The sequence below is a fragment of the Pseudoxanthomonas fibrivorans genome (genome assembly GCF_041464125.1).
In the GTDB taxonomy this organism is placed as follows: Bacteria; Pseudomonadota; Gammaproteobacteria; order Xanthomonadales; family Xanthomonadaceae; genus Pseudoxanthomonas.
The window spans coordinates 1,744,520-1,858,635 of sequence record NZ_JBGNUG010000001.1; the positions used below are offsets into that span (position 1 = coordinate 1,744,520).

Annotated in this window: 96 protein-coding genes, 3 pseudogenes and 1 riboswitch (2 of these 100 running past the window's edge); of the genes and pseudogenes, 45 read left to right on the forward strand and 54 right to left on the reverse strand. The window is 71.9% G+C overall.

Annotated elements, in window-relative coordinates; all coding sequences use genetic code 11:
- The 6 genes from ACA089_RS08145 to hemE all read left to right on the forward strand — a co-directional run.
- Window positions 1–475: the 3' portion of a response regulator gene (locus ACA089_RS08145; protein WP_372015517.1), read on the forward strand. It extends 161 nt beyond the left edge of the window; 475 of the gene's 636 nt are visible here — the last part of the coding sequence; the start codon falls outside the window, past its left edge; its stop codon occupies window positions 473–475.
- Window positions 476–617: 142 nt separating this feature from the next.
- Entirely contained in the window at window positions 618–854 is a 237-nt protein-coding gene (locus ACA089_RS08150) for a hypothetical protein (protein WP_372015519.1), read from the forward strand.
- An 81-nt stretch (window positions 855–935) separates the two neighbouring features.
- Window positions 936–1,475, forward strand: coding sequence for a shikimate kinase (locus ACA089_RS08155; RefSeq protein WP_372015522.1), 540 nt, complete (start codon window positions 936–938; stop codon window positions 1,473–1,475).
- A complete protein-coding gene (gene aroB / locus ACA089_RS08160; protein WP_372015525.1) occupies window positions 1,472–2,578 on the forward strand; it encodes a 3-dehydroquinate synthase in 1,107 nt (368 codons plus the stop codon). Before ACA089_RS08155 ends, aroB begins: the two co-directional genes overlap by 4 nt.
- Window positions 2,579–2,631: 53 nt before the next feature.
- The gene (locus ACA089_RS08165; RefSeq protein ID WP_372015528.1) at window positions 2,632–2,892 is read left to right on the forward strand and encodes a WGR domain-containing protein; all 261 of its coding nucleotides are present in this window, start codon (window positions 2,632–2,634) and stop codon (window positions 2,890–2,892) included.
- A 34-nt stretch (window positions 2,893–2,926) separates the two neighbouring features.
- Window positions 2,927–4,000, forward strand: coding sequence for a uroporphyrinogen decarboxylase (gene hemE, locus ACA089_RS08170; RefSeq protein ID WP_372015531.1), 1,074 nt, complete (start codon window positions 2,927–2,929; stop codon window positions 3,998–4,000).
- Window positions 4,001–4,021: 21 nt separating this feature from the next.
- Here hemE and ACA089_RS08175 read toward each other — a convergent pair whose 3' ends face one another.
- A complete protein-coding gene (locus tag ACA089_RS08175; protein WP_372015533.1) occupies window positions 4,022–4,984 on the reverse strand; it encodes a hypothetical protein in 963 nt (320 codons plus the stop codon).
- Window positions 4,981–8,517 carry a hybrid sensor histidine kinase/response regulator gene (locus ACA089_RS08180; protein ID WP_372015535.1) on the reverse strand — a complete coding sequence of 1,179 codons (3,537 nt, stop codon included), beginning with the start codon at window positions 8,515–8,517 and terminating at the stop codon, window positions 4,981–4,983. The genes ACA089_RS08175 and ACA089_RS08180 overlap by 4 nt, the downstream gene beginning before the upstream one ends.
- Before the next feature lie 95 nt (window positions 8,518–8,612).
- Between ACA089_RS08180 and ACA089_RS08185 the strand changes: the two genes are divergently transcribed.
- Genes ACA089_RS08185 through ACA089_RS08195 form a run of 3 tightly spaced genes read left to right on the forward strand, consistent with a single transcriptional unit; the run spans window position 8,613 to window position 10,551 of the window.
- Window positions 8,613–9,359, forward strand: a complete 747-nt coding sequence (locus ACA089_RS08185; protein ID WP_372015538.1) for a YceI family protein — start codon at window positions 8,613–8,615, stop codon at window positions 9,357–9,359.
- On the forward strand, window positions 9,356–9,988 hold the full coding sequence (locus tag ACA089_RS08190; protein WP_372015540.1) for a cytochrome b: 633 nt from the start codon (window positions 9,356–9,358) through the stop codon (window positions 9,986–9,988). Before ACA089_RS08185 ends, ACA089_RS08190 begins: the two co-directional genes overlap by 4 nt.
- Window positions 9,985–10,551: a YceI family protein gene (locus tag ACA089_RS08195; protein WP_372015542.1), complete on the forward strand. Its 567-nt coding sequence runs from the start codon at window positions 9,985–9,987 to the stop codon at window positions 10,549–10,551. Before ACA089_RS08190 ends, ACA089_RS08195 begins: the two co-directional genes overlap by 4 nt.
- Before the next feature lie 22 nt (window positions 10,552–10,573).
- Here ACA089_RS08195 and ACA089_RS08200 read toward each other — a convergent pair whose 3' ends face one another.
- Together ACA089_RS08200 and ACA089_RS08205 are read right to left on the reverse strand one after the other, a co-directional pair.
- Window positions 10,574–11,008, reverse strand: coding sequence for a hypothetical protein (locus ACA089_RS08200; RefSeq protein ID WP_372015545.1), 435 nt, complete (start codon window positions 11,006–11,008; stop codon window positions 10,574–10,576).
- The gene (locus ACA089_RS08205) at window positions 11,005–11,232 is read right to left on the reverse strand and encodes a glutaredoxin family protein (protein ID WP_372015548.1); all 228 of its coding nucleotides are present in this window, start codon (window positions 11,230–11,232) and stop codon (window positions 11,005–11,007) included. The genes ACA089_RS08200 and ACA089_RS08205 overlap by 4 nt, the downstream gene beginning before the upstream one ends.
- A 123-nt stretch (window positions 11,233–11,355) precedes the next feature.
- Here ACA089_RS08205 and ACA089_RS08210 point away from each other — a divergent pair, with 123 nt between their 5' ends.
- From ACA089_RS08210 to ACA089_RS08220, 3 genes are all read left to right on the forward strand, one after another.
- Window positions 11,356–12,738, forward strand: a complete 1,383-nt coding sequence (locus tag ACA089_RS08210) for an L-serine ammonia-lyase (protein WP_372015550.1) — start codon at window positions 11,356–11,358, stop codon at window positions 12,736–12,738.
- Between the two features lie 85 nt (window positions 12,739–12,823).
- Window positions 12,824–13,657: a hypothetical protein gene (locus ACA089_RS08215; RefSeq protein ID WP_372015552.1), complete on the forward strand. Its 834-nt coding sequence runs from the start codon at window positions 12,824–12,826 to the stop codon at window positions 13,655–13,657.
- Between the two features lie 277 nt (window positions 13,658–13,934).
- Window positions 13,935–16,955 (forward strand): ligand-binding sensor domain-containing diguanylate cyclase, encoded by a 3,021-nt coding sequence (locus ACA089_RS08220; protein WP_372015555.1) that lies wholly within the window; start codon window positions 13,935–13,937, stop codon window positions 16,953–16,955.
- On the opposite strand, the gene ACA089_RS08225 is transcribed toward ACA089_RS08220, so the two are convergent.
- From ACA089_RS08225 to metX, 3 genes are all read right to left on the reverse strand, one after another.
- Complete coding sequence (locus tag ACA089_RS08225) at window positions 16,942–17,961, reverse strand: homoserine dehydrogenase family protein (protein WP_372017704.1); 1,020 nt, start codon at window positions 17,959–17,961, stop codon at window positions 16,942–16,944. The two genes, ACA089_RS08220 and ACA089_RS08225, sit on opposite strands and share 14 nt — an antisense overlap.
- Before the next feature lie 77 nt (window positions 17,962–18,038).
- Entirely contained in the window at window positions 18,039–19,262 is a 1,224-nt protein-coding gene (locus ACA089_RS08230; RefSeq protein WP_372015557.1) for an O-succinylhomoserine (thiol)-lyase, read from the reverse strand.
- Window positions 19,259–20,293: a homoserine O-succinyltransferase MetX gene (gene metX / locus ACA089_RS08235; RefSeq protein WP_372015558.1), complete on the reverse strand. Its 1,035-nt coding sequence runs from the start codon at window positions 20,291–20,293 to the stop codon at window positions 19,259–19,261. The genes ACA089_RS08230 and metX overlap by 4 nt, the downstream gene beginning before the upstream one ends.
- A 72-nt stretch (window positions 20,294–20,365) precedes the next feature.
- A riboswitch (SAM riboswitch) is annotated at window positions 20,366–20,484 on the reverse strand.
- 248 nt (window positions 20,485–20,732) lie between these two features.
- Here metX and ACA089_RS08240 point away from each other — a divergent pair.
- The 5 genes from ACA089_RS08240 (at window position 20,733) to ACA089_RS08260 (ending at window position 27,410) form a co-directional block, all read left to right on the forward strand.
- On the forward strand, window positions 20,733–21,662 hold the full coding sequence (locus ACA089_RS08240; protein WP_372015562.1) for an NHL repeat-containing protein: 930 nt from the start codon (window positions 20,733–20,735) through the stop codon (window positions 21,660–21,662).
- The gene (locus ACA089_RS08245; protein ID WP_372015565.1) at window positions 21,659–22,591 is read left to right on the forward strand and encodes a peptidoglycan DD-metalloendopeptidase family protein; all 933 of its coding nucleotides are present in this window, start codon (window positions 21,659–21,661) and stop codon (window positions 22,589–22,591) included. Before ACA089_RS08240 ends, ACA089_RS08245 begins: the two co-directional genes overlap by 4 nt.
- 82 nt (window positions 22,592–22,673) lie before the next feature.
- Window positions 22,674–24,278, forward strand: coding sequence for a peptide chain release factor 3 (locus tag ACA089_RS08250; protein ID WP_372015568.1), 1,605 nt, complete (start codon window positions 22,674–22,676; stop codon window positions 24,276–24,278).
- Between the two features lie 396 nt (window positions 24,279–24,674).
- Complete coding sequence (gene trhA, locus ACA089_RS08255; protein WP_372015571.1) at window positions 24,675–25,352, forward strand: PAQR family membrane homeostasis protein TrhA; 678 nt, start codon at window positions 24,675–24,677, stop codon at window positions 25,350–25,352.
- Between the two features lie 78 nt (window positions 25,353–25,430).
- A complete protein-coding gene (locus ACA089_RS08260) occupies window positions 25,431–27,410 on the forward strand; it encodes an AsmA family protein (protein WP_372015573.1) in 1,980 nt (659 codons plus the stop codon).
- A gap of 4 nt (window positions 27,411–27,414) precedes the next feature.
- On the opposite strand, the gene ACA089_RS08265 is transcribed toward ACA089_RS08260, so the two are convergent.
- From ACA089_RS08265 to mtgA, 3 genes are read right to left on the reverse strand one after another with little or no spacing between them, the layout of a single operon-like run.
- Window positions 27,415–27,843, reverse strand: coding sequence for a CBS domain-containing protein (locus ACA089_RS08265; protein ID WP_372015575.1), 429 nt, complete (start codon window positions 27,841–27,843; stop codon window positions 27,415–27,417).
- Window positions 27,803–28,840, reverse strand: a complete 1,038-nt coding sequence (locus ACA089_RS08270; RefSeq protein ID WP_372015578.1) for a glycosyltransferase family 2 protein — start codon at window positions 28,838–28,840, stop codon at window positions 27,803–27,805. Before ACA089_RS08270 ends, ACA089_RS08265 begins: the two co-directional genes overlap by 41 nt.
- A 45-nt stretch (window positions 28,841–28,885) precedes the next feature.
- Window positions 28,886–29,638 carry a monofunctional biosynthetic peptidoglycan transglycosylase gene (gene mtgA, locus ACA089_RS08275; RefSeq protein ID WP_372017706.1) on the reverse strand — a complete coding sequence of 251 codons (753 nt, stop codon included), beginning with the start codon at window positions 29,636–29,638 and terminating at the stop codon, window positions 28,886–28,888.
- A 115-nt stretch (window positions 29,639–29,753) separates the two neighbouring features.
- Here mtgA and hslO point away from each other — a divergent pair, with 115 nt between their 5' ends.
- The 3 genes from hslO to ACA089_RS08290 all read left to right on the forward strand — a co-directional run bounded on the left by hslO (window position 29,754) and on the right by ACA089_RS08290 (window position 33,379).
- Window positions 29,754–30,644: an Hsp33 family molecular chaperone HslO gene (gene hslO / locus ACA089_RS08280; RefSeq protein ID WP_372015581.1), complete on the forward strand. Its 891-nt coding sequence runs from the start codon at window positions 29,754–29,756 to the stop codon at window positions 30,642–30,644.
- 166 nt (window positions 30,645–30,810) lie between these two features.
- A complete protein-coding gene (locus tag ACA089_RS08285) occupies window positions 30,811–31,662 on the forward strand; it encodes an XOO1806 family protein (protein WP_372017708.1) in 852 nt (283 codons plus the stop codon).
- 151 nt (window positions 31,663–31,813) lie between these two features.
- The gene (locus tag ACA089_RS08290; protein WP_372015584.1) at window positions 31,814–33,379 is read left to right on the forward strand and encodes a tetratricopeptide repeat-containing sulfotransferase family protein; all 1,566 of its coding nucleotides are present in this window, start codon (window positions 31,814–31,816) and stop codon (window positions 33,377–33,379) included.
- Window positions 33,380–33,382: 3 nt separating this feature from the next.
- Here the strand turns inward: ACA089_RS08290 and ACA089_RS08295 are convergent, their stop codons facing one another.
- The 8 genes from ACA089_RS08295 to ACA089_RS08330 all read right to left on the reverse strand — a co-directional run bounded on the left by ACA089_RS08295 (window position 33,383) and on the right by ACA089_RS08330 (window position 44,504).
- The gene (locus tag ACA089_RS08295; RefSeq protein WP_372015587.1) at window positions 33,383–34,933 is read right to left on the reverse strand and encodes a tetratricopeptide repeat-containing sulfotransferase family protein; all 1,551 of its coding nucleotides are present in this window, start codon (window positions 34,931–34,933) and stop codon (window positions 33,383–33,385) included.
- A 101-nt stretch (window positions 34,934–35,034) separates the two neighbouring features.
- On the reverse strand, window positions 35,035–37,626 hold the full coding sequence (locus tag ACA089_RS08300) for a TonB-dependent receptor plug domain-containing protein (RefSeq protein ID WP_372015589.1): 2,592 nt from the start codon (window positions 37,624–37,626) through the stop codon (window positions 35,035–35,037).
- 344 nt (window positions 37,627–37,970) lie between these two features.
- Entirely contained in the window at window positions 37,971–39,203 is a 1,233-nt protein-coding gene (locus tag ACA089_RS08305) for an ABC transporter permease (RefSeq protein WP_372015592.1), read from the reverse strand.
- On the reverse strand, window positions 39,200–39,925 hold the full coding sequence (locus ACA089_RS08310) for an ABC transporter ATP-binding protein (protein WP_372015594.1): 726 nt from the start codon (window positions 39,923–39,925) through the stop codon (window positions 39,200–39,202). The genes ACA089_RS08305 and ACA089_RS08310 overlap by 4 nt, the downstream gene beginning before the upstream one ends.
- A complete protein-coding gene (locus ACA089_RS08315; RefSeq protein WP_372015597.1) occupies window positions 39,922–41,463 on the reverse strand; it encodes an efflux RND transporter periplasmic adaptor subunit in 1,542 nt (513 codons plus the stop codon). The genes ACA089_RS08310 and ACA089_RS08315 overlap by 4 nt, the downstream gene beginning before the upstream one ends.
- An 83-nt stretch (window positions 41,464–41,546) precedes the next feature.
- Window positions 41,547–42,839 carry a sensor histidine kinase gene (locus ACA089_RS08320; protein ID WP_372015600.1) on the reverse strand — a complete coding sequence of 431 codons (1,293 nt, stop codon included), beginning with the start codon at window positions 42,837–42,839 and terminating at the stop codon, window positions 41,547–41,549.
- 124 nt (window positions 42,840–42,963) lie between these two features.
- Entirely contained in the window at window positions 42,964–43,683 is a 720-nt protein-coding gene (locus ACA089_RS08325; protein ID WP_052632684.1) for a response regulator transcription factor, read from the reverse strand.
- Between the two features lie 98 nt (window positions 43,684–43,781).
- Window positions 43,782–44,504: an arylesterase gene (locus ACA089_RS08330; protein ID WP_372017710.1), complete on the reverse strand. Its 723-nt coding sequence runs from the start codon at window positions 44,502–44,504 to the stop codon at window positions 43,782–43,784.
- 4 nt (window positions 44,505–44,508) lie between these two features.
- On the opposite strand from ACA089_RS08330, the gene ACA089_RS08335 reads away from it, so the two are divergent.
- From ACA089_RS08335 to ACA089_RS08345, 3 genes and pseudogenes are all read left to right on the forward strand, one after another.
- Complete coding sequence (locus ACA089_RS08335; protein WP_372015603.1) at window positions 44,509–45,189, forward strand: ABC transporter ATP-binding protein; 681 nt, start codon at window positions 44,509–44,511, stop codon at window positions 45,187–45,189.
- Window positions 45,186–47,675, forward strand: coding sequence for an ABC transporter permease (locus ACA089_RS08340; RefSeq protein WP_372015606.1), 2,490 nt, complete (start codon window positions 45,186–45,188; stop codon window positions 47,673–47,675). Before ACA089_RS08335 ends, ACA089_RS08340 begins: the two co-directional genes overlap by 4 nt.
- A 64-nt stretch (window positions 47,676–47,739) precedes the next feature.
- Window positions 47,740–48,110, forward strand: a pseudogene (locus ACA089_RS08345) (DMT family protein).
- Window positions 48,111–48,126: 16 nt separating this feature from the next.
- Here ACA089_RS08345 and ACA089_RS08350 read toward each other — a convergent pair.
- From ACA089_RS08350 to nudE, 5 genes are read right to left on the reverse strand one after another with little or no spacing between them, the layout of a single operon-like run.
- A complete protein-coding gene (locus ACA089_RS08350) occupies window positions 48,127–48,429 on the reverse strand; it encodes an Mpo1-like protein (RefSeq protein WP_372015609.1) in 303 nt (100 codons plus the stop codon).
- A 28-nt stretch (window positions 48,430–48,457) separates the two neighbouring features.
- Window positions 48,458–48,781 (reverse strand): YnfA family protein, encoded by a 324-nt coding sequence (locus ACA089_RS08355; protein WP_372015611.1) that lies wholly within the window; start codon window positions 48,779–48,781, stop codon window positions 48,458–48,460.
- 12 nt (window positions 48,782–48,793) lie between these two features.
- A complete protein-coding gene (mazG, locus tag ACA089_RS08360; protein ID WP_372015613.1) occupies window positions 48,794–49,615 on the reverse strand; it encodes a nucleoside triphosphate pyrophosphohydrolase in 822 nt (273 codons plus the stop codon).
- A gap of 50 nt (window positions 49,616–49,665) precedes the next feature.
- Entirely contained in the window at window positions 49,666–50,463 is a 798-nt protein-coding gene (gene cysQ / locus ACA089_RS08365; RefSeq protein ID WP_372015616.1) for a 3'(2'),5'-bisphosphate nucleotidase CysQ, read from the reverse strand.
- On the reverse strand, window positions 50,460–51,005 hold the full coding sequence (gene nudE / locus ACA089_RS08370; protein ID WP_372015619.1) for an ADP compounds hydrolase NudE: 546 nt from the start codon (window positions 51,003–51,005) through the stop codon (window positions 50,460–50,462). The genes cysQ and nudE overlap by 4 nt, the downstream gene beginning before the upstream one ends.
- A gap of 47 nt (window positions 51,006–51,052) precedes the next feature.
- On the opposite strand from nudE, the gene bioA reads away from it, so the two are divergent.
- Together bioA and ACA089_RS08380 are read left to right on the forward strand one after the other, a co-directional pair.
- The gene (gene bioA, locus ACA089_RS08375) at window positions 51,053–52,471 is read left to right on the forward strand and encodes an adenosylmethionine--8-amino-7-oxononanoate transaminase (RefSeq protein ID WP_372015622.1); all 1,419 of its coding nucleotides are present in this window, start codon (window positions 51,053–51,055) and stop codon (window positions 52,469–52,471) included.
- Window positions 52,462–53,196: a 16S rRNA (uracil(1498)-N(3))-methyltransferase gene (locus ACA089_RS08380; RefSeq protein WP_372015623.1), complete on the forward strand. Its 735-nt coding sequence runs from the start codon at window positions 52,462–52,464 to the stop codon at window positions 53,194–53,196. The genes bioA and ACA089_RS08380 overlap by 10 nt, the downstream gene beginning before the upstream one ends.
- A gap of 222 nt (window positions 53,197–53,418) precedes the next feature.
- Here the strand turns inward: ACA089_RS08380 and ACA089_RS08385 are convergent, their stop codons facing one another.
- The 8 genes and pseudogenes from ACA089_RS08385 to pilG form a co-directional block, all read right to left on the reverse strand.
- Window positions 53,419–53,889 (reverse strand): chemotaxis protein CheW, encoded by a 471-nt coding sequence (locus tag ACA089_RS08385; RefSeq protein ID WP_372015626.1) that lies wholly within the window; start codon window positions 53,887–53,889, stop codon window positions 53,419–53,421.
- A gap of 31 nt (window positions 53,890–53,920) precedes the next feature.
- Complete coding sequence (locus ACA089_RS08390) at window positions 53,921–55,096, reverse strand: chemotaxis protein CheB (RefSeq protein ID WP_372015629.1); 1,176 nt, start codon at window positions 55,094–55,096, stop codon at window positions 53,921–53,923.
- A pseudogene (locus ACA089_RS08395) lies at window positions 55,083–60,758 on the reverse strand (hybrid sensor histidine kinase/response regulator); the annotation flags it as partial. The gene ACA089_RS08390 and the pseudogene ACA089_RS08395, both read right to left, overlap by 14 nt.
- Window positions 60,759–61,196: 438 nt before the next feature.
- Window positions 61,197–61,631 (reverse strand): annotated as a pseudogene (locus tag ACA089_RS16385) (Hpt domain-containing protein); the annotation flags it as partial.
- Window positions 61,632–61,728: 97 nt separating this feature from the next.
- Window positions 61,729–63,765: a methyl-accepting chemotaxis protein gene (locus tag ACA089_RS08400; protein WP_372015635.1), complete on the reverse strand. Its 2,037-nt coding sequence runs from the start codon at window positions 63,763–63,765 to the stop codon at window positions 61,729–61,731.
- A gap of 33 nt (window positions 63,766–63,798) precedes the next feature.
- A complete protein-coding gene (locus ACA089_RS08405) occupies window positions 63,799–64,329 on the reverse strand; it encodes a chemotaxis protein CheW (RefSeq protein ID WP_372015637.1) in 531 nt (176 codons plus the stop codon).
- A complete protein-coding gene (locus ACA089_RS08410) occupies window positions 64,329–64,694 on the reverse strand; it encodes a response regulator (RefSeq protein WP_372015640.1) in 366 nt (121 codons plus the stop codon). The genes ACA089_RS08405 and ACA089_RS08410 overlap by 1 nt, the downstream gene beginning before the upstream one ends.
- A 19-nt stretch (window positions 64,695–64,713) precedes the next feature.
- Complete coding sequence (gene pilG / locus ACA089_RS08415; RefSeq protein WP_162408292.1) at window positions 64,714–65,115, reverse strand: twitching motility response regulator PilG; 402 nt, start codon at window positions 65,113–65,115, stop codon at window positions 64,714–64,716.
- A gap of 231 nt (window positions 65,116–65,346) precedes the next feature.
- Between pilG and gshB the strand changes: the two genes are divergently transcribed.
- Complete coding sequence (gene gshB / locus ACA089_RS08420; RefSeq protein ID WP_372015643.1) at window positions 65,347–66,312, forward strand: glutathione synthase; 966 nt, start codon at window positions 65,347–65,349, stop codon at window positions 66,310–66,312.
- Window positions 66,309–67,190, forward strand: coding sequence for a cell envelope integrity protein TolA (locus ACA089_RS08425; protein ID WP_372015645.1), 882 nt, complete (start codon window positions 66,309–66,311; stop codon window positions 67,188–67,190). The genes gshB and ACA089_RS08425 overlap by 4 nt, the downstream gene beginning before the upstream one ends.
- Before the next feature lie 111 nt (window positions 67,191–67,301).
- Here ACA089_RS08425 and ACA089_RS08430 read toward each other — a convergent pair whose 3' ends face one another.
- Together ACA089_RS08430 and pyk are read right to left on the reverse strand one after the other, a co-directional pair.
- Window positions 67,302–68,309: a class I fructose-bisphosphate aldolase gene (locus ACA089_RS08430; RefSeq protein ID WP_372015648.1), complete on the reverse strand. Its 1,008-nt coding sequence runs from the start codon at window positions 68,307–68,309 to the stop codon at window positions 67,302–67,304.
- A 165-nt stretch (window positions 68,310–68,474) separates the two neighbouring features.
- Entirely contained in the window at window positions 68,475–69,941 is a 1,467-nt protein-coding gene (gene pyk / locus ACA089_RS08435; protein WP_372015651.1) for a pyruvate kinase, read from the reverse strand.
- 253 nt (window positions 69,942–70,194) lie between these two features.
- Between pyk and ACA089_RS08440 the strand changes: the two genes are divergently transcribed.
- Window positions 70,195–71,172, forward strand: coding sequence for a transaldolase (locus tag ACA089_RS08440; RefSeq protein WP_372015654.1), 978 nt, complete (start codon window positions 70,195–70,197; stop codon window positions 71,170–71,172).
- A gap of 73 nt (window positions 71,173–71,245) precedes the next feature.
- Here the strand turns inward: ACA089_RS08440 and msrA are convergent, their stop codons facing one another.
- The 3 genes from msrA to ACA089_RS08455 are packed head-to-tail and all read right to left on the reverse strand — an operon-like array spanning window position 71,246 to window position 72,857.
- Window positions 71,246–71,884: a peptide-methionine (S)-S-oxide reductase MsrA gene (gene msrA / locus ACA089_RS08445; RefSeq protein ID WP_372017712.1), complete on the reverse strand. Its 639-nt coding sequence runs from the start codon at window positions 71,882–71,884 to the stop codon at window positions 71,246–71,248.
- 26 nt (window positions 71,885–71,910) lie between these two features.
- Entirely contained in the window at window positions 71,911–72,171 is a 261-nt protein-coding gene (locus ACA089_RS08450) for a putative signal transducing protein (RefSeq protein WP_372015656.1), read from the reverse strand.
- Complete coding sequence (locus ACA089_RS08455; RefSeq protein WP_372015658.1) at window positions 72,168–72,857, reverse strand: glutathione S-transferase family protein; 690 nt, start codon at window positions 72,855–72,857, stop codon at window positions 72,168–72,170. The genes ACA089_RS08450 and ACA089_RS08455 overlap by 4 nt, the downstream gene beginning before the upstream one ends.
- Before the next feature lie 102 nt (window positions 72,858–72,959).
- Here ACA089_RS08455 and ACA089_RS08460 point away from each other — a divergent pair, with 102 nt between their 5' ends.
- The 3 genes from ACA089_RS08460 to rlmM are packed head-to-tail and all read left to right on the forward strand — an operon-like array spanning window position 72,960 to window position 76,362.
- Window positions 72,960–74,717 (forward strand): glutamine--tRNA ligase/YqeY domain fusion protein, encoded by a 1,758-nt coding sequence (locus ACA089_RS08460; protein ID WP_372015661.1) that lies wholly within the window; start codon window positions 72,960–72,962, stop codon window positions 74,715–74,717.
- 11 nt (window positions 74,718–74,728) lie between these two features.
- Complete coding sequence (locus ACA089_RS08465; protein WP_372015663.1) at window positions 74,729–75,289, forward strand: nucleoside deaminase; 561 nt, start codon at window positions 74,729–74,731, stop codon at window positions 75,287–75,289.
- A gap of 17 nt (window positions 75,290–75,306) precedes the next feature.
- A complete protein-coding gene (gene rlmM / locus ACA089_RS08470) occupies window positions 75,307–76,362 on the forward strand; it encodes a 23S rRNA (cytidine(2498)-2'-O)-methyltransferase RlmM (protein WP_372015666.1) in 1,056 nt (351 codons plus the stop codon).
- 70 nt (window positions 76,363–76,432) lie between these two features.
- Here the strand turns inward: rlmM and ACA089_RS08475 are convergent, their stop codons facing one another.
- Both ACA089_RS08475 and ACA089_RS08480 read right to left on the reverse strand, forming a co-directional pair.
- A complete protein-coding gene (locus ACA089_RS08475; protein ID WP_372015667.1) occupies window positions 76,433–77,152 on the reverse strand; it encodes a hypothetical protein in 720 nt (239 codons plus the stop codon).
- 114 nt (window positions 77,153–77,266) lie between these two features.
- Window positions 77,267–78,211: an SMP-30/gluconolactonase/LRE family protein gene (locus tag ACA089_RS08480; RefSeq protein ID WP_372015670.1), complete on the reverse strand. Its 945-nt coding sequence runs from the start codon at window positions 78,209–78,211 to the stop codon at window positions 77,267–77,269.
- A 148-nt stretch (window positions 78,212–78,359) separates the two neighbouring features.
- Here ACA089_RS08480 and ACA089_RS08485 point away from each other — a divergent pair, with 148 nt between their 5' ends.
- Both ACA089_RS08485 and ACA089_RS08490 read left to right on the forward strand, forming a co-directional pair.
- On the forward strand, window positions 78,360–79,487 hold the full coding sequence (locus ACA089_RS08485; protein ID WP_372015672.1) for a Gfo/Idh/MocA family protein: 1,128 nt from the start codon (window positions 78,360–78,362) through the stop codon (window positions 79,485–79,487).
- Between the two features lie 71 nt (window positions 79,488–79,558).
- Window positions 79,559–79,936, forward strand: coding sequence for an EF-hand domain-containing protein (locus ACA089_RS08490; RefSeq protein WP_372015675.1), 378 nt, complete (start codon window positions 79,559–79,561; stop codon window positions 79,934–79,936).
- 13 nt (window positions 79,937–79,949) lie between these two features.
- On the opposite strand, the gene ACA089_RS08495 is transcribed toward ACA089_RS08490, so the two are convergent.
- Both ACA089_RS08495 and ubiH read right to left on the reverse strand, forming a co-directional pair.
- Window positions 79,950–81,140 (reverse strand): UbiH/UbiF family hydroxylase, encoded by a 1,191-nt coding sequence (locus ACA089_RS08495; protein ID WP_372015677.1) that lies wholly within the window; start codon window positions 81,138–81,140, stop codon window positions 79,950–79,952.
- The gene (gene ubiH / locus ACA089_RS08500) at window positions 81,137–82,360 is read right to left on the reverse strand and encodes a 2-octaprenyl-6-methoxyphenyl hydroxylase (RefSeq protein ID WP_372015680.1); all 1,224 of its coding nucleotides are present in this window, start codon (window positions 82,358–82,360) and stop codon (window positions 81,137–81,139) included. Before ubiH ends, ACA089_RS08495 begins: the two co-directional genes overlap by 4 nt.
- Before the next feature lie 80 nt (window positions 82,361–82,440).
- Here ubiH and ACA089_RS08505 point away from each other — a divergent pair, with 80 nt between their 5' ends.
- The 6 genes from ACA089_RS08505 (at window position 82,441) to pdxA (ending at window position 89,371) form a co-directional block, all read left to right on the forward strand.
- Complete coding sequence (locus ACA089_RS08505; RefSeq protein ID WP_372015682.1) at window positions 82,441–83,037, forward strand: hypothetical protein; 597 nt, start codon at window positions 82,441–82,443, stop codon at window positions 83,035–83,037.
- Between the two features lie 25 nt (window positions 83,038–83,062).
- On the forward strand, window positions 83,063–83,626 hold the full coding sequence (locus ACA089_RS08510) for a cob(I)yrinic acid a,c-diamide adenosyltransferase (RefSeq protein WP_372015685.1): 564 nt from the start codon (window positions 83,063–83,065) through the stop codon (window positions 83,624–83,626).
- A gap of 59 nt (window positions 83,627–83,685) precedes the next feature.
- The gene (locus ACA089_RS08515; protein ID WP_372015688.1) at window positions 83,686–84,594 is read left to right on the forward strand and encodes a histone deacetylase family protein; all 909 of its coding nucleotides are present in this window, start codon (window positions 83,686–83,688) and stop codon (window positions 84,592–84,594) included.
- A 116-nt stretch (window positions 84,595–84,710) separates the two neighbouring features.
- Window positions 84,711–87,014 (forward strand): LPS assembly protein LptD, encoded by a 2,304-nt coding sequence (gene lptD, locus ACA089_RS08520; RefSeq protein ID WP_372015691.1) that lies wholly within the window; start codon window positions 84,711–84,713, stop codon window positions 87,012–87,014.
- Window positions 87,015–87,018: 4 nt separating this feature from the next.
- Entirely contained in the window at window positions 87,019–88,389 is a 1,371-nt protein-coding gene (locus ACA089_RS08525) for a peptidylprolyl isomerase (protein WP_372015694.1), read from the forward strand.
- A 1-nt stretch (window position 88,390) separates the two neighbouring features.
- Entirely contained in the window at window positions 88,391–89,371 is a 981-nt protein-coding gene (gene pdxA, locus ACA089_RS08530; protein WP_372015697.1) for a 4-hydroxythreonine-4-phosphate dehydrogenase PdxA, read from the forward strand.
- A gap of 33 nt (window positions 89,372–89,404) precedes the next feature.
- On the opposite strand, the gene ruvB is transcribed toward pdxA, so the two are convergent.
- From ruvB to aspS, 9 genes are all read right to left on the reverse strand, one after another.
- On the reverse strand, window positions 89,405–90,427 hold the full coding sequence (gene ruvB, locus ACA089_RS08535; RefSeq protein WP_372015700.1) for a Holliday junction branch migration DNA helicase RuvB: 1,023 nt from the start codon (window positions 90,425–90,427) through the stop codon (window positions 89,405–89,407).
- Between the two features lie 49 nt (window positions 90,428–90,476).
- Entirely contained in the window at window positions 90,477–92,396 is a 1,920-nt protein-coding gene (locus ACA089_RS08540) for a potassium transporter Kup (RefSeq protein WP_372015703.1), read from the reverse strand.
- A gap of 43 nt (window positions 92,397–92,439) precedes the next feature.
- Complete coding sequence (gene ruvA / locus ACA089_RS08545; RefSeq protein WP_372015706.1) at window positions 92,440–93,027, reverse strand: Holliday junction branch migration protein RuvA; 588 nt, start codon at window positions 93,025–93,027, stop codon at window positions 92,440–92,442.
- 16 nt (window positions 93,028–93,043) lie between these two features.
- Window positions 93,044–93,562, reverse strand: a complete 519-nt coding sequence (gene ruvC / locus ACA089_RS08550; RefSeq protein ID WP_372017714.1) for a crossover junction endodeoxyribonuclease RuvC — start codon at window positions 93,560–93,562, stop codon at window positions 93,044–93,046.
- Between the two features lie 97 nt (window positions 93,563–93,659).
- On the reverse strand, window positions 93,660–94,382 hold the full coding sequence (locus ACA089_RS08555; RefSeq protein WP_372015709.1) for a YebC/PmpR family DNA-binding transcriptional regulator: 723 nt from the start codon (window positions 94,380–94,382) through the stop codon (window positions 93,660–93,662).
- A gap of 38 nt (window positions 94,383–94,420) precedes the next feature.
- On the reverse strand, window positions 94,421–95,074 hold the full coding sequence (locus ACA089_RS08560) for an esterase/lipase family protein (RefSeq protein WP_372015711.1): 654 nt from the start codon (window positions 95,072–95,074) through the stop codon (window positions 94,421–94,423).
- Window positions 95,075–95,077: 3 nt separating this feature from the next.
- Window positions 95,078–95,605 (reverse strand): GNAT family N-acetyltransferase, encoded by a 528-nt coding sequence (locus tag ACA089_RS08565; RefSeq protein ID WP_372015713.1) that lies wholly within the window; start codon window positions 95,603–95,605, stop codon window positions 95,078–95,080.
- Between the two features lie 2 nt (window positions 95,606–95,607).
- Window positions 95,608–95,919: a DNA primase gene (locus ACA089_RS08570; RefSeq protein ID WP_372015716.1), complete on the reverse strand. Its 312-nt coding sequence runs from the start codon at window positions 95,917–95,919 to the stop codon at window positions 95,608–95,610.
- 147 nt (window positions 95,920–96,066) lie between these two features.
- The gene (gene aspS / locus ACA089_RS08575) at window positions 96,067–97,824 is read right to left on the reverse strand and encodes an aspartate--tRNA ligase (RefSeq protein ID WP_372015719.1); all 1,758 of its coding nucleotides are present in this window, start codon (window positions 97,822–97,824) and stop codon (window positions 96,067–96,069) included.
- 476 nt (window positions 97,825–98,300) lie between these two features.
- Here aspS and ACA089_RS08580 point away from each other — a divergent pair, with 476 nt between their 5' ends.
- On the forward strand, window positions 98,301–98,969 hold the full coding sequence (locus ACA089_RS08580; protein ID WP_372017716.1) for a DUF3011 domain-containing protein: 669 nt from the start codon (window positions 98,301–98,303) through the stop codon (window positions 98,967–98,969).
- Window positions 98,970–98,984: 15 nt separating this feature from the next.
- Here the strand turns inward: ACA089_RS08580 and ACA089_RS08585 are convergent, their stop codons facing one another.
- The 5 genes from ACA089_RS08585 to ACA089_RS08605 all read right to left on the reverse strand — a co-directional run bounded on the left by ACA089_RS08585 (window position 98,985) and on the right by ACA089_RS08605 (window position 105,748).
- Window positions 98,985–99,581, reverse strand: a complete 597-nt coding sequence (locus ACA089_RS08585) for a hypothetical protein (RefSeq protein ID WP_372017718.1) — start codon at window positions 99,579–99,581, stop codon at window positions 98,985–98,987.
- A 98-nt stretch (window positions 99,582–99,679) separates the two neighbouring features.
- Window positions 99,680–100,009, reverse strand: a complete 330-nt coding sequence (locus ACA089_RS08590) for an FmdB family zinc ribbon protein (RefSeq protein ID WP_372015721.1) — start codon at window positions 100,007–100,009, stop codon at window positions 99,680–99,682.
- A gap of 53 nt (window positions 100,010–100,062) precedes the next feature.
- A complete protein-coding gene (locus ACA089_RS08595; protein ID WP_372015724.1) occupies window positions 100,063–100,602 on the reverse strand; it encodes a hypothetical protein in 540 nt (179 codons plus the stop codon).
- 17 nt (window positions 100,603–100,619) lie between these two features.
- Complete coding sequence (locus ACA089_RS08600) at window positions 100,620–103,517, reverse strand: VIT domain-containing protein (RefSeq protein WP_372015727.1); 2,898 nt, start codon at window positions 103,515–103,517, stop codon at window positions 100,620–100,622.
- 362 nt (window positions 103,518–103,879) lie between these two features.
- Window positions 103,880–105,748, reverse strand: a complete 1,869-nt coding sequence (locus ACA089_RS08605) for an ABC-F family ATP-binding cassette domain-containing protein (protein ID WP_372015730.1) — start codon at window positions 105,746–105,748, stop codon at window positions 103,880–103,882.
- A 194-nt stretch (window positions 105,749–105,942) separates the two neighbouring features.
- Between ACA089_RS08605 and ACA089_RS08610 the strand changes: the two genes are divergently transcribed.
- From ACA089_RS08610 to ACA089_RS08630, 5 genes are all read left to right on the forward strand, one after another.
- Complete coding sequence (locus tag ACA089_RS08610) at window positions 105,943–108,354, forward strand: TonB-dependent receptor plug domain-containing protein (RefSeq protein ID WP_372015732.1); 2,412 nt, start codon at window positions 105,943–105,945, stop codon at window positions 108,352–108,354.
- A 139-nt stretch (window positions 108,355–108,493) separates the two neighbouring features.
- A complete protein-coding gene (ybaL, locus tag ACA089_RS08615; protein ID WP_372015735.1) occupies window positions 108,494–110,203 on the forward strand; it encodes a YbaL family putative K(+) efflux transporter in 1,710 nt (569 codons plus the stop codon).
- Between the two features lie 43 nt (window positions 110,204–110,246).
- On the forward strand, window positions 110,247–111,455 hold the full coding sequence (locus ACA089_RS08620) for an NAD(P)/FAD-dependent oxidoreductase (RefSeq protein ID WP_372015737.1): 1,209 nt from the start codon (window positions 110,247–110,249) through the stop codon (window positions 111,453–111,455).
- A gap of 87 nt (window positions 111,456–111,542) precedes the next feature.
- Window positions 111,543–113,429 (forward strand): DNA helicase RecQ, encoded by a 1,887-nt coding sequence (recQ, locus tag ACA089_RS08625; protein WP_372015739.1) that lies wholly within the window; start codon window positions 111,543–111,545, stop codon window positions 113,427–113,429.
- A gap of 62 nt (window positions 113,430–113,491) precedes the next feature.
- Window positions 113,492–114,116: the 5' portion of an alpha/beta hydrolase gene (locus tag ACA089_RS08630; RefSeq protein ID WP_372015742.1), read on the forward strand. 590 nt of this gene lie beyond the right edge of the window; only the first 625 of its 1,215 coding nucleotides appear in the window; the start codon lies at window positions 113,492–113,494; its stop codon lies off the right edge, out of view.

Sequence of the window (114,116 nt, forward strand, 5' to 3'; positions counted from 1 at the left end):
CGGCGACCTGGTCCTGACCGACTTCAGCATGCCCGGCGGCGACGCGGCCGACGGCCTGAGCATGCTCGGGCGGCTGCGCGCGCACTGGCCGGAGCTGCCGGTGGTCGTGCTGACCATGGCCGGCAACACCGCGGTGCTGCGCACCATCCTCGAGGCGGGCGTACTCGGGCTGCTCAACAAGTCCGACGCGCTCACCGAACTCGCGATGGCGATCCATGCCGCCTCGCAGGGACGGCGCTACGTGGGCACCAGCATCCGCGCGCTGCTCGAGCCGGCAAGCCCGGGGCTGTCGCAGCGCGAGACCGAGGTCCTGCGCCTGTTCGCGTCCGGACTGACCGTCTCGCAGATCGCGCGGCGCCTCAACCGCAGCGTGAAGACCATCAGCCGGCAGAAGACCGACGCGATGGCCAAGCTCGGCCTGCGCAGCGACCTGGACATCTACGCCTACGCGCGCCAGAACGGGCTGCTGTTCTGAACCGTTGTGCGCACCGGTGCGCGGTTCCGCATCTTTCAGACGATTCCGATGGTGGCCGCGGGCGCGACGATCCAGCATCGACTGCATGGACACGATGCAGGCAATGCCGGACATGGGGCATGCGTCGCAAAGCAGGGACGCGATGCCGGACTACCCCGCCCGCCCCGCGCGCCCGGCGCCCGCCGGCAGCTGGCACCAGCTGACCCACGCCGCGGTCGGACTGGCGTGGACCCGCGACCCCGAGGTGATGAACGATCTCGTCGCCACGCTGCTGGACATCCACCTGCAGCACAGCCCGCGCGCTCCCGAGCGCACGCTCGACGAGCTGCACCTGATGATCGCGCTGGAACTGCAGCAGCTTTCCGGCGATCCGGACTGAGCCCGGGCGCGCGCGCCGGCCGCGGGTCGTTGCAGCGGTGACGGTCGTCCGGCCGCAGGCGCGGTGCTAGCATCGCGCCCCATGAATCCCGCGCCCAACCTGGTGCTGGTCGGCCCGATGGGCGCCGGCAAGAGTTCGATCGGACGCCGCCTGGCGGAACGCTTCGGGCTCGAGTTCGTCGACGCCGACCAGCACATCGAGCAACGCTCCGGCGCCACCATCAACGCGATCTTCGAACACGTCGGCGAGGCCGGCTTCCGCGAGCGCGAGCGCGCCGCGCTGGCCGAACTGCTGGGCGGCGACGGCCGGCTGGTGGCCACCGGCGGCGGCGCGGTGCTGGACGCCGAGAACCGCAGGCGCATCCGCGAACGCGGCTTCGTCGTCTACCTGGCCGCCGGCCTGGATGCGCAGCTCAAGCGCCTCCAGCGCGACCGCACCCGCCCGCTGCTGCAGCGCGCCGACCGCGAAGAGGTGCTGCGGCAGATGGCCATCCACCGCGAGCCGCTGTACCGCGAGGTGGCCGACCTGGTGATGGAGACCGACGGCCTCACCGCCGCCGACGCGGCGACCCGGCTGGGCCTGCAGCTGGCCGGCCGCTGGCGGATGGGGGCGGCGGCATGAGCGACGTGCGCACCGTCGCCGTGGGCGGCGACGCTCCCTACCGGATCGAGATCGGCCCGGGCCTGCTCGCCGACGGCGCGCGGCTGGCGGCCCACGCGCGCGGCCGCCACGCGCTGCTGCTCACCGACAGCCACGTGGCCCCGCTGTACGCGGCCGCGGTGGAATCGGCGCTGCGCGATGCGCGCCCTGCCCTGCGCGTCGCCATCCACGTCATGCCCGCGGGCGAGTCGCACAAGACCCTGGCCAGCTTCGGCGAGGCGATCGATGCGCTGGCCGCGCTCGGGGCCACCCGCGACGCCACCATCTTCGCGCTGGGCGGCGGCGTGGTCGGCGACCTCGCCGGGTTCGCCGCGGCGTGCTGGATGCGCGGCATCGACTGCGTGCAGCTGCCGACCACGCTGCTGTCGATGGTCGACTCGTCGGTCGGCGGCAAGACCGCCGTGGACATCCCGCAGGGCAAGAACCTGGTCGGTGCGTTCCACCCGCCGCGCGCGGTGTTCGCCGACACCGCCGCGCTGCGCACGCTGCCCGCGCGCGAACTGCGCGCCGGCCTGGCCGAGGTGGTCAAGTACGGTGCGATCCGCGATCCGCTGTTCTTCGAATGGCTGGAGGCCGAACGCGCCGCGCTGCTGGCCGGCGACCACCGCGCCCTCGCCGAGGCCATCGCCCGCAGCTGCGAGCACAAGGCCGGGATCGTCGAGCGCGACCCGCTCGAGCGCGGCGAACGCGCCCTGCTCAACCTCGGCCACACCTTCGGCCATGCGATCGAAGCCGAACAGGGGTACGCGGGCAACGACCGCGAGGCGCTGGTCCACGGCGAGGCCGTCGCGGTCGGCATGGTCCTCGCGGCCCGCCTGTCGGCCCGGCTGGGCATGGCCGGGGACGACGACACCGGGCGGCTGCGCACCCTGCTGCAGGGCTACGGCCTGCCGACCGCCGTGCCGGCCGGGCTCGATCCGGAGGCGCTGCTGGCGCGCATGCGCCTGGACAAGAAGAACCTGGCCGGTCGCCTGCGCCTGGTCCTGTGGCGCGGCCTCGGCCACGCCGAGGTCGTGCCCGACGTGGACGAGGCCCGGGTCCTGGAGCTGCTCCGCGAGGCCTGAGCGCGGCTCCCCGCGGACATCGCACCGACCCCGGCCGGCTACAATGCCGGCCCATGCGCATCCTCCTGCAGCAGCGCCCGGCCCCGGGCGAAGCCCCCCGCTACCTGCAGCTGACCCTGCAGCCGGACCTGTTCGGCGGCTGGGAGCTGCTGCGCGAGACCGGCCAGGTCGGCGGCAGGTCGCAGCTGCGCCGCGAGCAGTACCTGCTCCAGGCCGAGGCCACCGCCGCGTTCGAGAAGGCCCGCGACGGCCAGCTCAAGCGCGGCTTCCAGGTCGTGTTCGTCAGCGGCGCCGAAGCGCCGAAGCCGGCCTGAGCGCGCACCCCCTTCCCACGTCCCAAGGTTTTCCGTGTCCGATACCCTCGCCAACGACCGCCTGCTGCGCGCCCTGCGCCGGCAGCCCGTGGACCGCACCCCCGTCTGGCTGATGCGCCAGGCCGGCCGCTACCTGCCGGAATACCGCGCCACCCGCGCCGCCGCCGGCAGCTTCCTGGCGATGGCCAAGAACCCGGAGCTGGCCTGCGAGGTCACCCTGCAGCCGCTGCGCCGGTTCCCGCTGGACGCGGCGATCCTGTTCTCCGACATCCTCACCGTGCCCGACGCGATGGGCCTGGGCCTGTACTTCGCCGACGGCGAAGGCCCGAAGTTCGAGCGCCCGGTGCGTGACGAAGGCGATGTCGCCAGGCTGGCCGTGCCGGACATGGAAACCGGACTGCGCTACGTGATGGACGCGATCCGCGTGATCCGCCGCGAACTGGGTGGCCGCGTGCCGCTGATCGGTTTCTCCGGCAGCCCGTGGACGCTGGCCTGCTACATGGTCGAAGGCGGCGGCAGCGACAACTATTCGAAGATCAAGGCGATGGCCTTCAACCGCCCCGAGCTGCTGCATCGCATGCTCGGCGTGGTCACCGATGCGGTGATCGCCTACCTGTCGGCGCAGCGCGCGGCCGGCGCGCAGGCGCTGCAGGTGTTCGACACCTGGGGCGGCGTGCTGTCGCCGTCGCTGTACCGCGAGTTCTCGCTGCCCTACCTGCAGCGCATCGCCCGCGAATTGGATCGCGGCGACGGCGATGCGCGCGCGCCCCTGATCCTGTTCGGCAAGGGCAACGCGCCGTACCTGGAAGACCTGGCTGCCTCGGGCACCGACGCGGTCGGCGTGGACTGGCTGGTCGGGCTGGGCGAAGCCGCGCGCCGCACCGGCGGCCGCGTCGCCCTGCAGGGCAACCTGGATCCGGCCACGCTGTACGGCAGCCCGGGAAAGATCGCCGCCGAGGCCGCGCGCGTGCTCGACGACTACGCGGCCGGCAACGGCGGCTCGCGCGAGGGCCACGTGTTCAACCTCGGCCACGGCATGTCGCCGGACATGGATCCGGAACACGTCGCCGCCCTGGTCGAGGCGGTGCACGCGCACAGCGCGCGCTGAGGGCGGCACCGCGGGTGGCGTTCAGCCGGTGCCGGACACCGGCGACCGCGGCCGCCCGATCCGCGGCCCGCGCGACGGCGCGTCCGCGTCGACGGGCCGGCGGTACTCGATCCGGATTTCGCGCAGCGCCGGCGGCACGTCCGGCTCGATCGCCTCCGGTGCCACGCACCCCGGATACAACGAACCGGCGAGCTGTTCGGCCAGCAGCGGCGCGCGCGCGGCCTCGGCCTGCGCGACCAGCACGCGGTCGCCGACCACCACCGCCGACGGCTCGCGGCCCGGTTCGCGATAGCTGGCCAGCACCTCGCCGGCATCCACCGGCGGCAACGTGGCGGCGAGGTCCACCCGTGCCGGCAGCCAGCAGGTGCCGGTATTGACGATCCGCAACTGCCCGGCCACCGAGGCCATGAACGCCTCCAGCTCGCGCTGCAGCGATCCGACGGTGGCCGGTGGCTGGGCCGCGCTGGCGCGCGCCTTGACCAGGTAGAGCCCGTGCGGGAACAGCAGCATCGCCGAGGCCAGCGCGTCGTCCGGGTACTGCAGGCCGAGCCGCCACGCGCCGACCTCGCGCGCATCGCCCGCGGCCGGCGCCGCCGCCGCGAGGGTGAACGGCTCCAGCACGCCCATCTCGACGCCGCGGCCGGACTGGCGCGCCGCCTCGGCGATGCTGTCCCGCTCGCTGCCCGCGAACAGCGCCAGGGCCTGCGCGGTCTGCACGCCGGCGGGATAGAAGTACAGGTCGATCCATCGCTGCTTGCGGTTGTCCGCGTAGCGCACCGAAACGCCGAGGCGTTGTTCGGCATAGCGCTGCTCCGACTCGGCGAGCCAGCCCCCGACCAGCAGCGGATAGAGCACGCGGGTCTCGCTGATCACCTCGCCGAGGAATGCGGGCTCCGCGGGCTGTGCGGGCGCGGCCGTCGCCGCGGCGGCAGGCACCAGGGACACGGCCAGCGCCAGGGCCCGCCAGCCTCCGCGCCCGGTCATGCTTCCATCGCCTCCGGCAGGACGGCCTCGATCGCCGCGGCCAGCATCTCGCCGGTCACCGGCTTGCGCAGGAACCCGTCGAAGCCGGCCGCGCGTGCCTGCTGTTCGGCGTCGGCGTCCGCGCGCGCGGTGACCGCGATCAGCGGCGGGCCGAAGCCCTGCAGCCGCAACTGGCGCGCGAGCGCCAGCCCGTCCATGCCCGGCAGGTCCAGGTCCAGCAGGGCGAGGTCGAAACGCGCCACCGATACGTCGGCCAGCGCGGCCAGGCCATGCGGCGCGTGCGCGACCCGGTGCCCCTGCGCGCGCAGCAGGCTCGCGATCACCTCGGCCACGGTGGGGTCGTCTTCCACCAGCAGCAGGTCCAGGTGGCGCATCCCGCCGGCCGTGCGCCTCGGCGGCGGCACGCTGGCCGGCGAAGCGGCGGGCAACGGCAACCGCACGGTGAAGGCCGTGCCCTGGCCCGGCGTGCTGTCCACGCTGATCTGCCCGGCCATGGCCACCGCGAGCTCCTGGCAGATCGCCAGGCCCAGCCCGCTGCCGCCGTAACGCGCCGTGGTGCGCGCGCCGTCGGCCTGTTCGAAGCGGCGGAACAGGCGCTGGCGCTGCTCTTCGTTCAACCCCGGGCCGGTGTCGCGCACGACGAAGGCGACCCCGCCGTCGATGGCCGGCGAGACGTCCAGCGCCACCTCGCCGCGGTCGGTGAACTTGACCGCGTTGCCAAGCAGGTTGAGCAGGATCTGGCGCACGCGCACCGGATCGCCGCGCAGCCAGCGCGGCGCGTCGCCGGCGACGTTGACGTGGAAGGCCAGGCCACGCTGCTCGGCGCCCGGCGCCATCAGCGCGGCGACCTCGGCGACCAGGGCGCGCAGGTCGAAGTCCTGTACGTCCAGCTCCAGCTTGCCGGCCTCGATCCGGGCCAGGTCCAGGGCGTCGTTGACCAGGCGCATCAGGTGTTCGCCGGCCCGCCGGATCGATTCGATGTAGCTGCGCTGGCGCGGATCCAGCGGCGTGGCCAGCAGCAGTTCGCTCATTCCCAGCACGCCGGTCATCGGCGTGCGCACCTCGTGGCCGAGCGTGGCCAGGAAGCGGCTCTTGGCCAGCGAGGCCTGTTCGGCCAGTTCCCGCTTGTGCACGTCCAGCTGCCACTGGTTGCGGCGACGCAGGCGTCGCCGGTACAGCCAGCCGACCGACAGCAGCGCCACGATCGCCAGCCCGCCCAGCACGGCGCCGCCCCACGGACTGCGCCACCACGGCGGTGGCACGCGGAACGCCAGCGTGCGCACCTCCGACCATTCGCCCTCCGCGCCGGCCGCCGCCTGGACCTGCAGCCGGTAGCTGCCCGGCGGCAGCTGCGAGAACACGCGCTCGCCACGCCCCTGCACGCCGACCCAGTCCTGGTCGAAACCGTCGAGGCGGAAACGGTAGCGGTTGGATTCGGGGTCGTCGAAGGACAGCAGCCGGACCACGACCTGGAGGTCGTGGTCGTCGGGCTGCAGCTCGAAGCCGCCGTCCGCCGGCAACTCCACCAGCGCCTCGCCGCGCCGGGCGCGCACCGCGTCGACCACCACCGCCGGCGACGGGTGCAGCGGATCGGACTGGGCGGTATCGAGCAGCAGCAGCGAGCCGTCGTCGGTGCTGGCGACCAGCACGCCCGACGGATCCAGGGTCAGGGCGCGCTCGGTGAACTCCTGGCTGGGCAGGCCTTCGCGCACGCCGAAGCGGCGCACCGACGCCACCCCGTCGCCGCGGTCCGCATCGACCCGGAACAGGCCGCGCCGCGTCGCCAGCCACGCGCGACGCTGCCCGTCGATCACCAGGCCGGTGGCCTCCGTGGCGGGAATGCCCTCGCCGATGCCCAGGTGCAGCTGCCGGCGCCACCGTCCGTCCACGCGGTTCCAGGCTTCGAGCCCGTTCAGCCGCTGCAGCCACAGACGGTCGGCACCGTCGAATGCGAAGGCCTGCACCGGCTGCGGATCCATGCCGGGCAGCTCGGCGAAGGCGCGGGCGGCCGGATCCCAGCGGCGCAGGCCGGCGTCGGCCGATATCCACGGCAACCCGTCGGGGCCGAGCTGCACCGCCGACAGGTCCGCGGTGCCCAGCCCGGGCGTGCCCGCCGGCAGCGACTCGAGGACGCGGCCGTCGATGCCGTCGCGGCGCTGCAGCCCCCCGCCGGGCGCGGCGATCCACAGGCTGCCGTCCGGGGCGGGCAACAGCCAGTCGATCGAGCCGACGGGCGCGCGGTCCACCTCGCTGCGGGTCGTCCACGCCCGCTGCGCGCCGGTCGCCGGATCGACCAGCACCAGCCCGTCGGGATACCCGATCCACAGCCGCCCGCGGACGTCTTCCACCAGGGTGCGCGGCCGCCCGCCCTTCAATTCCTCCGCCAGCTGCCGGGTGGCGACGCCGGTCGCGGCGTCGAGCCGCTCGATGCCGCCGGCGGCGCCGGCCAGCCATACGCCGCCGGAGCGCGCGGGGGCGACGGCGCGGTACAACCCGCCCTGCAGCCCGTTGCTGGCGTCCAGCACGGCGGTGCGGCGCCAGTCCGAGCGCAGGTAGCCGAGGCCGCGCGAGGGCAGCGCCACCCACAACGCGCCGTCGTCCTGGCGCAGCAGCGCCTGCACCTGGCTGTTGATGCCCAGGGCCTTGGATTCGTGCAGCACCGGCACCGGCGCGTCGGCGCCGCGCACGCGCCACACCCCTTCGCGCGTGGCCAGCCAGTACCCGCCTTCGCCGTCGTCGCTCATCGCGGTGACGGTGCGCGCGCCCTTGAAGTCCCCCGCCCAGCGCGGCGTCCGCCAGTGGCCGTCGTCGCCGAGCAGGAACAGGCCGTGCGACGTCCCGATCCAGGTCGCGTCCGCCTCGCGCCACAGCGACACCACCGGCGGCCACGGGTTCGCGCCCGGCATCGCGAGCCGTTTCACATGCTTGTCGGAACAGCGCACCAGGCCCTGCAGGGTGCCGACGAGGGTGCCGCCGCGGTCGTCGAAGGCCAGCGCCAGGATCGCCCGGTCCATCACCGCATTGACCTCGGCGTCGGAGGAGCGCATGCGCTTGACCTGGTCCTGCGCATCGATCCGGTACAGGCCGCCGCCGTAGGTGCCGAACCAGATCTCGTCGCCGCGGCCGGCCACGGCGAACACTTCCTCGCTGTCCATCTGCGGATGCGCGGCCTTGCGGAAGTGGCGGAAGCCGTCGCGCGCGGCATCCATCACGCTCAGCCCGCCACCCTCGCTGGCCACCCAGATGCGATTGCGCGCGTCGACGTACAGCACCTGCAGCACGTTGCCCGGAAGCGAGGCCGGGTCGTCCGGGTCGTGGCGCCAGACCCGGAAGCCGACGCCGTCGTACCGTGCCAGGCCATCCCAGGTGGCCGCCCAGAGGAAGCCGTCATGGTCGCGCGCCAGCGCCGGCACGGTCGTCGCCGGCAGCCCGTCGGCCGGACCGAGGACCCGGAAGCGCGGGATCTCGGGCACGGCGGCGCCCGCGGCGCCCACCACCGCCAGCAGCACGCACAGCACGCAAACGCGCAGCATCGACATCCGCTCTCCCCGCTCCCCCGCGAATCGTCGCAACGCATCGTTGCAGGCGCAAGCCGCGCCCCGGCCGCCCGGGGCCTAGAATGCGCCGCATGACGCCCACGCGCCCGTCCCACGCCGCGCCCCCGCGATGCGCCGCCCCCGCAGGCACGCGCCTGGCGCGGCAGGCCCTGCTGCTGGCGACCGCGCTGGCGGTCGCGCCGGCCTGGGCGGACAGCGCGCGTTACGCGCTGGACCCGGTGCACACCCGCGTGCAGTTCGCCGTCTCCCATGCCGGGTTCTCGCAGGCCATCGGGACGGTCTCGGGCAGCACCGGCAGCCTCGAGTTCGACCCGGACGACTGGAACGGCGCCCGGCTGGAGGTCAGCGTGCCGCTGCTGCGGCTGGACCTCGGCGACCCGGACTGGAACCGGGCGGCGCTCGCGCGCAACCTGCTCGATGGGGGGCGCTGGCCGGACGCGCGCTTCGTGTCCACGCGGGTGGAGCCGCTGGCGCCGGACCGCTTCATCGTCCATGGCCAGCTGACCCTGCACGGCGTCACCCGCGAGGTGCCGCTGGCGGTCACGTTCAACGCGCTCAGGCGCCACCCGCTGCCACCGTTCAGGCGCACCGCCGGATTCTCGGCCACGGCCGCGATCAGCCGCCGCGAATTCGGCATCGATGCCTGGCCCACGGTGATCGGCGATCGCGTCGAGCTGAGGATCGAAGCCGAGGCGACACGCGCCCGCGGCGACGACGACGGCGATGACGGCGCCGGCGCGCCATCCACCGCGCCGGCCGAAGACGCCCCGCGCGCCCCCGCAGCCCCGACCGAGCCCCAGGAGCCGAGTCCGCCATGAGCCTGAAGAATCCCGTGGACCGCTGGGGCGGTGTCAGCCAGCTGCTGCACTGGACGATCGCCGTGCTGATCCTGGCGATCGGTGCGGTGGGGCTGGTGATGGGCGAACTGCCGCGTTCGCCGAAATGGTTCTGGGTCTACACCGCGCACAAGTCGCTGGGGCTGACCGTGCTGGCGCTGGTGCTGGTCCGTATCGCGTGGCGCCTCTACGCCGGCGCGCCGGCGCCGGTCGCCGGCACGCCGCGCTGGCAGGCGACGGTGGCCTCGTTCACCCACGGCGCGATCTACGTGCTGATCCTGGCCATGCCGCTGTCGGGCTGGCTCTACGACTCCGCCAGCGGGCTGCGGCCGTTCCGCTGGTTCGGCCTGGCCGAGGTGCCCAAGCTGTCGCCGCCGGACGAATCGCTGGCCGGTGCCATGCACGAGGCGCACGAACTGCTGTTCTGGGTGCTGATCGCGCTGGTCGTGGCCCACGCGGGCGCGGCGCTGTGGCACCACTTCGTGCAGCGCGACCCGACCCTGGCGCGGATGCTGCCGCGCGGCCGGCTCTCGCCCGCGTCCGCCGCCGCGCCGGCGGCCACGCCTTCGCCCCCCGACTTCCACGACCTCCCCCCCAAGGACTCCGCATGAGCATCAAGCTGACCTCGCCCGCCGCCGTGGCCGCCGCCCTGGCCGCGATGCTGGCCACCGCGCCGGCGACCGCCGCCGACTATGCGCAGGCCGCCGGCTCCACCCTGGCGTTCGCCAGCCGCTACGACGGCGAAGTCTTCACCGGCCGCTTCTCGACCTTCGATACCAGGCTCAGCTTCGATCCCGCCCGGCCCGAGGCCGGCAAGCTGGACGTGACCATCGCCCTGGCCAGCGCCGCGACCGGCAACGAGGATCGCGACTCCACGCTCAAGACCGCCGATTTCTTCGACGTCGGAAAGTTCGCGCAGGCGCGCTACAGCGCCAGCGGTTTCCGCAAGCTGGCCGACGGCCGCTACGCGACCGACGGCACGCTCGAGCTGCGCGGCGTGCGCAAGCCGGTGACGCTGACCTTCGCCTGGAGCGGCGGCGCCCAGCCGGTCCTCGAGGGCAAGGCGGTGGTCAAGCGGCTGGATTTCGGCGTCGGCGGCGGCGACTGGGCCGATACGGCGACCATTCCCGACGAGGTCAACATCAGCACGCGGGTGGTCCTGAAGCCGCGTTGATCCCCCGCGACCGGGCCGCTGTTCAGTCGACGGCCGGGGCCGGCGTTCCGAAACAGCCGCTGCGCCCGTCCGCGGCGCGCAGGCAGGCGCGGCGGGCGTCGGCGCTGAAGCCGAAGATCCTGCCGTCGCCGGCCACGATCACCGCGTCCCAGACGCTCTCCTCCGGCCAGGCGCCCAGCAGCGCCTTCGGCGCCGGCCCCTCGAAAGGCCGGGCGGCGGCGGCTCCCAGGATGCGGCGGATATTGGCGAGGTCGTGCGCCGCGGTGGTGCTGGTCAGGGCCTTGAGCAGCACGATCCGCTCGATCGAGGCCACGTCCAGCACTTCGCCCACCCGGCGCCCGCTCCAGCCGCCGTCGGCCGGGGGAACCGCCTTGGCCAGGTCGACGTCCGCGCCCTGCGGCCCGCCGCCGCCCGCCAGGCCGCCCATGGCCGCCAGGAGCGCCGCACGCGCGCTCACGCCAGCCATGCCCGGACCTGGTCGGCCGCGAACGGCCAGTCCAGTTCCTCGCCGCTGCCGGCGTTGCGCAGCACCGGCACGCGATGGCCGTAGCGGGCCTCGAGCCCCTCGTCGTCGTCGATGAACACGCTGTCGGGCTCGGGCAGGCGGGCCTGCGCCAGCACGGCCAGGGCCTGGTCGCAGAGGTGGCAGTCGTCGCGCTGGTACAGGACGTAACGGGCCATGCGGGCGGTCGCGGAGACGGGGGCGCCAAGGTAGCCGAACCCGGTCGGTGCCGCATCGCATCACGCCCGTTGCAGGTGCAACCAATACAATGCGCGCTCTTTCGCACGCACCGCCCGCACCTGATGGCCGTCAGCACCTTCGACCTGTTCAAGATCGGCATCGGTCCGAGTTCCTCGCACACGGTCGGGCCGATGCGCGCGGCCGCGCGCTTCGTCCAGCGCTGGCTGGTCGAGCCGGGCCACCTCGGCCAGGTCGCGCGCATCCGCGCCGAGGTGTTCGGTTCGCTCGCCCTGACCGGCCGCGGACATGGCACCGACAAGGCGCTGCTGCTCGGCCTGGAGGGCCACCGGCCGAACACCGTGGACCCGGACATCATCCCGGCCACGCTGGAACGGATCCGCGCGCAGAAGTCGCTGAACCTGCCCGGCGGCCACGCGGTCGCCTTCGACGAGAAGCGCGACCTGGTGATGAACAAGCGGCAGAAGCTGCCGTTCCATACCAACGGCATGCGCTTCACCGCCTGGGACGCGGCCGGCGCCGAGATCGCCACGCGCGACTACTACTCGGTCGGCGGCGGCTTCGTGGTCAACCAGGACGAGGCGGCCGAGGACCGCATCGTCGCCGACGACACCGAGCTGCCGCACCCGTTCGCCAGCGGCGAACAGCTGCTGGCGCGCTGCCGCGACACCGGGCTGTCGATCGCGCAGGTGATGTTCGACAACGAGCGCGCGTGGCGCGGCGACGCGGAGATCCGCGACGGGCTGCGCGAGCTCTGGCAGGCGATGCAGGCCTGCGTGGCGCGCGGCATCCGCAGCGATGGCACCCTGCCTGGCGGCCTGCACGTGGTCCGCCGCGCGCCGGCGCTGTACCGCGAGCTGTCGTCCAAGCCCGAGGCGGCGATGCGCGACCCGCTGACCACGCTGGACTGGGTCAACCTGTACGCGCTGGCGGTCAACGAGGAGAACGCCGCCGGCGGCCGCGTGGTGACCGCCCCCACCAACGGCGCGGCGGGGATCATCCCGTCGGTGCTGCACTACTACGACCGCTTCTGCCCGGGCGCCACCGAGCAGGGCGTGTTCGACTTCCTGCTCACCGCCGCGGCGATCGGCATCCTCTACAAGGAGAACGCCTCGATTTCCGGCGCCGAGGTCGGCTGCCAGGGGGAGGTCGGCGTGGCCTGCTCGATGGCCGCCGCCGGCCTGGCCGCCGCCCTGGGCGGCAATCCGGGCCAGGTCGAGAACGCCGCCGAGATCGGCATGGAGCACAACCTGGGGCTGACCTGCGACCCGATCGGCGGGCTGGTCCAGATCCCGTGCATCGAGCGCAACGCGATGGGCGCGGTCAAGGCGATCAACGCGGTGCGCATGGCCATGCGCGGCGACGGCCAGCACAAGGTCTCGCTGGACAAGGTCATCCGGACCATGCGCGACACCGGCCGCGACATGCAGGACAAGTACAAGGAAACCTCGCGCGGGGGCCTGGCGGTCAACGTCATCGAATGCTGAGCCACCGCCGGGACGGGGGGCGGAGCACTTGATCCCGGGACGGGCGCCGGCCACATTTTGCATCACGCCCACTACTCGACAACCCATGCCAGGCAAGTACCGCGCTTCGCACGTGAAGCCCAACAAGGGATATCCGGCGATCCTCAAGCTGCTCCTCCTGGTCGGCGGCCTCCTCGCCCTGGCCAGCCACCTGGGCAACCGCATGCGCGATCCTCCGGACCACGGGCAGGCACCGGCGCCCCTGTCCGATGCGCGGGCCACCGTCGATCCCGCCCCGTCCATCACCATCCCCAAGCCCCAGGCCGCGGCCGGACCGACCCGTGTCGACAACGCGAGCATCTCGGCCAGCGCCGACGGCAGCACGATCTATATCGATGGCGGTATCGGCGAGACGTTCTTCGAGGACCTGGAAAGGACCGTGGATGCCAATCCTTTCGTCCAGCGCATCGTCCTGACCAGCGGGGGCGGATATGCGGGCCCTGGCCTGGAAGCGGCCAGCCTGATCCGCAGGAAGAACCTGACCGTCAGGGTCAAGTCCCATTGCGCCAGCATGTGCGTAGGGCTCTGGGCGGCCGCGGCAGCGAGGGAAATGGAGCCGGATGCGGTCATCGGCCTGCACCAGTGGCGGGCGACGTGCGACTCCTTTCCCGAAGCACAACGCAAGGAATGCGAATACCGTTCGCAATTCATGACCGAGCATGACGCTTCCTACGACGGCTGGCTGCGTAGCGCCGGCTTCAGCGATCGCATGCTCCGCCTCCAGGAGGCGACGGCGTCCAGCGACGTCGCGCTGTTCGTGGTGCCGCAACTATGGGAAGAGGGCGTGGATTTTCGCGTGGTGGACGCGAACGGCAACTACATGGGCCGTGAAGCAACGCTGAAATTCCTGCAGACACGGTATGGACGCAAGCGTGGTTGAGCGTCCCGATGCCATCGGCCGGGCGTCGTCCGGCAAGGCGGCGGCCGCTGGAGAATCTCCGGGAAAAGCCTTACAAACGTCATCGAATGCTGACCGGGACGCCTCCAGTTGCCCGCCTCGCGGCCGCTAGGGAGTCTCCAGGAAAGCTTCTGAACTGCATTCGGGAACCGGGGGGATCTCGATCAACGTCCTTGACGCCCGTCTGTTCCGGCCGTGCCGCCCCGGCACGCCAGCCCCCGCCGCGCGCCCCCAAGCCCGCCTGGCGGGCCTTGCCGCGGTGGCGGCCTCGCTGTGGCTGTCCCTGGCCGGAACCGCATCGGCGCTGCCGCCGGACAAGGCCTTCGGCGACTACGTGGCCGACACCTGGGGCGTGGAGCACGGGCTGCCGCAGGTCAGCGTCCTCGCCATCGCCCAGGATCGGGACGGCTACCTCTGGCTGGGTTCGCAGGGCGGGCTGGCACGCTACGACGGGGCGCGCTTCAGCCACTTCGGCCAGCAGGATGCAGCGCCGCTCGGTACCCAGGTGCTCGCGTTACACGCCGGCGAGGACGGCCGGCTGTGGATCGGGACCGCGCAGGGCTTGCTGCTCTATCGCGGCGGGCACTTCCGCGAGGTTCCGGTCGCCAGCGCCCCGGACCAGGCCCCCGGCGCCTTCCCCGTGCGCGCCATCGTCGGCGACGGCGACGGCGTGCTCGTGGCGGGTCCGGACGGGGTATACGCGAGCGACGGCACGCGCCTGTCGCTGCGCTACCCGCTGGGTGGCCCGGCCCTCGGCCTGCTGCGCCGGAAGGACGGCGTCTGGGCGGGCAGCACCGGGCAGGTGTTCCGGATCGACGGCGACCGCCTGCACCCGTATCGGCTGCCCTCCGCCGCGGCCCTGGCGCAGGTTTCGCGACTGATCGAGGACCGGCAGGGGCAACTGTGGGCCGGGACCGCGATGGGCCTGTACCGGGCGCAGGGCGACGGCTGGGAGCGCATCGCGGCCACGCCGGTGGAGGCCATGCTCGCCGACCGCGACGGCAATCTCTGGGTGGCCGGCCCGCAGCGACTCGAGCGGCGGGACCTGGCGGGCCGCCTGGTCGAAAGCGTCAGCGACAGGGTCGGTGCACGCGCGATCCGCGCGATCCACGAGGACCGTGACGGCAACCTCTGGCTCGGAAGCGCGGTCGACGGCGCCACCCGCCTCTGGGACGGCTGGACCTCGCGGCTGGGCCGCGAACAGGGACTGCGCAATCCGCTGCTGTGGTCGATCGCCCGCGGGCCCGACGGCACGGTGTGGGTCGGCGGCAGCGACGGGGTGTACGTCTATCGCGACGGTCGCTTCCATGCCCGCGCGGACGGCGCGAGCCTGCCGCACCCGGAGGCCTACAGCCTGCTGGTGGAGCGGGACCGCATCTGGATCGGCACCCGCGCCGGCGCGGCGGTGCTGCGCGACGGGAGGGTGGAGACGCCGGCGGTGCTGGCGCCGCTGCGCGGGGCGCAGGTCAGCGGCATCGTCCGCGACCGCGCCGGGCGGCGGTGGTTCGCCACCAGCCAGGGACTGTTCCTGCTCTGGCCCGACGGCAGCCTCAGCCGCTACGCCGAGGCGCAGGGCCTGGCCGATCCGCGGGTGCGCGTGGTCCACGAGACCACCGATGGACGGCTGCTGGTCGGCACCCACCAGGGCCTCTACGAGTGGCGCGACGGCGCAATCGTGGCCATCGGCCGCCAGACCGGCCTCGGCGACGACACCATGATCACCGCGATCCACGAACTCGGCGACGGACGCTGGCTCGTCGGCAGCAGCGCCGGAGAGGACCTGCGCCTGTTCGACGGACGGCGCTGGACGCAACTCGGCCGCGCGATGGGCGTGCCCGCGAGCATCCCGTTCTTCATCACCCGCGCGCACGGTTACCTGTGGGTAGCGGGCATGCGTGGCGTGTACCGCATCCCGCTGGGCCGGCTCGATGCCCTCCGCGCGGGAACGCCAGCGCCGCTCGACGCCGAAGTCATCATCAACTCCGGCGCCGATCGCCCGGGCGGACAGCCCGACCGCTGCTGCAACGGCGCGGGCAACAGCCGTGGCCTGCTGCTCGGCCACGCGCTGTGGCTGCCGACGCGCGAAGGGGCGCTGCTGGTGGACACCGCGCGCACCACCACGGCCGTGCGCGACCCGCGGGTGCTGATCGAACGCGTGCAGGCCGGGGGCCAATGGCGCTACCCCGACCCGGGCCGCGCGATGCAGCTGCCGCTCGATGCGCGTGACCTGCGCTTCGAGTTCACCGCGCTGGCGTTCCAGCCGATGCGCCCGCCGCACCTGCGCTTCCGCCTGGCCGGCTACGACCGTGGCTGGCGCGAACTGGATGCGCCGCACCTGCGCAGTGCGACCTACACCAACCTGCCCCCGGGCGACTACAGCTTCCAGGTCGTCGACGCCAACGCCAGCGGGCCCGCCGCACAGGCGGCGCGCCTGCCCTTTTCCATCCCGCCGCGCTGGCACGAGACGCGGGCGTTCCGGCTGCTGCTGCCGCTGCTGGCCGGCCTGTTCGTCTACTTCCTGTACGGCTGGCTGCAACGGCGTCACACCCGCCAGCGCGAAGCGCTCGAACAGCTGGTCCAGGAGCGCACGCGCGACCTGCAGGCGGCCAACGCGCGGCTGGAGGCACTGAGCTTCACCGACCCGCTGACCGGCCTGCACAACCGTCGCTACCTGTCGCGCCAGATCCCCGCCGACCTGTCCTTCTACGAGCGCGACCAGGCCTACCGCGACGGCACCGAGGTGGTGGTGTTCGCGCTGCTGGACGTGGACCACTTCAAGGCCATCAACGACACCCATGGCCACGCGGCGGGCGATCGCGTGCTGGAGCAGCTCGGCGCCATGCTGACCGGGCTGGTGCGCAAGGGCGACTACGTCGCGCGCTGGGGCGGGGAGGAGTTCCTGCTGGTGTTCCGGCCGCTGCCGCGCGGGAGCATGGCCCAGGTCGGCGCGCGCCTGTGCGCCGAGATCCGCGACCACCGGTTCGCCCTGGACGACGGCGCGTCGCACCGGCTGACCGCCTCGGTCGGCCTGGTCGAGCACCCGCTGTTCCCGCAGGCGCCGAACCTGCTCGACTGGGAACAGATGGTGACGCTCGCCGACCGCGCGCTCTACCGGGCGAAATCGAGCGGCCGCGACACCTGGGCCGCATTCCGCCCGTGCCCCGATGCGGCTTTGCCGGCAGGCATGGAGACCTTCGACGGCGATCCGTCCTGGCTGGTGGAGGCCGGGCTGGTCGAGCGGTTCGGCCCGGACCCGGCCCGCGGTCCTACGCCGCGCTGATCCGCAGCACGTCGTCCAGCAATGCTGCCGCGGTGACGCCCGCGCCGGCACCCGGCCCCTGGATCACCAGCGGCTGCACCGGATAGCGGTCGCTGCTCACGGCGACCCGGTTGTCGGTGCCGGACCCGGCGCACAGCGGATGGTCGGCCGGCAACGCACGCATGCCGACCGACGCTCCCTGCCGGTCGAAGCCCCCGACGAACCGCAAGCGCCGGCCGGCGCGCGCGGCTTCGCCGAAGCGGGCCGCCAGGGGCGCGTCCAGCGTTTCCAGCAGCCCGTCCACCGCGGGCAACGGCGCCGCGGCAAGCATGGCGGGCAGCAGCGAGTCGACCCGCACCTGCGACGCTTCCAGCGGCAGCCCCGCCGCGCGCGCCAGGATCAGCAGCTTGCGCCGCACGTCTTCGCCCGACAGGTCGATGCGGGGGTCCGGCTCGGTATAGCCGGCGGCCACCGCCTCGCGCACGAGATGCGAGAACGGGCGCGCGCCGTCGTAGCGGTCGAACAGCCACGCCAGCGAGCCCGACAGCACGCCTTCGACGGCATGGATGCGGTCGCCACCGGCCACCAGCGCGCGCAGGCTGCCCAGCAGCGGAAGGCCGGCGCCGACGGTGGCGCTGTCGCCGTAACGCGCGCCGGTCTGGCCCTGCGCATCGACGATCGCCTGCGAACGCGCCAGCAGCGAGCCGTGGCCGAGCTTGTTGGCGGTCACCACGCTGACGCCACGCGCCAGCCATTCCGGATGCCAGTCGGCCACCAGCTCGCTCGCGGTCGCATCGACGAGGATGTCGCCGGCCTGGAGCGCCTCGGCCTCCGCCCAGCCCTGCAGCGCCCGCTCGCGCCGGGGCGCGGCATCGGCCCGCCGCAGCGCCTCGGCCAGGCCGTCGCCGGCGGATTCCACGCTGCGCGAATTGGCCAGCCAGGCCACGCGCGGCAGGGCGAGTCCCCGCGCCTGCAGCTGCTGGTAGCGCTCGATGAACGCGGCGCCGACCGTGCCCGTGCCCAGCAGCGCCAGTCGCCGCGGAGCGGCGGCACGCGGCGACGGGCCCCCGGGATGAGGTCTCTGCCGCGCCAGCCCGGTGGCGCTCACGCATCCACCCGTTTGCGGGCCACCTCGGCCGCCGCTTGCGCCGCCTGCAGCGCGGCGGCGACGTCGGCCACCAGGTCGTCGCAGGCCTCGATCCCGATCGACAGGCGCAGCAGTCCGTCGGATATGCCGGCCTTGGCCCGCGCCTCCACGCTCATCGCCGCATGGGTCATGGTCGCCGGATGCGCGACCAGGCTCTCCACCCCGCCCAGCGATTCGGCCAGGGTGAACCAGCGCAGCGCGTCGACGAAGGCGCGCACCGCCGGCTCGCCGCCGGCGAGCTCGAAGCTGAGCATCGCGCCGAAGCCAGCCTGCTGGCGCGCGGCGACCGCGTGTCCGGGATGCGACGCCAGGCCCGGGAAGTAGACCTTCTCCACCGCCGCATGACCGTCCAGCAGCGCGGCGATCGCGGTGGCGTTCTCCTGGTGCACCCGCATGCGCGCGTCCAGAGTGCGCAGCCCGCGCAGGGTCATGAAGCTGTCGAACGGCGAGCCGGTCAGGCCCAGCGCATTGGCCCACCACACCAGCTGCTGGTGCAGTTCGGGGTCGCGCGCCACCACCGCGCCACCGACCACGTCGCTGTGCCCGTTGACGTACTTGGTGGTCGAATGCAGGACCAGGTCGGCACCGAAGGCCAGCGGCCGCTGCAGCGCCGGCGACAGGAAGGTGTTGTCGACCACGACCTGCGCGCCGGCCTTGTGCGCGGCGTCGATGACGAAGCGCAGGTCGGTGATCCGCAGCAGCGGGTTGGACGGCGTCTCCACCAGCACCAGCTTCGGCGACTGGCCGAGCGCGTCGGCCAGCGAGCGCGGATCGGTCAGGTCGGCGGTGATCAGCTCGAAGTGGCCCTTGGCCGCCAGCGCATTGAACAGGCGCCAGCTGCCGCCGTACGCGTCATGCGGCACCACCAGGCGGTCGCCCGGCTGCAGCAGTGCATGCAGCACCAGGGTGATCGCGCCCATGCCCGTGGCCGTGACCACGCCGCCGGCGCCGCCTTCCAGGTCGGCCAGCGCCTCGCCGAGCAGGTCGCGGGTGGGATTGCCGCTGCGGGTGTAGTCGTACTGGCGCTTGTTGCCGAAGCCGTCGAAGCTGAAGTTGCTCGAGAGCACGATCGGCGGCGTCACCGCGCCGTAGGCGGTGTCGCGGTCGATGCCGGCGCGGACCGCGGCGGTGGCCGGGCGACAGCCGGCAGTGTCGTTGGCGGGGGTGGGGGTCTGGCTCACGGGGTGGCTCCGGTGCCGCGCAGGACGGCGGCGAGAATGAGGTCGATGCGGTCGGTTTCTTTGAGGAAGGCGTCGTGGCCGTATGGCGAGCGCAACACGCGCAGCTGGCCGCGGCCGTGCAGGCCCTCGACGAGGTTCACCGAGTCGGCGAGCGGGACCAGGCGGTCGCCCTCCACCGCGACCACGACCACCGGCACCTGCACGGTGGCCGGATCGAGCCGGTGCAGGTCGATCGACTCGGACAGCCGCAGGTAGGCGGTGACGGGGGTGCGCGCGACGTACTGCGCGCCGGCGGCGTCCAGGTAGTCCTCGGCGGCGCAGCGCACGCGGCCGTTGACGATCTCCGGTGCGCTGTCGAAACGCTCGCCGAACTCCTCCGGCGTGCGGTAGCTGAGCATCGCGAACTGCCGCGCCAGCGCCAGGCCCTGCGCATCGGCGCACTGCAGCTGGCCCAGGGCGACGGCGCGGCGCTGCAGCGCGCGCCAGGCCGATGCGTAGGGATGCGGGCGGTGCGCGCCGCTGACCGCGACCAGCTTCTGCAGCCGATGCGGATGGCGCGCGGCGAACTGCAGGCCGACCATCGCGCCGTAGGAGTAGCCGACGAACGCCTGCAGCCGCTGGACCTGCAGCGCGTCGAGCAGCAGCGCGATGGCATCGGCCTGGTCGGTGGTGTCGATGGGAGCATCGAGCCGGCCGTCGGCGCCGACGTAGTCGAACGCGATGATGCGATGGCTGGCCGGATCGAGCGTACGGCCGGCGGCCACGAGTGCGTTGGCCCAGCCGGGTTCGCTGAAGGCATCGCTGGCCGCGACATGGCGATGGGCGGAGATGCCGCCGGCGACGAACACCACCGGGGCGCCGGCCGGCCCGTGCACTTCGTAGCGCAGCGTCACCTGGCGCGCGCCGGCGTGGCGCATCGGCAGCACGGCGGCGATTTCGCCGCGCAGCGCGGACGGCACGCCGCCGGCACCGGTCGACGGGCTGCAGAAGTCGGGGGTTTCGGGCTGGAGTGCGGTGTTCACGAGGCTCATGGCGATGTCCGGGAGGAACTCGCCATCGAGCTCTTTGCGGAGCCCGCGTTCGCCGTGCATGGCGCACGGTACGAACCATCTTCCGGCAGACGCGAAGGTCCCCGCAGGATTTGGCACCACGCAGGACGCTTGCGCGCCTGCTGGCTGCCCCGGCATCAAAGGGCCTGTCCCTCCGCCGGTCTCGATGGCGGGGCCAGATTGCCACCGGCCGAAGGGACTGTCAATCGTTTCATCCGGATAGAGCGATGGCTCCCGGCTTCACCTGCCGCCCTCGCGTGCCGATAATCCTTCCATGCAGGCCCTCCCCCGACTCCTGCGAGCCGCCGCGATCCTCGTCGCCGCCGGCCTCGCCCTCCCCCTCCCCGCCGCCCCGCCGGCCCCCTCCCGTCCCCTGGTCATCCGCGAGGCCTGGGTTTCCACGCCCGTGACGGGCGAGGAAATGGACTCGCTCGCCCTCTGGCCTGCCGGCAACGACCGCGCCTGGCTGGTGGCCTCGGCCAAGGAGGGCCAGCGGTTGCTCATGTTCGACGCGGACAGCGGCGTGCGGATCGGCGCTTCCGGCGGGCCCGGCGACGGCCCCGGACAGTTCCGCCGCCCCAACGGGGTGGCCGTTGCCGGCGACCTGCTGTTCGTGGTCGAGCGCGACGGCCGGCGGGTGCAGGTGCTGCGCCTGCCCGGATTCGAGGTGCTGGGCGAATTCGGCCGGGACGAGCTGCAGCTGCCCTACGGCCTCTGGATCGACGCCACCGCCCCCGGCCGCTACACCGCCTACGTCACCGACAGCTTCATGGCCGACTTCGCCACCGCGCAGCTGCCCCCGCGCGAGCGCCTGGCCGAACGGGTCAAGCGCTACGAGCTGCAGGTCGACCGCAACGGTCACCTGCAGGCGCGCTACCTCGGCGCGTTCGGCGACACCGGCGATGCCGGTGCGCTGCGCATGGTCGAATCCATCGCCGGCGACCCGGCCCAGGGGCGCCTGTTGATCGCCGAGGAGGACAAGCGCGTCGGCTCGACGCTGCGCGAGTACTCCACGGATGGGCGCTTCCTCGGCCGCAGCCTGCCGGTCTTCGAGGACGACGCCGAGGGCGTGGCGCTGTGGGCGTGCGGCGAGCGGGCCGGCTACTGGGTTGCGGTCGACCAGATCGACCCGACCCGCTTCCGCCTGTTCGATCGCACCACGCTGGCGCCCGCGGGCAGCTTCGCCGGCACCCGCACCGCGCTGACCGACGGGGTGGCCCTGCATGCGCAGCCGACCGTCCGCTTCCCGAAGGGCGCCCTGTTCGCACTGAACCGCGACCACGCCGTCTCCGCGTTCGACCTGCGCGACGTGGCCAGGCGCCTGCGGCTGGCGCCCGCCTGCCTGGAATGAGCGGGCCCGCGCGCTGGCTGCCGTGGCTGGTCGCCGTCGCGCTGGGGGCCGCGGTGGCACCCGTCGACGCGGCGCGCTTCTGGCGATGGAAGGACGCCCAGGGCCGGCCGACCTACGCCGACCGGCCGCCGACCGGTGAAAGCGGGGAGGTGCACACCGGCTCCTACCGCCGCACCCCGGCCGACCCGGTCGGGCTGCGCGTGCAGGACCGCGGCAGCCATTACGAGATCCTCGCCGAGAACCGCGCACCGGGCCCGGTGCAGGTCGAGCTGTCGCTCGCGCGTGCCGACAACGTGCAGCCGGTGCCCGCGCTGCCCGCCGGTTCGGTCGTGCCGGCAAGCGGGTCGCGCGTGATCGCCCGCATCTACCCGCAGGATCCGCGACTGCCCAATGCGTTCGAGGCGAACCTGCTGCAGTTGCCGGGCGATCCGCAGGCCAGGCCGTTCGACTTCGAGTACCGGGTGCCGTTCGAGTACGGCCGGGTCCGCGTCGACCAGGGCTTCGGCGGCCGCTTCAGCCACAACGACGCGCAGAACCTCTACGCCCTCGACTTCGCCCTGCCCGAAGGCACGCCGATCCTCGCCGCCCGCGGCGGGGTGGTGTTCCAGGTGGAATCGGATTTCCAGCGCACCGGGCTGGACCGGGAGCGGTACGGCGGCCGCGCCAACTACATCCGCATCCTGCACGACGACGGGACCATGGCGCTGTATGCCCACCTCAAGCCCGAGGGCGTGCAGGTCAGGGTGGGCCAGCAGGTGCGCCAGGGCCAGCCCATCGCCTTGTCCGGCAACACCGGCTACAGCACCGCCCCGCACCTGCACTTCGTGGTCCAGGCCAACCGCGGCATGCGCCTGGAGGCGATCCCGTTCCGGATGTTCGGGGCCGCCGGCGAACTGAAGTTCCCCCGCGAGGCCGGCGACCGCCCCTGAACCGGTGCGCGGGCGGCGAAGCCCGGGCCGGTATAATCCGCCGCTCCCCGACGCAGTCCGCGCCGCCCCGGCGCCCGCCCCCATGTCCGAAGTCTCCACCGAAGCCGCGCGCCGGCGCACCTTCGCGATCATCTCGCACCCCGACGCCGGCAAGACCACGCTGACCGAGAAGCTGCTGCTGTTCGGGGGCGCGATCCAGATGGCCGGCTCGGTCAAGGGCCGCAAGGCCGCGCGCCACGCGACCTCGGACTGGATGGCGCTGGAGAAGGAGCGCGGCATCTCGGTCACCTCCTCGGTGATGCAGTTCCCGTACGAGGGCCGCATCGTCAACCTGCTCGACACCCCCGGCCACGCCGACTTCGGCGAGGACACCTACCGCGTGCTCACCGCGGTCGACTCGGCGCTGATGGTCATCGACGTGGCCAAGGGCGTGGAGGAGCGCACGATCAAGCTGATGGAAGTGTGCCGCCTGCGCGACACGCCGATCATGACCTTCGTCAACAAGCTCGACCGCGAAGGCAAGGACCCGATCGACCTGCTCGACGAGGTCGAGACCGTGCTCGGCATCCAGTGCGCGCCGGTGACCTGGCCGATCGGCATGGGCCAGCGGCTGAAGGGCGTGGTCCACCTGGTCAGCGGCGAGGTCCACCTGTACGAGCCGGGCCGCAACTTCACCCGCCAGGACTCGACCATCTTCCCGTCGCTCGATGCCCCCGGCCTGGAGGAGAAGATCGGCGCGGAGATGCTTGCCCAGCTGCGCGATGAACTCGAGCTGGTCCAGGGCGCCAGCCATCCGTTCGACAAGGACGCCTACCTGCGCGGCGAGCAGACCCCGGTGTTCTTCGGCTCGGGCGTGAACAACTTCGGCGTGCAGCCGCTGCTGGACTTCTTCGTCGAGCACGCCCCGCCGCCGCAGGCGCGCGAGACCACCGGCCGCGAGGTCGCACCGCAGGAAAACAAGCTCACCGGCTTCGTGTTCAAGATCCAGGCGAACATGGATCCGCAGCACCGCGACCGCGTCGCCTTCATGCGCGTGTGCTCGGGCCAGTTCGCCGCCGGCATGAAGGCCTTCCACGTGCGCACCGGCAAGGAAGTGAAGCTCGCCAACGCGCTGACCTTCATGGCCTCCGACCGCGAGATCGCCGCCGAGGCGTTCCCGGGCGACGTGATCGGCATCCACAACCACGGCACGATCTCGATCGGCGACACCTTCACCGAAGGCGAGTCGCTGTCGTTCACCGGCATCCCGAACTTCGCCCCGGAGCTGTTCCGCCGCGCGCGCCTGCGCGACCCGCTCAAGCTCAAGCAGCTGCAGAAGGGCCTGGCCCAGCTGTCGGAGGAAGGCGCCACCCAGTTCTTCCGCCCGCTGATGAGCAACGACCTGATCCTGGGCGCGGTCGGCGTGCTGCAGTTCGACGTCGTCGCCTACCGGCTCAAGGACGAGTACGGCGTGGACGCCAGTTTCGAGCCGGTCGGCGTCGCCACGGCACGCTGGATCCACTGCGCGGACGCGAAGAAGCTCGAGGAATTCCGCGAGAAGAACGCGATGAACCTGGCGATCGACGCGGCCGGCGAACTGGTCTACCTGGCGCCCACCCGGGTCAACCTGCAGCTGGCGCAGGAACGCGCGCCGGGCGTCGAATTCAGGGCGACCCGCGAGCACGCGCACGCGGCGCCTGTCGGCTGAGCCGTCCGGCACGCGGGCCCGCTCAACGGGCCCATGCATCCGCCAAGGCTGCAGGCGCCTCGTCGCGGCAGCGTGGCGCAGGGAACGCTGCATGTCCCCGGGTCGATCGCCACCGCCGTCGCTGCCGGACGGGTGGAGCATGACCATCATGGAGGACGGCCCGGGCCGTACCGTGCAACGCGCGCGCGCGGCGCCAGTCATCCCGCGCCCGTGCGGGCCGCTGGTTGACCCGATGGGCCGCCGACCCTAGCCGTTCGCGGCGTCACGAGTCGATGGTGGGTACCGGCTCGGAGCTCCGCAACCGGACGAGCTCCTGCCGCGGCTGCGGACGACCATTCCGGAACCCGCGCCGGCGTACAGATGCGCGAGCCGCGCGCTTGCAGTAAGTTGCGGCGCATGCCGGCCGCCCCGTCCCCCACCCGCGACGCCGCGCACCACCTGCGCGACGAAATCGCCAACGCGTTGACCCATGGCCTCGGCGCCGCCGCCGCGCTCGCCGGCGGCGCGGTGCTGATCACGCTGGCGGCGATCTACGGCGACGGCTGGCAGCTCGCCGGCGCCATCGTCTTCGGCGTAGCCCTGCTGCTGCTCTACACCGCCTCCACGCTGTACCACGCCATCCAGCACCCGGTGGCCAAGGGCCGCCTGAAAGTATTCGACCACTGCGCGATCTACCTGCTGATCGCCGGCACCTACACGCCGTTCACGCTCATCGGCCTGCGTGGCCCGTGGGGCTGGGGACTGTTCGCGGCGATCTGGTCGCTGGCCCTCGCCGGGGTGGTGTTCAAGCTGTTCTACACCGGCCGCTTCCCGCGCCTGTCCACCGCCATCTACATCGCGATGGGCTGGCTGGTGGTGGTGGCGATGAAACCCATGCTGGCGGCCATCGACGGCTGGACGCTGGGCTGGCTGCTGGCCGGCGGCGTGTTCTATACGCTGGGCACCTATTTCTACCACCGCGAATCGATCCGCTATTCGCATGCGATCTGGCACCTGTTCGTGATCGCCGGCAGCGTCTGCCATTTCGTGGCGGTGAGCGCACAGGTCCTGATGCCCCGGCTGCAACACGCCTGACACCCCATCGCTAACGGGGCGTGAAAGATCCCACCGGCGCTTCGCATGCCGTGCACGCGGCCTGCCGATACTGGCCGCATGAATACACCTGCCGCGCCCAGCCGCTTCCAGCGCGTCCGCGCATGGAGACCCTCGCGCCGCACCGGCACCGTGCTGGGGCTGATCGCGATCGCCCTGTTCGTGTTGTGGCTGCTGTTCGACTGGAACTGGTTCAAGGGCCCGCTCGAGCGCGCGGTCAGTGCCGCGACCGGGCGCGAATTCCGCATCGACGGCGACCTGGACGTCGACCTGGGGCGCACGATCACCGTATCGGCGGACCGGTTGCGGCTGGCGAACGCGCCTTGGTCGAAGCAGGAGCGGATGGGCACCGCCGAACGCGTGGAGATCGACCTCGCGCCGTGGCCGTTGCTGGCCCTGCGCCTGCGCATGAAGGAGATCCGCGCCCGCGAGGTCGACCTGTGGCTGGAAACCGCGCCCGGAGGCACGGGCGGCAACTGGGTGTTCGACGACGACAAGGAGGCCACGTCGGGCGAGCCACGCTGGCGGATCGACCGGCTGTGGCTGGAAGACAGTCGGCTGCGCTTTTCCGATGCCGCCGAGAAGACCGACATCGACATCACCCTGGACAGCGTCCGGCCTGGAACGGGCAAGCGTCCCGACGGCTCCGCGCCGGTCGCGGTGAAAGGCAAGGGGCACTGGCGGGGCGCGGCCTTCGCCCTGGAAGGCCAGGCCGCCTCGCCCCTGGCACTGGCCGACACCGACACGCCGTATCGCGTCGACCTCGATGCACGCGCCGGCGCCACGCGTGCCAGCGCCAGCGGCACCCTCACCAACCCGTTCCGGTTCCAGACCTTCGACCTGCAGATGCGGCTGGCCGGCCAGGACCTGGAAGACCTGTACCCCCTGCTCGGCCTCGCGCTGCCGCCCTCGCCGCCGTACCGGCTCGACGGCCGCCTGCGCCGCAATGGCGATCTCTGGCGCTATGACGGCTTCAAGGGCGTGGTCGGCGACAGCGACCTGGCAGGCGATGTGCAGGTCGACGTGTCCGGCAGCCGACCGGTATTCAACGCCAAGCTGCTGTCACGCCGCCTGGACTTCGACGATCTCGCCGGTTTCCTGGGCGCGCCGCCGTCGACCGGCGGCGGCGAAACGGCCAACGCCGAGCAGAAGAAGCAGTCCGCGGAACTGGCCGCCAGCGCGCGGCTGCTGCCCGACACGCCCTACAACCTGACCAAGCTCAATGCCATGGACGCGGACGTGCGCTGGCGCGCGCAGAAGATCCATGCGCCCAAGCTGCCGATGATCGAGGACATGGACGCGCACCTGTTGCTGGACGCCGGCGTGCTTCGCCTGGAGCCGCTGAACTTCGGCGTCGCGGGCGGCGACGTGCGCTCGACCATCCGCATGGATGCGCGGCAGGCCCCGATCGACACCCGGGCCAGGATCGCGGTCCGGGGCGTCGAACTGCCCAAGCTGTTCGCGCAGGCCGAGCTGGCGCAGGGCGCCGTCGGGCGCATCGGGGGCGACATCAGCCTGCATGGCCGCGGCAATTCCATTGCGGCGATCCTCGGCAGCGCGGATGGCGATGTGGGCCTGGGCATGGGCCGGGGCCGGATCAGCAACCTGGTCATGGAACTGGCCGGACTGGACATCGCCGAATCCCTCAAGTTCCTGCTGACCGACGACCGGCAGGTTCCGATCCGCTGCGCGTTCGCCGATTTCGGCGTCCAGGACGGCCTGATGACCTCGCGGGCGCTGGCCTTCGACAGCACCGACACGATCATCGTCGGCGAAGGCACGATCAACCTCGAGGACGAGCGCCTCGACCTGCTGCTGCGGCCGCGGCCGAAGGACCGCAGCATCCTCTCGCTGCGATCGCCGCTGCGCGTCGGCGGGACGTTCAAGGATCCCTCGTTCCGCCCGGACCTGGCCGCCCTCGGCCTGCGCGGCGCGATCGCGCTGGCCCTGGGCAGCATCACCCCGCCGGCGGCGCTGCTGGCGACCTTCGAAACCGGCCCGGGCGAGGACAGCGACTGCGGCGGCAAGTACGCGCGCTGAACGCTCAGCCGGCGATGTAGCGCTGCAGCTGCTCCAGTTCCAGCTGCTGGTCGGCGATGACCGCCTTGACCAGGTCGCCGATCGATATCACCCCGACCACCTGCCCCCCCTCCACGACCGGCAGGTGGCGGATGCGGCGCTCGGTCATGAGTTGCATGCAGGCAGGCACGGGCGTATCGGGCCCGACCGTCAACACCTGTGCGGTCATGATCGCGCTGGCAGGCGTATCGGCGGACGACCGTCCCTGCAGGACCACCTTCCGCGCGTAGTCGCGCTCGGAGAGGATGCCGGCGAGTGCCGTGTCCCGCATCACCAGCACCGCGCCGATCGACTTGTCGGCCATCAGCCGGATCGCTTCGACCACCGGGGCTTCCGGCGCCACCGCGAAGACCTCAGCCGGCTTGTCCGCCAGCAGTTGACGTACCGTGCGCATGGGCGCCTCCGTCGGCAGGTTGCTCCTGTGGGGAGGATACTCCTGCCGGCGCCGGATGCCACGTGTCGACCAGGTACAGCGGACGCTGCTTGGCCTCGTCGTAAAGCCGGCCCAGGTATTCGCCGATCAGCCCCAGTGCTATCAGCTGGACCCCGCCGAGGAACAGGATCACGACCATCATGGTCGGCCAGCCGGCGACGCGGTCACCCCACAGCAGTGTCTTGGCCACGATCGCCAGCCCGCCGACGAAGGCGGCCATGGCCGTCATGATTCCGGCATAGGTCGCCACGCGCAGGGGGGCAGTGGAAAAACTGGTGATGCCCTCCAGGGCGAAGTTCCACAGGCGCCACAGGCTGAACTTGCTGCTGCCCGCGATCCGCGGGGAGCGCCGGTACGGCAAGGGCATGCGCCTGAAACCGACCCAGCCGAACAGGCCCTTCATGAACCGGTGGCGCTCCCGCAATCCGGCCAGGGCGTGGAGGGCGCGCGGCGAGAGCAGCCGGTAATCGCCGGTATCGGCCGGCACCGGCGTGTGCGAGAGCCGTCCGATCAGGCGATAGAACAGCACCGCCGCGCCACGGCGGAACCAGCGATCGCCCTCGCGCCCTATGCGCATGCCGTAGACGTCGTCCCAGCCCTCGCGCCAGCGCGCGACGAACTCCGGGATCAGCTCCGGGGGATCCTGCCCGTCCGCATCCAGGATCATCGCCGCGCCTTCGGTGCACAGGTCCAGGCCGGCGGTCAGGGCAGCCTCCTTGCCGAAGTTGCGCGACAACCGCAGCAGCGCCACGCCGGGATCGGCGGCGGCGATGCGTTCGAGCACCTGCCAGGTGTCGTCGCGGCTGCCATCGTCCACGTACAGCACGCGCGTGCGCAGGCCCGCGAGACGGTCCAGGGCCGCGCGGATCCGCGGGTGCAGCAGCGGCAACGCATCCGCCTCGTTGCACGCGGCCACCACCACGGTCAGCAGGTCATGCACGGGAAATTGGGGACGCATGCGCCGATGGTAAGCAGCCGCCGGCGCAGCGGCCAGCCGCCCGGCTCAATCCAGCTGCTCGAGGTACTCGCGCCCGCCCAGCTGGCGCATCTGCCGCTGGATCCATTGCGCTCGCCTCTGCACGTAGGGCCCGGGACTCTTCGCGCTGTAGCGGCGGGGCGCCGGCAGGACGGCCGCCAGCCGCGCGCTCTCGGCCGGGCCCAGGGCGCTGGCGTCCTTGCCCCAGTAGCGGCGGGCGGCGGCCTGCGCGCCATAGGTGCCATCGCCGAACTCCGCCACGTTGACGTAGATCTCGAGGATCCGCTGCTTGGGCCACATCAGCTCGATCAGCAGGGTGTACCAGGCCTCCAGGCCCTTGCGCAGCCAGCTGCGGCCCTGCCACAGGAACAGGTTCTTGGCCACCTGCTGGCTGATCGTGCTGCCACCGCGGACGCGCTTGCCCTTCGCGTTGTGGTCGATCGCCTTCTCGATGGCCTTCATGTCGAAACCGGCATGGCGGGCGAAGTTCTGGTCCTCCGCGGCGATCACCGCCATCGGCAGGTAGGGGGAGATGTCGCCCAGGTCGCGCCAGTCGTAGGCCACGCGGAAGCCCCAGTCGCCCTGGCGCCATGCCTCGCCCTGGCGCGCCAGCATGAACGCGGAGAACGGCGGATCGACGAAGCGCAACACCGCCACCTGCAGGGACGTCGCCAGCACGAACACCAGCGGCAGCCAGAACAGCCACTTCCACAGCCTCCGCCGGCGCTTGCTCGGTTCGCTGGCGATGACCGCCCCCTGTCTGTCGATGCCCGCGGGAATGATAATGCGTCCGTCCCGCCGGCCGGACACCCCGCCTGCCCTGGAGGTCCGCGTCCATCACGTGGCCCGTTGCGGCCCCGCTGCGCCCTGCGCTGGACACCACAGGAGAACCACCGTGAACACCCCCGCTTCCGACCTTACCCTGCGCTTCCTCCTGCCGCATGCCGGCGTCCGCGGCGTGCACGTGCACCTGGCGGGAAGCTGGCAGGCACTGCTGTCCCACGCCAGCTACCCGGCCCGTGCGCGGCGCCTGCTCGGCGAGGCGTGTGCCGCCACGGCCCTGCTGGCGGCCCATGCCAAGGTGGACGGTCGGCTGTCGCTGCAACTCCGTGCCGACGCGACCCTGCGACTGCTGTTCGCCGAGTGCACGGCGGCCGGCAGCCTGCGCGGGATCGTCCAGCTGGACGACGGCGCCGACGCCCCGGCCGACCTGCGGGACCTGGAACGTCCGCTGCTGGCGATCACCGTGGAGAACCCGGGCCTGGATCCGCGCGAACCCCTGCGCTACCAGAGCCTGGTCGAGCTGTCGTCGCCGGGCCTGGCCGAGGTGCTCGAAGACTATTTCCGCCAGTCGGAGCAGCTTCCCAGCCGGCTACTGCTGCATGCGGAGGGCGACCACGCCAGCGGCCTCCTGCTGCAGAAGCTGCCCGGTGACGAGGGCGATGACGACGGGTGGGCGCGCGCCTGCGCCCTGTTCGACACGCTGGGGCTGGACGAACTGTCGGCGACCCCGGGCCGATTGCTGCTCCACCGGCTGTTCCACGAGGAGGAGGTCCAGGTGCTGGCGGAGAAACCGATCGCCTTCGGCTGTTCGTGCTCGCGCGAGCGGGTGGCCGAGATGCTCCACTCGCTGGGCGAGGACGAGGCCACGGCGTCGCTGCAGGATGGCCAAACCGAGATCCAGTGCGGCTTTTGCGGCCAGCGGTACATCTTCCTTTCGGACGAAATCGGCGTATTGTTCAAGCAGCCGTCGGCCAACGCGCCGACGCCGGATCGGCTGCAGTAAACGGTTACCGCAGCAACGTATCCAGCTGTTCTGGGGAGGGCGGCGCTTGTTAACTAAACGTAAATCGCCTACGATCGGCAGTCCGCGGGTCCGGGAACTGTCTTGCCGGGCTCAGGTCTGAGATTCCGTCATGTCCTTGCGCCGCCTGCCATCGCTGGCCTTGCTCCTGACCGCGCTTTCCGCGGCTTCGGTGACGCATGCGCAGAGCCGGCCGGCAAGTGCCCCCGTGGACAAGCAGACCGTGCTGCCGGTGTGGAACAAGGGCAGCGGCAAGGTCGAGGCGATCCTGCTGCTTGAGCCGACCGGCGAGGCCGGCCCGGGCGCCCGCTGGCGTTTCGGCAACACCTCCCTCGACGCCGCATTCGGCCTGGGCGCCGGCAACTCGCTCGGCCTGCTCTGCAGTGGCCCGGGTGGAGGCGACATCAACAGCCTGGCCAGCCACTGCCTGCTAGCCAGCCTTGGGGCGGACGGGCGCAACAGCGCCGCGCACCGCCTGTCCGCGACCACGGCCATCAGCCGCCAGGGCAACCGCTTCGGCCTGACCGCCGGCACGACCCAGGGCGCAGCCCTTCCGGCCTGGCTGAGCGCCGACGGCGGGACGGCGCTGGCGCGCGGCGACCATGTCGAGCAGAACGACCTGCAGGTGTTCGGCCAGAAGAGCCTGGGCGAGGAAGCCTACGTCTCGATCGCCGGCACCTATGCGCGGGCGCGCCTGGTTCCCCTCGCCGACGCCGCGCCCGGCCTGGCCGACCGGTGGGACAGCAAGAGCCTGAGCGTGGGTGGTGGATACGGCCCCTTCAGCGCGAACATCGTCGGTCGCGTGGTGGATGTGCCGGGCCAGCCCGACAGCAAGTGGGAAGGCCTGGGACTGGGCCTCACCTGGCGCACTCCGTGGAGTGGCCAGCTCACCGTCGGCGCGGAAAACGTGGTTTCCCGGGGCAAGAACCCCTTCTCGCCGTCGAACGGCGATGCGGACGAGGGCACCGTGCCCTATGTCCGGTACGAACAGGGCCTCTGACCCTCCCTGCCCGGCCTGCGCCTCGTCGCCTGGGCCGTCCGCGCTTACGCCGCGTGCATCGCGTCGTATACCCTAGCCCGCATCGAAACCGGACCGTCGCATCCGCAACACGGTGCGCCTCTTCCGGAACGCATTCCTCGTCGCAGGCCACATGAACCAGAGCATCAAAGTCTTCGACCGGTTGAACGAAGCCAAGAAACTGATCGACGCCGGCAACCTCGACCAGGCGCGCAAGGTCAACGCTTCCATCCTCGCCGCACGCCCGGGCAACACCGCCGCCTGGCTGCAGGCATCGCGCCTCGAGGGGCTCGCGGGACACTACCGGCTAGCGCGGGACCATGCTTTGCGCGCCTTTGCCGGCCTGGGCGGCCAGGAGCGTGGGGGCGTGGTGCACATGCTGCGTCGCCTGCAGTCGTTCAATCTGGGCGGCGAGATCATCCGGCTGGTCGACTCGCTGGACGACGCCAGCCTCAACCCGCAGATGGCCGACGCCATCGCCACCGCGCTGAACCACCTCAACCAGCCGACACGCGCGATCGACATCATCGACAGGGGCCTGCGCATGGCTCCGGATTCGATCGAGTTGCGACTGACCCGCGCCCACACCCTGGTGTTCCTGGGACGCCTGGATGAGGCGGAAGCGGAAATGGACCGCTGCATGCAGCGCGTCCCGGAGATCGGTTTTGGCTGGTGGACGCTGTCGCGGCTCAGGAAACAACGGCCCGATGCCAACCACGTCGACGCCATCCGCAGGCAGGTCGGCCTCTCCGCGCAGAACCCGGCCAACCTGACCTTCCTCGCGTATGCCCTGCACAAGGAATTCGACGACCTCGGCGACTACGCGGAGGCCACCAAGGCCCTCGATCTCGCCTGCCGGACCAGGCGGGCGCACATCCCCTATTCCAGCGACGAAACACGCCGGATCTTCGAAGGGCTCTCAAGGATCGGGGACTCCACGACGGCCCACGGCATCGACGCTTCGCGGACGCCGGTTTTCATCCTCGGCATGCACCGGTCCGGCACCACGCTACTGGAGCAGCTGCTCGACGGCCACTCCCGTGTGAGCGGGCTCGGCGAGCTCTACGAGTTCACCGCACAGATGCGATACGCCACCGACCATGGCTGCAAGGGCGTCATCGACAGCAAGCTCGTCGCGCGGGCGGATGCGGTTGACTACGAGGCCGTCGGCCGTGGATACCTCGACTCGATCGAATGGCGATGCGGGCCGGAGAGCCATTTCATCGACAAGCTGCCGTCGAACTTCCTCAACATCGGCTTCATCTGCCGGGCACTGCCCCATGCGCGGATCCTGCACATGGTCCGTGACCCGATGGAAACCTGTTTCTCCAACCTGCGCGAATATTTCGCCGACAACACCAACCACTATTCGTACAACCGGACCGAGCTGGGCGAATTCTTCAACCACTACCGGCAACTGATGGCGCACTGGCACCGGGCATTCCCGGGCCGGATCATGGACGTGCACTACTCGCGACTCACCAGCGACACGGCGAACACGCTCCGGGACGTCGCGCAGTTCTGCGGACTCGAGTTCGAGGAGGCCATGCTCGACCTCCAGGGCAGCGCGCGCGCGGTGACAACGGCCAGCGCGGTCCAGGTGCGCCAGGGCGTGGTCGCGCTGGAGAAACCCAGGTGGCTCCCCTACTCGGACTACCTGCTGCCGCTATCGGACGTGCTTGCCGACGGCGCAGGCTGACCCTCAGCCCCGCCCCAGCCGGTGTATCAGCGGCTGCAGGTAGCCGCGATAGGGCTCCCACTTCGGGACAGCGCGGGCGATCACCGGACTGCGGACCTGTACCGCGCTGGCGGTCGCCACGCTCTGTGCGTTCGAACGCGGGTCCACCATCGTCGGCAGGAAGTCGAGTCCGCAGTGCGCCGCGACCTTCCGCATCACCTCTTCGGTGCGCGTGGTGAGGTCGGAGTAGTGGATGTCGAGTACCCGCCCGGGATACTGGCGATGCCAGTGCGCCATGAGGTCCTCGTACATCAGGTAGAAGTCCGCCAGCTCGCCCTGGTCGTACGAGTACGGGCTGGCTCCGGAGAAAAGTTCGCGCAGGTTGGAGAAGCACGTCTCCACCGGATCACGCACCATGTGCAGGATCCTTGCCTGGGGCAGCGCCCGGAGGATGTAGCCGACGTTGTAGAAGTTGGCGGGCAGCTTGTCGGTCAGGTGGGTCTGCCCGGCCTGCAGCCGCCATTTGACCCCCTTGACGTACTGGGCGGCCACTTCGCCGAAGTCGATCGCGCCAGCCCGACTGATCAGTTCCTCGTCGATGAACCCGCTCGTCTGGTGGTCGGCCGCGTATCGCATCGAGGTGCCGAAGTCGTAGAGTTCCCCGGCATTGAGCATGCGCGCGTTGCCACCCAGCAACTGTTCCAGCAGGGTGGTGCCGGAACGGAACATGCCCACGATGAAGATCGGCGTGAACCCCAGGTCGGCGCCATGCTCGGGAACCGGCACCGCCTCGGTGCTCGATTTCAGCAACGCCATGAGCGATCTGCTCTGCCCGGTGCTGTAGCTGATCTCCGACCTCTTGGTCGCGCACCCGGCGGTGAGCGCTTCGCTCGCGCCTGGAATGTCACCGAGGTCGTCGAGCTCCTTGTGCAGCGCGAACTGCAGGAACGCGCGTTCGCTGGCGGGCCTCTGCCTGCCCAGCTCCCTGCGCAGGTCGTCCACGTGGTTGGAGTCATGGGTCTGCTTGCGCAGCCTGGCGAGGGTCCACCAGATGGCGGCCATGTCCCGCGTTTGGCCCATGCACGCCTGCAGGTCCTCTTCGGCCTCGTCGAACTGGCCCAGGAAGGTCCTGATCTGCGCCCGGGCCAGCAATAGCGGCGGGCTGGCCGGCTGCTTGCGAAGCGCGAGGTCGAGCAACTGGATCGCGCGTTGCTGGCTGCCCAGGTAGCTCGCCTGGGCCGCGAATGCGTGCAGTTCGCGCGGATCCATCCGCTCCCAGTCACTGGTGCCCTCGATGAAGGAGTGCAGGGCCCACGTCTGGTTGAAGTGGCGCAGCCGGTTGAGCACCTTGAGCCGCAGCGGGCCGGGATGCTTGCGGATGCGGAACGCGCGCACCGCGAAATCGCACGCCCGGCGGTAACTGCCCGTCTTGGACTCGAGGTAGGACAGGTGCACGAGGGCCGCCGGGTTCTCGTGCCGGGCGACCACCTTGGAGAACCACTTCCTTGCCTCGCCCCACTGGCCGGCCGCCACCGCACGCTCGCCGGCCTGCATCATCGCCGCCACATCCGCCATCTTGCGCCACCCGGGCCACTTCCGAATGCGGAATCATCCGCAAAAAAAGACAAGGGGGCCATAGGCCCCCTTGTCGATACCGCTTGCTTTGAACCGCTGGATCAGAAGTTCTGCGTGTAGCGCAGGTACACCTGGCGGCCGTAGGCGTTGTAGATCAGGTTGTTGTAGTACGGGGTGTAGTTCTGGTCGAGACGCGGATCCTTGTTCGTCACGTTCAGCGCACCCAGGGTGATACGGCCGTTCCACGGAGCGGTGTAGGTCACCTGCAGGTCGTGCGTCACGTACGCGTTGTAGTCGCACTTGAACGCATAGCCCGCGTCGACCGTCTCCTGGCAGCTGTAGCCGTAGTTGGTCTCGAACAGGTCGGTGAAGTACTCCTCGGTGCCGGCCATCGCGTTGACGGTCCAGGAGAAGGCCCAGTCACCCTTGGTCCAGGTGTTGACCAGGCTCGCACGCCACTCCGGGTAGTCCGAGGTGCCGATGTACTCGGTGGTCGTGTAGTTGCTGGCGACCTCGTAGCTGTTGATGTAGCTGACCTGCAGCATGTTCTTCAGGTCACCCCAGGCACCGAAGTCGAACTGGGTGCGGGCAGCGAAGTCGAAGCCGTCGGTGTTGATGACGCCTTCGTTGCCGTAGCCGGCACGGACCTGGATCAGCGCGTCGGTACCCGGATCACGCGTGGTGAACAGGTGCGACGGCAGGAACTGGCCGGCGTTCTCGCGATTGATGACCGTCTGCGCCGAGTAGAAGCGGATCTGGTTCTCGATCTCGATGTTGTAGTAGTCCAGGCTCAGGTTCAGCCAGTCGGTGGCGTCCCACACCACGCCGGCCGTCCACTGCGAGGACTCTTCCGGCTGCAGTTCGGGGGTGGCCACGCGCAGGCCGTTGATCTGGATCGAGGTGGTCGGCGCCACGCCCAGCTGGATAGCGGTCGGACGGTCGACGACGCTGTCGGCGGAGAACGCGTCCAGCTGGTTGATGATGGTCAGCGGCGGCGCGCGGAAGCCTTCACCGTACGACGCGCGCAGGGTCAGGTTGTCCAGCGGCTGGTAGCGGAACGAGACCTTCGGCGAGGTGCTGTCACCGAAGTCCGAGTAGTCGTCGTAGCGCGCGGCCAGGTCGATCTCGAACTGGGTGGTGATCGGGAAGATCCACTCGCCGTAGAACGAGGTCAGCTCGCGGCTGCCGAAGGACGAGTTGCCCGACGAACCGCCGATGTTGCCGGCAGCGGACTGCGCGTCGTAGATGTCCTCGTACTTGTCCTCGCGGTACTCGGTACCCAGGGCCAGCACCGAGGTGCCGCCGCCCATCTCGAACAGGTCGAACGTGCCCTGGGCGTAGACTTCCTGCTGCTTGTAGAAGCCGTCGCGCGAGGTGGTCGCCCGGATCTCGTTCAGGACGTCCGGATCGTTGCCTTCCGGATCGAAGATGTCGTAGGCGCCCGACTCGAACAGCTGGGTCGCGGTCGGGATGTGGACGTAGTTGCGGCCGTTCGAGTTGAACGACGACTCGTTGTAGCGGGCACCGAAGTCGACGGCGATCTTGTCGGTGGCCTGCCAGTTGAAGCCGGCGTTGAAGTCGAAGACGGTGGTGTCGTCGTAGTTGTCACGCGGGCCCAGCGCCGCGAAGCGGTGCTTGACCAGGGTGTCGACGCCGCGGGTGTTGTTCGGGCTGGCAGCGGTGATGAAGATGAACTCCGGCGTCGGCGCGAAGCGGCCGAAGCTCTCGACGCGGGTCACGCTCGAGTTGAAGTACACGTTCCAGTCGTCGTTGATCTGGTAGTTGCCGCGCGCGAACGCGCCGCTCTGGTCGATCGAGGCCGAATCGGCGGCAACGCGGTTGAAGTCGTACAGGCAGGTGGTGCCCGCGGCATTCAGGTAGAAGCCCGGGTTGGTGCAGCCGCCCGGGACCGCGCCGCGGTTGCGGGTCGGAGCGCGGTTGCCGTTGGCGTCGAGGGCGAAGTCGTAGTAGTTGTTCGAGTACGACGAAGCGCCCGGCGGAACCCACGGCAGCTCGTTGATGAAGGTGATGCCGCGCTTGCTGAAGGACACGCCCGCCAGCAGGCTGCCGCGCTCGCCGGAAGCGCCGAACATGGCCGAACCCTGCTCGGTGTCGCCGCCGCGCTCGCTCAGGCCCTTGCCGTAGCTGATCTCGGCGCCGTCGAAGTCCTTGCGGGTGATGATGTTGACCACGCCGCCCATGGCGTCGGCGCCGTAGATCGCCGACGCGCCGTCGGTGAGGATCTCGACGCGCTCAACGGCGGCCAGCGGGATCGAGTTCAGGTCCTGGCCGATGCCGGACTGCGGCGAGGTCGGCGCACGACGGCCGTCGATCAGGATCAGGGTACGGCCGCCGCCGAGGCCGCGCAGGCTCAGTTCGGAGAACGACTGGGCAGAGCTGCCCGAGGTCGGGACGGTCGAACCGAACGAGTTGAAGGTCGAGTTCTGCAGCAGTTCGGCAACGGAGACCTTGCCGCTGATCTCGATGTCTTCGCGGCTGATCACGGTGACCGGCAGCGCGCCTTCGATGTCAGCGCGCTTGATGCGCGAACCGGTGACTTCGATGCGATCGAGGGTGGAAGCCTCCTGTTCCTGGCCGGCGTCCTGTGCGAAGGCCGCCGGGGCGGTGACGGCGCCTACCAGGCCAGCCATCAAGCCGTAGCGCACTGCGTCGCTCAGCAGATTGCGGTTCAACTTCATCATTCTCTCTCCAACTTTAAAGAGGGTCCTGGCGCAGTGCGCGCGCCAGGAAATGGGTTGCCGGACGGGGAGGGAGCCCACTCCAGCTGCCCCGGAAGTTAGCAATTCCTTAATTTTGCCGCAAGGGCGGGTTATCAGTTCACTTGAAACCAAAAGGCATGAGCCGGAATTTCCTTTTTATTTAGGAACATAGCCACGGCTTCCGGCATCTGCCCAATTGCGTATTCATTTTCTTCGCAGACCATTTCGCGGGATACGAGTGGGCGATTGCGCCCTGCGCGGACGCCAGGGCCCGCGCCTGCGACTGGCATGGTGCTTCGCACAAGCGCGGGACCGGGTTACTGGCGCAACGCCTCGATGGGATCCAGCTGCGACGCCTTGCGCGCGGGGTAGTAACCGAAGAACAGGCCCGTGGCGACGGAGAAGGCCGCGGCGAGGGTGATGACCCGGCTGTTGAGTTCGATCGGCAGCTCGGCGTTGTACTGGCCGACCAGCAACGCGCCGGCGACGCCGAACAGGATCCCGAGCACGCCGCCGCCGAGCGAGAGCAGCATGGCTTCGGCCAGGAACTGGCGGCGCACGTCGGAAGGTCCCGCTCCGACCGCCAGCCGCAGCCCGATCTCGCGGATCCGCTCGGTCACCGACACCAGCATGATGTTCATGATGCCGATGCCGCCGACGATCAGCGAAATCGTCGCCACCGCGCCCAGCAGCCAGGACATCTGCCGGGTGGTCTGGGTGCGCGTGGCCACCAGCTGCGACACGTTGCGCACCTGGAAATCGTCCGGGTCGCCCGGCTCGATCCGGTGCCGCTGGCGCAGCAGCGATTCGACTTCGCCCTGGACGTAGGCCAGGTCGCGCGCGTCGGCCACCGCCAGCGACACGTCCATGACCGAACCCGGCGGCAGGCCCATCGATCCGAGCAGGCGCCGCCGCGCGGTGTCCAGGGGCACCATCACCACGTCGTCCTGGTCGCGCCCGAAGCCGCTCATCCCCTTCGGCGCGAGCGTGCCGGCGACGGTGAAGTTGGTGCGGCCGATGCGCACGGTCTCGCCGACGCCGGTGCCGCTGCCGAACAGTTCGCGGCGTACGGTCTCGCCGAGGATCACGACCTTCTCACCGCTGTACTGCTGCGGCTCGAACGCGGCGCCATTGGCGACCTGCCAGCCGTTGATCTGCAGGAAGTCCGGCTGGATGCCCTGCCAGCTGGTGGACCAGTTGGTCTCGGCGTACACGACCTGGCTGCTGCCACGCAGGGAGCCGGACACGTACTGCACTTCCGGAATCTCTTCGCGGATGGCCTCGATGTCGCCCTCGGTCAGGGTGAAGAAGCTGCTGGCGCTCATCCGCACGCCACCCATGCTGCGCTGGCCCTGCGGCCCGATATCCAGCTTCTGCGCACCGAGGCCGGCCAGCTGCCGGTCGATCTCCGCCTGGGTGCCCTGCCCGACCGAGACCATGACGATGACCGCGGCGATGCCGATGATCACGCCGAGCGAGGTCAGCGCGCTGCGCATCCAGTTGCCGCGCAGCGCGAAGACCGCGGTGCGCAGGACGTCAAGGAAGTTCATGCGTGCAGTTCCTCGTGCGACGCCTCGTGCAGCTCCCCGTCGCGCATCACGCAGACGCGGTCGGCGTGGGCGGCCACGTGGGCGTCGTGGGTGATGAGCACGACCGTGTGGCCGTCGTCGCGCAGGCGCTTGAACAGCGCCAGGATCTCCTCGCCGGTGCGGCTGTCCAAGGCGCCCGTGGGCTCGTCGGCCAGCAGCACCGGCGGGTTGTTGATCAGCGCGCGCGCGATCGCCACGCGCTGCTGCTGCCCACCGGACAGCTCGTTCGGGCGGTGGTCGACGCGGGCGCCGAGGCCGACGGCTTCCAGCGCCGCGCGCGCGCGGTCGCGGCGATCGCCCGGCGGAACCCGCGCATAGCCCAGCGGCATGGCCACGTTGTCGAGCGCGCTCATCCGCGGCAGCAGGTGGAAGCCCTGGAACACGAATCCGATCTTGTCGCGGCGCAGCGCGGCCAGCTCCTCGGCGTCCAGCGTCGCGACATCCACTCCATCGCACAGGTACTGCCCGGAGCTGGGCGTGTCCAGGCACCCGATCAGGTTCATGAGCGTGGACTTGCCCGAGCCCGATGGCCCCATGATCGCGATGAACTCGCCCGGCATCACGCTGAGGTCGACCCCACGCAGCGCGACCACCTCGGCTTCGCTGCCGGGCGAGTACACCTTCCCCAGCCCGGTCGTGTGGATCACCGGGACAGGCGCCGCCGCCGCGTCCGATCCGCTCATGGTGACGCCGCCCGTTCGCCCGTGACGAGCAGGTCGCCTTCCTTCACCGGGCCGGAGATCTCGGTGCTGCTGCCATCGCTGGCGCCCACGCGCACCTGCACCGGCACGGGCTTGCCGGCCTCCAGGCGGTAGACCGTGACCCGGCGGGCGCCGGCGAGGCTGGCGAGCTGCCGCTGCACGGCCTGCCGCCGGGCATCGTCGAGGGTGGCCAGGAAGCGGGCGAAGTTCTGCTGGAAGCGGTCCAGCATCCGCTGCCGCATCTGGCCGCTGGCGCCCGTCTGCCCGCCGCGCTGCACCACGGCCCCCGGCGGCAGGCCCCCGGCCGCGTTGCCGGCACGCTGGGCATTCTGCATGGCCGCTTCCATCGCCTTGCGCATCTCTTCCTGGCGCGCGCGCGCGGCGCTGGCGTCGGCCTCGAAGGCAGCCTGCTGTTCCGCGGTGAGGTCCAGGGTGGCCACGAACTGGGCGAGATCGTCCAGCATCCCGGTGCCGCCGCGCGGACCGCCCTGCATCGGGCCGGGACCGGCGGCCGCCGCCTGGTCGGTCGGCTTGAAGCGCAGCGCGGCATTGGCGGCCTTGAGCACGCCATCGCGGCGGCTGACCTCGATCTCGGCGTTGACCGTCAGCCCCGGCAGCAGGGTGCCGTCGTCGTTGTCCACCGCCACGACCACCGGATAGGTGACGACGTTGTTGCTGGTCGTCGCCGCCAGGCGTACCTGCTGGACCTCGCCGCGGAACTGGCGGTCGGGAAAGGCGTCGACGGTGAACGAGACGCCCTGCCCCTGCTTGACCTGGCCGATGTCGGCCTCGTCGACCGCCAGCTCGATCTTCATCTGCGACAGGTCTTCGGCAATGGTGAACAGTTCCGGGGCCTGCAGGCTCGCCGCCACGGTCTGGCCGGGTTCGATGCTGCGGGTCAGGACCACGCCGTCGACCGGCGAACGGATCACGGTGCGGTCGAGGTTGACCCGCGTGGTCTGGGTGGAGGCGGTCTGCTGCCTGATCTGCGCCTCGGCGGCCGCGACCTGGGCATTGGCCTGGTCGAGGGTCGCGCGGGCCAGGTCGACGTCGCTGCGCGCGACCAGCTGCCGCTGCACGAGTTCGGACTTGCGGCGGTAATCCAGTTCGGCGTTGCGCTGGGTGGCCCGTGCCTGGACAAGGCTGGCGCGTGCATTCGCCACCTGGGCGTTGCCCTGCTCGATCTGGGCCTCATAGGTCTTCGGGTCGATCCTCGCGAGCACCTGGCCCTTGCTTACGCGATCGTTGAAGTCCGCCAGCACGTCGGTGACCTGGCCGGAGATCTGGCTGCCGACGGTGACGGTGGAAGTCGCGCTGAGGGTACCGGTCGAGGAAATCGCCACCCGGATGTTGCCGCGTTCGACCGGTGCCGTCCGGAAGCCGCTTTCCGGGTCCGCGGACCGGCGCTGTTGCCAGAACCATGCCGCGGCGGCCACCAGGGCCAGCGCCGCCAGGACTGCGAGGACGCGGAAGGACAGGGAACGGGTGCGGGAAACCCGCGGACGGGACGGTCGGCTCATGCGCGCAACTTGGGGGGGAGGTCATCCACTCTAACGCGCCGGACGCCGCGAGGTTGACCCGGCGTGGGCGTCTCCGGTGGACCTCAGCGCGCCCCGGCTCCCTGCGTGCCGAAACGGATACGCGCGACCGTCCCGGTGTCCAGCGCGCTCTCGAGATCCACGGTCCAGCCGAAGCGCTCGCACAGGCGAAGGACGATCGACAGCCCGAGCCCGGTGCCCATCGGCCGCTCGGGGGCGGCGCGATAGAAGGGCTCGAACGCCCTCGCCAGCGCGTCCGGAGCCATGCCGATGCCGGTATCGCTCACCGTCACGCTGTCGGACTCCACCGTGACCGCGACGGTGCCGCGGTCGGTGTAGCTGCAGGCGTTGCGCAGCAGGTTGCCGATGACGACGTGCAGCACGCGGGGCGGCGCGTACAGCTGGGGCTGGCCATGGCAATGCACCTCCAGTGCCACCGGCTTGTCCCCGAGCAGCGTACGCGCGCTGTCGGCCTCTTCCTGCACCACCTCGCACACGTCGAACCACTCGCTCTGCGGCTCGATCTCCGATTCGCGCGCGAGGATCAGGAACGCGTCGATCACGGCTTCCATGTCGCGCCCGGAGCGCTGGATCCGCTGCAGGCTGCGCGCCACCCGGGGCGGGATGGCGGGCTCGTCCAGCGCCATGTCGCTGGCCACCCGGATCACGGTAAGCGGCGTGCGCAGCTCATGGCTGGCGTCGCGGGTGAAGTTGCGCTCGCGCTCCAGCTGGGCCTCGACCCGCCCGCCGAGCGAATGCAGCGCGCGCGCCAGCTGGCGCGCCTCGCCCTCCATGTCCGCCGGCAACCGCTCGGGCGCCAGCGCCGCCACGTCCGGGTGGCGCGGATCCCAGCGGGAGACCTGCCGGGCCAGCCAGGCCACCGGCGAGACCATGCGCTTGGAGGCCTTGTAGGTCAGCCAGGTCGCCCCGTAGATCGCGAACAGCGCCAGCATCGCCGGCAGCACGGCGAACCAGAGGGCCACGCGCGTGGCCTGTTCGCGCAGGTAGACGAGGTAGAGGGTCCCGGGGGCGCGCTGGTCGACCCACACCAGCTCCCCCTCCGCGGCCAGGTCGTGGAAGCCGGGGGCCAGCCCGCGCAGGTGCGCGGGCAAGGCCAGGTTGGAATAGCCGGCCTCGACCAGGTAGCCGCGCAAGGCCAGGTTGTTGGGCGGCGGCTGGGCCGGCGACGCCTCGTGCAAGGCCCAGTAGTGCTGCGCCTCGTCCTGCAGCGTGGCCTGGATGAAGGAGTACTTGAACAGCGCCGCCACGACGTAGAACGCGACCAGGATCGCCAGACTCGCCATCACCATCTGGACGATGAAGGCGATCCTGATCTTCCTGGGCAGGCCGTGGGGCATCGGGACGGGCGTCGGTCGGGGCTGCGCAGTGTAGGCAGGCGCGGATCGCTCCCGCGTGATCGACGGCTCCGTCCCTGTCCGGGCGTCGCCGCCGACCTCTGGCGCCGCCTCGGTCATCGTCCGCTCAGTTCGCTGCCACCGGCTGTGCGATGTCGGCGACACGATAGCCCGCGCTCTGCACGGTGTGCAGCAGCGGACGGTCGAACGGCTTGTCGATCACCTTGCGCAGGTTGTAGAGGTGGCTGCGCAGGGTGTCCGAGTCCGGAAGGCTGTTGCCCCAGATCTCGCGCTCGATTTCCTGCCGGCTCACCACGCGCGGCGACTCGCGCATCAGGATGGTCAGCAGCTTCAGCCCGATCGGCGACAGCTGCAGTTCGGCGTCGCCGCGGGTCACCCGCATGCTGACCGGGTCCAGCACCAGGTCGGCCACGGTCAGGACCTCCGAGCCGACCTGGCGGCGCTCGCGACGGATCAGCGCGCGGAGTCGCGCTTCCAGCTCCTGGATCGCGAACGGCTTGGTCAGGTAGTCGTCGGCGCCGTGGCTCAGGCCGGTGAGCTTGTCGTCCAGGGTGTCCCGGGCGGTGAGCATGAGCACGGGCGTGGACTTGCGCGCGTCGCTGCGCAGCCGGCGGCAGACCTCGATGCCGTCCAGGCGCGGCAGCATCAGGTCGAGGACGACCGCGTCATAGCTGTTTTCGGCCGCCAGCCGGTAGCCGTCGAGGCCATCGGCGGCGTAGTCGACTTCGAAGCCGCGGCTCTCGAGGTACTCGCCGATCATCTCCGAGATGTTGCGGTTGTCCTCGACGACCAGCACCAAACCCGAGGTCTCTTTGCCCTGACGCATAATCCCCGCTCCGTGTTTTCAGCTTTGTGAAGCGTGCCGAAGCCCGGGTCGAAAGCGTGTGAAGAGCCTCGCGCGGCACCCAGGCCTTCAACTGCCGTTCAGAGGAGCGGCTCGAGCACCGGCCACACATTGTCCAGCAGCCGCGCCTGGGCGGCGGCGGTCGGATGCAGGCCGTCGGCCTGCATCAGGCCCGGCTGGAGCGCGACGCCTTCGAGGAAGAAGGGGACGAGGGCCGCCCCATGGGCCTTGGCCAGCTCCGCGTACGTGCGCCGCAGCCGGTCCCGGTAGGCGGGGCCATAGTTGGGAGGGACATCGATCCCGAGCAGCAGCACCTTCGCGCCCGCGTCCCCGGACAGCACGAGCATGCGCTCCAGGTTGCCGCGCAGTTGCGCGGGCGAAAGGCCGCGCAGGGCATCGTTGCCGCCGAGTTCGATCACGACGACCGAGGGGCGGTGTTTTGCGAGCAACCCCGGCAGCCGGGCCAGGGCGCCGGCGGTCGTCTCGCCGCTGATGCTGGCGTTGACCACCTTGCGCGGCGTCGCGGCAGTGCCGGCGATGCGGCGCTCCAGCAGGCTGACCCAACCCGAACCTGCGGGTATGTTGTGTTCGGCACTGAGGCTGTCGCCGACCACGAGCACCGGCCCGGCGGCCGGACCTCTGGCACAGGCCAGCGCCGGCCACAGCAGCGATGCTGCCAGCAGCAGCCAGCACGGCAGCCGCCGCCATGCACGACCCGCGCCTTCTCCACGTCCTGCCATCCGCATACCGGAGCCTCCCATCGATACCCTGTCCACGACCCCATCCAGCATAGCCACCGCGATCGCCGTGCACGACGTCGGCAAGACGGTCGCCGGTCCCGAAGGCGAGGTCCGCATCCTCGACAGCGTGGACCTGGCCGTCGACGACGGCGGAACGGTGGCCATCGTCGGCGCCTCCGGGTCGGGCAAGACCACCTTGCTCGGCCTGCTGGCCGGCCTGGACCTGCCCAGCCACGGCACGATCAGCCTGGCCGGCCAGCGGCTGGACGCGCTGGACGAGGAAGCCCGCGCGGCCCTACGCGCGCGCGAGGTCGGCTTCGTGTTCCAGAGCTTCCACCTGCTGCCGTCTCTGACCGCCGAGGAAAACGTGGCGCTGCCGCTGGAGCTGGCCGGCCGCGAGGACGACGCGCGCGTGCGCGAAGTGCTGGAGGCGGTCGGGCTCGAGCAGCGGCGGCGGCACTATCCGCGCCAGCTCTCCGGCGGCGAGCAGCAGCGCGTCGCCCTGGCCCGCGCCTTCGTCGGCCGGCCACGGATCCTGTTCGCGGACGAGCCGACCGGCAACCTCGACCAGGCCACCGGCCAGCACGTCAGCGACCTGCTGTTCGAACTCAACCGCCGCAACGGCACCACGCTGGTGCTGGTGACCCACGACCTGGGCTTGGCCCGGCGCTGCCAGCGCGTCTACCGGCTCGATGGCGGCCGGCTGCGCGACGGCAATGATGGCCCCGGCGGAGACCGCGCGGCATGAACATCCTGCGGCATGCACTGCGTTCGCTGCGCCGGGAGTTCCTCGCCGGCGACCTGCTGACGGTGTTCGCGGCACTCGCGCTGGGCGTGGCGGCGATGACCGCGGTCGGCACGCTGGTCGACCGGGTGACCCTCGCCCTGACCTCGAGCGCGGCCGAGGTCGTCGGTGGCGACCTCGGCGTGCGCGGGCGCGAGGAGCCGCCGGCGGAGTTCGCCGCGGAGGCCGCGCGGCGTGGATTGCGCAGCGTGCGGATGGTCGCCTTCCCCAGCGTGCTGTTCCACGGCGAGGCCAGCCAGATGGCCACGGTCAAGGGCGTCAGCGCGGGCTATCCGCTGCGCGGGCAGCTGCTGGTCGCGCGCGATGCGAGCGGGCTGGCCGGCGAAGCCGGAGGAGCGCCGCCGCGCGGCGAAGCCTATGCCGACCCGCGCCTGCTCGACGCACTGGGCGTGGAGGTGGGCGACGAGATCGAGTTCGGCGGCGGGCACCTGCGGATCACGCGCACGCTGCTGGCCGAACCGGATGCATCCGGCGAACTGCTGCAGATGGCGCCGCCGCTGCTGGTCAATCGCGAGGACGTCGACTCGGCCGGCCTCCTGGGGGCGGGCAGCCGCGCGTCCTACCGGGTGATGTTCGCCGGCGACGCCCCGGACATCGCCGGGTTCCGGCAATGGCTGCAGCCGCGCCTGGACGGCCGCGCCCGCCTGGTCACGATCGAGGATGCGCAGCAGGGCGTGCGCAACTCCTTCGACCGCGCCGGCCGCTTCCTCGCCTTGTCGGCCCTCCTCGCCGTGCTGCTGGCCGGCGTGGCGACCGCGCTGGCGGCCAACCGCTTCGCCTTGCGCCGGGTCGATACCGTGGCGGTGCTGCGCTGCCTGGGGGCGAGGCAGGGCGACATCCTCTCGGCGCTGGCACTGCAGCTGCTCCTGCTCGCGGTGCCGGCCTGCGCGCTGGGCATCGGCATCGGCATGCTCGCGCAGGTGGCCCTGGTCGAGGCGCTGGGCAGCCTGATCCCGGCACGGCTGCCGCTGCCGCAGGCCGCCCCGGTCCTCAGCGGCGCGGGCATCGGCCTGCTGCTGCTGCTGGGCTTCGGCCTGCCGCCGCTGCTGCGCCTGCGCGGGGTGCCGCCGATGCGCGTGCTCAACCGGAGTTTCGCCGCACTGCCGGCGACCTCGCTGGCCACCTACGCGGCCGCGCTCGCGGCGACCGTGGCGCTGGCGGTGTCCGCCACCGGCGACCTGCAGCTGGCGATGTGGATCCTCGGCGGCCTCGGCGCGCTCGCCGTCCTCGCCGCGATCGCCGGGGCCACCCTGCTGTGGATGCTGCGCCGCGTGCAGGGCCACATGCGCGGCGCATGGAGGCTGGGCCTCGCCGCACTGACGCGGCGCCGCGCGCTGGCCGTGGTCCAGCTGGTCGGGCTGTCGCTCTCGCTGTGCGCGCTGCTGCTGCTTGCGGTCATCGGCCCGGGGCTGCTCGCGGAATGGCGCGACCGGCTGCCGCCGGACACCCCGAACCATTTCCTGATGAACGTGCAGCGCGACCAGGCGGAGGCGGTCGAGCGGACCTTGCGTGGCATCGGCGTCGCCGAGCCGGACCTGCAGCCGTTCGGCACCGGCCGGCTGGTGGCGATCAACGGCCAACCGCCGCGGCGTGGCCAGGACGATGACGAAGACGGCGACGACGACGACTCCAACCGCCCGGTGAACTTCTCCTGGCGGACGACGTTCCCGCCGGCCAACACGCTGCTCGCGGGCGAGTTCTGGAAGCCCGGCAGCAGCGCGCCCGAAGCATCGGTGGAGGACGGCTGGGCCGGGCGCTACGGCGTGGGGCTGGGCGACACGGTCACCCTGCAGCTGGGCGAGCAGTCGCGCACGTTCACCGTCACCAGCCTGCGCAAGGCCGACTGGGATTCGTTCCGGGTCAACTTCTTCCTGCTGCTCAACGCCGGCGCGGTCGGCGACGCGCCGTACAGCCTGATCTCCAGCTTCCACCTCCCGTCCGGCCGCACCGCTGCGCTGGCGCCGGTGGCACGCGAGTTCCCGAACGTGTCGGTGCTGGAGATCGACGCGATCCTGCAACGGGTGCGCGAGGTGATCGAGCGGGTGGCGCAGGCGGTACAGCTGGTGATGGGCTTCAGCCTCGCCGCCGGCGTGCTGGTGCTGCTGGCCGCGCTGCAGGCCACCGCCGGCGAGCGCCGCTACGACAGCGCGGTGCTGCGCACGCTCGGCGCGCGGCACGGCCAGCTGCGCGGGGCGGTGCTGGTCGAATTCGGCGCGCTGGGCCTGCTGGCGGCGATCCTCGCCGTCGGCGCCGCCGCGATCATCGGCACGCTGGTCTCGCGGCAACTGTTCGAGCTCGCGCTGTCGCCGCCGTGGGCCTCGCTGCTGGCCGGCGGGGCCGCCGGCGTACTGCTGAGCCTGCTGGCGGGATGGACCGGCACCCGCCGGATCCTGCGCACGCCGCCCGCGCTGGCGCTGCGCGAGGGCTGACCGCACCGGCCCGGGAGCGCTGGCTTATGCTGCGCTCCCGCCCTTCCCGCGCCACACCCCGCCCATGCCCAGCCTGCCGCTTCCGGCTACCTGCTCCCGGTCCTGCTGCTGCTCGGCAGCAACGTGTTCATGACCTTCGCCTGGTACGGGCACCTGAAGTACAAGAGCGCCCCGCTGCTGGCCGTGATCCTGGCCAGCTGGGGCATCGCCTTCTTCGAGTACCTGCTGATGGTGCCGGCCAACCGGATGGGCAGCGCGGTGTACTCGGTGGTCCAGCTCAAGACCATCCAGGAGATCATCACCCTGGTGGTGTTCGCGGGCTTCTCGGCGTGGTACCTGGGGCAGCCGCTGAAGTGGAACCACTACGCGGCGTTCGTCCTGATCGTGGGCGCGGCGTTCCTGATGTTCTACGACGGCCCGGCTGCGGCGCACTGACGCGCCGCCGCCCCGCTCAGAACGGGATCTTCCCGGTGAGGATGTCCTTGAACATCACCCAGTCGCCGGCGAACGAATAGAAAGGATGGCGGAAGGTCGCCGGTCGGTTCTTCTCGAAGAAGAAGTGGCCGACCCAGGCGAACCCGTAGCCGCACACCAGCGCCGCCAGCAGCCACCACGCGTCGCCCTGCACGAGGGCCACCGCCAGCAACGCCAGCACGCCCCAGCTGCCGATGAAGTGCAGGCGCCGCGAGGTGCGGTTGCTGTGCTCGGCAAGGTAGAACGGATAGAACTCGCGGAAGCTGGCGAAACGGGCCATCGCATCCCCTCCCAAGGACCGCCGCGGCTCAGGCGTCGCGCGGCGCGAACATGATGACCGCCATGCCCGCCAGGCACAACGCGGCCCCGAGCAGGTCCCAGCGGGTCGGGCGGACGCCGTCGACCCACCACAGCCAGGCGATCGCCAGGCTGACGTAGACGCCGCCGTAGGCCGCGTAGACCCGGCCGGTGGCGGTCGGGTGCAGGGTCAGCAGCCAGGCGAACAGGGCCAGGCTGGCTGCGGCCGGCAGCAGCAGCCAGGCGCTGCCGCCGTTGCGCAGCCACGACCACACCAGCCAGCAGCCGGTGATCTCGGCGAGCGCGGTGACGGCGAACAGCAGGAACGTGGCCATGCTCCGGCGTCCTCAGTCCGCCAGGCCGCGCTCGATCCGCTTGGCCTGGTCCCAGTACGCGTCCTGCTGCTCCAGCGTGAGCGTCGGCAGTGGCGTGCCGGCGGCTTCGGCAAGCTGTTCCATCGCGCGGAAGCGGCGCTCGAACTTGTGGTTGGCGTGGCGCAGCGCCGCGCCGACATCGACCTTGGCGTGCCGGGCCAGGTTGGCGGCCACGAACAGCAGGTCGCCGATCTCGTCCTGCAGGCGCGCCCGGTTGCCCGCCACGTCGCCGCGCGCGAACTCGGCCCGGACCTCCTCGATCTCCTCGTGCAGCTTGGCGATGACCGGCTCCGGGCCGGGCCAGTCGAAGCCGGTGCGTGCGGCGCGCGACTGCAGCTTCACCGCGCGCTGCCACTCGGGCAGGCCGCGGGAAATCCCGGCCAGCGCGGAACGGTCGGCCTCGCCGGCAGCCTCGCGCTCGGCGCGCTTGATCGCCTCCCAGTTGACGGTCTGTTCCTCGGCGTCGGCGAAGCTCGCATCGCCGAACACGTGCGGATGGCGCCGCACCATCTTGTCGCTGATCGCGGCGGCCACGTCGTCGAAGCCGAACGCGCCCTGCTCGCCCGCCATCTGCGCATGGAACACCACCTGCAGCAGCAGGTCGCCGAGTTCGTCCTTCAGCGCATCCAGGTCGTTGCGGTCGATCGCATCGGCGACCTCGTAGGCTTCCTCGATCGTGTAGGGCGCGATGGTCGAGAAATCCTGCTCGAGGTCCCAGGGGCATCCCGACTGCGGGTCACGCAGGCGCGCCATGATCCGGAGCAGGTGGTCGATCGGCCGGGCGGACTCGTCCATGGAGCGGCCTTAGCGCGGCGTGGAAAGTGGGGCGCAGGACCCCGCGGCGGTCACAGCCAGTCCCGCCACGGCAGGTCCGGGTCGCCGAGGGCGATGAAGTCGCCGTTGAGCAGCGACTCGCGCCGGTTGTAGCGGAACGGCTTGCCGGTGTCGGCGGACAGCAGCGCACCGCCGGCCGCGTGCAGCACGCACTGGGCCGCGGCCGTGTCCCATTCGGAGGTCGGGCCGAAGCGCGGGTACACGTCCAGGCCGCCCTCGGCGATCCGGCAGAACTTCAGCGACGACCCGAGCGCGACCTCTTCGATCGCCCCCATCCGGTCGAGCACCGACTGGGTGCGGGCATCCCGGTGCGAACGGCTGGCGGCGACCCGCAGCGGCGCGACCGCCGGCGCGCGCGCGCGCAGCACCGTGTCGCGGTGGCCGTCGCGACGGTAGGCCAGCTCTCCCCGGACCGCATGCCAGACCTCGCCCCCCACCGGCGCCTGGACCACGCCCAGCACCGGCGCCCCCTGGTGGATCAGGGCGATGTTGACGGTGAATTCGCCGTTGCGCTTGACGAACTCGCGGGTGCCGTCGAGCGGGTCGACCAGCCAGTAGCTCGACCAGTGCCGCCGCGTCTCCCATGGCACGCTCGCCGATTCCTCGGACAGCACCGGCAGGTCCGGGGTGAGCCGCTCGAGGCCATCGACGATGGTGCGATGCGCGGCCAGGTCGGCGGCGGTCAGCGGGCTGGCGTCGTCCTTGTGGGCGACGTCGAACCCCCCGGCGTATACCTCCATGATCGCCGCGCCGGCCTGGCGGGCGATGGCGATGACCGTTTCCCGCAGGTCGGCGGTGATCTTGATCATCGTGCGGCCAGCCAGGCGCGGGCGATGAACAGCGCGGCCAGCGAACGGCCCTCGGAAAAATCGTCTCGCAACATCAGTTGTTCCAGTTCCTGCAGCTTCCAGGGAATGACCTCGAGCTCCTCCGGCTCGTCGCCGGGCAGCTTCTCGGGATAAAGCCCGCGCGCCAGCACCAGCCACGAGACGTGGCTCATGTAGGTGGGCGCCAGGGTGAGCCCGCGCAGCACGTCGATCCGGCGCGCGCCGTAGCCGGCCTCCTCCTTCAGTTCGCGGTCGGCGGCCTGCTCGGGCGTTTCGCCCGCGTCGATCCTGCCCTTGACCAGGCCCAGCTCGTAGCGGTGCACGCCGGCGGCGTACTCGCGGACCAGCAGCACGGTCTCGTCGTCGAGCATCGGCACCACCACCACCGCGCCGTGGCCGCGGCTGACCATGCGCTCGAAGCGCCGGCGCTCGCCGTTGGCGAACTCCAGGTCCAGGCGCTCCAGCCGGTAGGGCCCCGCATCGACCGCGGTCGTGCCGTGGATCAGCGGCAGGCGCCGGCTCATCGCACTGTCCCCCGGCGCGGCCGGGGTGCGGCCGATATCATGGGGGGATGCACGGACGTACTCATGAGCCACAAATCGTAGCAGACCCCGCGGCGGAGCAGGCCGCCGCGCGATGGCGCGAACGCGACCTGGCGGTGCTGTGGCATCCGTGCACGCAGATGCGCGAGCATCCGGACGTGCTGCCGCTGGTCCCGGTCGAACGCGGCGACGGCGCATGGCTGGTCGGGTATGACGCCCGTCGCTACCTCGACGGCGTCAGCAGCTGGTGGACCAACCTGCACGGGCACGGCGAGCCGCGCATCGCCGAGGCCATCGCCCGCCAGGCCCGCACGCTGGAACAGGTCATCCTCGCCGGGTTCTCGCACGCGCCCGCGGTGGAGCTGGCCGAGCGGCTGCTCGCGCTCGCGCCGCGGCAGCCGGGCCGCGCGCCGCTGTCCAGGGTGTTCTACGCCGACAACGGGTCGGCCGGCGTCGAGGTCGCGCTGAAGATGGCGTTCCACTGGTTCCGCAACCGCGGCGAGCCGGGGCGGACCAAGTTCGTTGCACTGGAAAACGGTTATCACGGCGAAACCCTCGGCGCGCTGGCCGTCGGCGACATCCCGCTGTACCGGCGCATCTACGCGCCGCTGCTGGCCGAGGCGCTTTTCGCACCGTCGCCGGATGCCTACCTGGCCGGCCCGGGGCAGTCCGCGGCGGAGCGCGCCGCGCACGCGGCCGACGCGCTGGCCGACCTGTTCGACCGCCATCCGGGCGAGATCTGCGCGGTGATCCTCGAACCGCGCCTGCAGTGCGCCGGCGGCATGCGCATGCACGATCCGGCCTACCTGCGCCGCGTGCGCGAACTGTGCGACGCCAACGGCGTGTTCCTCGTGGCCGACGAGATCGCCACCGGCTTCGGCCGCACCGGCACGATGTTCGCCTGCGAGCAGGCCGGCATCGCCCCCGACCTGCTCTGCCTGTCCAAGGGCCTGACCGGGGGCTTCCTACCGCTGGCCGCGGTACTGGCGACCGGGTCGATCTACGACGGCTTCCTGGACGACTCGCGCGAGCGCGCATTCCTGCATTCCCACAGCTACACCGGCAATCCGCTCGCCTGCGCCGCCGCGCTGGCCTCGCTGGCTATCTTCGAAAGCGACCAGGTGCTCGCCCGCAACCGGGCCACCGCCGCGCGGATGGCGGCGCTGTCGGCTCCCCTGGCCGGCCATCGCCACGTCGCCGACGTGCGCCAGGCCGGGATGGTCGTGGCGTTCGAACTCACCCGGGATGGCGACCGGGCCACGCCGTTCGAGGCATCGGCACGGGTGGGCCTGCGCGCCTACCGCGCCGCGCTCGCGCGTGGCGTGCTGCTGCGACCGCTCGGCGACGTCCTCTACTGGATGCCGCCCTATTGCATCGACGACGACCAGCTGCAGCTGCTGGCCAGCGTCACCGCCGAGGCCATCGAGGAGGCCACCGCATGCGCCTGACCCGCTGCCACCTGGAGCTGCCGCTGCGCGCCGGCGACGAGATCGCGCTCCCGGAACATGCCGCCAACCACCTGGCGCGGGTCCTGCGCCTGCGCGAAGGCGATGCATGCGTGCTGTTCAACGGCGATGGCCACGACTATGCCGCGCGCCTGCTCGCCGTCGGCAAGCGCGGGACGCGCGCCCTGGTGCTGGAGGCGCGGCCGGTGGACAACGAATCCCCGCTGTCGATCGTGCTGCTGCAGGGGATCGCGCGCGGGGAGAAGATGGACCTGATCCTGCAGAAGGCCACCGAACTCGGGGTGTCGGCGATCGTGCCGGTATCGGGCGAGCGCACCGAGGTGCGCCTGGACGCCGAGCGCGCCGCCAGGCGGGTCGCGCACTGGCGCAGCGTCCTGGAATCGGCCTGCGAACAGTCCGGCCGCGCCCGGGTGCCGGTGCTGCACCCGCCGGCATCACTGGACGCCGCGGCGAAGGCGCTGGCCGGCGAAGGGCTGCGACTGGTGCTCGACCCGCAGGGCGAACACCGGCTCGGGGACCTGCCCGCTCCACCCGCGCGGACCGCCTGGATCGCGATCGGCCCCGAAGGCGGCTGGTCGCCCCGCGACCGGTCGATCCTGGAGGCGGCGGGCTTCGCCGGGCTGCGCCTGGGGCCGCGCGTGCTGCGCACGGAAACCGCGGGACTGGCGGCGATCGCGGCGCTGCAGGCGCGTTTCGGCGACCTGTAGGCAGGCGGCGCGCCGCCCGAAGCCACGCCTGCCAGAGGCGGCGCCAGGTGGCTGGCATGGCGAAGATGGGACGAGGCCAACGCCATGCCCGGGGCACGCACCCTTGGAACATGCCGCCGCCGACGCGTGGGTACGGCGACGCCGACACCATCAGGGCGACGAAGCCGCCCGGAAGCAGCGCGACCAGCCGCCGGCCGGGTTGCCGGCGGCCGCCTCGGGCTCTCAGGCCACCGCGGCCAGCGCTTCGCCGAGCATCCGTTCGACGCCCTCGAGGTCGGGCAGCAGTGCGCTCTGCTCGCCGAGCAGCACGCGCATCTGCACCCCGCGCGGAAGGTCTTCCTCGGACGCGTCGGCCAGCAGGCTGTCGCGCGGCACCGAGACCAGCTGCGGGAACGACGCCGTGAGCAGGGCGAAGTACGGCAGGGTCTCGTCCTTGCCGAGGCCCTTGAGCACGATCACGCGGTTGTTGCGCATCGCCGGCTCGTCGCCCAGCCCGGCCAGGCGGGAGAAGGCCACCAGCGGGACGTTCCAGCCATGCCACACGATCTGGCCCGCCAGCCATGCGGGGGCGCCTTCGACCGGCTCGACCGCCACGCGCGCCAGCACTTCGGCCACGGTCGCGTTGGGCAGCAGCAGCCGCTCTTCGCCGACCTGGATCATGACGCCGCGGATTTCGTCGCTGTTGTAAGCCATCTGTCCTTCGTCCTCGAACGGTGCGCGCGGTTCAGGACCAGCGCGCGACCAGCTGTTCGGCCAGCTGCGACGGGGTGCCGAGATCGGCGCCACCGGCGGCCATCAGTTTCACCGCCGTCGCGTCGTAGCAGCCTTCCAGCGCCTGCCCGGCGACATGGCCGCCGCGCGTCGCCAGCGCCAGCACCGCCTCGACCCTGGACGGCTCCGCGCCGCTCAGGACGATGACCGCGCTCTCCGCCGGCGGCAGGGCCGCCACCGGATCCCCGCCGCCGTCGACGAACGCCATGCCCTCGTCGGTGGCGTCGATGCCGACGCGCTCGGGCAGGACATAGACCGTCGATGCCGACAGCGCATCGCCCGGCATCGCCATCGCGACCGGCAGCGCCGACACCCGCGCCAGCTGCTTGACCAGGTTGTCGTAGCGGCCGCCGTCGAGCTTGAGCTGCACCAGCAGCGGCCGGCTGAACCCCGGGGGCAAGGCGGTGATCAGCTTGCGCACGGCATCCGGCCCGCCGACGCCCGCGACCACCAGCACCGCGCCCTTGACCACGGCCGCCGCATCGCCTTCCGGCTCCATCGCGACCAGTTCCAGGCGCGAGAAGTCCGGCAGCGGCGGCGGCTCGCGCCCGGCGCGCTCGAACGCCGGCGGCGCGTCGTCGGCCAGCGCCCATCCCTGCGAATGCGGGATCGGCGCGACGTCCTGCACGCCGTCCCCGGGCCGGTCCTCGGGCAGGCCGGACGCCAGCGCCGCGGCCTCGAAGAGGTGCCGTTCGAACGGGTCCTCGGCGTGCAGCTGCTGTGGCGTGGTCGGGTGCCCCGGCTGCAGGTCGGCCACCAGGTCCTGCTCGCGCCCGGGCGGAAGCACGTCGTCGTGGCCATGCAGCTTGGCGGCCAGGTGGCGGATCCAGCGCTGGGCTTCCCAGCCGTCGCGCCGCGCGGCCAGCTCGGCCTCGTCGAAGATCACCAGCAGGCCCGGGGCCTCGAGCGCGGGCTCCAGCGCGACCAGCGCGTCCTCGACCGCCGGTTCCAGCGCGACCAGCGCGGCCTGCGGTGCCGCCGCCGCGAACGTGGCGGCATCCAGCGCGACCGGATCTTCCTCCAGCACCACGCGGGCGCCGGCGGCGTCGAGGGCCTCGCGCAGGCGATCGCGCGCCGCGCCCGCACGCGCCAGCAGGGCGACGGGCTTGGCCGTGTCAACCGCGCGCACGGGCGATCCCCAGCAGGTCGTAGACGTTACGCATCAGGTCCAGTTCCTGGTACGGCTTGCCGAGGTAGCGCTGCACGCCGATCTCGAACGCTCGCTGGCGGTGCTTCTCGCCGGTACGCGAGGTGATCATCACGATCGGGACGGCGCGGAAGCGTCCGTCCGCGCGCATCGCCGTGGCCAGCTCGTAGCCGTCCATTCGCGGCATTTCGATGTCGAGCAGCATCAGGTCGGGGACGCGTTCTTCCAGGCGCTCCAGCGCCTCGATGCCGTCGCGCGCCACCACCACCTCGAAGTTGTGGCGCTCCAGCACGCGACCGGTCACCTTGCGCATGGTCAGCGAGTCGTCGACCACCATCACCAGCGGCACGTGGCGCGCCTGCGGCGGCTCCACCGCCGCCGGGCGCTCCGGCTGGGCCAGGTGGCGGCGCACCAGCGGTGCGACGTCCAGGATCACCACCACGCGGCCATCGCCGGTGATGGTCGCGCCATAGATGCCCGGCACCGACGAGATCTGCAGCCCGACCGGCTTGACCACGATCTCGCGGTTGCCGACCACCTGGTCGATCGCGACCGCCGCGCGCAGGTCGCCCGCGCGGACCAGCAGCAGCGGCACCTGCGCCTGGCCCTCGGCCTTGGCCGCGCCCTGGCCCACCAGCAGGCCCAGGTCGTGCAGTGCGTACTCCTCGCCGGCATAGCGGTAGGTGCCCGCCCCGGCCTCGAAGCGCTCGCGCGAGATCCGGCCGATGCCGCTGACCGAGGCCACCGGCACCGCGTAGGTGGTGTCGCCGATCTGCACGAACACCGCCTGGGTGACCGCCAGCGTCTGCGGCAGGCGCAGGGTGAAGGTGACGCCCTGGCCGGCGGTCGATTCGATTTCGACCGTGCCGCCGAGCTGGCGCACCTCGTTGCGGACCACGTCCATGCCCACGCCGCGCCCGGCCAGCTGGCTGACCTTCTCCGAGGTGCTGAACCCGGATTCGAAGATCACCGAGTCCAGCTCGGCGTCGCCGAGTTCGGCGTCGGGCTTGATCAGGCCGCGCTGTTCGGCGCGGCGGCGGATCGCGGCGCGATCCAGGCCGCGGCCGTCGTCGGCCACCTGCAGGACGATTTCCGAACCCTCGCGGCGCAGCGCGATGGTGATCGTGCCTTCCTCGTCCTTGCCGGCGGTGCGGCGGTCCTTCGGCAGTTCGAGGCCATGCGCCACCGAGTTGCGCAGCATGTGCTCCAGCGGCGCGACCATGCGGTCGAGCACGTTGCGGTCGAGTTCGCCGTGGGTACCGTCGAGCCGGAGCTGGACCTGCTTCCTGGTGTCGTGCGCGGCCTGGCGGACCACGCGGCGCAGGCGCGGGACGATGCTGTCGAACGGCACCATGCGCGCGCTCATCAGGCCGTCCTGCAGCTCCGAGCTCACGCGCGACTGCTGCTGCAGCAGCACGTCGTACTGGCGGGCCAGGTCGTCGAGCACGCCCTGCAGGCCGGTCAAGTCGGCCGCCGATTCGTTCAGCGCACGGCTCAGCTGCTGCAGCGTGGAGAAGCGGTCGAGCTCGAGCGGGTCGAACGTCGGGTCGGCGCTGTCCTGCTCGCGCTGGTAACGGGCGACGATCTGCGCCTCGGTCTCGAGGTCCAGGCGGCGCAGCTGGTCGCGCAGGCGCGCGTTGGTGCGGTCCAGCTCCGACATGGCGCTGCGGAACGCGCCCAGCTGCTGTTCCAGCCGCGAGCGGTAGATCGCCACTTCGCCGGCGTGGTTGACCAGGTTGTCGAGCAGGTCGGCGCGCACGCGCACCTGCTCCTGCGGCGCGCGCGGCACGCCCTCCTCGGTGGCAGCGGCCTGGGCCTCGTCCTCGACCGGCGCCGACAGCGGCGCCGGGGCGGACGCGGGCTCCGGAACCGCCGCCGTCCCGTCCACCGCCGCGAGGGTGGCGGCGGCTTCCGCGGGCGGCTCGGCCGGCGGGGTCGCCAGCGCGGCCACGTAGCTCGCCTCCGCCGATTCGGCGGACGCGGGCGCCTCGCCACGGATCCTGGCTTCGAACTCCTCGATCAGCGCATGCGGCACGTCCGTCATCCGGTGCACGCGCGTGCGCTGCAGCAGGCGGTGCAGGGTGTCGAAGCCGCGTTCGAGCAGGTGGATGTCGGTGCGGCGCAGTTCCGTGCGCTGCTCGGCGACCGCCTCCAGCAGCGACTCGATCACATGGCCGAGGTCGCCGATGCTGGCGATGCCGGCCATCCGCGCGCCGCCCTTGAGCGTGTGCAGGTCGCGCTGCAGGCCGATGATCGGTTCCCGCGCGGTCGCGTCCTCCCGCAACTCCTGGATGAGGCCGTCGATGTGGTCGAGCAGGTCGACGCCTTCCTCGACGAAGATGTCGACGAGGTCGCGATCCAGTTCGGCGAAATCGAGCATCGGACCGTCGGGCACGAGTTCCTCCTCGGCACGGGCATCCGGCAGCGGCGCACCCAGCGCGGGCAGTTCGACCGGCTCCGGGCGCGCGTCGGCCGCGGGCGGCGCTTCCATCGTGATCTCCGGAGCGATGGCTTCGCCTTCGCTCCCGTCCGGCTCGGCCTTGGCGTCGCTGGCCAGTGCGGGCGCATCCGCCAGCCGAGCGTCCACCGGTCCGGCGTCGGGCACGTCGGACGCGAACACGCCGGCGTCGGCCGGACCGGTTCCCGATGCTTCGGCCGCGGCCGTGCCGTCGGCGTCGGCGTCGGCGTCGGCGTCGGAAGCTACGGCCGCCTCGAGCGCGTCCGTGTCGAACGGCCCGGCGATCCCGGTATCCGCGACGTCCACGGCGTGCGCGGTGTCGACGGACCCGGTCGCGTCGACAGAGTCCGGCACCGGCACCACGTCCGCTTCCACCAGCCCTTCGACGGCGATCGCGTGTTCGTCCGGTGTCGCGAGCGAGGCGGAGGCGGCCAGCGCGTCGTCCGGGACGACGTCGATTCCGGCGTCCCCGAACGATGCAGGCTCGGCCGCTTCGGGCGCGTCCCCGGGCGTTTCCGCCGCGGCTTCCCCGGTCGCGGCCGTGGCCGCCACGTCGTGCCCCGCGAGGTCGTGCGCGGGCTCCAGCGGCATCGCCCCGACATAGCGCGCGAGGTCGTCCACGCCGGTCAGTTCGACCGCATCGGCCACCAGCGGCACGTCGGCTTCGTTCTCCGGAGTCTGCGGCCAGCGCGCTTCGGGCAGGCTGTCGGCCAGGGCATGCAGGCGTGCGGACAGCCCGGCGAACCGCGGGATGCGCGGCGACTCGGCCTGCAGCGCGCGGATGCAGGTGCGGATGGCCGCGGACATCTCCGCCAGCGCGTCGACCGCCTCGCCCTCCGGAACCTGCGAGGCCGCGAGCGAGCGCTTGACGAACGTTTCGGCCGGATCGGTGACCCCGGTGATCTCCGGCACGTCGGTCATCGCGAACGCGCCGTTCATGGTGTGGATCGCGCGCAGCAGCGCGTCGGACGCCGGTTCCGGCGCCAGCCGTGCCGCGCCGATCCAGGCGTCCACGGTCTCCAGGTGCTGGGCGACCTCCGCCTCCAGGATCTCGCGCAGCACGCTGTCCACGGAAGCGGGCGTGCCCTCTTCCTCGAACCCGACGTCGACGGTCGCGGCCGCGACGTCCGGTGCCGCCGCCGGGACGGTGCTGGCGGGCGGCACGTAGAACGCCTCCTCGCCCGCGGCGACCCGGTCGGCCACCGCCTCCATTCCGTGCAGGTCCGCGCCCACCCCGCCCTGGCCCCGAAGGGCCGCATCGAACTGCGGCAGGACGTCGCAGGCCTGGCCCACCAGCGCCGTGACCGCCGGGCTCGCCGGGCGCGTGCCATCGAGCACGCGGTTGAGCATGCCCTCGATCTTCCAGCTGAACTCGCCCAGCGCGCGCGCGCCGACCAGGCGACCGCTGCCCTTGAGCGTGTGGAACACGCGCCGGATGGGGCGCAGCCGCTCCAGCTCCTCGGGCGCCTGCTGCCAGTGCGGCACCATGCGCGCCAGGTTCGCGCGCTCCTCTTCGAACTCCTCGAGGAAGACCTCGCGGATGTCCGCATCGATGTCATGGTTGTCGTCGAAGCCGCCGATCGCGGGATGCGACGCAGCGACCGCGTGCGCTTCGGGCACCGCCGCCGCAGCCACCGGGACGGCACCCAGGCTGGCGGCGGCCGCGGAGATCTCCGCGATCAGCGAGGTCGAGTCGTCGTCCAGCTCGATCCGGCTGATCCGGCTCTCGTACACCTGCGCGGGGCGCAGCTCCGGCTGCACGCGCATGTTGAGGTCGAGCCACTGGCTGGCCTCGACCGGCGGCGGCGCGGGCGCCACGGACGGTTCGGGCTCGCGGTCGCCGTCCGCGGACGGCGCGGCCATCGGCGGTTCGGGCGCCGCCGGTTCCGCAGCGGGCATCTCGACCACCTGCGCACCGGAGACCGGCGTCGCGGACATCGGAACGCCGGCGACCTCGGTCTCGGCCTCGAGCACGTGCGCCACGGCGGACCCATCCACGGCCGCCTCGTCGGCGGCCGCATCGGACGCCACTTCGGGAAGGCCGGTCTCGGCCGGCTCCGCATGCGAGGCCGGGGGGAATTCGGCCTCGACGGGGTCGAAGCTGGTCCACTGCGAAGCGACCGTCGCCGCGTCCGGGGCTTGGATGGAGAGGGTCTCCACCACGGGCAGTTCCACTTCCAGCGCCGGGAGCTCGAGCGCCTCGCGCTCCGGTGCCGCAGGCTCGGACGCCACCGCGTCCACCGGCAGGTCGTGCTCGGCCGCCACCGGATCCCAGGAGCCCGCCACGGCGACCGGACCGGCCAGGGTGACCGCGGCCGCCGGCATCACCGGCGCGTCGTCGTCCTCGGCGTTGGCCTCGTCGGCCGCCGGCAATGGCCAGTAGCTGAGGGCTTCTAGGCTGCTGCGCGCGATCTCGAGGATCTCGTCGCGGTTCGGGCGCCGGTCGCGCAGCGCCTCGAGGTAGTACTCCAGGCTGGCCATCGCGTCGGCCAGGGTGTCCAGTTGCCGCCCACTCGGCACGCGCCGGCGCTGCAGCAGCTCGGTGCCGATGTAACGACGCACCCCCTCGAGGTAGTCGGCCGGCTGCGGGAGGTCGAGGATGCGCAGCGCGCCCGACACCTCCGACAGCAGCTGCGGCACGTCATCCAGCCGCGAGTGGTCCCAGTTGGTCTCGATGAAGGCGACGAAATGCTCGCGCGCGGCGGCGAAATTGGCGATGGCCTCGTGGGCCAGCACCTCGACGGTGCGGCGTGCCTCGGCCGCGGCCGCATCCTCGCCGCCCTCCTCGCCCGGGGCGCCCAGGCGCGCGACCTGGTCGTCCAGCGAGGCATCCACGTAGAGCAGCGCACCGGCGATGTCGAGCAGCGCGCTCTCGCTGGCCGGCTGTTCGCCCCGCGCGATGCCTTCCAGCGCGTCGCGCTGCTGCAGGACCACGTCGCGGGCCACGCCGAGCCCGAGCATGCCGAGGGTGTCGGCCACGTTGCCCAGTTCGGCGGCCTGCGGTTGCAGCGTGGCGGCATCGCCACCGGTGCGCAGGTGCAGGTCGAGCGCGTCCTTCACCCGCAGCAGTTCCTCCTTCACCACGCTGCCGACGGTATTGAGCAGGTCGCGGTTGCGGCCGGCCAGGCTGCCGCGGGCGTGGTCCAGCTCGGCTTCGGTCGGCGCGTGGGCGTCCAGTTCGAAGGCCTCGCGCAGCGCGTCCAGCGCCGGGTGCGGCGCGCGCGCCTGGGCGACCACGTACAGCAGCTGCCGGGTCGGTTCCTGGCTGGCCACGCCCTGGGCGACCGCCGGGGTCGACTCGTCTTCGTGCGCCTGGCGCACGGCGCGGGCGATGCCCACGAAGGCGCCGCGCAGCGCATCGGTGGGCGCCAGCGCGCCGTCGCGCAGCGCGTCGGCGGCCGACGACGACACCCACAGCATGCGCCGGGTGGTGTCGTGGCGCGCGTTCTCCAGCAGTTCGCCGGCCGCCGCGGCGAGCGCGGACGGATCGGCGGGCGCGGCGTGTTCCGGCCAGGCCTCCAGCGCGGCTTCGAACCGCGCCTGGGCCGAAGCCACCTTGTCCTGCCGCTGGGTCCACGGCAGCGGCGACGCCCCGGGCACCTGCTCGGGCAGCGGCCGGCTGAGGTCGGGGGCGAACAGCACGCTTTCGTTCAACCCGGCCGCGCCGCGCGCGGCACGGATGTCGTTGAGCAGCGGCAGCAGCACGATCGGGATGTCGCGATGGCCGTTCTGCAGGCGTTCCAGGTAATCGGGCAGCAGCACGGTGCCGCGCATCAGCGTGGCGCAGGCCTCGTCGCGGTCGTTGGCCGCGTTCTGCTGCACCGCCTGCGCGAGCAGCTCCATCTCCTCGGCGACCATCGCCGGGGCGTACAGCTCGACCATCCGCAGGGTGCCCTGCACCTGGTGCAGGTAGCCGGCGCAGAAACGCATGCGGCTGGTGTCGGCGGGGTCTTCCACGAAGGCCTCGATCTCGTTGCGCGCCTGGCGCAGCGTTTCATCGAGCTCCGGCTTGACCCAACCGAGCACCGCATGGCTCATCGCATCGCGCAGGGCGCTCATCGGCGACCTCCGGCGAAGCGGTGCCGGCCATTGCCTGCGTGGCCGGGCGTGCGCGTGTTGCGACCGATCCTCATCTCATTCCCCCGTCGCACGCCACTCAGGCCGGCAGCTTGAAGTCGGCCACCGAGCGGCGCAGGTCCGCCGCCAGTTGCGCCAGGTGGCCGATCGAGTCGGCGGTCTGTCCGGCACCACGCGAGGTCTGGCCCGAGATCTGCTGGACCACGCCCATCGTCTTGGTGATGTCGGCGGCCGCGCCGGCCTGCTGCTGCGCGGCGACGGAAATGCTCTTGATGAGGTCGTTCAGCGCATTGGACACGCGCTCGATCTCGGTCAGCGCGGTGCCGGCGTCCTCGGCCAGGCGCGCGCCGGACACCACTTCGGCGGTGGTCTGCTCCATCGAGCTGACCGCTTCGTTGGTGTCGGCCTGAATCGCCTGGACCAGGCCTTCGATTCGCCGGGTCGCGCCCGAGGTGCGTTCCGCGAGGCGCTGCACTTCGTCGGCCACGACCGCGAAGCCGCGGCCGGTTTCGCCGGCCGCCGCCGCCTGCACGGCCGCGTTGAGCGCCAGGATGTTGGTCTGCTCGGAAATGTCGTTGATCAGTTCCACGATCGAACCGATCTCCTGCGAGGATTCGCCCAGGCGCTTGATGCGCTTGGAGGTCTCCTGGATCTGGTCGCGGATCTGGTCCATGCCCTGGATCGTCTCGCGCACCACGCCGGCGCCCTCGGCGGCGATCACCACCGAGCGCTGCGCCACTTCCGCCGACTCGGTCGAGTTGCGCGACACCTGCTCGATGCTGGCCGCGATTTCGTTGATGCGCTGGGAGGCCGCGTTGATCTGCTCGGCCTGGTGGTTGGACGCCTCGGCCAGCTGCAGCGCGGTGGCCTGCGTCTCCTGCGAGGAGGCCGCGACCTGCACCGAGGTGTCGGTGATCGTGGTCACCAGGTTGCGCAGCTCGTCGACCGCGTAGTTGATAGCGTCGGCGATCGCGCCGGTCATGTCCTCGGTCACCGAGGCCTTCACCGTCAGGTCGCCTTCGCCGAGCGAGCTGATTTCGTCCAGCAGCCGCATGATCGCCTGCTGGTTGCGGCTGTTGAATTCCACCTGCGCCTGGTAGCGGACTTCCTGCTCGCGCGCGCGGTTGCGCACCGAGCTCCATACGAAGCCGATCAGGGAGATCAGCGCGATCACGCCCGAGGCGATGCCGAGCCAGAAGTTGGGGAACAGGCGGGTATCGCGCACCGAGCCGAACGCGGAGAACGCGTCGAACAGCTTCTTGCTGGCCTCCAGCATCCGGTCGGAGCCGGCGGCGAGGCTGGCCGCCGCGGCCTGCGCGCCGAACAGGTTCTTGGAGCTGCCGAGGATCGCGTCCAGGTCCTTGCGCATCTCGGTCCACAGCGCCTGCGACTGCTCGAGCGCGGCCAGCGCGGCGGCGTTGCGCACGGGCGCCACGCCCAGTTCCTCGTTGCCCTTGGCCAGGCCGTCGAGCACCTGGCCGAACACCACCGCGTCGCGGGCCAGCGCGTCGCCGGCCGCGGCCGCACCCGGGCCACCGGCGCGGATCTCGGTCACGCGGCGGGCCATGGTGCCGGCCACCACGACCTGCTGCAGCGCGCTGAACACCTGCGAGGCGGGCGCGCCGCCGGCGGTCATCGCGCGGACCACTTCATTGAGCTGCGCCTGCAGCTGCGGCACGCGGCCGGCGAAGCGGTCGGCGTTGCCGGCCAGCGCCAGCACCGCCGGCTCGCTGGCCACGATCTGCCCGGCGCTGGTGCCCAGCGGCGTCCACACCGACACCAGCGTATCCAGCGGACCCGACACGCCCGGCTCCTGGCCGAAGCGGCCCTGCAGCCCGGTCACGGTGGTCTCGATCTGGGCCTTGGTCTCGCGGAAGGCCTTGAACGCGTCGGCATTGCCGGCCACGGCGTCGCGGCCCTGGTTGGCGAGCTGCTGCGAGAGCACCTGCAGGTCGGCCGCGCCGGTGCTCGCGCCGGCCAGGCGGCTGCCCTGCCAGGTGGCCACGCCGGTGTTCAGGCCGAACACGATGACGGAGAGCGCCAGCAGGACGAGCCAGAAGCCGGTACTGACGCCACCCAGGCGGCTGGTCTTGGGGGTGTCCGGTGCAGTGCTCATGCGTTGTAGACCTCAGGTGCGGTGCCGGCCGGATCAGGCGGCGGCTTGGCGGAATTCGGGAGTACGGGCCAGGCGCGACAGGGAGAACACGCTCCAGTCGGCACCGTCGCTGTGGAAGGCGCGGTCGACGAAATGGGCGTAACGGCCCTGCGCCAGCGGCGCGGGGTCGATCGCCTGCTCTTCGCCGAAGCTGCGCTGGCCGTAGAGTTCGTCGATGGTCAGGGCGACGTCGCCGCCCTGCTGGCGCATGACCAGCACGCGCTGCCCCTCGTGCAGCACCGTGCGCTCGCCCTCGAGGAACAGCTTCAGGTCGACGACCGGGAACAGGTTGCCGCGCAGGTTGCCGATGCCCAGCAGCCACGGCTGGGCCCCCGGCACCGGCGTGACCGGCGGCATCGACAGGATTTCGACCACCTCGCCGAATTGCGAGACCAGCCGGTGGTTGCCCACGCGGTAGCCGACGCCGCGCCAGGTCTCAGGACCCAGTTCGCGCGCCGGCAGCTGCACCGCGTGCAGCAGGCTGCGCTGCTCGTAGTCGGCGAGGATGTCGAAGGGAGTGCGCATCAGCCGGCCACCAGCTGGTTGATCCGCTCGAGCAGGTCCTCCTCGCGCGGCGGCTTGACCACGTAGTCGACCGCGCCCTGGCGCATGCCCCAGGCGCGATCGGTCTCCATGCTCTTGGTGCTGACGATCAGCACCGGGATCTTGCTCGTGGCCGAGTCGCGGGTCAGCGCGCGCGTGGCCTGGAAGCCGCTCATGCCGGGCAGGACGACGTCCATCAGCACCAGGTCCGGCAACTGCTTGCGGGCGATGTCGATGCCGTCCTCGGCATTGGTGGCGAGGATGACCTGATGGCCACCGCGTTGCAGCCACTGGGTGAAGACGGCGCGGTCGGTCGGCGAGTCTTCGATCAGCAGGATTCGAGCCATGTTGTTGCCTGCCCCCCGGTCAGGCGTTGACGTACGTGCGGATGGCGCCCAGCAGTTCTTCGCGAGTGAATGGCTTGGTCAGGTACTGCTCGGAGCCGACGATGCGGCCCCGCGCCTTGTCGAACAGGCCGTCCTTGGAGGACAGCATGATCACCGGCGTGGACTTGAATTTCTGGTTGCCCTTGATCAGCGCGCAGGTCTGGTAGCCGTCCAGGCGCGGCATCATGATGTCGACGAAGATGATCTGCGGCTGCTGGTCGGCGATCTTGGCCAGCGCCTCGAAGCCGTCGCTGGCGGTGACTACTTCGCACCCTTCGCGCTTGAGCAGCGTCTCGGCGGTACGGCGGATCGTCTTGGAGTCATCGATCACCATGACCCGCAAGCCGCCAAGCGCCCCGGTCGGGGCCGTATTGTCAGTCATTACCCTAATTCCCCATGCGCGCGGCGCTTCTACGGCGCCACTGCGAAGGTGTCTATATCCCAGTACGGCCAGAGACTGTCAAGCCCGGCGCCCCGGCGGGGCCGAGCCTGAACGGGAATGGTGCGAACGCCGTCGCAGTTGTGGGGCCGCGCTTCGCCCGCGACCGGCGGGCGATGCCGGGCCGATCGGCTAACATCGCCGGTCCCGCTTTCCTCGCAGGCCGCCCCGCCCATGCCCGCGCCCCTGGACGTCATCGTCGTGATGGACCCGATCGGGTCGATCAAGATCGCCAAGGACACGACCTTCGCCATGCTGCTGGAAGCCCAGCGGCGCGGCCACCGCCTCCACTACGTCCGCCCGGGCGGCCTGTCCGTGCGCGACGGCCGCGCGATGGCCCGGGTCGCGCCACTGGCGGTGCGCGACGACAAGGCCGGGTGGTTCACCCTCGGCGAGTGGTCCGACCTGGCCTTCGGCCCGGGCCAGCTGGTCCTGATGCGCAAGGACCCGCCGGTGGACGCCGAGTACGTGTACGACACCCAGGTGCTGGACCTGGCCCGCCTGGCCGGCGCCCAGGTGGCCAACGATCCGCGCGGGTTGCGCGACTTCAACGAGAAGCTGGCGGCGCTGCTGTTCCCGCAGTGCTGCCCGCCGACCCGGATCAGCCGCGAGCCGGCCGAGCTGAAGGCCTTCGCCGCCGAACAGGGCAAGGTCGTGCTCAAGCCGCTGGACGGCATGGGCGGGCGTTCGATCTTCCTCAGCCAGGCCGGCGACCCCAACCTCAACGTGATCCTGGAGACGCTGACCGATGGCGGCCGCAAGCTGGCCCTGGCCCAGCGCTACCTGCCCGAGATCGTCGACGGCGACAAGCGCATCCTGCTGGTCGACGGCGAGCCGGTGGACTACTGCCTGGCGCGGATCCCGCAGGGCGACGAGTTCCGGGGCAACCTGGCCGCCGGCGGCCGCGGCGAAGGCCGGCCGCTGAGCGAACGCGACCGCTGGATCGCCGCCCAGGTCGGGCCCGAGATGAAGCGGCGCGGGATGCGCTTCGTCGGCCTGGACGTGATCGGCGACTGGCTCACCGAGGTGAACGTCACGAGCCCGACCTGCGTGCGCGAACTGGATGCCCAGTTCGGCCTGAACATCGCCGGGCGGCTGTTCGATGCCATCGAGGCCGGGGCCCCCGAACCCGCGGCATGAGCGCCACCACCCTCCCCGCCCCGCCGCCGATCGGCCCGGCCCAGCGCCTCAACGCCACGGTGGTGCTGTCGCTGCTGGTCCACGGGATCCTGATCCTGGGCCTGGGCTTCGCGTTCCGCGACGAGGCGCCGCTGGTGCCGACGCTGGACGTGATCTTCAGCCAGACCAGCACCGAACTGACGCCCGAGCAGGCCGACTTCCTCGCCCAGGCCAACAACCGCGGCGGCGGCGAACACGACAAGGCGCAGCGGCCGCGCGACCTGCAGGCCGGCGCCATCCCGCTGGCCGAACCGGGGCAGGCGCCCCTGCCGGAGCGGCAGCGCGCGGCCAGCGAGGTCCCGCCGCCGCAGGCGCGGGTGGTGGCCAGCCGGCGCGGCGAGGATCCGGTGGCCGAAGCCCAGCCCCGCCTGCCGCAGCCGGTCCCCGAGGTGCCGCCGGTGAGCCCGGCGCGCGCCGCGCGCGACGCCGAGATGGCGCGGCTGGCCGCGGAGGTCTACCTGCGTTCGGAGCTGTATGCCAAGCGGCCGACGCGCAAGTTCGTGTCGGCCAGCACGCGCGAGTACGCCTACGCCAACTACCTGCGCGGCTGGGTCGACCGGGCCGAGCGCATCGGCAACCTCAACTATCCCGACGAGGCGCGCCGGCGCCGGCTCGGCGGGCAGGTGGTGATCAGCGTCGGCGTGCGCCGCGACGGCACCGTGGAAAGCACGCGCGTGCTGCGCTCCAGCGGCACGCCGGTGCTGGACGAGGGCGCGCTGCGCATCATCCGGCTGGCCGAGCCGTTCCCGCCGCTGCCGGACACGCCCGACAACGTCGACATCCTGCACGTCACCCGCACCTGGGTGTTCGTGCCCGGCGGCCAGTTGCGGACCGAGTAGCGCCGGCGGCCGCAGGACCGCCTTCCGACAGGCCCGCGGCTGCCCGCGGACGGCCGCGCCGGCACCGGTAACGCCGGGCTGCGGCCGGTGCGCCAGGAAACCGGGCGGGGCTCAGCCGCCCTGCCACTGCCCCAGGGCCGCCAGGCCGTTGGCGCGGGCGCGGGCGAGAACCAGGTCCTGCGCCTTGCGGACGTTGCCCGCCATGTCCTTCGCCCACAGCGCCAGCGCCGCCTGCTGCATCGCGCGACCGTACGAGAAGCTCAGCGTCCAGGGATTCGGGCCGAGCCGGTTCATCGCGTCCAGGTGCGCGGTGGCATGCTCGTCGTCCTGGCCGCCGGACAGGAACACCACGCCCGGCAGGATCGCCGGGACCGTGCTCTTCAGGCACATCAGGGTGGACTCGGCCACTTCCTGCACGTCGGGCTGTTCGGCGCAGTCCTTGCCGGCGACCACCATCGAGGCCTTGAGGATGGTGCCTTCCAGCAGCACGTTCTGCTCGTACAGCGCGCCGAACAGCGAACGCAGCACCGCCTCGGTGACTTCGTAGGCGGTCTCGATGTCGTGCGCGCCGTCCATCAGCACCTCCGGCTCGACCATCGGCACCAGCCCCTGCTCCTGGCAAAGCGCCGCGTAGCGCGACAGCGCGTGGGCGTTGACCTCGATGCAGGTACCGGTGGGGATGTCGTCGCCGATGTTGATCACCGCGCGCCACTTGGCGAAGCGCGCACCGAGCCGGTAGTACTCCTCCAGCCGGCCGCGCAGCCCATCCAGGCCTTCGGTCACCAGTTCGCCGGGGAAACCCGCCAGCGCGGTGGTGCCCCGGTCGACCTTGATGCCGGGAAGCATGCCCTGCTCGGCCAGGTAGGCGGCGAACGGGACGCCCGCCCGGGTCGACTGGCGCAGGGTCTCGTCGTACAGGATCGCGCCGGACACGTGCTCGGACAGCTTCGGCGCGGTCAGCAGCATCTCGCGGTAGGCGCGGCGGTTCTCCTCGGTGTTCTCGACCCCGACCGCGGCGAAGCGCTTGCCGATCGTGTTCGTGGACTCGTCGATGGCGATGATGCCCTTGCCGGGGGCGACCATCGCCTGGGCGGTATCGGCCAGCTGTTCGATGCTCATGGGGGAGTCCTGCGTGCTGCAACGGAAGCGGAAACGGCCGGCAGTATACCGGCGGCATTCCCGACGCCCCTTGCCGCGGCCTTCATCCGCAGGCCGGCACGCCGTCCTCGAAACGAAACGGGCGCCTCGCGGCGCCCGTTTCGCTGGCCGGCGCTGGCGGCGCCGTCAGAGGTCGCCCAGGCCGCTCGCGCGGCCGTCCTCGCCCACTTCCAGCAGGCGCAGGGTATTGGTGGCGCCGTGGGTTTCCATGTGCTCGCCGCTGGTGAAGACCACGCGGTCGCCGCCGGACAGCAGGCCGGCCTCGACCAGCAGGCGGATGCTGCCGCGCGCGGCTTCGCGCGGGGTCAGGCCGCGGCTGTCGAAGTTGATCGGGAACACGTCGCGCATCAGCGCCATCTGCCGGCGGGCGCCGTCGTGGCGGGTGATCGCGTAGATCGGCGCCGAGGCGCGGAACCGCGACAGGTAGCGGGCGGTGCCGCCGGACTCGGTCATCGCCACGATCGCGCGCACGCCGATGTGCTGGGACAGGAACATGGTGCCCATGGCGATCGCCTGGTCGGCGCGCTCGAGGTTGCGCGCGGCCTGGCCGAAGTCGGTCTCGGTCTTGAACTGGCGCTCGGCGCCCAGGCAGATCCGGGCCATCGCCTCGACCGCCTTGACCGGATAGGCGCCGGCGGCGGTCTCGGCCGACAGCATCACCGCGTCGGTGCCGTCGATCACCGCGTTGGCCACGTCCAGCACCTCGGCGCGGGTCGGGATCGGGCTTTCGACCATCGACTGCAGCATCTGGGTGGCGGTGATCACCACCTTGTTCTGCTTCAGCGACTCCTTGATGATCTTCTTCTGCAGGCCCGGCAGCTCGGCGTCGCCGATCTCCACGCCCAGGTCGCCGCGGGCGACCATCACCACGTCGGACGCCTCCACGATCTCGACCAGGTTCTCGATCGCCTCGGTGCGCTCGACCTTGGACACCAGCGCCGCCTCGCAGCCGTGCGCACGGGCGATGGCGCGGGCATCGTTCATGTCCTGCGCGTTGCGGCAGAACGAGACGGCGATGAAGTCAACGCCGATCTTGGCGACGATCCCGATCAGTTCCTTGTCGCGCTCGGTCAGCGCGCCCAGCGACAGGCCGCCGCCCTGCTTGTTCAGGCCCTTGCGGTCGGACAGCACGCCGTCGTTGAGCACGGTGTTGACGATGCGCTCGCCCTGGACTTCGACCACCTGCAGCTGCATCAGGCCGTCGTCCAGCAGCAGCACGTCGCCCGGCTTCACGTCGCCGGGCAGGCCCAGGTAGCTGACGCCGACCTGGCTGGTGTCGCCCGCCGGCGCGTTCGGGTCGGCGACCAGGTCGAAGCGGTCGCCGGCCTTCAGGCTGATCTTGCCGTTGGCGAAGCGCTCGATGCGGATCTTCGGCCCAGGCAGGTCGGCGAGGATGCCGACCTCGGCGCCGACCCGCTGCGCGGCGGCGCGCACGTCGGCGGCGCGCTTGGCCTGGCCGGACGGATCGCCATGGGAGAAATTGAGGCGGACGACATTCACGCCGGCGCGGAACAGCGCCTCCAGCACGCCCGGCGCGTCGGTGGCCGGTCCGAGGGTGGCGAGGATCTTGGTGCGGCGCAGATGTTCGGTCATGTGGGGAATCGTGCGTGGGCGGGATGCATGAAAAGGCAGCGAAAACTACCACATCGGCCCTGCGCATAGGCAGCGCTGTCATCGGGAATACGGGCGCGGGGCGTCCGGGCCCGGCTGACGTGCGAGGACATACGCACGCGAACGGCGAAGGTTGCACGTACAACCATGCGCCGCACCGGCGTGGTTCAAGACGGATACGCGCGCTCAGGCTACGATGGACAGTCCTCCCTGTCCCCAAGCCATTGCACCCCCGATGACCACCGCCGATCCCGCTACCGCCCCGTCCCGCCTCCAGCAGCTGCGCGAACTGTCCGTCGTCGTGGCCGACACCGGCGACTACGACGCCATCGTCCGCCTGCGCCCGGTCGACTGCACCACCAATCCGACCCTGGTGAAGAAGGCGCTGGGCCTGCCGGTCTACGCGGAGCTGATCGAGCGCGAGCTGGCGTGGGCGCGCACCCAGGCCGATGCCGGCAAGGCCGTCGTCGACGAGGTCGCCGACCGGCTGACCGTGGGCGTCGGCGCGATGCTGACCGGGCTGGTCCCGGGACGGGTGTCCACCGAGGTCGACGCCGACCTGGCGCACGACACCGTGGCCACCGTGGCCAAGGCGCGCAAGTTCGTGGCCATGTACGCCGACCGCGGCATCGGCCGCGACAAGATCCTGATCAAGGTCGCCGCGACCTGGGAAGGCGTGGAAGCGGCGCGCCAGCTGCAGGCCGAAGGCATCGACTGCAACCTGACCCTGATCTTCAACCCGACCCAGGCCATCGCCTGCGCCGAGGCCGGCGCATTCCTGATCTCGCCGTTCGTCGGCCGCATCCTCGACTGGTACAAGGCCCGCGGCCAGGTGCCCGCGACGATCGACGCCGACCCCGGCGTGGTGTTCGTGCGCGGGGTGTACGAGGAGTTCAAGCGCCGCGGCGCGGCCACGGTGGTGATGGGCGCCTCGTTCCGCTCGGTCGAGCAGGTGCTGGCGCTGGCCGGCTGCGACCGCCTCACCATCTCCCCGGACCTGCTGGAGCAGCTGGACGCCTCCACCGGCACGGTCGAGCGCCGGCTGGTGCCGGTGGCGCTCGAGGAACGCGTGATCGCCCCGGTCGACCAGGCCCGTTTCGACGCCGACCTGGCCGCCGACGCGATGGCCAGCGAGAAGCTGGCCGAGGGCATCGCCGCCTTCGCCAAGGACCTGGACGCCCTGCGGGCGGACATCGCCGGCCGCCTGGCCTGATCCGGCCCCGCCCCGGCCGACGGGGCGCCGGACATGGAACGGGACGCCCGGGGCGTCCCGTTTTTCGTCTGCATCAGATCGTGCAGGACACCCCGGTCCCGCCCAGCCCGCAGTAGCCGCCGGGGTTCTTCGAGAGGTACTGCTGGTGGTAGTCCTCGGCGTAGAAGAACGCCGGCGCCGGGTAGACGATCTCGGTGGTGACCGGCGGATAACCCGAGGCCGCGAGCGAGGCCTGGTAGGCCTCGCGGCTGGCCAGCGCGGCCTCGTACTGCGCCGGGGTGTGGCAGTACAGCGCCGAGCGGTACTGGGTGCCGACGTCGTTGCCCTGGCGCATGCCCTGGGTCGGGTCGTGGCTTTCCCAGAAGGTCTTCAGCACCGTGGCGAAATCCACCTGCGCCGGGTCGTAGACCACCCGCACCGCTTCGGTATGCCCGGTGCCGCCGGAGCACACCTCCTCGTAGGTCGGGTTCGGCGTGCCGCCGCCGGCATAGCCGACCGCGGTGGTGAACACCCCCGGCAGCTGCCAGAACCTGCGTTCGGCGCCCCAGAAGCAGCCCAGGCCGACGTCGACCACCTCCATCCCCGGAAACTCGCCGCGCAGCGGGCGCCCGTGGACGTGGTGGACATTGTGCAGCGGCAATGGCTGGTCGCGGCCGGGGAGCAGGTCCTGCTCGCGCGGCAGGCGCTGCTTCCAGGCGCCGATGCCGAGCATCGATCCGAGGGTCATGGCGGGCTCCTTCAGGCCGGCAACAGGCCGGGGTCGGCATCGGGAATGGGGTCGGGACCGTCCCCGCCCAAGCCCGCGGCCTGCAACGCTGCATCCGCCTCGGGCTCGTATGGATCGGGCACGCAGACCCGCAGCACGCCGAACAGCGGCAGCTCGCCGGCGCCGCCGAGCAGGTTCTCGCCGAAGACGAACGCCGGGATGCCGGCGTCTTCCAGCGCGTGCCGCGCCAGGTGCGCATCGATCAGGTTATGGGCCCGGTAGACGATCTTCATGCCGGGACCCCTTCCTCGGGCCAGGCCACGCGCAGCGCCTGGACGGCGGCCACGACCTCGACCTCGCCTTCCGCCGCCGCCCGCCACTCGCGCATCGCCGGCAGCGCCAGCAACGCGTCGGCGTAGGCCCGGCCCACCGCGTCCAGGCCGACGCCATAGCCGGCGAAGCGGATCGCGACGGGCGCATACATCGCGTCGACGATCCCGAAAGCGCCGCACAGGAAGTCCCCGTCGCCGCCATGGGCCGAGCGCAGCTCGCGCCACAGCGCCTGGACCCGGTCAATGTCGGCCTGGGCGGCCGCGTCCCAGCGGTAGCCGTCGGGCCGGCGCCGGCTGTCCATCGGCAGCTGCGTGCGCAGGGCGGCGAAGCCCGAATGCATCTCCGCGGCGGCTGACCGCGCCACCGCGCGGGCGGCCGGGTCGGCCGGCCAGCCACGGCCATCGAGCCAGCGCTCGCTGGCGTATTCGCAGATGGCCAGCGAATCCCAGACCCGCAGGTGGCCATCGCACAGCACCGGGACCCGGCCGGTCGGCGAGTAGCCGCCGATGCGCGCGGCGAACTCCGGGGTATCGAGCGGCAAGCGCAGCTCCTCGAAGTCGACCCCGGCCTGGCGCAGCAGCAGCCAGGGCCGCAACGACCAGGACGAGTAGTTCCTGTTGCCGATGACCAGCAGCGGTCGGGGCATGGCGATTCCGCATGAACGTGCTGGCCCGAGCATACGCCGGACGGCCCGCGCCCGGGGCCGCTCGGCTAAACTGCCGGTTTAGCCTTCAGCGCCCCCTGCTCCATGTCCGCTTCCGACACGCCCGCCACGCCCACCGCCTCCGCCGAGACCGTTCCGGAGAAGCGGGACTTCATCCGCCAGATCGTCCGCGAGGACCTGGCCAGCGGCAAGCACGCCGCGATCCGCACCCGCTTCCCGCCCGAGCCCAACGGCTACCTGCACATCGGCCATGCCAAGGCGATCTGCCTGGACTTCGGGGTGGCCGCCGAGTTCGGCGGGCGCTGCAACCTGCGCTTCGACGACACCAACCCGGCCAGGGAAGACCCCGAGTTCGTCGCCGCGATCCAGGACGACGTGCGCTGGCTGGGCTTCGACTGGGCCAGCCTGCGCCACGCCTCGGACTACTTCGGCGTCTACTACCTGGCCGCGCAGAAGCTCATCCGCGACGGCAAGGCCTTCGTCTGCGACCTGTCGGCCGACGAGGTGCGCGCCTATCGCGGCTCGCTGACCGAGCCGGGCCGCAACTCGCCGTACCGCGACCGCAGCGTCGAGGAGAACCTGGACCTGTTCGCGCGCATGCGCGCCGGCGAGTTCGCCGACGGCGCCCGCACCCTGCGCGCGAAGATCGACATGGCCAGCGGCAACATCAACCTGCGCGACCCGGCGCTGTACCGGATCAAGCACGTCGAGCACCAGAACACCGGCGCCGAGTGGCCGATCTACCCGATGTACGACTTCGCCCACGCGCTGGGCGACGCGGTCGAGGGCATCACCCACTCGCTGTGCACGCTGGAGTTCGAGGACCACCGCCCGCTGTACGACTGGTGCGTGGACAACGTCGACCTGGCCGGCAACCCGGACCTGCTGGCGCCGCTGGAAAGGCACGGCCTGCCGAAGGAAGCGGGCAAGCCGCGCCAGATCGAGTTCTCGCGGCTCAACATCAACTACACGGTGATGAGCAAGCGCAAGCTGACCCAGCTGGTCGCCGAGCAGCTGGTCGAGGGCTGGGACGACCCGCGCATGTACACCCTGCAGGGCCTGCGCCGCCGCGGCTACACGCCCGCGTCGCTGCGCCTGCTGGTCGACCGGGTCGGGATCAGCAAGCAGAACTCGGTGATCGACTTCTCGGTGCTCGAGGGCTGCCTGCGCGAGGACCTGGACGCGAGCGCGCCGCGGCGGATGGCGGTGGTCGAGCCGCTGAAGTTCGTGCTCACCAACCTGCCGGAAGGCCATGAAGAGTCGCTGACCTTCTCCAACCATCCCAAGGACGAATCGCAGGGTGAACGCCAGGTGCCGTTCTCGCGCGAGCTGTGGATCGAGCGCGAGGACTTCGCCGAAGTGCCGCCGAAGGGCTGGAAGCGGCTGGTGCCGGGCGGCGAAGTGCGCCTGCGCGGCGCCGGCATCGCCCGCGTCGACGAAGTGGTGAAGGACGACGCCGGCGGGATCGTCGAGCTGCGCGGCTGGCTGGATCCGGAATCGCGCCCCGGCATGGAAGGCGCCAACCGCAAGGTCAAGGGCACCATCCACTGGGTCAGCGCCAAGCACGCGGTGGCCGCGGAGATCCGCCTGTACGACCGCCTGTTCTCGGTGGAGAAGCCCGACGACGAGTCCGACGGCAAGACCTACCGCGACCATCTCAACCCGGAATCGAAGAAGACCGTGCAGGGCTGGCTCGAGCCGGCCGCCGCGCAGGCCGCGCCGGAGCAGTCGTTCCAATTCGAGCGCACCGGCTACTTCGTCGCCGACCGCCGCGACCACACCCCCGCCAACCCGGTGTTCAACCGCAGCGTCACCCTGCGCGACACCTGGTCGGCGGGCTGAAGGCCGCCGGCATGCTGTACGCGCAGGTCCACCTGACCCTGCCGGCCTGGGTCCACGATGCGTTCGAACCGGGCGCGACCTTCGCCTCGGACGAGGACAAGGTCGCGCTGGCGATCGAGCTGTCGCGGCGCAATGTCGAGGCGCGCAGCGGCGGTCCGTTCGGCGCGGCCGTGTTCGGCCCGGACCACCGCGTGGTCGCCATCGGGGTGAACCGGGTGATGCCGCACACCACCTCGCTGGCGCATGCCGAGAACATGGCCTACATGCTGGCCCAGCAGCGCCTGCAGACCCCGCGCCTGAACGACGTGCTGTCGCCGGTCACCCTGGCCACCTCCTCGCAGCCGTGCTGCCAGTGCTATGGCGCGACCATCTGGGCCGGCATCGACCGGCTGCTGATCGGCGCGCGCGCCGAGGACGTGATGGAACTGACCGAGTTCGACGAGGGCCCGCTGCCGGCGGACTGGATCGGCGAACTGGAACGCCGCGGCATCACCGTCAGCCGCGACCTGCTGCGCGGCGACGCGCGCGCGGTGCTGCGGGCCTATGGCGAAGGCGGCGGCGAGCGCTACTGAGCGCCGCCGACCTCACCATGCACGGACTGCTGGGCTACTGCCGACAGGGCTTCGAACCGGAACTGGCCGCCGAGCTCGGCGAGCGCGCCGCGCTGGCGGGGGTCGCCGGCTATGCACGTGCAAGCCGCGACGACGGCTACGTGCTGTTTGTCACCGGCGAGGAAGGCGACGCGCAGGCGCTCTCCCGCGCCGTGCCCTTCCGCGACCTCGTGTTCGCGCGGCAGAAGCTGCGCCTGCTGGCCGAACTGCGCGGCCTGGATCCGAAGGACCGCCTGACCCCGCTGCTGGCCGCGCTGCCGGGCGGGCTGCGCCTGGGCGACGTGTGGGTCGAGCATCCGGATTCGGACGCCGGCAAGCCGCTGTCCGGCCTGGCGCGCAGCTTCGGCAACGCGCTGCGGCCGGCGCTGCGCAAGGCCGGGGTGCTTTCGCCGAAGGAGGATGCGCGGTTGCCGCGGCTGCACGTGTGCTTCCTGGACGGCGACCACGCGCTGCTGGCACTGGCCGATCCGCGGGACAGCGCGCCGTGGCCGCTGGGCATCCCGCGCCTGAAGCTGCTGCCGGACGCGCCTTCGCGCTCGGCGCTGAAACTGGAAGAGGCCTTCCTCGCCCTGCTGACGCCCGACGAGCGCGAGCGCCTGCTGCGCCCGGGCATGACCGCCGCCGACCTCGGCGCCGCGCCCGGTGGCTGGACCTGGGTGCTGACCCGCCAGCACCTGCGCGTCACCTCGGTCGACAACGGCCCGCTGCGCCAGCACGTGCTCGACACCGGGCTGGTCGAACACCTGCGCGCCGACGGCTTCCGCTGGCACCCCTCGCAGCCGCTGGACTGGATGGTCTGCGACATGGTCGAGCAGCCGAGCAAGGTCGCCGCGCGGATGGGGCAGTGGTTCCGCGAGGGCTGGTGCCGGCACGCGGTGTTCAACCTCAAGCTGCCGATGAAGAAGCGCTGGCAGGAGACCCGGCTGTGCCTGGACCTGTTCGCCGGGCAGGCCGGGCGGCCGCTGACCGTGCGCGCCCGCCAGCTCTACCACGACCGCGAGGAGATCACGGTCTTCGCCACCCCGGCGGCCTGACTGCCGGCGGTCCGGGCCTGGCGCAGCCGATGCGGGCGTGCCCGGCGCACGGGCGCCAGTGGAACCGTGTTCAGGGCAAGAACGGGAACGCCAGCTTCAGCAGCGCCTTGACCCCGCCTTCGGCCGTGGACGACACCGCCTTGGCACCGAGGCTGTTGAGCGCGTTGCGTGCGTCCTCCCAGCGCAGCTTGGTCACGTCCTTCTCGAGCAGGTCGGCCAGCTCTTCGGACGCCGGCGCCAGCTTGCGCAACGCCTTCACCACCGCCTCGGTGTCCGGTTGCAGGAAACCGCTGCGCTCGGCCAGCGCGACCAGCGTGTCGAAACGCACGGCCAGGACCTCGCGGTTGCGCTCGTAGACCGGCAGCGCGCCGGCATCGAGGATCGCCTGTTCCAGCTGCAGACGGTCGTCGGGATGCTCCACGCGCACGGCGAGGAACCCGTCCTTGCGGCTGCGCTCGCTGACATGGCGGCTGCCGGCGCGCAGGTTGGCCTCGGTCAGCACGTGGGCGAGGATCCGGCGCAGGGCCACGTCCGCCGGCTCGGCGACGAGCTGGCGCCAGCGCGCGTAGCCGTCGCTGCGCAGCGCCCGCAGCTTGGCCGGGGTGATCCTCAGCTGGGTGGCGGCGGCGTGGTTGCTGGCATTGCGGTCGATCGCCCCGTCGCGCTCGAGCAGCACGTAGACCAGCAGTTCCAGGTCGCGCTTGCTCAGTGCACCGAAGCCCTGCAACTGGGTCTGGCGGAGGAATTCGGCGGCGAAGGCCGCCGGATCTTTCAGTTCGAGCTGCTGCATGGTCGTGCCTCCTCCGGTGGACCAGTATCGGCGGCGGGTGTCGCACGGGCTGTGACCGGCGCGGAGGCGCGCGCCACGCCGGCGCCCGCACGTGAGCCGTTCAGCCGCGCGGGTTCAGCGCCCGTACTCCCGGCCCGGCCGCCCGCTGCGGAACGTCTCGATCGCGCCGCGGTCCTGCAGGGTGACGTAGACGTCGCGGCCGTCGGCACCGCCGAAGGCGACATTGGTCGGCTTCCGGCCCTTGAGCGGGACCTCGCGCAGCAGCGTGCCGTCCGGCGAGACGACGGCGACCACGCCGGCGCCATAGCGGGCGATGTAGAGGTTGCCGTCCGCGTCGCTGCGCATGCCGTCCAGGCCATGGTCGGCGAACGTCGTCAGCAGCCGCTTGTTCGACACGCCACCGGCGGCATCGATGTCGTACACCCAGACGGTGCGCTGCACGCTCTCGTTGACGTACAGGCGCCGGCCATCGGGGCTGACCTCGATCCCGTTGGTGGTGCCCATGCCGGTCTCCAGCCGCTGCACGCGGCCGTCGCGGCCTATGCGCCAGAGCTGCCCGCTGCTGTTCTTCCAGTCCGGGTCGCTGGCGTAGAGCGTGCCGTCGGGCGCCAGGGCGATGTCGTTGGGCTGGTGCGCGCCGTCGAGATGGGCGAACACGCGCGCCTGGCGCGTGGCCGGATCGATGGCCAGCACGTTGTGCCCTGTGTAGTCGGCCACGAACATCGTGCCGTCGGCGCCGAAGCGGATGCCGTTGCCGGTGCTGCCATCGGGCAACTCGACGAACAGCGTGGCCTCGCCGCGGCCTTCGGCGCCGGTCGTGACCCGGCCGATGGTGCCGTCGCGGCCGAACGCCACCGCGTACAGCGCGCCGCCCGGGCCGGTCGCCGGGCCTTCGATGCCGTCGCCGAACACGCCGTCGCCTACGAAGTCGCGCGCGACATAATCCGGGCCGGTCCCCGCCGGCTGCGCCGGCGACCCCGCTACCGTTGCGATGGATACCATCGCGACCAGGGCCGCGGCGTGGAGCGGTGTCGTTCGGGCGATGGCGGCGTCCTCCATGGCGATGCGCGCGCCAGTGTGCCAGACGCGCCCACGGTATTCGCGCCGGGCATGGCCCGCATGCCGTGCGCGGGGTGGCGGCGCGGCCGCCGTCGTCCTATGGTGCGGGGCGATCCGCGCCGAAGGCGCGCCGACCGGAGCCGACCGCATGCACCTGGAACTCACCCGACGCCGACTGCTCGCCGCGATGGCCGGCGCGGGCATCGGCGCCACCCTTCCCCTCCGCGCGGAGAACCCGATGGACAAGAACGGCAAGGGCGCGCGGCGCAAGGATTCGGTCGGCGTCGCGCTGGTCGGGCTGGGCGGCTACGCCACACACCAGCTGGCGCCGGGCCTGGCGCTGGCCGAGCACTGCCACCTGGCCGGCATCGTCACCGGTTCGCCGGAGAAGATCCCGGCCTGGCAGCAGAAGTACGGCATCCCCGACGGCAACGTCTACAGCTACGACGACTTCGACCGGATCGCCGACAACCCGGACATCCAGGCCGTCTACATCGTCACCCCCAACGACCTGCACAAGCCGCTGACCCTGCGCGCGGCCAGCGCCGGCAAGCACGTGTGGTGCGAGAAGCCGATGGCGATGGACGCGGCCGAGGGCCAGGCGATGGTCGATGCCTGCCGCGCCAACAAGGTGCAGCTGGCGATCGGCTACCGGCTCCAGCACGAACCGAACACGCGCCGGCTGATGGCGCTGGCGCGCGAGAAGCCGTTCGGCCGGATCCTGAAGATCCGCGCCGACGCCGGCTTCAACGCCTACGACGACGTCGATCCGGCGGACAAACCGTGGCGGCTGCTGCCGCAGCACGGCGGCGGCGCGATGTACGACATGGGCGTGTACTCGCTCAACGCCGCGCGCTACACCAGCGGCCAGGAGCCGGTCGCGGTCACCGCCCGCCAGGAGGTCCGCCGCCCGCAGCTGTTCGAGGGCGTGGACGAGACGATGCACTTCACCCTCGAGTTCGCCGACGGCAGCGTGGCCGAATGCGCGACCAGCTTCGGCCAGGACATGAACACCCTGCGCGCGGACTGCGAGCGCGGCTGGTACGAGCTGTCGCCGTTCCAGACCTACGACGGGCTGAAGGGCCGCGCCAGCGACGGGCAGACCTTCGCCGACGCGGTCCGGCACCAGCAGGCGAAACAGATGGACGACGACGCGCTCGCCATCCTCGGCCGCGGGCCGCAGCTGGTGCCCGGCGAGGAAGGGGTGCGCGACATGCGCGTGGTCGATGCGATCTACGCCTCGGCGCGCGGCGGCGGCCGGCGGATCGTGCTCTAGCGGCGTGCGGTTCAAGCCGGCTTCACCGGGCAGGCCCTAGCGTGGCGGGCATGTCCTCCCGCGCGCCCGCCATGAACCGCCTCGCCCCCGCCCTGCTGCTCCTGGCCCTGGCCGCCAGCCCCGCCGCCGCCACCCGCGGCACGCCGGCGGCCACCCTGCCGCTGCCGCCGCCCGTGGCGACCCCGCACGACCAGCCGCTGCAGCACCAGACCGGGATGGTGGTGATCGAAGGGGCCAACGGCGAACGGACCATCATCCGTTCGCTGGAACCACGCAGCCTGGTCGGAGGCGACCGCCTGGATTTCTCGGTGCTCGACGCCGACGGCGACGGCCTCGTCAGCCGCCGGGAAGCCGCGGTTGATCGCAGCCTGCTGTCCGAATTCGGCAACGTCGACGCCAACCGCGACGGCGGCCTGGACCGCGGCGAACTCGCCGGCTGGATCCTCTGACGGCGGCGGGCGGTCAGCGCCCCGCCGCGTGGCGCCACAGCGCGCGCTGCAGCGGGGGCAGCTTCCCGGCGAGCCCCAGCAGCGGGCCCCGCGCCAGCGACGCCAGCATGTCGGCGTTGGAAAACAGCCGGTTGATGCCTTCGAAGGCGTAGGCCGACACGGTGTTGTCGCTGCGCCGGGTGCGTGCCCAGCGCTGCAGCCGGTGAGGTGCGGTCCAGTCGGTGCGGCGCTGGCGCGCGGCGTCGACCTCGTCCACCAGCGCGGCCACGTCGCGCAGGCCCAGGTTGACCCCCTGCCCCGCCAGTGGATGGACCACGTGCGCCGCATCGCCGAGCACCAGGACCCGGCCGGCCACCTGCTGCCGCACCAGCTGGCGGCGCAACGGGAACGCGACCTTCGGCGACGCCGGCGCCGCACGGCCCAGCCGTGCGGCGGACGCATCCGTCAGCGCGGTCGCGAAGGCCGCATCGTCCAGCGCGAGTACCCGCGCCGCTTCGGCGTCGGGCAGCGTCCACACGATCGAACTGCGCCCGCCGGCGAATGGCAGCAGCGCGAGCGGCCCGGTGGGCAGGAAGCGCTGCCACGCGGTGTCCTCGTGGGTACGCTCGGTATCGATGAAAGCGACCACGCCGCGCTGGCCATAGTCGTGCGCGTCGACCTCCAGGCCCGCGAGCCGGCGCAGGGCCGAACCGGCGCCGTCGGCGGCGACCGCGATCCGCGACTCCAGCCACGCGCCGTCGTCCAGGCGCAGGCGCACCCCGGCGCCGTCCTGCTCCATCGCCTCGACCTTCGCCGGGCAGTGCAGGCGGACGCCGGCCGATGCCAGCGCCGCCCACAGCCGGTCGACCAGCAGGTCGTTCTCCACGATCCAGCCCAGTTCCCCCAGCGCCATCGCCGAGGCGTCGAACGCCAGCTCGTCGCCGCCGGCCGCATCCCACACCCGCATGCGGCGGTAAGGGTGCGCGCGCGCCGCGAGCACCTGCGGCCACACCCCAAGCCGCGCGAGCAGGGCGGCGTTGTCCGGGGCGAGCGCATACACGCGCAGGTCGGCGCGTTCGGCCAGCCAGCGCGGCGCCGGCCGCGGCTCGACCAGCGCGACCTCGAGCCCCGCGCGGGCCAGGGCCAGGGCGCAGGCCGCGCCAACGACGCCGCCGCCCGCCACCGCCACGTCCAGGCGCGCGCGGCCTTTCGGGTAACCGCTCACCGGCACAGCTCCGGCACGTCGCCGCGGAAGCCCATGGCGCCGCCGACCATCCAGGCCTGCAGCCAGCCGGCGCGGTCGGCGGCGAGGAGGCCGAGGCTGCGCAGCGGGCGCAGCAGCGGCGAAGGGTTGGCCGTCATCCGCGCCAGCCCGTCTGAGAACGCCAGCGTGCGCTCGCGGTCTTCCCGGCGCCGCTGCGCGTACCCTTCCAGCAGCGACGCATCGCCGGGATCGGCCGCGTGGGCGCGCAGGCCCTCGGCGAGGGTGAGCGCGTCGCGCAGCCCGAGGTTGAACCCCTGCGCGCCGACCGGATGGATGGTCTGCGCGGCATTGCCCAGCAGCACGGCGCGCGGCGCGACCAGCGTGTCGGCCACGACCGAGGCGATCGGGTAGGCGCTGCGCTCGCCGGCGGCGACGAAGCGTCCCGCGCGCCAGCCGAACAGCGACTGGATCCGCGCCAGCCAGGCCGCTTCGTCGAGCGCGGCCACCGCGGAGGCCTGTGCGGCCGGGACGCCGTGGACCACGCCCCAGGCACGGTCGCCGCGCGGCAGCAGCGCGGTCGGGCCGCCGTCGGTGAAGCGTTCCCACGCGGTGCCGTCCGGCGCGCGTTCGCCGCGCACGCGCGCGACGAACAGGGTCTGGCCGTAGTCGTGCCCGGTCGCGGCGATGCCCAGCGCATCGCGCAGCGCGCTGCGGGTGCCGTCGGCCGCGACCACCAGCCGCGCCCGCAGGTGCAGCTCGCCATCGCCGGTGGCCAGGCGCACGCCGCGAGCCTGGCCGTCATCGCCGTCCAGCCCGACGAAGCGGGCCGGCCGGTAGCGGGTCAGGCGCGGCAACGCCGACAGGCGTGCTTCCAGCGCCTCGCCGAAATCCCGCGCCACGACCACCTGGCCGAACGCCTCGCGGCCATAGTCGGCGGCCTCCAGCCGCACGCGGCCGAAGTCGCCGGCGCGGCTGACATGGATGCGGCGGATGGGCCCGGTCGGCGCACGCAGTTTGCGCATCACCCCCAGCGCATCGAGCGCGCTGACCGACGCGGCGGCCAGGCTCAGGTTGCGCTGGTCGAACACCGCCGGCAGCTCGCCCGGAGGGGTGGCCTCGACCAGGGCCACGTCCAGCGGCAGGCCGTCGAGGGCGATGGCCAGGCTCGCACCGACGAGCCCGCCACCGACGATCAGCACGTCATGGGTTCGGGTGTCGGGCCGGATCTCGGGCTGGATCATGGGCACATGATACGCGGCCCTGCGCGCGACCCCGGCCGTGCTCGGCTAGAATGCCGGCGGATCTTCACCACCCGTGCGCCATGACCGCCAACACGTCCCGCCTGTTCATCCTGTCCGTCCTGGCCCTGCTGATGGCCGCTTCGCGCGCGCACGTGTTCGACCATTTCTCGCCGCCGGACGCGAGCTGGGCGGTGTTCTTCATCGCCGGCTTCCACCTGCGCGGCTGGGGCCGCTGGGCATTCCCGCTGCTGATGGCGCTGGCCGTGGGGGTGGACTGGTACGTGATCACCGGCCAGGGCATCGATTTCTGGAACCACTACTGCGTGTCGGCGGCCTACTGGTTCCTGGTCCCGGCCTATGCCGCGATGTGGGCCGGCGGCGCCTGGCTGCGCCGCGGCTACGCGGGCGCCGGCTGGGACGCCCTGGGCCGCCTGGCCGCCGCGTTCGTGGTCTCGGTGCTGGCCTGCCACCTGCTCGCGCAGGGCAGCTTCTACTGGATCAGCGACTCGGTCACCGATCCGACCTTCGCCGGCTGGTGGAAGAACTACACCGACTGGCTGGCGCCGTACCTGGTGACCGCGGGCGTCTACGTCGGCATCGCCGCCGCGCTGCAGGTGGCCGCCGAGCGCATCGCCCCGCTGGCCGGCCGCGGCGCCGGCGACCGCACCGCCCACTGAGCCCGGGTCGACCCGGCCACCGCCGATGGGCAACCGGCTCTCGAAGATCTACACCCGCACCGGCGACGACGGCAGCACCGGGCTGGGCGACGGCAGCCGGACCGGCAAGGACTCCCTGCGGGTCGAGGCCTACGGCACCGTCGACGAGGCGAATTCGGCGATCGGCGTGGTGCTGGCCGCCCCCGGGGTGCCGGACGACGTGCGCGACCTGCTGACCGCGGTCCAGCACCAGCTGTTCGACCTCGGCGGCGAGCTGTGCATCCCCGGCCACGCGGCGATCCAGCCGGCCGACATCGACGCGCTGGAACGCCAGCTCGACCGCCACAACGCGGACCTGCCGCCGTTGAAGGAATTCATCCTCCCCGCAGGCGGCGAAGCGGCCGCGCGCTGCCACCTGGCCCGCACCATCGTGCGCCGCGCCGAACGCGCCACCGTGGCCCTGGCCCGGATCGAGGCGGTGCGGCCCGAGGCGATCGGCTACCTCAACCGCCTGTCCGACCTGCTGTTCGTGCTCGCCCGCGTGCTGGCCCGGGCCGGCGGCCAGGGCGAGGTCACGTGGAAGCACGAGCGGCGCCACGCCGCCCGCTGAGGCGGCCGCGCGACGCGCGGGCGATGGCGCCGCCGTCCGCGCCGCGCTAGCGTGGCGGCATGCTGGCCTGGACCCACCCCGCCTGCCTCGAGCACGACCCCGGCCCCGAGCACCCGGAGCGGCCGGCCCGGCTGCGCGCGGTGCTCGACGCGCTGCAGCGCGCGTTTCCGGACCAGCCCTGGCGCGAAGCGCCGATGGCGATGCGCGGCGACCTGCTGCGCGTCCACGCCGCCAGCCTGGTGGACGAGGTGCTGGCCCCGCTGCAGGGGGAACGGCACCGGCTGGATCCCGACACCGTGCTGTCGTCCGGTTCCGGCCGCGCCGCCCTGCATGCCGCGGGGGCCGGCGTCGCCGCGGTCGACGCGCTGATGGCCGGCGAGGACACGGCCGCGTTCTGCGCGGTGCGCCCCCCCGGGCACCACGCCACCGCCGACACGGCGATGGGCTTCTGCCTGTTCAACAACGTCGCCGTGGCGGCCGCCCACGCCCGCGACCGGCACGGGCTGGAGCGGATCGCGGTGGTGGATTTCGACGTCCACCACGGCAACGGCACCCAGGCCATCTTCCAGGCCGAGCCGCGGGTGGCCTACTTCAGCAGCCACCAGTCCGGGCTCTACCCGCACAGCGGCAGCGTGCACGACCGCGGTGCGGGCAACCTGCACAACGTGCTGCTGCCGCCGGGCAGCGGCGGCTTCCGTTTCCGCAACACCTGGCTGGATTCGCTGCTCCCGCTGCTGGACGGATTGCGCCCCCAGCTGGTCGTGGTGTCGGCCGGCTTCGACGGGCACCTGGCCGACCCGCTGGCGGACCTGATGCTCGATGCGGAGGACTTCGCCTGGCTCACCGGCGAACTGCAGGCCATCGCCCGCCGCCATGGCGGCCGGATCGTGTCGATGCTGGAGGGCGGCTACAACCTGGACGCGCTGGCCGAATGCGCCGTCGCGCACGTCGGCGCGCTGCGGGCCTGACCGGGCTGCCACGGGCGGGATGAACCCCAGCCAGCAGGGCGGGCGCGCTTTCATTGCCCGCATGCACCCCCATCCGGCAAGCTACCGACGATTTTTCGGCCTGGATGCCCCCGCCTGTGCGACCCCCCCTGCGCCTGCTTCCGCTGACGTTGAGCATCGCGGCCTGCCTGGCCGGGCCCGCGGCTGCCGCGGACGACAAGCCGTTGAACTGGGCGCTGTGCCCGGCCGGCGACATCATCCCGCCCTTCAGCGGCGCGCCGCCGGCGGCCCAGCCCGGTGACCCGGCCCGCGAGGCGCAACCCACGGTCATCGAAGGCGACGAACAGAGCGGCACCCGGACCACCCCGCAGATCCAGGGCAACGTCGCGCTGACCCGGGGCGACCAGTTCCTGGGCACCGACAGCATCAAGATGGACACCGAGACGGGCGACTACGTGGCCGAAGGCAACGTCCGCTACCAGGACTCGGGCATCCGCATCGTCGCCGAGCGCGCCGAGGGCAACCAGAACACCGACATCCATACCATCAGCGACATCCGCTACCAGCTGGTGGACCGGCGCGGCAACGGCGGCGCCGATTCGATCCGGCTGACCGGGCCGCTCGGGCAGATGCACCACTCGACCTACACGACCTGCGACCCGTCGCAGCAGATGTGGGAGCTGCGCGCGCAACAGATCGACGTGGACAGCGACGAAGGCTTCGGCGTGGCCCGCAACGCGGTGCTGCGCATGGGCAAGTTCCCGGTCCTGTACGTGCCGTGGTTCAAGTTCCCGGTCGACGACCGCCGCCTCACCGGCCTGCTCTATCCCTCGGTGAGCATGTCCGGGCGCAACGGCTTCGACTACCGCCAGCCGATCTACCTCAACCTGGCGCCCAACTACGACATGACTTTGCAGCCGCGCTGGATGAGCAAGCGCGGCCTGCTGCTGGACACCGAGTTCCGCTACCTCTACGAAGGCGGGCGAGGCATCATCAACGCCTCGTACATGCCCGACGACGACCTGCGCGACCGCGACCGCGGCCGCTTCCTGTTCAGCGGCTACCACAACGTCAACCAGAACTGGCAGGCACGCGCGACCCTGGGCTGGGTCAGCGACGATCGCTATGTCGAGGACTTCAGCAACCGGCTCGCCGGCGTATCCGCGTCGTACCTGCAGAGCACCGCCGGCGTCTACGGCGTCGGCCAGTACTGGACGGCCGGCGCGATGGCCGAGCATTTCCAGCTGACCGACTACACGCTCACCGAAGCCAACCTGCCCTACAGCCGGCTGCCGCGCTTCTACGCGAACTGGGAACAGCCCCTGGGGCACTGGCTGGACGCGGGGCTCTGGGCCGAAGCGGTCCGCTTCCAGCACAGCGAACGTCCCGGCGGCAGCCGCCTGGACCTCAAGCCCTACATCTCCGCCCGGCTCGGCGGCCCGGCGTGGTACGTGACGCCGACCCTGGCCTGGCGCTTCACCGGCTACCAGCTGGACGAGGAACTGGCCCAGACCCTCGGCGGCGACACCTCGCCGGACCGCAACCTGCCGATCGCCTCGCTCGATGCGGGCATGTACTTCGACCGCGACACCACCATCGGCGACACCGCCTACCTGCACACCCTCGAGCCGCGGCTGTTCTACCTCAACGCGCCCTACCGCGAGCAGGACGGCCTGCCGCTGTTCGACACCCGGCCGTTCACCTTCAGCTGGGGCCAGCTGTTCCGCGACAACCGCTATTCCGGCGCCGACCGGCAGACCGACGCGAACCAGCTGACCGTGGCCCTGAGCACGCGGCTGATCCGCCAGGCCGACGGCCGCGAGAAGCTCTCGGCCAGCATCGGCCAGATCCGCTACTTCGAGGACTCCCGCGTGGTCGCCCCGGGCGAGCTGCCGGTGGAGGAGGGCAAGTCGGCATGGGTCGCCGACGCCAACTACGTGATCAACGACCGCTGGAACCTCGGCGCCTCCTACCAGTGGGACCCCAAGTTCCGCCGCGAGGACCTGGCCAGCGTGCGCGCCCGCTACCTCTGGCCGGGCGACGGCGTGGTCAACCTGAACTACCGCTACCGCCGCGACCTGCTGGAACAGGCGGACTTCTCCTTCCTGTACCCGATCAACCCGGTCTGGAGCGTGGTCGGCCGCTACTACTACTCGATCGACGAGGACAAGCTGCTGGAGGCGGTCGGCGGCGTGCAGTGGGACAGCTGCTGCCTGGCGATCCGCGCCCTGGCCCGCCGCTACGTGCGCAACCGGGAGGGCGAGATCGACAACGCCATTCAGTTCGAATTCGTCCTCAAGGGCCTAGGGTCGGCAGGCCAGGACACGGAGCGGACGTTGCGCCGTGCTATTCTCGGCTACTACCGCGACGACCTGTACCTGGTCCCGCCCAGCAACACCACGCCCGATCCGGACGCTTACGATCCGAACATCATTCCGTGAGTCCATGAGCCCACGTCTTTCCGCGACCCTGCTGGCGGTCGCCGCCCTGCTTTCCCTGCCCTTCGCCGCGCCGGCCCAGCAACTGCAGCCGGTCGAACGCATCGCCGCGGTCGTGGACGAGAACGTCGTCCTGCAGAGCGAGCTGGACCAGGCCATGCGCAACGTCATCGGCCAGTACGCCGGCCGCGAGAACCAGCTGCCGCCGCGCGCGGTGCTGGAGCGGCAGGTGCTGGAGCGCCTCGTGCTCACCCGCATCCAGGTCGAGCGCGCCAAGGGCAACGGCATCCGCATCAGCGACCAGGAAATGAACCAGGCCGTCGCGTCCATCGCCCAGCAGAACAACCTGTCGACGGACGGCCTGCGCCAGCGGCTGGCCGCCGACGGCCTGTCGTTCGACGACTTCCGGCGCTCGCTGGCCGACGAGATCATGGTCCAGCGCCTGCGCCAGAGCTTCGCCCAGAGCCGGATCAACGTCAGCGAGAGCGAGGTCGACGCGGCCCTGGCCCAGCAGGCCAGCGGCGGCCGCCAGTACCACCTGGCGCACATCCTGGTCGGCCTGCCCGAAGGCGCGACCGCCGAGCAGATCGCCACCGGCCAGCGCAAGATCGAGGGCATCAAGAGCGTGATCGACCGCGGCGAGCTGACCTTCAACGCCGCGGCCGTCCGCTATTCCGACAGCCCGAATGCGCTGGAGGGCGGCGACCTGGGCTGGCGCAGCCTGGACGAGATCCCCAGCGCGTTCTCGCGCGCGATCAGCGACATGACGCCCGGCCAGGTGTTCGGCCCGATCCGTGGCCCGAGCGGCTTCCAGCTGCTGCAGCTGGTCGAGGTCCGCGACGCCGATGCGGCCGGCGCGGCGACGCAGACGGTCAGCGAGTACCACGTGCGCCATATCCTGGTCAGGGTCAACGACCGCCAGGACGACGCCACCGCCAAGGCCCGGATCGAGACGCTGCGCGCGCGCGTGGCCGGCGGCGCCGGCTTCGAGGACGTGGCCCGCGAATCGTCCGAGGACAACAACACCCGCGGCCAGGGCGGCGACCTGGGCTGGTTCCCGGCCGACGCCTTCGGCCCCGACTTCGGCCAGCAGGTCACCGCGCTGGCCGATGGCGCCGTTTCCCAGCCGTTCCGCACCGACGCCGGCTGGCACGTCATCCAGCGGGTGGCCCAGCGGCAGACCGACGTCACCGACAACAACCGCCGGGCTCAGGTCCGCGAAACCATCGGCCGGCGCAAGCTGGAAGAGGAATACAACCGCTACCTGCAGGAGCTGCGCGGGGAAGCCTACGTCGTGTTCCGCACCGGCGACCGCGCGGCGGACGCCGCCCCCGCGCCGGCGGCCGAACCCGCCGCGACGCCGCCCACCGGCGGCTGAGGTGACGCTCCCCCGGCTCGCTCTGGTTCCGGGGGAACCGGCTGGGGTCGGGCCGGAACTGTGCGTCCGCCTCGCCCAGGCGCTCCGGCAGGACTGCCGGCTGGTGGCTCTGGCCGACCCGGCGACGTTGCAGTCCGCCGCCCGCGCGCTGGGCCTGCCGCTCAACCTGCTGCATGAGGACGAGCCGGCACGCCGGCCCGGCGACCTGCCGCTGCGGATGTTCCCCAACGACAACGCGGTCGTCTTCGGACGGCCCGACCCGCGCAATGCCGGCGCGGTCATCGGCGCCCTGCTCGACGCGGCCGCCGGATGCATGCGTGGCGAGTTCGCCGGCATGGTCACCGGCCCGGTCCAGAAGTCGACCATCAACGAGGGCGGCATCGCCTACACCGGGACCACCGAACTGCTCGCCGGGCACGCCGGGCGCGAGGTGGTCATGATGCTGGCCAACGACACCGTCCGGGTCGCGCTGGCGACCACCCACCTGCCGCTGCGCCAGGTGGCCGACGCGATCGACGGCGCGCTGCTGCGGCGGGTACTGCGGACGACCCACCAGGCGCTGCGCGCCGATTTCGGGATCGCCGATCCGGTGATCGCGGTGCTCGGCCTGAATCCCCACGCCGGCGAGGATGGCCACCTCGGGCGCGAGGAGATCGACACGATCATCCCGGTGCTGGAGGCGCTGCGCGGCGAAGGGATGCAGCTGCCCGGACCGCTGCCGGCGGATACCGCGTTCCTGCCCGGCCGCCTGCGCGGCTTCGACGCGGTGCTGGCGATGTACCACGACCAGGGCCTGCCCGTGCTCAAGTACAGCGGCTTCGAACAGGCGGTCAACCTGACCCTGGGCCTGCCCTATCCGCGGGTGGCGGTCGACCACGGCACGGCGCTGGACCTCGCCGGCCGCGGACTGGCCGATCCTTCGAGCCTGGCGGCCGCCGTGTCGACCTGCGCCCGCATCGCCGCGCAGCGGCAGCGCGCCTAGGCGCGGGCGTCCCCCCCGCCGTCCCTCCGGGGATCAGAACAGCTCGCCCGCCTCGCGCGCCGGCGCGACCAGCCCGAGGTGGCGGTAGGCCTTTGAGGTGGCCATGCGCCCGCGCGCGCTGCGGACCAGGAAACCCTGCTGGATCAGGTACGGTTCGATCACGTCCTCCAGCGTGCCGCGTTCCTCCGACAGCGAGGCGGCCAGCGATTCCACGCCCACCGGCCCGCCATCGAAGTGTTCGATGATCGTGCGCAGCAGGCGCCGGTCCAGTTCGTCGAAGCCTTCCGGGTCGACCTTGAGCATGGCCATGGCCGCGCTGGCGACCTCCGCGTCGATGTGGCCGGCCGCCTTGATCTGGGCATAGTCGCGCACCCGCCGCAGCAGCCGGTTGGCGATACGCGGCGTGCCGCGCGCGCGGCGGGCGATCTCGGCGGCACCGGCCGCCTCGCAGTCGATGCCGAGGATCTGCGCCGAGCGGCGCACGATCCGGGTCAGCTCCTCGGGGGTGTAGAACTCCAGGCGCTGGACGATGCCGAAGCGGTCGCGCAGCGGCGCGGTCAGCAGGCCCGCCCGCGTGGTCGCGCCGATCAGCGTGAACGGCGGCAGGTCGAGCTTGATCGAACGCGCGGCCGGGCCCTCGCCGATCATGATGTCGATCTGGAAGTCCTCCATCGCCGGATAGAGCACTTCCTCGACCACCGGCGACATGCGGTGGATCTCGTCGATGAACAGCACGTCGTGCGGCTGCAGGTTGGTCAGCAGCGCGGCCAGGTCGCCGGCCTTCTCGATCACCGGGCCGGAGGTGACCCGCAGGTTGACCCCCAGCTCGTTGGCGATCACGTGGCTGAGCGTGGTCTTGCCGAGGCCGGGCGGGCCGAAGATCAGCACGTGGTCCAGCGCCTCGCCGCGGCGCCTGGTCGCCTCGATGTAGATGCCCAGCTGCTCGCGGACCGGCTGCTGTCCCAGGTATTCGTCCAGCCGCCTGGGCCGGATCGAGGCCTCGAGGGCCTCGTCCTCGCGGGTGGCGCCGGCGGTGAGGATGCGCGGATCGTTCATGCCGCCATGTTCGCACGCGCCCGGCCGCGGTGCAGCGGCCGGGACGCGGTCATATCTCGACCTGCGAGCCCAGCTCCACCAGGCGGTTGCCCGGAATGCGGAAGAACCCGGTCGCCGGCGCGGCGTTGCGGTGCATGACCGCGAACACCTTGTCGCGCCAGATCGGCATGCCGCGGTGCTTGCCCGCGACGATGGTCTCGCGGCTGGCGAAGTAGGTCGTGTCCATCGGGTCGAAGGTCATCCCGCCCACGTCGCAGGCGCGCATCAGGGCCAGCGGCACGTCCGGGGTCTCCATGAAGCCGAAGCGGACGATCAGCCGGTAGAAGTCGTCCCCGATCTGGTCCATCTTCAGCCGCTTGTCGGCCGGCGCGTGCGGGACGTTGAGCGTTTCCACGGTCAGGAACACGTTGCGCTCGTGCAGCACCTTGTTGTGCTTGAGGTTGTGCAGCAGCGCGTGCGGCACCACCGTGGTGTCGGTGGTGAGGAACACCGCCGTGCCCGGGACGCGCGCGGGGGGAGCGAGCATCAGGCCCGGCAGGAAGGTATCGACCCGGATGCCGTCCTTGCGCAGCTCCTCGCGCATCAGCTCGCGGCCACGGCGCCAGGTGCGCATCAGGGTGAACAGGACGATGCCGAGCACCACCGGGAACCACGCGCCCTGCAGCAGCTTGGCGCCGTTGGCGATGACGAAGCCGAGCTCGATCACGAAGAACACCACGCACAGCGGCAGCACCCAGTTGCGCCAGCGCGGCCACAGCGCGCGCGCCACCAGGGCCAGCAGCAGGGTGTCGATCAGCATCGTGGCCGAGACCGAGATGCCGTAGGCCACCGCCAGGTTGCTGGAGCTGCGGAACACCAGCACCAGCCCGATCACCATGACCATCAGCAGCCAGTTGACCCCGGGGATGTAGATCTGGCCGATCGTGTCGTGCGAGGTGTGCTTGATCCGCATGCGCGGGATGTAGCCCAGCTGCATGGCCTGGCGCGAGACCGAGAACGCGCCGGTGATCACCGCCTGCGAGGCGATGACCGCGGCCATCGTCGCCAGCACGATCATCGGGTACAGCGCCCAGGACGGAACCGCCTCGAAGAACGGGTTCCGGACCAGTTCGGGGTGCTCGAGCACCAGCGCGCCCTGTCCCAGGTAGTTCAGCAGCAGGCACGGCAGGACGAAGAAGTACCAGGCGTGGCGGATCGGCGGCGCGCCGAAATGGCCCATGTCCGCGTACAGCGCCTCGCCACCGGTCACCGCCAGCACCACCGCGCCGAGGATGAAGATGCCGTGCCAGCCGTGGTCCATGAAGAACAGCGCGCCCCAGTACGGGTTGAACGCCTTGAGCACCTCGGGCGCCTCGATGATGTTCCAGGTGCCCACCGCGGCCAGCGACAGGAACCAGAGGCTGGTGATCGGCCCGAACACCTTGCCCACCTTCTCCGTGCCGAAGCGCTGGGCCATGAACACCAGCAGCAGCACCACCACGGTGATCGGCACGATGAAATGGTGCAGGCCGGGCGCGGCGATCTCCAGGCCCTCGATCGCGCCGAGCACGGTGATCGCCGGGGTGATCACCCCGTCGCCGAAGAACAGCGAGGCGCCGAAGATGCCGAGGATGCCCACCACGTAGGCCGAGCGCGAGCCGTTCTTCAGGGTGCGCTGGGCCAGCGCCATCAGCGCCATGACCCCGCCCTCGCCCTCGTTGTCGGCGCGCATGATGATGGTCACGTACTTGAGCGTGACCACCACCATCAGCGCCCAGAACGCCAGCGACAGCACGCCCAGCACCGTGTCGTGGTCGCTGTCCAGGCCGTAGTGCGGCGAGAACGCCTCCTTGAGCGTGTACAGCGGGCTGGTGCCGATGTCGCCGAAGACGACGCCGATGGCGCCGACGACGAGCGCGAGGTGGCTGGCACCGGCGCCGTGCGGCGCGTGCTGGCCCGAGGCAGGCGTGGGGGTGTGCGCTGCGGTCATGGCGGCCCTAGGTTAGCGCGTTGTCGTGGGGTGGGCGATCGGGTCAGCGCAGGGCCGACTGCAACGCCTTGCGGATGATCGCGGCGGCCTCGTCGCCCGGGGCGGCGGCGTCGCGGGCCATGCGGGTGGCCTCGGCGGGCTTGTAGCCCAGCTGGGCCAGCGCCGTGATCGCGTCGGCGACCGGGTCGCCGGGGGCGGCGGGCATGCCCGCAGGCGCGCCACCGGCGAGGTCCGCGGCGCGGTCGCGCAACTCGACGACCATGCGCTCGGCGGTCTTCTTGCCGATCCCGGGGATGCGGGTCAGCGCGGTGATGTCGCCCGCCTGCACCAGCCGCGCGAACTCGTCCACGCTCACGCCCGACAGCACGGCCAGCGCGATCTTCGCGCCGATGCCGCTGACCTTCTGCACGTCGCGGAACAGGCGCCGCTCGCCTTCGCGAAGGAAGCCGTACAGCGAGACGCTGTCCTCCTTCTGCGCGTAGTGGGTGAACAGCGACACCTCGCGCCCCAGGTCGGGCAGGTCATAGAAGGTGCTCATCGGCGCTTCCAGCTCGTAGCCGACGCCGTTCACGTCGACCACCAGCCACGGCGGCTGCTTGAGTGCGAGGATGCCGCGCAGGCGTCCGATCATCGGGCTCTCCTTTGGGTCACTTGCGGCTCCACGCCAGGCGCGCGTTGACGCCCAGCCGCTGCGCGGTGGCGCGCACGTGCGCATGGGTCAGGGCGATGGCCAGGGCGTCGGCCGCGTCGGCCTGGACCTTGCCGCTCAGGCCGAGCATGGCCGACACCATGTGCTGGATCTGCGCCTTGTCGGCACCGCCGGTGCCGACCACCGCCAGCTTGACCTCGCGGGCGGCATACTCGCTTACCGGCAGGTCGCGCAGGACCACCGCGCTGATCGCCGCACCGCGCGCCTGGCCCAGCTTCAGCGCCGAATCGGCGCTGCGGCCGACGAACACCTGCTCGATCGCCACTTCCTCCGGCCGGTACTCGTCCATCAGCGCGGCCAGGCCGTGCAGCAGGCGCTTCAGGCGCGCGGCGAAGTCACCTTCGCCCAGCAGCACCAGCGGCTGGTGGTGGACATGGCGCACGCGCCCGCCGGGCTCGACGTCGATGATGCCGACGCCGGTACGCTGCGAACCGGGATCGATGCCGAGGATGCGCACGGTGGCCTGCACCACCGGCGGGCGCAGCGCGCTCACGCCGCCGCCTCCGCTGCCGTCGCAGGCACCGCCACCGCTTCGCCACCGCGCGGGTGCATGGTCAGCCGGCGTCGCCCAGGTCGGCGTTGGAATAGACGTTCTGGACGTCGTCCAGGTCCTCGAGCATGCCCAGCAGCTTGGACACCTGCTGCGCGGTCTCGCCCGGAACGGCGATGTCGTTGTCGGCCCGGAAGGTGACCTCGGCGTAGCCGGGCACCAGGCCGGCCGCCTCCATCGCCTGCCTGACCGCGTCGAACTGGTCCGGCGGGGTGAGCACGTCGATGGCGCCGTCCTCCGGGTAGACCACGACGTCGTCCGCGCCGGCCTCGATCGCCGCCTCGGTGATCTTCTCTTCGTCGCCGCCCTCGTAACTGAGCACGCCCAGTCGCTTGAACATGAAGGCCACCGAGCCCTCGGTGCCCATGTTGCCGCCGCACTTGGAGAAGGCATGGCGCACGTCGGCCACGGTGCGCACGCGGTTGTCGGTCAGGCAGTCGACGATCACCGCCACGCCGCCGGGCGCGTAGCCCTCGTAGCGGATCTCCTCGTACTCGACGCCTTCCAGCTCGCCGGTGGCCTTCTTGATCGCGCGTTCGATCACGTCCTTGGACATGTTCGCGGTCAGCGCCTTGTCCATCGCCGCGCGCAGGCGCGGGTTGTTGGCAGGGTCGCCGCCGCCGGCGCGGGCGGCCACGCCGATCTCGCGGATCAGCTTGGTGAACACCTTGCCGCGCTTGGCATCGGTGGCGTTCTTGCGGGCTTCGATCGACGGGCCTCTACCCATGGCGCTTTCCGGTGTCCTGCATGTGCGATGCGGCGATTTTACACCTCGCGCCGCGTCTCCATGCGCGCCTGGCCGCCTGCCTCGAAGCAGCCGTGGCGCAGGAAATGGGCCGCCTGCCCGGCGGCGGCGGCCGAGAACAGCAGGCCGCTGTGGCTGGCGTCCACCAGGCAATGATCGGCCAGGCCCGGCAGCCGCGTCTCGGCCACCGACACCGTGCCATCGCTCGGGCCTTCGAAGCGGGCGAACCAGCGGCCGAAGCCGAGCGCGCGCGTGCCGGCGACCATGCCCACCCGGGCACTGCCCTCCCACGGCCCGCACCCCCGGCGCAGCAGGGGCGCGGCGCGGCCAAGCATCCAGGCGGTGGCCGCGTGCGTACGCAAGCCGCGCGCCGCTCCACTGCCGCACAGCGGCGAGCCCAGGCAGACGACGCGGCCGATGCCGGGAAAACCGCCATGCCGCAGCGCCTCGAGCGTCATCAGGCCGCCGAGGCTGTGTGCAACCACCGCATCGGCCGCCCGCAGCCGCGCCGACAGCGCCGGCACGACCACGCCGGGACCGGCCATCGCCCCGGGATAGGCGAAGACGGAAGTAATGAATCCCTCGCTGCGCAGCCTGCGTGCCATCCAGCCCATCGACAGCCCTGGCATCCAGAGCCCGTGCAGCAGCAGGACGCGCAGCGGTGCCTCGGCCACCGCTCAGCCGCCGGCCTGCGCTTGGGCCGGGCGGCGCAGGATGAATTCCAGGTCCCGGACCCGGCCGACCGGGAACTCGTAGGTGCCGACCTTGCCGAAGCCATGCCGCGCGTAGAAGCGCTGGGCACCGAGGTTCTCCGACCAGACGCCGACCCAGAGGTTGCGCGGGCCATCGCGCAGCAGCCAGCGCTCGGCCTCGTCGAACAGCCGGCCGCCCCAGCCGCCGTTCTGGTGCGAAGCCAGCACGTACAGGCGCTTGAGTTCGCCGTCGCCGCGCCGCACGTCCGCATGCGGCAGGCCGCAGGGACCGGCGGCGGCGTGGCCGACGGCGTGGCTACCGTCCTCCAGCAGCCAGACCGCGTAGTCCGGATGGGCGAGGATGACCGCCTGCTTCTCCGGCGGATAGGCGTCGGCCAGGAAGGACGCCAGGTCCTCCGGCGGATAGAGGTGGCCGAAGGTCTCGGTGAAGGTGCGCGACGCCAGCGACGACAGCGTCGCGGCGTCATCGACGGTGGCACGCCGGATGCGCACGGTCAGCGCGCGTCCTCTTCGGCGTCTTCCTCGTCCTCGTCCTCGTCGGCGTCCTCGTCGTCGTCGAGGTCTTCGTCCTCCTCTTCGTCCTCGTCGCCGTCTTCCTCCTCGTACTCGTAGTCGTCCTCGCCGAAATCCTCGCCGTCCCAGCGTCCCTGTCCATCCGGCACGAAGGTCACCGCCATCGCCGACGGGTTGCCGCCCACGCGCACCAGCCAGCCGCCGAACACGCGCGCGCGTTCGGTCACCAGCCCGGTCCCGGAGCCTTCATTGCCCAGCCTTTCCCACTGCAGCGAGAACGCGAACTCGGTCATCGAACATGTTTCCGTCGGTGAAGCCCCCTTGGATCAAGGGGGTGCGGCGGCAGCCGCAGGGTGGTGGAGGCAAGGCAAGCGGTTTCACGACCCCGCGCGGCGGAAGCGCGGCAGCGCCATCGCCGCGGCGATGGCGCCGGCGGCGCCTCAGGCCTTGGCCGGCTGCGGACGCACCATCACGTGGACCTCGGCCAATTGCTCGTCCGGGATCGGCGACGGCGCACCGGTCATCAGGCACTGCGCGCTGGTGGTCTTCGGGAACGGGATCACGTCGCGGATCGACTCGGTGCCGGCCATCAGCGCGGCGATGCGGTCGATGCCGAAGGCGATGCCGCCGTGCGGGGGCGCGCCGTACTTGAGCGCATCGAGCAGGAAGCCGAACTTGGCCTCGGCCTCTTCGGCGCCGATGCCGAGCAGCTCGAACACCGCGCTCTGCATCTCCGGGCGGTGGATGCGGATCGAACCGCCGCCGATCTCGTTGCCGTTGAGGACCATGTCGTAGCCGCGCGACACCGCGGTCTTCGCGTGCGCGCGCAGGTCGGCGATGTCGTCCACCGCCGGCGCGGTGAACGGATGGTGCAGGGCCACGTAGCGCTGCGCCTCCTCGTCCCACTCGAACATGGGGAAGTCGGTGACCCACAGCGGGCGCCAGCCGTCGGCGACCAGGCCGAAGTCCTTGCCGGCCTTCAGGCGCACCGCGCCCATGAAGTCGGACACCTTGTTGTACGCACCGGCACCGAAGAACACGATGTCGCCGTTGCCGGCGCCGACGTGGGCCACCAGCGCCGCGAACTGTTCTTCGCTGAAAAACTTCTGGATCGGCGAGGAGACCGCGCCGGCCTCGTCGATCTTGATGTAGGCCAGGCCCTTGCTGCCGTACTTGGCCGCGTGCGCCGCGTACTCGTCGACCTGCTTGCGCGACAGCGACGCACCGCCGGGGATGCGCAGCGCGGCGACGCGGCCGTCCGGGTCGTTGGCCGGGCCGGTGAACACGGCGAACTGGCTGTCCTTGACCAGCGCGGCCACGTCGACCAGTTCCAGGTCGATGCGCAGGTCGGGCTTGTCCGAGCCGTAGCGGCGCATCGCCTCGGCCCAGGTCATGCGCGGGAACTGCGCATCCAGGTCGACGTCGACGACTTCCTTGAAGATCGCGCGGACCATGCCTTCGACGTAGTCCTGCACGTCGCGCTCGCGGACGAAGGCGAACTCCATGTCCAGCTGGGTGAACTCGAGCTGGCGGTCGGCGCGCAGCGCCTCGTCGCGGAAGCAGCGCGCGATCTGGTAGTAGCGGTCGAAGCCCGCCACCATCAGGATCTGCTTGAACAGCTGCGGGCTCTGCGGCAGCGCGTAGAACTCGCCCGGGTGCATGCGCGCCGGGACCAGGAAGTCGCGCGCGCCCTCGGGCGTGGCCTTGGTCAGGATCGGCGTTTCGATGTCCTGGAAGCCGTCGCGGTCCAGGTGCCGGCGCAGCGCCTGCACCAGCCTGATGCGGGTGCGCTGCATGCGCTGCATCTCCGGACGGCGCAGGTCGAGGTAGCGGTACTTCAGGCGGGTTTCCTCGCCCGGGTTTTCGTGGGCGTGGAACGGCAGCGGCGCGGCCTTGTTGAGGATCGTGATCTTCGTGGCGATCACTTCGACCTTGCCGGTGCGGATCTTGTCGTTGACCGCATGGCGCGCACGGACCACGCCCTCGACCTGGATCACGTCCTCGTAGCCCAGCGAAGCGGCGACCGCGAACACGTCCGCGTTGTCCGGTTCCACCGTGACCTGGACGATGCCCTCGTGGTCGCGCAGGTCGATGAAGCACACGCCACCGAGGTTGCGGGCCACGTCGGTCCAGCCGGCGAGGGTGAGGGTCTGGCCGATCAGGGTCTCGTCGACCAGGCCGCAGAAGTGGGTACGCATGAAGGCTCCGAGGGGGTCCGGGCGCCGGAGGCGCCGGGGAACGCGATATTTTGAGGCCCCCGCCCGCGCCCGGCAAACCTGTCCGCCAGCCCCTGCCCGGCCGGGCCCGCCCGGAAACGGTCGGCCGGCATTAAGCCGGATACGGGTACATCGCAATCGACCCGCCGCGGTCACGCAGCGGCTTCCAAGGAGGAAACCCCATGCTCCGCACCCTGTCCGCCGCCTGTTTCGCCGTGGGCCTGGCCGTCACCGCCATGGCCCTGCCCCTGCCCGCGCAGGCCCAGTACTCGACCCGCGCCTACGCCCCGGAAGACCTGCGCCGGCTGTCGCTGCCCGACCAGGTGCGGGTGATCGAGCGCGAGTACGCCGACCAGTCCCGGGGCCGGCAGATCCCCGACGACCAGCTGGAGTTCTACCTGGACCAGATCGACTCTGGCTGGGGCTTCAACCGCATCCAGCAGGACATCGCCACCTCGCTGCGCGGCGGCAGCGCCAGCAGCGGACTGCGGCCGGGCTGGAACGGCTCCAACTGGAGCGGCCAGACCCTGATCTGCTCCAGCACCGACCGCCGCCGCCGCGAGTGCCGCACCCCGTTCAACGGCCGCCCGGCGCTGGTGGAGAACATTTCCGGCACGCGCTGCGTGGAGGGCGTGAACTTCGGCGGCGGCAACGGCGTGATGTGGGTCGACCAGGGCTGCCGGGGGCGCTTCACCGAAGGCCGCGGCGGCTGGGCTGGCAGCGGCCAGACCATCCGCTGCGAAAGCCAGAACAACCGCGAGCGGACCTGCCCCACCGGCTTCCGCGGCCAGGCGGTGCTGGTGCGCCAGCTGTCCGGCAGCGCCTGCGTCGAAGGCCGCACCTGGGGCCAGCGCGGCGGCTCGGTCTGGGTCAGCAACGGTTGCCGCGCCGAGTTCAGCGAGCGTCGCGGCGGCGGCGGCTGGGGCGGCTCCAACCCCGGCTATTCGGTAACCTGCGCCAGCGACAACAACCGCCGGCGCAGCTGCGCCTGGGACCGGCGCCAAGGGCGCCCGGTGGTGATCGAAAACCTCTCCAGCACCCGCTGCCGCGAAGGCGACAACTGGGGCTGGGACGGCAACGCGGTGTGGGTCGACCGCGGCTGCCGTGCGCGTTTCGGGGCGCGCTGACCGCGCGCCCGGCGCTCAGCCGCCGGTGCCCCACGGCGCCGGCGGCACCGGAACCGGCGTGGCGAGGTCGAACTCGACCTGGAACAGGCGCCCGTCCGGCCGCGACAGCTCGTAAAGGAAGCGCGTGCCCGGCTCGATTTCCATCGCCCAGGTATTGGCGATCGACCCGGTGAGGCCTTCGCGCCGGAACATCGCCACCGACTCCGCGTCTGCCGGGAAGGCCTGCCGCTGCGCGCTGCCGGCGGAGGCCGTGTCGCCCCCGTACATGGTCACCGGGTCGGGGCTGCCATCGGCGTGGCGGTGGTCGTGCTTGAGGCGCAGACCGCCCGCAGTGCGGGCCAGCACCCAGGTCCGCGAACGGTCATCGCCGACATGGAACGGGATCCGCAGCTCGCGGGCCGGCTCGTCGCAGCCGCGGACGTGCATCACCAGGGCCTTGCCCTCGAAGGGGTCGGGGGCCGACGTGGCGGGCGCCGACGCGGCCTGGCGATCGGCGACGATGCGACCGGCATAGGCCTGGCCGCAGTGCGCGGCGATCGCAGCGAGGAAGGCGTCGGCCGACACCGGGTCGGCGTGGGCCGGCTTCGCCGCCGGCGGCGGTGCGGCGTCCATCGAGCATGCGCCGAGCAGCAGCGCCAGCGGCAAGGGTCGGAATGCGTTCATGGGTCCACCGTACCCGTGCCCGACGCCGGGGGACAAGCGTCGGGCGGTCAGTCCTTGCTGGCGGGCGCGGCCGGCTTCGGCGCCGGCGCGGCGCTGTCGGCCTTCGGTGCCGGCGTCGCTGGCGCGGCTGCGGCCGCGGCCGGCTTCGCCGCGCCTTCGCCGCCGTCGACGAGGTTGCGCTTGCGGTCGCCATCCTTCTTGAAGTCGGTCTCGTACCAGCCGCTGCCGGCGAGGCGGAACGACGGTGCGGTCAGCTGGCGGCGCACGCTCCCGCTGGCACCGCACGAGGGGCAGGTGTCGGGGTCGGCATCGGAGATCTTCTGGAGGCGGTCGAAGCTGTGGCCGCACTCGGCGCACTGGAAAGCGTAGATCGGCATGGCGGGTTCGGGATGATGGGTCGGATGCATCGCGGGCGGCGCGCCCGCTGCCCCTATTTTATGGCCTGTGGCCGCACGCGCGCGCGGGTGTCCGGCGCCGGGAGCTCAGGGCCTGCCGCGTCCTCCGGTGGCCAGCGGCCGCAGCCTGCGAACCGGCCGCCCGGCGGTGCCGGGAAGCCGCATCCCAGGGTCATGTCCGGGTGCCGGCGGGCGCGGTGCTCGAACACCAGCACCCACAGCGGCGGACGCAGGTGGCGGGCCGATGCCGCGGGCACCACCGCGCCACGCGCCAGCACCCGTCCGCCCTGGCGCAGTTCGAAGCATCGCTGCGTCCAGGCCACGCCAGCCCCGGCTTGCGGACCAAGCTCCTCCACGCGGACGTCGTCGCCCATCCTGCGCATCAGCGCGCCGGCGCGTGCGCGGGTCCATCCATCCCCGGCCTCCTCCGCGCAGCGCTGCAGGTTGCCGTCGACGGGCGGCGGCGAGAGCCACAGGTCCACCCGCACCGGCGTGGGCACCGGCGTGGTGACCGTCGCGGCACCCGCGCCACCCAGGCCGGCGAGGAGCAATCCGGCGGCGGCCACGCGGGACACGCCGAAGCGCCGGCGCGTCACTTCGAGGCAGCCGCGGGACCGGACCCGCCGACGACCAGCCCGCCGTCGCGGCCGACCGTGAACCCGCCCACCGCAACCTTGCCCGACTGTTCCAGCAGGCGCAGGCTGATCGACTGCTGCCGCATGCCCGCGGTACCGAAGCCCGTCTGCAGCGCGACGTTGATGCCGGCGCCGCGCGAGAGCCGGGCCAGCCGGCTGCCGTAATAGTTGACCTCGACCTTGTACGCACCCGGCTTCGGGTCGCGCAGGACGAATTCCTCGGGCCCGAACCCGGCGGTGAAATCGCGCGAGATCCGCCCGCCCTGGTAGCTGAGCGGATGCGAGTAGTAGACCGTTTCGCCGTTGGGGTCGGTCACGTGCAGGTCGATGTCGGTGTCGTCCAGGTCCCAGCGCAGGGTCACCCGCAGGCCCACCGGCAGCGGCTGCGGGAATTCGGCCGCCATGCCGCCGCCGTTCCCGCCCGGGCAGCGCGTGCGCAGGTCGTTGTGCTCGGCCAGCGCGACCAGGCCGATGTCGGCGAAGCGCCCCGGCCACGGCGTGTCGACCACGTGGCCCAGCAGGCCCAGCGCCTCCTGGCAGGTGTCCGGCGCCTGCAGCGCCAGGGCCAGGTCGCGGAACGACTGCGGCTGCTCCGGCGCCAGCTCCCGGATCCGGCGCAGCAGCGGCAGCGCCTGCGACGCCAGGCCTGCGTCCTGCAGGCGGTAGGCGGCCAGGCGCAGGCTGGCCGGATCCTCCGGCATCAGCTCGACCAGGTTGCTCAGCACGCGCCAGCCCAGGGCCGTGTCCCCCAACTCGAACAACCGCTGGGCCACGTCGAAGTGGAACGCCGGGCTGCGGCCATGCTCCACGCGCAGGTCGAAATAGCGGGCGTAGAGCGCCGCGGCATCGCGCGCCTCGCGCAGGCCCGCTACCCAGGGCGCATCCATCGAGACCGCCTGCAGGTGCATGGCAATGGCGGGCGCCGCGTCCAGTTCCACGGGCGCATCGGTGGCGCGGGCGCCGGTCACGGCCACGCTGTCCAGTTCGGCCGAGGCGGGCGCTGGCGCCGGTGGTGGCGCCATCGCCATGGCGGGCTCGCCCGCTTCCCGGCGTTCGCGCGCCACGCGCGCGGCTGCGCGCTGCGCCTCCCGCTCCGCCTCGCGGCGCTCGCGTTCCCAGCGCGGACGGGGATCCTCCTTGGGAAAGACGGTGTTCCACCATGTGCTGCGTGCCTGCCAGCCGGCGCGCACCGCCTCGCGGTTCGCGGCCCATGCGGCGGCGCGGCGCTCGTCCTCCCGATGGCGCTGGGCCAGCACGCGGCCGTGCAGCCCGGCGTCGGCGCGCGGCGGCAGGATGCCGTGGCGCACGTACTCCTCGTCGCTCTCCAGCACCAGCAGGCTGGTCTGCCGGTTGGCCACGCCGAAACGCTCGCCGAGCGCGGCCAGCGCCGCGCGGTGCCGGCCCGGCTGCGCCTCCAAGTCCTCGGCCTGCCAGCTCGCGCACCAGAACGCGGCCAGGTCCGAGGCGCGCAAGGGGACGGGACGGTGGCGGCGGACCACGGCACCACCATCGGCTTGCGCGTGCTCCAGCGGCAGCCCGGGCACCGCGGACGATGCGTCCGACACGTGGCACGCCCGCAGCACGCCGCCGCCGACCGAAAGCTGGTCGGCGTGCCAGCCGGCGTCCAGCGGACCGAGTCGCGCCTGCAGCACCGGCGCGTGCCGCAGCCGGCCCAGCGCCTGCTCCGGCGACAGCATGGCCAGGTCCAGCACCTGCCCGCCCGAACGGGACAGCCAGCGCGCCATCGCCGGGTCGCCGATCGCGCGCCCGATCACGAACACCGGCACCCCGGCCGTCGCCACCTCACCCGGCAGGGTCGCGACGGCATCGCTGAACATCAGCACCTCACCGGCGGACGGGTCCGCCTGCCAGGCCGACAGCGCGGTGGCGCCGTCGGCACGCTCCCCCGCGAGCGAGGCGAGCAGCGCGTCCAGCTGCGCCGGCGTGGCGACGCGGGCGCGGCGCCGCTGCACCCCTTCGCGCAGGACGCTGACGGTCACCTCGACCGGGCGTCCTTCGAGGTAGCGCGACAGCAGCGCGAGTTCGGCGCGCCGGTCGACGTCCTGCATGCTCAGCGATGCGTCCCAGACCACTTCCACGTGGGCCGGCAGCGCCCGCTCCTGCCGGGTCGCCGGCGCGCGCGCCGGTACCTCCAGCCAGTGCATGCGCAGGCCGTCGTCGAATGCGGCGCTGAAAGCGGCATCGCCCGCCGGTGCCGGCAGGCAGACCTGGCGCGGGGGGGCGGATGCGCCCTGCCAGCGCGCCTGCACGCCGTGGCCGCCGCGCGTCCACGGCAGCCCGCCGCCCTGGCCGGCCACCGGTGGCGCGGTGGCCGTCGCCAGCAGCGAGGCGGCACGCGACGGCGGCACGGCCGGATCGAGGACGTGCTTCCAGCCGCAGCCCTCGCGGCCTGCCAGGCTGGCGATGTCGATGCGCAGCCGGCGCTCGCCGTGCGCGGGTACCGGGAACACCCGGATCGAATACCGGTTGCCGGCCTGCTTCTCCGCCAGCGCCGGATCGACCTCCCGGCGCACGGTGTCCTCGAATGCGGCCCGGGCCTTGACCCGTTCCACCGGTACCGCGTCGCGCAGCCGCCCCTCCACGTCCAGCGCGTAGCCGTGCAGGCGTTCGTTCGACGCCAGCGGCAGGCTCACGGTGGTTTCCAGGGGCCGGTCATGCGGATTGCGCAGGACCAGTTCGACCCGGCGCAGGGCGAAGGGACCGTCGAGCGTCCACTCCACCTGCCCGGCCGAGAGGAGGACGTCCCCGTCGGCCTCGATCACCGCGGCCCCTGCCGACGCAGGCACCGCTGCCACGCACGCCACTGCCCACCACAACAGGCCGATCGCCTTCATGCCACGTCCCCCTGTCCGAACTGCAATGCGATACGCGCGGTCGCCACGCACACCGGTCCATGCACGCGGGCACCACGCTTCGCTCCCCGTTGCGCCCGGCCGGTGCGCGCTGCGTTCCGGCTTGCGCACGGCTGCCGGCCTGCGCCGATCGCGTCATCGTGCCACGTGCATCGCCTTCAACGCGCCACCGGGCGTCGCGGGGTTGGGCGCCGCGAACGGGGGCAACCCGCACCGGGCGTCCGTGCCGCCGCAGGCGACGGGCCGGCCCCTGCGCCGGCACGATGGACGCGGATGGATGGCGCGTCCGGGTGGGACACCGCGACGCTGCGCGCCGGGCATGCGCGGTTTGGCCGCCGCGGCCGTCAGGCGTCGTCGTACAGCGCCGACCAGTCCTGTTCGGCCCGCTCGAGCTGCGCTGCCAGCGCCTCGCGCGCCTGGCCCAGGCTCGCGGCCCGGGCGGCGTCGCTGTACAACCCCGGATCGGCCATCTGCCGGTCCAGTTCGGCCAGTTCCGCCTCGAGTTCGGCCACCCGCTTTTCGGCGGCGGCGAGCTTGACCGGGTTGACCGGCTTCTTCCCCGCGGCGGGCGTCGCCGCCACCGGTGGCGCCACCGGCGCGGGCGCGGACTCGGCCATGCGCTGCTTGGTGCCCTGCGCCGCCGGCCGGCTGCGCAGCCAGGCGGCGTAGTCGTCGAGGTCGCCGGAGAACGGCTCGACCACGCCGTCGGCCACGCGCCAGAACGTGTCGCAGACCAGGCCGATCAGGTGGCGGTCGTGGCTGACCATCACGATCGCGCCCTCGAAGTCGCTGAGCGCCTCGGCCAGCGCTTCGCGCATTTCGAGATCCAGGTGGTTGGTCGGTTCGTCGAGCAGCAGCACGTTGGGCTGCTGCCAGGCGATCAGCGCCAGTGCCAGGCGCGCGCGCTCGCCGCCGGAGAAGCCGTCGACGACCTCGAACGCGCGGTCGCCGGGGAAGTTCCACTTGCCAAGGAAATCGCGGAAGGCCTGCGTCGGCGAATCCGGCGACAGCTCGCGGAAATGGTCGATCGGCGACTGGCCCTCGTGCAGCGATTCGACCGTGTGCTGGGCGAAGTAGCCGATCCGCAGGTCCGGGTGCGCGCTGCGCTCGCCGGCCACCGGCGGCAGGTCGCCGACCAGGGTGCGCACCAGCGTGGTCTTGCCGGCGCCGTTGGGGCCGAGCAGGCCGATGCGGTCGCCCGCCTCCAGGCCGAAGCCCACGTCATGGAGGATGACCGAGTCCCTGCCGTAGCCGGCCTCGACGTGGTTCAGGCGGATCAGCGAGAACGGCAGGCGGTTGGGCTGGGCGAACTCGATGCGGAATTCGCGCTCCACCCGAACCGCCTCGGTGCCGGCCAGCTTGGCCAGGCGCTTCATCCGGCTCTGCGCCTGCGCGGCCTTGCTGGCCTTGGCCTTGAAGCGGTCGATGAAGCTCTGCAGGTGGGCGCGCTCGGCCTGTTCCTTCTCGTGCGCGATCTGCTGCTGGCGCAGCTGCTCGGCGCGCTGGCGCTCGAAGTCGGTGTAGCCGCCGACGTACAGCTTCGCCCCGCCGCCATGGAGGTGCAGGGTGTGGGTGGCGACGTTGTCCAGGAACTCGCGGTCGTGCGAGATCAGCAGCAGCGTGCCGGGGTACTTCAGCAGCCACTGCTCCAGCCAGTAGACCGCGTCGAGATCGAGGTGGTTGGTCGGCTCGTCGAGCAGCAGCAGGTCCGAGGGCATCATCAGCGCGCGGGCCAGGTTCAGGCGCACGCGCCAGCCGCCGGAGAACGAGGACACCGGGCGCGAGTGGGTCTCGGCCGGGAAGCCCAGGCCGTGCAGCAGCCGGCCGGCGCGGGCTTCGGCGTCGTAACCGTTCAGCTCGGCCAGCTTCTGGTGGGCGGCGGCCACCGCCTCCCAGTCTTCGCGCGCATTGGCGGCCGCTTCCTCGCGGATGACCGCGGCGATCACCTCGTCGCCACCGAGGACGAAGTCCAATGCGGGATCGGGCAACGACGGCGTCTCCTGCGCGACCGAGGCGATCCGCACCTTGCCCGGCAGGTCGACGTCGCCCTTGTCGGCTTCCAGCTCGCCCTTGATCGCGGCGAACAGGCTGGACTTGCCGGTGCCGTTGCGGCCGACCACGCCCACCCGGTAGCCGGCATGCAGGGCCAGGTCGACGTTGGACAACAGCAGCCGCTCGCCGCGGCGCAGGGCGAAATTTCTGAGGGAAATCATGGGGAGGCCGATCCAAATAAGGCGCAGGCATAAGGTGATAAGCAGCCTTCCTGCGACAGCCATTCTACCGTTAACGAATAATTGACGCGTCTTCGCAGCCCGGCAGCTCCGAGTCTCTCCCTCCCCCCTGCCGGGCTGCGGTCCCTCCAGGCCGCATGCCCCCACGCACCGGCGGCCGCGCACCGGAGCCCCGCATGACCCGCCACCGTTCCCCCCTCGCCCTGGCCCTGCTGGCCGCCCTCGCCACCCCCGCCGCACCCGCACTCGCCCAGGAGACGACCGCCGGCGACGACCGCGCCGCCAGCACCCTGGATACGGTGATCGTCACCGGCACCCGGGTCGCCGACCGCACCGTCGCCGAATCGACCTCGCCGATCGACGTCATCACCCCGCAGGCGCTGCAGGCCACCGGCACCACCGAACTGGCGACCGCGCTGGCCCGCGCGGTGCCCTCGCTGAACTTCCCGCGCCCGGCGCTGGTGGACGGCACCGACGCGGTGCGCCCGGCGCAGCTGCGCGGCCTGTCGCCCGACCAGACCCTGGTGCTGGTCAACGGCAAGCGCCGGCACAAGGGCGCGCTGATCAACGTCAACGGCAGCCAGGGCCGCGGCTCGGCACCGGTGGACCTCAATGCCATCCCGATCGCGTCGATCGCCCGGGTCGAGGTCCTGCGCGACGGCGCCTCGGCGCAGTACGGCTCCGACGCGATCGCCGGCGTGGTCAACATCGTGCTCAAGGGCAACGAGACCAGCGGCAGCCTGCAGGCGCAGTACGGCCAGTACAGCGCCGGCGACGGCGCGCAGTACCAGGTCTCCGGCGACGGCGGCCTCGCCCTGGGCGAAGGCGGCTGGCTGCACCTGGCCGCGCAGGCCGGCCACCAGGACCAGACCGACCGCGCGCGCCCGTACCTGGGCGCCAATCCCGGCACCGGCAACAACCCGCCGGCCGGGCGCGTGGTCCAGCGCTTCGGCGATCCGGACGTGGACCAGGGCGGCCTGGCCTTCAGCGGGGAGTACAGCCCGCAGGACGGCATCACGTTCTACTCGTTCGGCACCTACAGCCGCCGCGACGTGACCTCCACCGGCTTCTTCCGCCCGGCCACCGCGCCGACCAACATCCCCTCGATCTACCCGGACGGCTACCTGCCGCAGATCCGCAACGACACCGAGGACACCGCGGTGGTCGCCGGCTTCCGCGGCTTCACCGCCGGCGGGCTGGACGTGGATTTCAGCTACAACTACGGCAGCAACGACCTCGGCTTCGAGGTGGGCAACAGCCTCAACCGCAGCCTGGGCACCGCCACGCCGACCGAGTTCGACGCCGGATCGCTGCGCAGCACCCAGCACGTGCTCAACGCGGACTTCAGCCGCACCCTGGACTGGGGCCTGGCGTATCCGGTCGCGCTGGCGTTCGGCGCGGAGTGGCGCGGCGAGGAGTTCGTGCAGAGCGCCGGCGAGCCGGCCTCCTACCAGAACGGCGGCGTGGTCGCGCCGGGCGAGACCACGCCGCGGCCCGGCGCGCAGGTGTTCCCCGGCTTCTCGCCGGGCGATGCCGGCCGCTTCGACCGCAACAGCCTGGCCGCCTACGTGGACCTGGAGGCCGACCTCAGCGACCGGCTGAGCGTGGGCCTGGCCGGCCGCTACGAGGACTTCAGCGACTTCGGCGACACCGCGTCGGGCAAGCTGTCGGCGCGCTACGCCTTCACCGACAAGGTGGCCCTGCGCGGCACGGTGTCCAACGGCTTCCGCGCGCCGTCGCTGCAGCAGCAGTTCTACCAGTACACCTCCAGCAGCTTCATCAGCGGCGTGCAGTACGCGGTGCGCACCTTCCGGGTCGACGACCCGGTGGCGGTCGAGCTGGGCGCCGAACCGCTGCGCGCGGAGGAATCGGACAACTACAGCCTGGGCCTGGTGCTGCAGCCGGTCGACGCGCTGTACCTGACCATCGACGCCTACCGGATCGAGATCGACGACCGCATCGTGCTGTCGGAGAACCTGGTCAGCACGCCGGTCGCCAACTACCTCATCGCCCAGGGCTACAGCGCCACCGGCGGCCGCTACTTCACCAACGCCATCGACACCACGACCCGCGGCGTCGACGTCGTCGGCACCTACCGGTGGGACCTGGACGGCAGCGACCTGGCGCTGACCGCCGGCTACAACTGGAACGAGACCGAGATCGACCGGATCGCGGCCAACCCGCCGTCGCTGGCCGCCATCGACCCGAACGCGGTGCGCTTCGGACGCGCCGAGATCGGCCGGATCACGGAAGGCTCGCCGCACGACAAGTTCTTCCTCAACGGCGTGTGGAACCTGGGCAACTGGTCGTTCAACGCCACCGCCACCCGCTACGGCGAGTTCACCGTGCGCCACAACACGGTGCCGGCGCAGGACCAGACCTTCGATCCGGAGTGGACGCTGGACCTGGCGGTCAGCTACGCGCTGGACCGCTGGGAATTCACCGTCGGCGGCGACAACGTGTTCAACGCCTACCCGGACGAAGTGCTGTACGCCAACTCGAGTTCGGGCCAGCTGCCCTACAGCTCGTCCTCGCCGTTCGGCTTCAACGGCGGCTTCGTCTACGCCCGCGCCGGCTACCGCTGGTAGGCGGCATCCGCGCGGCGCCCGACGCGGCGCCGCGTCGACGCTCCGGCATCGTCACGCCGGCCTCACCGGCGCGATGCGGTTTGCCGAAACCGCGCCGCGTCGGTGACACTGGGCGCATCCGCCTCGCGCCGCGCCTCCGATGCCCCACGACACCAGCCTGATCGACATCGTCGCGGTCGGCCTCGGCCTGGCCTTCGTGCTCGGCGCGATCGCCAACAAGCTGCGGCTGTCGCCTCTGGTCGGCTACCTGCTCGCCGGCGTGATCGTCGGGCCATTCACGCCCGGCTTCGTCGCCGACCAGGAAATCGCCAACCAGCTGTCGGAAATCGGCGTGATGCTGCTGATGTTCGGGGTGGGGCTGCACTTCTCGCTGGACGACCTGCTGGAAGTGAAGTGGATCGCCATCCCGGGCGCGCTGGCGCAGATCGCGCTGGCCACGCTGCTCGGCATGGGCCTGGCCTGGGCGATGGGCTGGGCGCCGCTGCACGGGCTGGTGTTCGGCCTGGCGCTGTCGGTGGCCAGCACCGTGGTGCTGCTGCGGGCGATGGAGCAGCGCCGCCTGCTCGACACCAAGCGCGGGCGCATCGCCGTCGGCTGGCTGATCGTCGAAGACCTGGTGATGGTGCTGGCGCTGGTGCTGCTGCCCGCGCTGGGCGGGGTGCTCGGCGAAGGCGGCGCGCGCCCGGAGGACCTCGGTGCCGGCGCGATCCTGGCCGCGCTCGGCCTGACCCTGCTCAAGGTCAGCGGGTTCGTCGCGGTGATGCTGGTGGTCGGGCCGCGGGTGATCCCGTGGACCCTGGAGAAGGTCGCCGGCACCGGCTCGCGCGAACTGTTCACCCTGGCGGTGCTGGCGATCGCGCTGGGCGTGGCGTTCGGTTCGGCCACCCTGTTCGGTGTGTCGTTCGCGCTGGGCGCGTTCTTCGCCGGCATGCTGCTCAACGAATCGGAGCTCAGCCACAAGGCGGCCAACGACTCGCTGCCGCTGCGCGACGCGTTCGCGGTGCTGTTCTTCGTCTCGGTGGGCATGCTGTTCGACCCGCGCATCCTGGTCGAGCACCCCTGGCAGGTGCTGTGCACGCTGGCGATCATCGTGTTCGGCAAGTCGGTCATCGCGTACTGGATCGTGCGCGCGTTCCGCCATCCGCCCGCCACCGCGCTGACCATCTCGGTCAGCCTGGCCCAGATCGGCGAGTTCTCCTTCATCCTGGCCGGGCTCGGCGTGGCCCTGCAGATCCTGCCGCCGACCGGCCGCGACCTGGTGCTGGCCGGCGCGCTGCTGTCGATCATCGCCAACCCGCTGCTGTTCGCATGGCTGGACCGGCGCCAGGCGCGGCTGGCCGCGCGCGAGCCGACGCCGGAGGCGCCGGAGCCCCCGCCCGGCCCGGCGCTGGTCCCCGGCAACCACGCCATCGTCGTCGGCTTCGGCCGGGTCGGCAGCGAGCTGGCCGGGGTGCTGCGCGAGCGCGGGGTCAACGTGCTGGTGATCGACAACGACAAGGACCACATCGAACGCGCGCACGCCGCCGGTTTCCCCGGCATCCGCGGCAACGCCGCCTCGGACCGGGTGCTGGCCGAGGCGCATCCGGAGACGGCGAGCATCGCGATCCTGGCGATCCCGCAGCCGCTGGAAGCCGGCGAGGCGATCGCCAAGCTGCGGGTGATCAACCCGGCGTTGCCGGTGCTGGCGCGCGCGCACAGCGACGCGGAGGTGCGCCACCTGCTGGCGCACGGCGCCGACGGCACGGTGATGGCCGAACGCGAACTGGCCTACTCGCTGGCCGAGATGGTGATGGCGACCCCGCCGTTCCGCTACGCCGGCCGCGGCGCGCCGGCGGTGCCGCCGGTATAGGCCTTCACGGCTCCATGCGCCGCAGCCGGTTTGACTGTCGGGCATGGACCTCAAAAGCGGCTATCCGTTCTGGGCGATCCGCGGCGGCCTGGCGGCGCCGCTTCCGCCCATCGCCTCCGACATCGACTGCGACGTGGCCGTGGTCGGCGGCGGCATCACCGGCGCGCTGATCGCCGACGAGCTCGCGGCGCACGGCCATGCGGTGGCGGTGCTGGAGAAGCGCGACATCGGCTGGGGCAGCACCTCGGCGAGCACCGCGCTGCTGCAGTACGAGATCGACACCCACCTGGTCGACCTGGCCCGGCGCCATGGCGAGGACCAGGCCGCGCTGGCCTACCGGGCCTGCGTCGAGGCGATCGGCTGGCTGCGCGAGCGCGCCGCGCCGCTCGCCGGCGTGGCGTTCCGGCCGTGCCGCAGCCTGTACTACGCGAGCCGGCGCCGGCACGTGCGCGACCTGCGGGAGGAGTTCGCGGCGCGCGCCCGGCATGGCATCGACGTCGAATGGTGGGACGCGCGCTCGATCGAGGACGCCTACGGCTTCAGCGCGCCGGCGGCGATCCTCAGCCGGCAGGCCGCGCAGGTGGACCCGTACCGGATGGCGCAGGCCCTGCTGCGGCGCCTGCAGCGCGGCGGCGCGGTGGTCCACGACCACGAGGAGGTGGAGGCGATGCAGGCCACCAGCCGGCGCGTGCTGCTGCGCACCGCGTCCGGCTTCCAGGTGCGCGCCGGCCACGTGGTCCTGGCCTGCGGCTACGAAGGCCAGCGCTGGCTGCGCAGGCGGGTGGCGCGCAACCGCAGCAGCTACGCGCTGGTCAGCGACCCGCTCCCGCCCGGCGCGCTGCCGGCGCTGGCCGACAGCCTGCTGTGGGAGACGGCCCGCCCGTACCTCTACCTGCGCACGACCCCGGACCATCGCCTGCTGGTGGGCGGCGAGGACGACGCGGTGGACATTCCCGCGCGCCGCGACGCGCGGGTGGCCGGCAAGGCGGCGAAGCTGCTGGAGCGGGCGCGGAAGATGTTCCCGCAGCTGCCGCTGCGACCGGCCTTCGCCTGGGGCGGCACCTTCGCCGAGACCCGCGACGGCCTGCCCTGGTTCGGCGCGCACCCGCAGTGGGGACCGCGGGTGCTGTTCGCGATGGCCTACGGCGGCAACGGCATCACCTATTCGGCACTGGGCGCCGACCTGCTGCGGGCGGTGGTCGAGCGGCGCCGGCATCCGCTGCGCGCGCTGTTCGCCTTCGAGCGGGGCTGAGGCCTACACCGGCGCGCGCCGGTTTCCCAGCCCCGCGCGCGCGGCTGGTTCAGCACGGCGGCCATGCGCGACCGGTATCCTTCGCGCATGCTGGATGACACGCACACGGCCACGCGCGACGCGCCGGCGACCCCTTCCGACGACCGGGCGGTGGCGGTGCTGCGCCGGGTGTTCGGCTACGACGCGTTCCGCGGCCAGCAGCAGGCCATCGTCGAACACGTCACCGGCGGCGGCGACGCGCTGGTGCTGATGCCGACCGGCGGCGGCAAGTCGCTGTGCTACCAGGTGCCGGCGCTGCTGCGCGAGGGCACCGGGCTGGTGGTGTCGCCGCTGATCGCACTGATGCAGGACCAGGTCGAGGCGCTGCGCCAGCTCGGCGTGCGCGCCGCCTACCTCAACTCGACCCTGGACGCCGAGCAGGCGCGCCAGGTCGAACGCGACCTGCTCGACGGCCGGCTGGACCTGCTGTACGTGGCGCCCGAGCGCCTGCTCACGCAGCGTTTCCTGTCGCTGCTCGATCGCAGCGCGATCGCCCTGTTCGCGATCGACGAGGCGCACTGCGTCTCGCAGTGGGGCCACGACTTCCGCCCCGAGTACCGCGACCTGGCGATCCTGCACGAGCGCTGGCCGGGGGTGCCGCGGATCGCGCTGACCGCCACCGCCGACCCGCCGACCCGGCGCGAGATCGTCGAGCGGCTGGCGCTGGAGGACGCCGAGTGCTTCCTCAGCTCGTTCGACCGGCCGAACATCCGCTACTCGGTGGCGCACAAGGACAACCCGCGCCGGCAGCTGGTCGACTTCCTCGCCGGCCACGCCGGCGAGTCGGGCATCGTCTACTGCCTGTCGCGGCGCAAGGTCGAGGAGACCGCCGAGTTCCTCGCCGGCCGCGGCATCGCCGCCCTGCCCTACCACGCCGGCCTGCCCGCGGAGGTGCGCGCGCAGAACCAGCGCCGCTTCCTGCGCGAGGACGGCATCGTGATGTGCGCCACGATCGCCTTCGGCATGGGCATCGACAAGCCCGACGTGCGCTTCGTCGCGCACATGGACCTGCCCAAGTCGATCGAGGGCTACTACCAGGAAACCGGCCGCGCCGGCCGCGACGGCGAACCGGCCGAGGCCTGGATGGGCTATGGGCTGGGCGACGTGGTGCTGCTGCGGCAGATGATCGAGCAGGGCGAGGCCGGCGAGGAGCGCAAGGCGCTGGAGCGGCGCAAGCTCGACCAGCTGCTCGGCTACTGCGAGTCGGCGATGTGCCGGCGCCAGGCGCTGCTGGCCGCGTTCGGCGAAACCTACGTGCCGGCTGGCGCGGCCGATGCGGCGCCCGGGCAGCCCTGCGGCAACTGCGACAACTGCCTGCAGCCGGTGCGCACCTGGGACGCGACCGAGGCCGCGCGCAAGGCGCTCAGCTGCGCCTACCGCACCGGCCAGCGCTTCGGCGCCGCGCACCTGATCGACGTGCTGCGCGGCGCGGATACCGAAAAGGTCCGCCAGTTCCGCCACCACGAACAGTCCACCTACGGCATCGGCGCCGACCTCGACGCCAACGCCTGGCGCAGCGTGTTCCGCCAGCTGGTCGTGGCCGGCCTGCTGGAAGTGGATGCCGAAGGCCATGGCAGCCTGCGCCTGGGCGCGGCCGCGCGGCCGGTGCTGCGGGGCGAACGCGAGGTCCACCTGCGCGAGGAACCCGCGCGCAAGGCCGGCCGCGGCGGCGCGGGCGAGCGGCGCAGCGAGAGCACGCTGCACGTGGATGCCGGCGACCGGCCGCTGTTCGACGCGCTGCGTGCGTGGCGCGGGCAGATCGCGCGCGAGCAGAACGTGCCGGCCTACGTGATCTTCCACGACCGCACCCTGCGCGACATCGCCCAGCTGCGGCCGGCGTCGATCTCGGAGCTCGCGCGGGTCGGCGGGGTCGGCGGCAGCAAGCTGGGCCGCTATGGCGAAGGCGTGCTCGAGGTGGTGCGCGAGCAGGGCTGAGCGGTTGCGCCGCTGTGCCGCCGCCTTTAGATTCGGGCGGTCGCCACGCAAGGGGGAAGGCCGTGCGCCAGCTGCTGGGAATCGCCTGCATGATCCTGCTGCTGGCCGGATGCGCCACCGCGCCGGACGCTGCGCCGCCCCCGCCGGCCGCCCCGGCGCCCGCGGCCGCGCCGCAGCCACCTCCGGCACCGCCGCCGCCCGCCACGGTCGATGCCGGTTCGCTGGAGACCAAGGGCATCCCCGCACGCCCGGCCATCGACCCGGACAAGAACTACGCGCGGATGCGCGTGTTCTACGCCACCGACCGCGCGCCGGCGGCCGATTTCCGGGCCGCCGCGCAGGCCGACAAGTACACAGGCAAGCGCGGGACGATGGCCTACGGCCAGGCCTTCGTCAGCATCCCGCGCGGGCACGTGCCCGGCGAACTCGAGGCGCCCTCGATCTTCCGCCTGGAGTTCCGCGAGGACCCGGGCAGGCACGTGGTCCTGCTGGACACGGTGCCGCAACCGAAGGAGCAGTTCCTGCAGGGCCTGCAGGCGCGCATCCGCGGCTCCAGGGGCAAGAACGCGTTCGTGTTCGTGCACGGCTACAACGTGGCCTTCGCCGACGCCGCGCGGCGCACCGCGCAGCTGGCCTACGACCTGTCCTTCGACGGCGCGCCGATCTTCTTCAGCTGGCCCTCGCAGG

What these genes read in the sequence shown, in the direction of transcription:
- ACA089_RS08590 (WP_372015721.1), bottom strand. Translation starts at nt 100,009, where the DNA reads ATGCCGATCTACGCTTTCCAGTGCGCCGAGTGCGGCCACAGCTTCGAC.
- ACA089_RS08290 (WP_372015584.1), top strand. Translation starts at nt 31,814, where the DNA reads ATGAACCAGAGCATCAAAGTCTTCGACCGGTTGAACGAAGCCAAGAAA.
- ACA089_RS08450 (WP_372015656.1), bottom strand. Translation starts at nt 72,171, where the DNA reads ATGAAGATCGTCTACCGGGCCCATAACCTGATCGATGCGCACCTGGCG.
- ybaL (WP_372015735.1), top strand. Translation starts at nt 108,494, where the DNA reads ATGCCCCACGACACCAGCCTGATCGACATCGTCGCGGTCGGCCTCGGC.
- ACA089_RS08440 (WP_372015654.1), top strand. Translation starts at nt 70,195, where the DNA reads ATGACCACCGCCGATCCCGCTACCGCCCCGTCCCGCCTCCAGCAGCTG.
- ACA089_RS08505 (WP_372015682.1), top strand. Translation starts at nt 82,441, where the DNA reads ATGACCGCCAACACGTCCCGCCTGTTCATCCTGTCCGTCCTGGCCCTG.
- ACA089_RS08555 (WP_372015709.1), bottom strand. Translation starts at nt 94,382, where the DNA reads ATGGGTAGAGGCCCGTCGATCGAAGCCCGCAAGAACGCCACCGATGCC.
- ACA089_RS08340 (WP_372015606.1), top strand. Translation starts at nt 45,186, where the DNA reads ATGAACATCCTGCGGCATGCACTGCGTTCGCTGCGCCGGGAGTTCCTC.
- ACA089_RS08250 (WP_372015568.1), top strand. Translation starts at nt 22,674, where the DNA reads ATGTCCGAAGTCTCCACCGAAGCCGCGCGCCGGCGCACCTTCGCGATC.
- ACA089_RS08265 (WP_372015575.1), bottom strand. Translation starts at nt 27,843, where the DNA reads ATGCGCACGGTACGTCAACTGCTGGCGGACAAGCCGGCTGAGGTCTTC.
- ACA089_RS08485 (WP_372015672.1), top strand. Translation starts at nt 78,360, where the DNA reads ATGCACCTGGAACTCACCCGACGCCGACTGCTCGCCGCGATGGCCGGC.
- ACA089_RS08490 (WP_372015675.1), top strand. Translation starts at nt 79,559, where the DNA reads ATGAACCGCCTCGCCCCCGCCCTGCTGCTCCTGGCCCTGGCCGCCAGC.
- gshB (WP_372015643.1), top strand. Translation starts at nt 65,347, where the DNA reads ATGCCCGCGCCCCTGGACGTCATCGTCGTGATGGACCCGATCGGGTCG.
- nudE (WP_372015619.1), bottom strand. Translation starts at nt 51,005, where the DNA reads ATGAGCCGGCGCCTGCCGCTGATCCACGGCACGACCGCGGTCGATGCG.
- ACA089_RS08410 (WP_372015640.1), bottom strand. Translation starts at nt 64,694, where the DNA reads ATGGCTCGAATCCTGCTGATCGAAGACTCGCCGACCGACCGCGCCGTC.
- ACA089_RS08190 (WP_372015540.1), top strand. Translation starts at nt 9,356, where the DNA reads ATGAGCCTGAAGAATCCCGTGGACCGCTGGGGCGGTGTCAGCCAGCTG.
- ACA089_RS08540 (WP_372015703.1), bottom strand. Translation starts at nt 92,396, where the DNA reads ATGACCGCAGCGCACACCCCCACGCCTGCCTCGGGCCAGCACGCGCCG.
- aroB (WP_372015525.1), top strand. Translation starts at nt 1,472, where the DNA reads ATGAGCGACGTGCGCACCGTCGCCGTGGGCGGCGACGCTCCCTACCGG.
- ACA089_RS08480 (WP_372015670.1), bottom strand. Translation starts at nt 78,211, where the DNA reads ATGGAGGACGCCGCCATCGCCCGAACGACACCGCTCCACGCCGCGGCC.
- ACA089_RS08315 (WP_372015597.1), bottom strand. Translation starts at nt 41,463, where the DNA reads ATGAGCCGACCGTCCCGTCCGCGGGTTTCCCGCACCCGTTCCCTGTCC.
- ACA089_RS08245 (WP_372015565.1), top strand. Translation starts at nt 21,659, where the DNA reads ATGAGCGGGCCCGCGCGCTGGCTGCCGTGGCTGGTCGCCGTCGCGCTG.
- ACA089_RS08165 (WP_372015528.1), top strand. Translation starts at nt 2,632, where the DNA reads ATGCGCATCCTCCTGCAGCAGCGCCCGGCCCCGGGCGAAGCCCCCCGC.
- ACA089_RS08175 (WP_372015533.1), bottom strand. Translation starts at nt 4,984, where the DNA reads ATGACCGGGCGCGGAGGCTGGCGGGCCCTGGCGCTGGCCGTGTCCCTG.
- pilG (WP_162408292.1), bottom strand. Translation starts at nt 65,115, where the DNA reads ATGACTGACAATACGGCCCCGACCGGGGCGCTTGGCGGCTTGCGGGTC.
- ubiH (WP_372015680.1), bottom strand. Translation starts at nt 82,360, where the DNA reads ATGATCCAGCCCGAGATCCGGCCCGACACCCGAACCCATGACGTGCTG.
- ruvA (WP_372015706.1), bottom strand. Translation starts at nt 93,027, where the DNA reads ATGATCGGACGCCTGCGCGGCATCCTCGCACTCAAGCAGCCGCCGTGG.
- ACA089_RS08510 (WP_372015685.1), top strand. Translation starts at nt 83,063, where the DNA reads ATGGGCAACCGGCTCTCGAAGATCTACACCCGCACCGGCGACGACGGC.
- ACA089_RS08385 (WP_372015626.1), bottom strand. Translation starts at nt 53,889, where the DNA reads ATGGCTTACAACAGCGACGAAATCCGCGGCGTCATGATCCAGGTCGGC.
- ACA089_RS08600 (WP_372015727.1), bottom strand. Translation starts at nt 103,517, where the DNA reads ATGAAGGCGATCGGCCTGTTGTGGTGGGCAGTGGCGTGCGTGGCAGCG.
- ACA089_RS08475 (WP_372015667.1), bottom strand. Translation starts at nt 77,152, where the DNA reads ATGCAGCAGCTCGAACTGAAAGATCCGGCGGCCTTCGCCGCCGAATTC.
- ACA089_RS08515 (WP_372015688.1), top strand. Translation starts at nt 83,686, where the DNA reads ATGCTGGCCTGGACCCACCCCGCCTGCCTCGAGCACGACCCCGGCCCC.
- ACA089_RS08295 (WP_372015587.1), bottom strand. Translation starts at nt 34,933, where the DNA reads ATGGCGGATGTGGCGGCGATGATGCAGGCCGGCGAGCGTGCGGTGGCG.
- ACA089_RS08425 (WP_372015645.1), top strand. Translation starts at nt 66,309, where the DNA reads ATGAGCGCCACCACCCTCCCCGCCCCGCCGCCGATCGGCCCGGCCCAG.
- ACA089_RS08525 (WP_372015694.1), top strand. Translation starts at nt 87,019, where the DNA reads ATGAGCCCACGTCTTTCCGCGACCCTGCTGGCGGTCGCCGCCCTGCTT.
- trhA (WP_372015571.1), top strand. Translation starts at nt 24,675, where the DNA reads ATGCCGGCCGCCCCGTCCCCCACCCGCGACGCCGCGCACCACCTGCGC.
- ACA089_RS08380 (WP_372015623.1), top strand. Translation starts at nt 52,462, where the DNA reads ATGCGCCTGACCCGCTGCCACCTGGAGCTGCCGCTGCGCGCCGGCGAC.
- ACA089_RS08195 (WP_372015542.1), top strand. Translation starts at nt 9,985, where the DNA reads ATGAGCATCAAGCTGACCTCGCCCGCCGCCGTGGCCGCCGCCCTGGCC.
- ACA089_RS08430 (WP_372015648.1), bottom strand. Translation starts at nt 68,309, where the DNA reads ATGAGCATCGAACAGCTGGCCGATACCGCCCAGGCGATGGTCGCCCCC.
- ACA089_RS08605 (WP_372015730.1), bottom strand. Translation starts at nt 105,748, where the DNA reads ATGATTTCCCTCAGAAATTTCGCCCTGCGCCGCGGCGAGCGGCTGCTG.
- ACA089_RS08320 (WP_372015600.1), bottom strand. Translation starts at nt 42,839, where the DNA reads ATGCCCCACGGCCTGCCCAGGAAGATCAGGATCGCCTTCATCGTCCAG.
- ACA089_RS08350 (WP_372015609.1), bottom strand. Translation starts at nt 48,429, where the DNA reads ATGGCCCGTTTCGCCAGCTTCCGCGAGTTCTATCCGTTCTACCTTGCC.
- ACA089_RS08465 (WP_372015663.1), top strand. Translation starts at nt 74,729, where the DNA reads ATGCTGTACGCGCAGGTCCACCTGACCCTGCCGGCCTGGGTCCACGAT.
- ACA089_RS08180 (WP_372015535.1), bottom strand. Translation starts at nt 8,517, where the DNA reads ATGCTGCGCGTTTGCGTGCTGTGCGTGCTGCTGGCGGTGGTGGGCGCC.
- ACA089_RS08460 (WP_372015661.1), top strand. Translation starts at nt 72,960, where the DNA reads ATGTCCGCTTCCGACACGCCCGCCACGCCCACCGCCTCCGCCGAGACC.
- ACA089_RS08400 (WP_372015635.1), bottom strand. Translation starts at nt 63,765, where the DNA reads ATGAGCACTGCACCGGACACCCCCAAGACCAGCCGCCTGGGTGGCGTC.
- ACA089_RS08405 (WP_372015637.1), bottom strand. Translation starts at nt 64,329, where the DNA reads ATGCGCACTCCCTTCGACATCCTCGCCGACTACGAGCAGCGCAGCCTG.
- recQ (WP_372015739.1), top strand. Translation starts at nt 111,543, where the DNA reads ATGCTGGATGACACGCACACGGCCACGCGCGACGCGCCGGCGACCCCT.
- msrA (WP_372017712.1), bottom strand. Translation starts at nt 71,884, where the DNA reads ATGCTCGGCATCGGCGCCTGGAAGCAGCGCCTGCCGCGCGAGCAGGAC.
- ruvB (WP_372015700.1), bottom strand. Translation starts at nt 90,427, where the DNA reads ATGAACGATCCGCGCATCCTCACCGCCGGCGCCACCCGCGAGGACGAG.
- bioA (WP_372015622.1), top strand. Translation starts at nt 51,053, where the DNA reads ATGCACGGACGTACTCATGAGCCACAAATCGTAGCAGACCCCGCGGCG.
- ACA089_RS08620 (WP_372015737.1), top strand. Translation starts at nt 110,247, where the DNA reads ATGGACCTCAAAAGCGGCTATCCGTTCTGGGCGATCCGCGGCGGCCTG.
- pyk (WP_372015651.1), bottom strand. Translation starts at nt 69,941, where the DNA reads ATGACCGAACATCTGCGCCGCACCAAGATCCTCGCCACCCTCGGACCG.
- ACA089_RS08215 (WP_372015552.1), top strand. Translation starts at nt 12,824, where the DNA reads ATGCCAGGCAAGTACCGCGCTTCGCACGTGAAGCCCAACAAGGGATAT.
- rlmM (WP_372015666.1), top strand. Translation starts at nt 75,307, where the DNA reads ATGCACGGACTGCTGGGCTACTGCCGACAGGGCTTCGAACCGGAACTG.
- ACA089_RS08585 (WP_372017718.1), bottom strand. Translation starts at nt 99,581, where the DNA reads ATGGACGCCGCACCGCCGCCGGCGGCGAAGCCGGCCCACGCCGACCCG.
- ACA089_RS08205 (WP_372015548.1), bottom strand. Translation starts at nt 11,232, where the DNA reads ATGGCCCGTTACGTCCTGTACCAGCGCGACGACTGCCACCTCTGCGAC.
- ACA089_RS08185 (WP_372015538.1), top strand. Translation starts at nt 8,613, where the DNA reads ATGACGCCCACGCGCCCGTCCCACGCCGCGCCCCCGCGATGCGCCGCC.
- ACA089_RS08355 (WP_372015611.1), bottom strand. Translation starts at nt 48,781, where the DNA reads ATGGCCACGTTCCTGCTGTTCGCCGTCACCGCGCTCGCCGAGATCACC.
- metX (WP_372015558.1), bottom strand. Translation starts at nt 20,293, where the DNA reads ATGAGCCTCGTGAACACCGCACTCCAGCCCGAAACCCCCGACTTCTGC.
- mazG (WP_372015613.1), bottom strand. Translation starts at nt 49,615, where the DNA reads ATGGACGAGTCCGCCCGGCCGATCGACCACCTGCTCCGGATCATGGCG.
- ACA089_RS08325 (WP_052632684.1), bottom strand. Translation starts at nt 43,683, where the DNA reads ATGCGTCAGGGCAAAGAGACCTCGGGTTTGGTGCTGGTCGTCGAGGAC.
- ACA089_RS08310 (WP_372015594.1), bottom strand. Translation starts at nt 39,925, where the DNA reads ATGAGCGGATCGGACGCGGCGGCGGCGCCTGTCCCGGTGATCCACACG.
- cysQ (WP_372015616.1), bottom strand. Translation starts at nt 50,463, where the DNA reads ATGATCAAGATCACCGCCGACCTGCGGGAAACGGTCATCGCCATCGCC.
- ACA089_RS08305 (WP_372015592.1), bottom strand. Translation starts at nt 39,203, where the DNA reads ATGAACTTCCTTGACGTCCTGCGCACCGCGGTCTTCGCGCTGCGCGGC.
- ACA089_RS08455 (WP_372015658.1), bottom strand. Translation starts at nt 72,857, where the DNA reads ATGCCCCGACCGCTGCTGGTCATCGGCAACAGGAACTACTCGTCCTGG.
- aspS (WP_372015719.1), bottom strand. Translation starts at nt 97,824, where the DNA reads ATGCGTACCCACTTCTGCGGCCTGGTCGACGAGACCCTGATCGGCCAG.
- ACA089_RS08210 (WP_372015550.1), top strand. Translation starts at nt 11,356, where the DNA reads ATGGCCGTCAGCACCTTCGACCTGTTCAAGATCGGCATCGGTCCGAGT.
- ACA089_RS08150 (WP_372015519.1), top strand. Translation starts at nt 618, where the DNA reads ATGCCGGACTACCCCGCCCGCCCCGCGCGCCCGGCGCCCGCCGGCAGC.
- ACA089_RS08610 (WP_372015732.1), top strand. Translation starts at nt 105,943, where the DNA reads ATGACCCGCCACCGTTCCCCCCTCGCCCTGGCCCTGCTGGCCGCCCTC.
- ACA089_RS08240 (WP_372015562.1), top strand. Translation starts at nt 20,733, where the DNA reads ATGGACTCGCTCGCCCTCTGGCCTGCCGGCAACGACCGCGCCTGGCTG.
- ACA089_RS08270 (WP_372015578.1), bottom strand. Translation starts at nt 28,840, where the DNA reads ATGCGTCCCCAATTTCCCGTGCATGACCTGCTGACCGTGGTGGTGGCC.
- ACA089_RS08155 (WP_372015522.1), top strand. Translation starts at nt 936, where the DNA reads ATGAATCCCGCGCCCAACCTGGTGCTGGTCGGCCCGATGGGCGCCGGC.
- ACA089_RS08260 (WP_372015573.1), top strand. Translation starts at nt 25,431, where the DNA reads ATGAATACACCTGCCGCGCCCAGCCGCTTCCAGCGCGTCCGCGCATGG.
- ACA089_RS08570 (WP_372015716.1), bottom strand. Translation starts at nt 95,919, where the DNA reads ATGACCGAGTTCGCGTTCTCGCTGCAGTGGGAAAGGCTGGGCAATGAA.